102 protein-coding genes and 3 tRNA genes (1 of these 105 cut by a window edge) are annotated in these 115343 nt (G+C 68.9%); 48 read left to right on the plus strand and 57 right to left on the minus strand.

The features are described 5' to 3' along the window. Positions 1-691 precede the first annotated feature (691 nt). Positions 692-2437, plus strand: a complete 1746-nt coding sequence (locus tag AB0I43_RS06585) for a DUF4407 domain-containing protein (protein ID WP_357431494.1) — start codon at positions 692-694, stop codon at positions 2435-2437. Between the two features lie 163 nt (positions 2438-2600). Here AB0I43_RS06585 and AB0I43_RS06590 read toward each other — a convergent pair whose 3' ends face one another. Continuing rightward, entirely contained in the window at positions 2601-4133 is a 1533-nt protein-coding gene (locus AB0I43_RS06590; protein WP_356971874.1) for an MFS transporter, read from the minus strand. 77 nt (positions 4134-4210) lie between these two features. Between AB0I43_RS06590 and AB0I43_RS06595 the strand changes: the two genes are divergently transcribed. The 6 genes from AB0I43_RS06595 to AB0I43_RS06620 all read left to right on the plus strand — a co-directional run bounded on the left by AB0I43_RS06595 (position 4211) and on the right by AB0I43_RS06620 (position 10146). Then, positions 4211-4768 carry a TetR/AcrR family transcriptional regulator gene (locus AB0I43_RS06595; RefSeq protein ID WP_356971875.1) on the plus strand — a complete coding sequence of 186 codons (558 nt, stop codon included), beginning with the start codon at positions 4211-4213 and terminating at the stop codon, positions 4766-4768. Positions 4769-4894: 126 nt separating this feature from the next. Then, positions 4895-5725, plus strand: a complete 831-nt coding sequence (locus AB0I43_RS06600; RefSeq protein ID WP_356971876.1) for a hypothetical protein — start codon at positions 4895-4897, stop codon at positions 5723-5725. Beyond that, positions 5722-6825 carry a DUF4129 domain-containing protein gene (locus AB0I43_RS06605; RefSeq protein WP_356971877.1) on the plus strand — a complete coding sequence of 368 codons (1104 nt, stop codon included), beginning with the start codon at positions 5722-5724 and terminating at the stop codon, positions 6823-6825. Before AB0I43_RS06600 ends, AB0I43_RS06605 begins: the two co-directional genes overlap by 4 nt. Continuing rightward, positions 6822-7805, plus strand: a complete 984-nt coding sequence (locus AB0I43_RS06610) for a MoxR family ATPase (RefSeq protein WP_356971878.1) — start codon at positions 6822-6824, stop codon at positions 7803-7805. Before AB0I43_RS06605 ends, AB0I43_RS06610 begins: the two co-directional genes overlap by 4 nt. Positions 7806-7807: 2 nt before the next feature. Next, on the plus strand, positions 7808-9103 hold the full coding sequence (locus tag AB0I43_RS06615) for a DUF58 domain-containing protein (RefSeq protein ID WP_356971879.1): 1296 nt from the start codon (positions 7808-7810) through the stop codon (positions 9101-9103). Between the two features lie 86 nt (positions 9104-9189). Continuing rightward, positions 9190-10146, plus strand: coding sequence for an alpha/beta fold hydrolase (locus tag AB0I43_RS06620; protein WP_356971880.1), 957 nt, complete (start codon positions 9190-9192; stop codon positions 10144-10146). Between the two features lie 420 nt (positions 10147-10566). Here AB0I43_RS06620 and AB0I43_RS06625 read toward each other — a convergent pair whose 3' ends face one another. Then, positions 10567-11343: an RDD family protein gene (locus tag AB0I43_RS06625; RefSeq protein ID WP_356971881.1), complete on the minus strand. Its 777-nt coding sequence runs from the start codon at positions 11341-11343 to the stop codon at positions 10567-10569. Positions 11344-11386: 43 nt separating this feature from the next. Between AB0I43_RS06625 and AB0I43_RS06630 the strand changes: the two genes are divergently transcribed. Beyond that, complete coding sequence (locus AB0I43_RS06630; RefSeq protein ID WP_356971882.1) at positions 11387-12394, plus strand: stage II sporulation protein M; 1008 nt, start codon at positions 11387-11389, stop codon at positions 12392-12394. A gap of 789 nt (positions 12395-13183) precedes the next feature. Here AB0I43_RS06630 and AB0I43_RS06635 read toward each other — a convergent pair. Together AB0I43_RS06635 and AB0I43_RS06640 are read right to left on the minus strand one after the other, a co-directional pair. After that, positions 13184-13366: a hypothetical protein gene (locus AB0I43_RS06635; RefSeq protein WP_356971883.1), complete on the minus strand. Its 183-nt coding sequence runs from the start codon at positions 13364-13366 to the stop codon at positions 13184-13186. A 208-nt stretch (positions 13367-13574) separates the two neighbouring features. Beyond that, a complete protein-coding gene (locus tag AB0I43_RS06640) occupies positions 13575-14981 on the minus strand; it encodes a hypothetical protein (RefSeq protein ID WP_356971884.1) in 1407 nt (468 codons plus the stop codon). A gap of 135 nt (positions 14982-15116) precedes the next feature. Between AB0I43_RS06640 and AB0I43_RS06645 the strand changes: the two genes are divergently transcribed. After that, on the plus strand, positions 15117-15737 hold the full coding sequence (locus AB0I43_RS06645) for a class I SAM-dependent methyltransferase (protein WP_356971885.1): 621 nt from the start codon (positions 15117-15119) through the stop codon (positions 15735-15737). Between the two features lies 1 nt (position 15738). Here the strand turns inward: AB0I43_RS06645 and AB0I43_RS06650 are convergent, their stop codons facing one another. Next, on the minus strand, positions 15739-16506 hold the full coding sequence (locus tag AB0I43_RS06650) for an SDR family NAD(P)-dependent oxidoreductase (protein ID WP_356971886.1): 768 nt from the start codon (positions 16504-16506) through the stop codon (positions 15739-15741). A gap of 168 nt (positions 16507-16674) precedes the next feature. After that, positions 16675-16757 (minus strand) — tRNA-Leu (locus AB0I43_RS06655). A 238-nt stretch (positions 16758-16995) separates the two neighbouring features. Here AB0I43_RS06655 and AB0I43_RS06660 point away from each other — a divergent pair. From AB0I43_RS06660 to AB0I43_RS06695, 8 genes are all read left to right on the plus strand, one after another. Then, entirely contained in the window at positions 16996-18384 is a 1389-nt protein-coding gene (locus tag AB0I43_RS06660; RefSeq protein WP_357431496.1) for a DUF3662 and FHA domain-containing protein, read from the plus strand. Positions 18385-18615: 231 nt separating this feature from the next. Next, a complete protein-coding gene (locus AB0I43_RS06665; protein WP_356971888.1) occupies positions 18616-19083 on the plus strand; it encodes an FHA domain-containing protein in 468 nt (155 codons plus the stop codon). Further along, positions 19080-20594 (plus strand): protein phosphatase 2C domain-containing protein, encoded by a 1515-nt coding sequence (locus AB0I43_RS06670; RefSeq protein ID WP_356971889.1) that lies wholly within the window; start codon positions 19080-19082, stop codon positions 20592-20594. Before AB0I43_RS06665 ends, AB0I43_RS06670 begins: the two co-directional genes overlap by 4 nt. Next, positions 20594-22066, plus strand: a complete 1473-nt coding sequence (locus AB0I43_RS06675; RefSeq protein WP_356971890.1) for an FtsW/RodA/SpoVE family cell cycle protein — start codon at positions 20594-20596, stop codon at positions 22064-22066. The genes AB0I43_RS06670 and AB0I43_RS06675 overlap by 1 nt, the downstream gene beginning before the upstream one ends. Continuing rightward, positions 22063-23547, plus strand: coding sequence for a penicillin-binding protein 2 (locus AB0I43_RS06680; RefSeq protein WP_356971891.1), 1485 nt, complete (start codon positions 22063-22065; stop codon positions 23545-23547). Before AB0I43_RS06675 ends, AB0I43_RS06680 begins: the two co-directional genes overlap by 4 nt. A gap of 37 nt (positions 23548-23584) precedes the next feature. Next, a complete protein-coding gene (locus AB0I43_RS06685) occupies positions 23585-25102 on the plus strand; it encodes a protein kinase (RefSeq protein WP_356971892.1) in 1518 nt (505 codons plus the stop codon). Further along, complete coding sequence (gene pknB, locus AB0I43_RS06690) at positions 25099-26997, plus strand: Stk1 family PASTA domain-containing Ser/Thr kinase (RefSeq protein WP_356971893.1); 1899 nt, start codon at positions 25099-25101, stop codon at positions 26995-26997. Before AB0I43_RS06685 ends, pknB begins: the two co-directional genes overlap by 4 nt. A 113-nt stretch (positions 26998-27110) precedes the next feature. Beyond that, positions 27111-27533: a CBS domain-containing protein gene (locus AB0I43_RS06695; RefSeq protein WP_356971894.1), complete on the plus strand. Its 423-nt coding sequence runs from the start codon at positions 27111-27113 to the stop codon at positions 27531-27533. A gap of 3 nt (positions 27534-27536) precedes the next feature. On the opposite strand, the gene AB0I43_RS06700 is transcribed toward AB0I43_RS06695, so the two are convergent. The 3 genes from AB0I43_RS06700 to AB0I43_RS06710 all read right to left on the minus strand — a co-directional run bounded on the left by AB0I43_RS06700 (position 27537) and on the right by AB0I43_RS06710 (position 29394). Beyond that, complete coding sequence (locus tag AB0I43_RS06700; protein WP_356971895.1) at positions 27537-27995, minus strand: deaminase; 459 nt, start codon at positions 27993-27995, stop codon at positions 27537-27539. Between the two features lie 89 nt (positions 27996-28084). Continuing rightward, positions 28085-28753, minus strand: a complete 669-nt coding sequence (locus AB0I43_RS06705) for a RibD family protein (protein WP_356971896.1) — start codon at positions 28751-28753, stop codon at positions 28085-28087. Continuing rightward, positions 28750-29394, minus strand: a complete 645-nt coding sequence (locus tag AB0I43_RS06710; protein WP_356971897.1) for an aminodeoxychorismate/anthranilate synthase component II — start codon at positions 29392-29394, stop codon at positions 28750-28752. Before AB0I43_RS06710 ends, AB0I43_RS06705 begins: the two co-directional genes overlap by 4 nt. A gap of 111 nt (positions 29395-29505) precedes the next feature. On the opposite strand from AB0I43_RS06710, the gene crgA reads away from it, so the two are divergent. Together crgA and AB0I43_RS06720 are read left to right on the plus strand one after the other, a co-directional pair. Then, positions 29506-29769, plus strand: coding sequence for a cell division protein CrgA (gene crgA / locus AB0I43_RS06715; protein WP_356971898.1), 264 nt, complete (start codon positions 29506-29508; stop codon positions 29767-29769). A 132-nt stretch (positions 29770-29901) separates the two neighbouring features. Then, complete coding sequence (locus AB0I43_RS06720; RefSeq protein WP_356971899.1) at positions 29902-30372, plus strand: PH domain-containing protein; 471 nt, start codon at positions 29902-29904, stop codon at positions 30370-30372. 43 nt (positions 30373-30415) lie between these two features. Here AB0I43_RS06720 and AB0I43_RS06725 read toward each other — a convergent pair whose 3' ends face one another. Beyond that, positions 30416-31306, minus strand: coding sequence for a rhomboid family intramembrane serine protease (locus tag AB0I43_RS06725; protein WP_356971900.1), 891 nt, complete (start codon positions 31304-31306; stop codon positions 30416-30418). A gap of 5 nt (positions 31307-31311) precedes the next feature. Continuing rightward, complete coding sequence (locus tag AB0I43_RS06730; protein ID WP_356971901.1) at positions 31312-31839, minus strand: peptidylprolyl isomerase; 528 nt, start codon at positions 31837-31839, stop codon at positions 31312-31314. Between the two features lie 121 nt (positions 31840-31960). Here AB0I43_RS06730 and AB0I43_RS06735 point away from each other — a divergent pair, with 121 nt between their 5' ends. After that, entirely contained in the window at positions 31961-32167 is a 207-nt protein-coding gene (locus tag AB0I43_RS06735) for a hypothetical protein (RefSeq protein ID WP_356971902.1), read from the plus strand. A gap of 60 nt (positions 32168-32227) precedes the next feature. On the opposite strand, the gene AB0I43_RS06740 is transcribed toward AB0I43_RS06735, so the two are convergent. The 4 genes from AB0I43_RS06740 to AB0I43_RS06755 all read right to left on the minus strand — a co-directional run bounded on the left by AB0I43_RS06740 (position 32228) and on the right by AB0I43_RS06755 (position 36268). Next, positions 32228-33103: an ABC transporter permease gene (locus tag AB0I43_RS06740; RefSeq protein WP_356971903.1), complete on the minus strand. Its 876-nt coding sequence runs from the start codon at positions 33101-33103 to the stop codon at positions 32228-32230. Further along, on the minus strand, positions 33100-34089 hold the full coding sequence (locus AB0I43_RS06745; RefSeq protein ID WP_356971904.1) for an ATP-binding cassette domain-containing protein: 990 nt from the start codon (positions 34087-34089) through the stop codon (positions 33100-33102). Before AB0I43_RS06745 ends, AB0I43_RS06740 begins: the two co-directional genes overlap by 4 nt. Positions 34090-34826: 737 nt before the next feature. Then, a complete protein-coding gene (locus tag AB0I43_RS06750) occupies positions 34827-35753 on the minus strand; it encodes an acyl-CoA dehydrogenase family protein (protein ID WP_357431499.1) in 927 nt (308 codons plus the stop codon). 20 nt (positions 35754-35773) lie between these two features. Then, the gene (locus tag AB0I43_RS06755; RefSeq protein WP_356971906.1) at positions 35774-36268 is read right to left on the minus strand and encodes a pyridoxamine 5'-phosphate oxidase family protein; all 495 of its coding nucleotides are present in this window, start codon (positions 36266-36268) and stop codon (positions 35774-35776) included. An 84-nt stretch (positions 36269-36352) separates the two neighbouring features. Between AB0I43_RS06755 and AB0I43_RS06760 the strand changes: the two genes are divergently transcribed. From AB0I43_RS06760 to AB0I43_RS06770, 3 genes are all read left to right on the plus strand, one after another. Continuing rightward, the gene (locus AB0I43_RS06760; protein WP_356971907.1) at positions 36353-36778 is read left to right on the plus strand and encodes a helix-turn-helix domain-containing protein; all 426 of its coding nucleotides are present in this window, start codon (positions 36353-36355) and stop codon (positions 36776-36778) included. A 103-nt stretch (positions 36779-36881) separates the two neighbouring features. After that, positions 36882-37595 (plus strand): YoaK family protein, encoded by a 714-nt coding sequence (locus tag AB0I43_RS06765; RefSeq protein ID WP_356971908.1) that lies wholly within the window; start codon positions 36882-36884, stop codon positions 37593-37595. A gap of 5 nt (positions 37596-37600) precedes the next feature. Continuing rightward, positions 37601-38065 (plus strand): hemerythrin domain-containing protein, encoded by a 465-nt coding sequence (locus AB0I43_RS06770; protein ID WP_356971909.1) that lies wholly within the window; start codon positions 37601-37603, stop codon positions 38063-38065. Positions 38066-38116: 51 nt separating this feature from the next. Here AB0I43_RS06770 and AB0I43_RS06775 read toward each other — a convergent pair. The 10 genes from AB0I43_RS06775 to dnaA all read right to left on the minus strand — a co-directional run bounded on the left by AB0I43_RS06775 (position 38117) and on the right by dnaA (position 50990). After that, a tRNA-Ala gene (locus AB0I43_RS06775) sits at positions 38117-38189 on the minus strand. 74 nt (positions 38190-38263) lie between these two features. Continuing rightward, complete coding sequence (locus AB0I43_RS06780; protein ID WP_356971910.1) at positions 38264-38371, minus strand: DLW-39 family protein; 108 nt, start codon at positions 38369-38371, stop codon at positions 38264-38266. A 158-nt stretch (positions 38372-38529) separates the two neighbouring features. After that, positions 38530-38603 (minus strand) — tRNA-Ile (locus tag AB0I43_RS06785). A gap of 157 nt (positions 38604-38760) precedes the next feature. After that, positions 38761-39720, minus strand: coding sequence for a DUF3566 domain-containing protein (locus tag AB0I43_RS06790; RefSeq protein WP_356971911.1), 960 nt, complete (start codon positions 39718-39720; stop codon positions 38761-38763). Positions 39721-39760: 40 nt separating this feature from the next. After that, positions 39761-42277 carry a DNA gyrase subunit A gene (gene gyrA / locus AB0I43_RS06795; protein WP_356971912.1) on the minus strand — a complete coding sequence of 839 codons (2517 nt, stop codon included), beginning with the start codon at positions 42275-42277 and terminating at the stop codon, positions 39761-39763. Positions 42278-42331: 54 nt separating this feature from the next. After that, positions 42332-44368 carry a DNA topoisomerase (ATP-hydrolyzing) subunit B gene (gyrB, locus tag AB0I43_RS06800; RefSeq protein ID WP_356971913.1) on the minus strand — a complete coding sequence of 679 codons (2037 nt, stop codon included), beginning with the start codon at positions 44366-44368 and terminating at the stop codon, positions 42332-42334. Positions 44369-44676: 308 nt separating this feature from the next. Beyond that, positions 44677-45249 carry a DUF721 family protein gene (locus AB0I43_RS06805; protein WP_356971914.1) on the minus strand — a complete coding sequence of 191 codons (573 nt, stop codon included), beginning with the start codon at positions 45247-45249 and terminating at the stop codon, positions 44677-44679. A 327-nt stretch (positions 45250-45576) separates the two neighbouring features. After that, the gene (gene recF, locus AB0I43_RS06810; protein WP_356971915.1) at positions 45577-46800 is read right to left on the minus strand and encodes a DNA replication/repair protein RecF; all 1224 of its coding nucleotides are present in this window, start codon (positions 46798-46800) and stop codon (positions 45577-45579) included. 93 nt (positions 46801-46893) lie between these two features. Further along, on the minus strand, positions 46894-48054 hold the full coding sequence (gene dnaN, locus AB0I43_RS06815; protein WP_356971916.1) for a DNA polymerase III subunit beta: 1161 nt from the start codon (positions 48052-48054) through the stop codon (positions 46894-46896). Positions 48055-48920: 866 nt separating this feature from the next. Next, positions 48921-50990, minus strand: a complete 2070-nt coding sequence (dnaA, locus tag AB0I43_RS06820) for a chromosomal replication initiator protein DnaA (protein ID WP_356971917.1) — start codon at positions 50988-50990, stop codon at positions 48921-48923. 618 nt (positions 50991-51608) lie between these two features. Here dnaA and rpmH point away from each other — a divergent pair. The 9 genes from rpmH (at position 51609) to AB0I43_RS06865 (ending at position 59241) form a co-directional block, all read left to right on the plus strand. After that, a complete protein-coding gene (gene rpmH / locus AB0I43_RS06825; RefSeq protein ID WP_209885332.1) occupies positions 51609-51752 on the plus strand; it encodes a 50S ribosomal protein L34 in 144 nt (47 codons plus the stop codon). Between the two features lie 21 nt (positions 51753-51773). Beyond that, the gene (rnpA, locus tag AB0I43_RS06830; RefSeq protein ID WP_356971918.1) at positions 51774-52196 is read left to right on the plus strand and encodes a ribonuclease P protein component; all 423 of its coding nucleotides are present in this window, start codon (positions 51774-51776) and stop codon (positions 52194-52196) included. Continuing rightward, positions 52193-52570: a membrane protein insertion efficiency factor YidD gene (gene yidD, locus AB0I43_RS06835; RefSeq protein WP_356971919.1), complete on the plus strand. Its 378-nt coding sequence runs from the start codon at positions 52193-52195 to the stop codon at positions 52568-52570. The genes rnpA and yidD overlap by 4 nt, the downstream gene beginning before the upstream one ends. Before the next feature lie 4 nt (positions 52571-52574). Beyond that, on the plus strand, positions 52575-53663 hold the full coding sequence (gene yidC / locus AB0I43_RS06840) for a membrane protein insertase YidC (RefSeq protein WP_356971920.1): 1089 nt from the start codon (positions 52575-52577) through the stop codon (positions 53661-53663). A gap of 133 nt (positions 53664-53796) precedes the next feature. After that, positions 53797-54303: a protein jag gene (locus AB0I43_RS06845; RefSeq protein WP_356972250.1), complete on the plus strand. Its 507-nt coding sequence runs from the start codon at positions 53797-53799 to the stop codon at positions 54301-54303. A gap of 146 nt (positions 54304-54449) precedes the next feature. Further along, the gene (gene rsmG / locus AB0I43_RS06850) at positions 54450-55181 is read left to right on the plus strand and encodes a 16S rRNA (guanine(527)-N(7))-methyltransferase RsmG (RefSeq protein ID WP_356971921.1); all 732 of its coding nucleotides are present in this window, start codon (positions 54450-54452) and stop codon (positions 55179-55181) included. Between the two features lie 1012 nt (positions 55182-56193). Continuing rightward, positions 56194-57198 carry a ParA family protein gene (locus AB0I43_RS06855; RefSeq protein ID WP_356971922.1) on the plus strand — a complete coding sequence of 335 codons (1005 nt, stop codon included), beginning with the start codon at positions 56194-56196 and terminating at the stop codon, positions 57196-57198. A 43-nt stretch (positions 57199-57241) separates the two neighbouring features. Further along, positions 57242-58291 carry a ParB/RepB/Spo0J family partition protein gene (locus AB0I43_RS06860; RefSeq protein ID WP_356971923.1) on the plus strand — a complete coding sequence of 350 codons (1050 nt, stop codon included), beginning with the start codon at positions 57242-57244 and terminating at the stop codon, positions 58289-58291. Between the two features lie 230 nt (positions 58292-58521). Continuing rightward, positions 58522-59241, plus strand: coding sequence for a GNAT family N-acetyltransferase (locus tag AB0I43_RS06865; RefSeq protein WP_356971924.1), 720 nt, complete (start codon positions 58522-58524; stop codon positions 59239-59241). 67 nt (positions 59242-59308) lie between these two features. Here AB0I43_RS06865 and AB0I43_RS06870 read toward each other — a convergent pair whose 3' ends face one another. The 8 genes from AB0I43_RS06870 to AB0I43_RS06905 all read right to left on the minus strand — a co-directional run bounded on the left by AB0I43_RS06870 (position 59309) and on the right by AB0I43_RS06905 (position 71586). Next, the gene (locus AB0I43_RS06870; RefSeq protein ID WP_356971925.1) at positions 59309-60499 is read right to left on the minus strand and encodes an N-acetylmuramoyl-L-alanine amidase; all 1191 of its coding nucleotides are present in this window, start codon (positions 60497-60499) and stop codon (positions 59309-59311) included. A 327-nt stretch (positions 60500-60826) separates the two neighbouring features. Then, complete coding sequence (gene trxA / locus AB0I43_RS06875) at positions 60827-61153, minus strand: thioredoxin (RefSeq protein ID WP_356971926.1); 327 nt, start codon at positions 61151-61153, stop codon at positions 60827-60829. 34 nt (positions 61154-61187) lie between these two features. Continuing rightward, entirely contained in the window at positions 61188-62168 is a 981-nt protein-coding gene (trxB, locus tag AB0I43_RS06880) for a thioredoxin-disulfide reductase (protein ID WP_356971927.1), read from the minus strand. A 90-nt stretch (positions 62169-62258) separates the two neighbouring features. Then, positions 62259-63032, minus strand: coding sequence for a hypothetical protein (locus tag AB0I43_RS06885; RefSeq protein WP_357431501.1), 774 nt, complete (start codon positions 63030-63032; stop codon positions 62259-62261). Between the two features lie 73 nt (positions 63033-63105). Further along, positions 63106-63735 carry an RNA polymerase sigma factor SigM gene (sigM, locus tag AB0I43_RS06890; protein WP_356971929.1) on the minus strand — a complete coding sequence of 210 codons (630 nt, stop codon included), beginning with the start codon at positions 63733-63735 and terminating at the stop codon, positions 63106-63108. A 293-nt stretch (positions 63736-64028) separates the two neighbouring features. Then, positions 64029-68186: a lipid II flippase MurJ gene (locus tag AB0I43_RS06895; RefSeq protein WP_356971930.1), complete on the minus strand. Its 4158-nt coding sequence runs from the start codon at positions 68184-68186 to the stop codon at positions 64029-64031. 260 nt (positions 68187-68446) lie between these two features. Continuing rightward, the gene (locus tag AB0I43_RS06900; RefSeq protein WP_356971931.1) at positions 68447-70990 is read right to left on the minus strand and encodes a DUF6049 family protein; all 2544 of its coding nucleotides are present in this window, start codon (positions 70988-70990) and stop codon (positions 68447-68449) included. A 59-nt stretch (positions 70991-71049) separates the two neighbouring features. Then, the gene (locus tag AB0I43_RS06905) at positions 71050-71586 is read right to left on the minus strand and encodes an NUDIX hydrolase (RefSeq protein ID WP_356971932.1); all 537 of its coding nucleotides are present in this window, start codon (positions 71584-71586) and stop codon (positions 71050-71052) included. Positions 71587-71670: 84 nt separating this feature from the next. Here AB0I43_RS06905 and AB0I43_RS06910 point away from each other — a divergent pair, with 84 nt between their 5' ends. Next, complete coding sequence (locus tag AB0I43_RS06910) at positions 71671-73131, plus strand: CCA tRNA nucleotidyltransferase (RefSeq protein WP_356971933.1); 1461 nt, start codon at positions 71671-71673, stop codon at positions 73129-73131. A gap of 17 nt (positions 73132-73148) precedes the next feature. Here the strand turns inward: AB0I43_RS06910 and AB0I43_RS06915 are convergent, their stop codons facing one another. The 5 genes from AB0I43_RS06915 to AB0I43_RS06935 form a co-directional block, all read right to left on the minus strand. Beyond that, complete coding sequence (locus AB0I43_RS06915; protein ID WP_356971934.1) at positions 73149-73964, minus strand: hypothetical protein; 816 nt, start codon at positions 73962-73964, stop codon at positions 73149-73151. A gap of 159 nt (positions 73965-74123) precedes the next feature. After that, complete coding sequence (locus AB0I43_RS06920; RefSeq protein WP_356971935.1) at positions 74124-77750, minus strand: hydantoinase B/oxoprolinase family protein; 3627 nt, start codon at positions 77748-77750, stop codon at positions 74124-74126. Positions 77751-77913: 163 nt separating this feature from the next. After that, entirely contained in the window at positions 77914-79932 is a 2019-nt protein-coding gene (locus AB0I43_RS06925; protein WP_356971936.1) for a M13 family metallopeptidase, read from the minus strand. A 118-nt stretch (positions 79933-80050) separates the two neighbouring features. Further along, a complete protein-coding gene (locus tag AB0I43_RS06930; RefSeq protein WP_356971937.1) occupies positions 80051-80428 on the minus strand; it encodes a DUF397 domain-containing protein in 378 nt (125 codons plus the stop codon). Positions 80429-80437: 9 nt separating this feature from the next. Beyond that, complete coding sequence (locus tag AB0I43_RS06935; RefSeq protein ID WP_356971938.1) at positions 80438-81289, minus strand: helix-turn-helix transcriptional regulator; 852 nt, start codon at positions 81287-81289, stop codon at positions 80438-80440. Between the two features lie 133 nt (positions 81290-81422). On the opposite strand from AB0I43_RS06935, the gene AB0I43_RS06940 reads away from it, so the two are divergent. Then, positions 81423-81899 (plus strand): hypothetical protein, encoded by a 477-nt coding sequence (locus AB0I43_RS06940; RefSeq protein WP_356971939.1) that lies wholly within the window; start codon positions 81423-81425, stop codon positions 81897-81899. Between the two features lie 38 nt (positions 81900-81937). Here AB0I43_RS06940 and AB0I43_RS06945 read toward each other — a convergent pair whose 3' ends face one another. Further along, a complete protein-coding gene (locus AB0I43_RS06945) occupies positions 81938-82741 on the minus strand; it encodes a pirin family protein (protein WP_356971940.1) in 804 nt (267 codons plus the stop codon). Positions 82742-82989: 248 nt separating this feature from the next. On the opposite strand from AB0I43_RS06945, the gene AB0I43_RS06950 reads away from it, so the two are divergent. Then, entirely contained in the window at positions 82990-83469 is a 480-nt protein-coding gene (locus AB0I43_RS06950) for an NUDIX domain-containing protein (RefSeq protein WP_356971941.1), read from the plus strand. A gap of 50 nt (positions 83470-83519) precedes the next feature. Next, positions 83520-84881, plus strand: a complete 1362-nt coding sequence (locus AB0I43_RS06955) for an MFS transporter (RefSeq protein ID WP_356971942.1) — start codon at positions 83520-83522, stop codon at positions 84879-84881. Here AB0I43_RS06955 and AB0I43_RS06960 read toward each other — a convergent pair. Then, positions 84851-85339 carry a hypothetical protein gene (locus AB0I43_RS06960; protein ID WP_356971943.1) on the minus strand — a complete coding sequence of 163 codons (489 nt, stop codon included), beginning with the start codon at positions 85337-85339 and terminating at the stop codon, positions 84851-84853. The two genes, AB0I43_RS06955 and AB0I43_RS06960, sit on opposite strands and share 31 nt — an antisense overlap. Positions 85340-85473: 134 nt before the next feature. Here AB0I43_RS06960 and AB0I43_RS06965 point away from each other — a divergent pair, with 134 nt between their 5' ends. Then, a complete protein-coding gene (locus tag AB0I43_RS06965) occupies positions 85474-87015 on the plus strand; it encodes a DUF4185 domain-containing protein (protein WP_356971944.1) in 1542 nt (513 codons plus the stop codon). 1 nt (position 87016) lies between these two features. Here the strand turns inward: AB0I43_RS06965 and ugpC are convergent, their stop codons facing one another. The 6 genes from ugpC to AB0I43_RS06995 form a co-directional block, all read right to left on the minus strand. Next, a complete protein-coding gene (gene ugpC / locus AB0I43_RS06970; RefSeq protein WP_356971945.1) occupies positions 87017-88096 on the minus strand; it encodes a sn-glycerol-3-phosphate ABC transporter ATP-binding protein UgpC in 1080 nt (359 codons plus the stop codon). A gap of 54 nt (positions 88097-88150) precedes the next feature. After that, positions 88151-89479, minus strand: coding sequence for an ABC transporter substrate-binding protein (locus tag AB0I43_RS06975; RefSeq protein ID WP_356971946.1), 1329 nt, complete (start codon positions 89477-89479; stop codon positions 88151-88153). Between the two features lie 13 nt (positions 89480-89492). Beyond that, positions 89493-90284, minus strand: coding sequence for a carbohydrate ABC transporter permease (locus tag AB0I43_RS06980; protein WP_356972252.1), 792 nt, complete (start codon positions 90282-90284; stop codon positions 89493-89495). A 71-nt stretch (positions 90285-90355) separates the two neighbouring features. After that, positions 90356-91285, minus strand: coding sequence for a sugar ABC transporter permease (locus AB0I43_RS06985; protein ID WP_356971947.1), 930 nt, complete (start codon positions 91283-91285; stop codon positions 90356-90358). Positions 91286-91485: 200 nt separating this feature from the next. Beyond that, the gene (locus AB0I43_RS06990; RefSeq protein WP_357431503.1) at positions 91486-92403 is read right to left on the minus strand and encodes a L,D-transpeptidase; all 918 of its coding nucleotides are present in this window, start codon (positions 92401-92403) and stop codon (positions 91486-91488) included. Between the two features lie 302 nt (positions 92404-92705). Beyond that, positions 92706-93215 (minus strand): DUF6764 family protein, encoded by a 510-nt coding sequence (locus AB0I43_RS06995; protein WP_356971948.1) that lies wholly within the window; start codon positions 93213-93215, stop codon positions 92706-92708. Between the two features lie 182 nt (positions 93216-93397). On the opposite strand from AB0I43_RS06995, the gene AB0I43_RS07000 reads away from it, so the two are divergent. Together AB0I43_RS07000 and AB0I43_RS07005 are read left to right on the plus strand one after the other, a co-directional pair. Further along, the gene (locus AB0I43_RS07000) at positions 93398-94027 is read left to right on the plus strand and encodes a hypothetical protein (RefSeq protein ID WP_356971949.1); all 630 of its coding nucleotides are present in this window, start codon (positions 93398-93400) and stop codon (positions 94025-94027) included. Between the two features lie 27 nt (positions 94028-94054). Then, entirely contained in the window at positions 94055-95524 is a 1470-nt protein-coding gene (locus tag AB0I43_RS07005) for an MFS transporter (RefSeq protein WP_356971950.1), read from the plus strand. 64 nt (positions 95525-95588) lie between these two features. Here the strand turns inward: AB0I43_RS07005 and AB0I43_RS07010 are convergent, their stop codons facing one another. Beyond that, positions 95589-96263 carry a S1 family peptidase gene (locus tag AB0I43_RS07010; protein ID WP_356971951.1) on the minus strand — a complete coding sequence of 225 codons (675 nt, stop codon included), beginning with the start codon at positions 96261-96263 and terminating at the stop codon, positions 95589-95591. A 466-nt stretch (positions 96264-96729) separates the two neighbouring features. Here AB0I43_RS07010 and AB0I43_RS07015 point away from each other — a divergent pair, with 466 nt between their 5' ends. The 9 genes from AB0I43_RS07015 to AB0I43_RS07055 all read left to right on the plus strand — a co-directional run bounded on the left by AB0I43_RS07015 (position 96730) and on the right by AB0I43_RS07055 (position 106348). Beyond that, positions 96730-97581, plus strand: a complete 852-nt coding sequence (locus AB0I43_RS07015; protein ID WP_356971952.1) for an ABC transporter permease — start codon at positions 96730-96732, stop codon at positions 97579-97581. 4 nt (positions 97582-97585) lie between these two features. Next, the gene (locus AB0I43_RS07020) at positions 97586-98449 is read left to right on the plus strand and encodes an ABC transporter permease (RefSeq protein WP_356971953.1); all 864 of its coding nucleotides are present in this window, start codon (positions 97586-97588) and stop codon (positions 98447-98449) included. 6 nt (positions 98450-98455) lie between these two features. Next, positions 98456-99934, plus strand: coding sequence for an MCE family protein (locus AB0I43_RS07025; protein WP_356971954.1), 1479 nt, complete (start codon positions 98456-98458; stop codon positions 99932-99934). Positions 99935-100007: 73 nt separating this feature from the next. Beyond that, entirely contained in the window at positions 100008-101036 is a 1029-nt protein-coding gene (locus tag AB0I43_RS07030) for an MCE family protein (RefSeq protein WP_356971955.1), read from the plus strand. After that, positions 101036-102031, plus strand: coding sequence for an MCE family protein (locus tag AB0I43_RS07035; RefSeq protein ID WP_357431602.1), 996 nt, complete (start codon positions 101036-101038; stop codon positions 102029-102031). The genes AB0I43_RS07030 and AB0I43_RS07035 overlap by 1 nt, the downstream gene beginning before the upstream one ends. Next, complete coding sequence (locus AB0I43_RS07040; protein ID WP_356971957.1) at positions 102028-103137, plus strand: MlaD family protein; 1110 nt, start codon at positions 102028-102030, stop codon at positions 103135-103137. The genes AB0I43_RS07035 and AB0I43_RS07040 overlap by 4 nt, the downstream gene beginning before the upstream one ends. Continuing rightward, a complete protein-coding gene (locus AB0I43_RS07045) occupies positions 103134-104234 on the plus strand; it encodes an MCE family protein (protein ID WP_356971958.1) in 1101 nt (366 codons plus the stop codon). Before AB0I43_RS07040 ends, AB0I43_RS07045 begins: the two co-directional genes overlap by 4 nt. Then, positions 104231-105409: an MlaD family protein gene (locus AB0I43_RS07050; RefSeq protein ID WP_356971959.1), complete on the plus strand. Its 1179-nt coding sequence runs from the start codon at positions 104231-104233 to the stop codon at positions 105407-105409. Before AB0I43_RS07045 ends, AB0I43_RS07050 begins: the two co-directional genes overlap by 4 nt. Before the next feature lie 123 nt (positions 105410-105532). Then, the gene (locus AB0I43_RS07055) at positions 105533-106348 is read left to right on the plus strand and encodes a hypothetical protein (protein WP_356971960.1); all 816 of its coding nucleotides are present in this window, start codon (positions 105533-105535) and stop codon (positions 106346-106348) included. 79 nt (positions 106349-106427) lie between these two features. Here the strand turns inward: AB0I43_RS07055 and AB0I43_RS07060 are convergent, their stop codons facing one another. The 10 genes from AB0I43_RS07060 to AB0I43_RS07105 all read right to left on the minus strand — a co-directional run. After that, positions 106428-106994: an RNase H family protein gene (locus AB0I43_RS07060; protein ID WP_356971961.1), complete on the minus strand. Its 567-nt coding sequence runs from the start codon at positions 106992-106994 to the stop codon at positions 106428-106430. A 10-nt stretch (positions 106995-107004) separates the two neighbouring features. Then, complete coding sequence (locus tag AB0I43_RS07065; RefSeq protein WP_356971962.1) at positions 107005-107475, minus strand: SRPBCC family protein; 471 nt, start codon at positions 107473-107475, stop codon at positions 107005-107007. Between the two features lie 91 nt (positions 107476-107566). Further along, entirely contained in the window at positions 107567-108775 is a 1209-nt protein-coding gene (lhgO, locus tag AB0I43_RS07070) for an L-2-hydroxyglutarate oxidase (protein WP_356971963.1), read from the minus strand. Continuing rightward, the gene (locus tag AB0I43_RS07075) at positions 108772-109449 is read right to left on the minus strand and encodes a hypothetical protein (RefSeq protein ID WP_356971964.1); all 678 of its coding nucleotides are present in this window, start codon (positions 109447-109449) and stop codon (positions 108772-108774) included. Before AB0I43_RS07075 ends, lhgO begins: the two co-directional genes overlap by 4 nt. Before the next feature lie 370 nt (positions 109450-109819). Continuing rightward, positions 109820-110611: a TIGR03084 family metal-binding protein gene (locus AB0I43_RS07080; protein WP_356971965.1), complete on the minus strand. Its 792-nt coding sequence runs from the start codon at positions 110609-110611 to the stop codon at positions 109820-109822. 119 nt (positions 110612-110730) lie between these two features. Beyond that, a complete protein-coding gene (locus tag AB0I43_RS07085) occupies positions 110731-112086 on the minus strand; it encodes a hypothetical protein (protein ID WP_356971966.1) in 1356 nt (451 codons plus the stop codon). A gap of 49 nt (positions 112087-112135) precedes the next feature. Beyond that, positions 112136-113200 (minus strand): PrsW family intramembrane metalloprotease, encoded by a 1065-nt coding sequence (locus tag AB0I43_RS07090; RefSeq protein WP_356971967.1) that lies wholly within the window; start codon positions 113198-113200, stop codon positions 112136-112138. Further along, positions 113197-113820 carry a hypothetical protein gene (locus tag AB0I43_RS07095; RefSeq protein WP_356971968.1) on the minus strand — a complete coding sequence of 208 codons (624 nt, stop codon included), beginning with the start codon at positions 113818-113820 and terminating at the stop codon, positions 113197-113199. Before AB0I43_RS07095 ends, AB0I43_RS07090 begins: the two co-directional genes overlap by 4 nt. 130 nt (positions 113821-113950) lie before the next feature. Then, a complete protein-coding gene (locus AB0I43_RS07100) occupies positions 113951-115096 on the minus strand; it encodes a DUF6596 domain-containing protein (RefSeq protein WP_356971969.1) in 1146 nt (381 codons plus the stop codon). Continuing rightward, positions 115093-115343 carry the 3' portion of a YciI family protein gene (locus AB0I43_RS07105; RefSeq protein WP_356971970.1) on the minus strand. The gene runs 157 nt beyond the window's last position, so 251 of the gene's 408 nt are visible here — the last part of the coding sequence; its start codon lies beyond the right edge, outside the window — the gene reads right to left on this strand; the stop codon is at positions 115093-115095. The genes AB0I43_RS07100 and AB0I43_RS07105 overlap by 4 nt, the downstream gene beginning before the upstream one ends.

Below are 115343 nucleotides of genomic sequence, written 5' to 3' on the forward strand. Positions count from 1 at the left end.
TATGTGTTCGGCGTAAGAGCAAACGATAAGTCAGGTCCGGGGCCCAACCAACTTAGGTTTGACTAATAACCAGGTCTAGCTGGGCTTCTTCATGCGGTCCTCCAACTCGTGCGCGTTGTCCAGTGTAAAGCAGCCGATGCGACCCGATCGATCCCTGGCTACGGGGTGTCGACCTGCGAAAACTTACCGTTCGCCAGCTTGCGGGCCTGGCCGGATCCAGCGTCCGACCTGCATCGCAGTGGATTTCCCCGAGGTCTCGATCGACAAACCACGCAGTGGCGGCTACCTCGCTGCGGCCGGGCCTGAGACATTTCCGACAGAAGCCATGACAAGCATCGGAAGCCGATCCGACCGTCCGGCCTCTTTATCAATCCGTGACTGACAGCACATTTTCAGCAACCGATTCGGGTGGGATTTCCCACAGCTCGCCGGCGTGGCCCGCGCAACCTCCCAGAGCATCTCCGGCACACCCCGTTCCGGCCGGAATCCGGCGCCGAACGGCGGCTCCTCGAACGAATGTGAGGCTGCCCACAACCCCCGCCACGCGCTCGGTGTGTCGGGCGCGTGCCTGTCACGCTGAGACAACGAATCTGTGACAGTTTCGCCCGCCGCCACACCCCGGACCAGGTCCAAGCGGCACAGCTTCGCGGGGGTGCGGGGCCGGCCCCACATACACAGGATGTGAGTTCCCATGACCGCCACCGGCTTGCTCACCTGGCTCGGCGGAGGTCCGCGGTGGGATACCCCGGACCGGGTCGACGGCTTCCGGCACGAACGCTCCGGCTACGCCGTGACCGGCGCGGCCGTCGCGCTGTTCGTGGTGGTCGCGGGCGCCGTCACCGCGCTCGCGCTCGCGGCGGCCGACTGGTCGCCCGTCGCGATCGTGCCCGGCGCCCTGGTCGCCGCCCTGCTGGCCGGCGTGGTCGGCCGCGCGCTCGCCACCGTCCGCCCCGGCGGCGACGCCGACCGCGCGGGGCTGCTCACCCGCGTCGCCGTCGCCGTGCTCGCGGGCGTGCTGATCGCCGAACTGGCGAGCACCGTGCTCTTCGGCGGCACCGTCGACCGGCTGCTGGACGAGAAGGCTCAGCGCGGCGTCGCCGCCGCACCGGCCGTGCTGACCGCGAGCGCCGACCTCGACCGGGCCCGCGCCGACCGGGCGGCCGTGGACCAGGCGATCACCAAGGCGGAGGCCGACATCCAGAGCGCGCTGGTCACCGCGCGCTGCGAGTTCAACCCGACCGCCGAGTGCCCGCGCACCCGCATCACCGGCGTCCCGGGCAACGGCCCCGAGACCCGCACCGCCAACGAGCTGCTCGAGGACGCGCGCCGGCAGCTGAGCGCCGCCCAGGGCCGCCTCGAGTCCGTGAACCAGCGCGTCACCGACGCCGAGCGCGCCGCGGCCACCGCCCGGACCGCCGCCTTCGCCGACGCCGACCGCGGCCTGGGCGCCCGCTGGCTGGCCGTGCACGACCACGCCTTCGGCGGCGCCGGAGCGTTGGTGCTCTGGCTGTTCATCCTCGTCGCGTTCGCCCTGCTCGCGGTGCTGCCGCTGCTGCTGCGCTGGTGGCGGGGCAGCACCTCCTTCGACCGGCGCAACAACTTCCACGCGGTCCAGGACGAGGCCGAGCGTTCGGCCGACGCCGCGATCGCGGTGAAGCAGGCCGAGGTGCGCGTCGAGGCCGAAAAACTGCGCGCCGAACAACAACTCACCGCCGCCCGCCTGGCCGCCGAAGCCGACACCGCCATCGACCGGGAGCGCCAGCGCACCCGGATCATCGCCGCCATCGGCGGGCTGGAGATCGGCATCAACGAACCCGATCGTCTCGGGCAAGCACCGCGACCCGCCGAACTTCCGGCCGGAAAGGACAGCACCGTGTCTCCGAATCTGCCCGCCACGATTTCTCCCCAGGCGCTCACACCCGCTGTGCACACCGGTGAACTGGCGCCGCACCAGCCGCGCCCGGAACCCAGGGGCGGCCTGGAACTGCCGATCATCGGCCAGGTTCCGTTCTCCGACACCGCCGCCCGCTGGATCCGCCCGCTGGTGCCCTCCTTCGTCGCCACTGCCATCGACACCGCGACGCACCCGCTGCGCACCGCGCGCCAGGCTTTCGAAGAGGTCGAGGAGATCACCTTCACCCTGCGCCGCATCCGCAAAGTCACGGTGGACACCCAGGATTCGCACGCACCCGCCATGGGCGTCGCGCACCCCGGCTACCAGCTGACTCCGGCCGCACCGCCGCAGGCCCACCACATCGCTGCGACCGTGGTCGACGCCGATTACCGCCAGGCGCCGCAGCAGTACTCGGCCCTCCCCCAGCCCGAAGCCGCGCCCGCGCCGATCTCGGCGGCCGAGCGGCACGAGGAGATCCCGGCCCGCAAGTCGCGCTCGCTGCTGGGCCGCCGCGGACCGCGCGAACTACCGCCCGCCAACTGAGTTCCTGCCCGGCTGCACCACCTGAACGGCTGAGGACCGCAGACACGCGATCCTCGCTCCGGTCGCACGTCGCGGCGCACCGATCGCGAGAATCCGGCCCGGCGTCGGCCCCGGAGCGGAATGCCGACGGGTGCGACCCGAATGGGCCGCACCCGCGCAGGCCTCAGGCCGACCGGTGCTTGCTCCGCGAGGCCCGGTAGACCATCACCGCGGTCAGCAGCAGGACGACCGTGGTGCCGGTGGCCGCCAGGTGCACGCCCGAGACGAAGGCCGAGCGCGCCGATTCGAGCAGGGCGCTCGCCGCGGCTTCCGGTAGCGCACGGGCGGTTTCGACCGCGCCGCCCAGGGACTCGCGGGCCGCGCCGGCATGCGCGGCCGGGACGGTGGACAGGTCCAGGCCGTGCCGGAACGCGGCCATCACCACGCTGCCCAGGATCGCGACACCCAGCGCGACACCGGTTTCCAGCGCCGTCTCGGAGATGGCGGCGGCATTGCCCGCGCGTTCGGCGGGCGCCGAGCTGACGATCAGGTCCGCCGAGATCGTCAGCGCGACACCGGCGCCGACGCCGATCAGCGTGAAGCCGACGACGAACGGCGTGACGCCCGCGGCCGGGTCGGCGCGCAGCAGCCAGAACAGCACCGCGCCCGCGGCGGCCACCAGCAACGCGCCGCACAGCACGTGCGTCGGCCGCCAGAACCGCACCAGCCACGCCGCGCCCAGCGACCCGGCGATGCTGCCGATCGTGCCCGGCACCAGCAGCAGACCGGCTTGCAGCGGCGTCCGGTTCAGCACCAATTGCAGGTACTGCGAGCCGAAGAACAGCACACCGGCCAGCGCGAAGACCGACAGCAGATTGGTCAGCGCCGCCGCCCGGAACGGCGGGAGCCGGAACAGTTCCAGATCGAGCAGCGGGTCGGCGAGCCGGGCCTGACGGCGCAGGAACAGCACGCCCGCCAGCACGCCGACGGCGGCGACGACCAGCGCGAGCGGCCGCACGCCGTGCGCCGCGATCTCCTTGACCGCGTACACGATCGGGATCAACGCCAGCATCGACAGCCCGGCGCTGAGCAGATCGAACCGGCCGGGATTCGGGTCGCGCGATTCCGGCACCAGCAGCGGTGCGAGCACGATCAGCAGCGCCATCACGGGCAGGTTCACCAGGAACACCGAACCCCACCAGAAGTGCTCGAGCAGCCAGCCGCCGAGCAGCGGGCCGAGCGCGGAACCCGAGCCCGCCATCGCACCCCACACCGAGATGGCGATGGTGCGCTGGCGCGCGTCGGCGAACATGTCGCGGATCAGGCCGAGTGTGGCCGGCATCAGGGTGGCGCCGGCCAGACCCTGCAGCACGCGCGCGGCGATCAACATGTCCGGGCTCACCGACCAGGCAGCCAGCGCGGAGGCGACGCCGAAGCCGGCGGCGCCGATCAGCAGGAGCCGGCGGCGGCCGATCCGGTCGCCGAGGGTGCCCATGGTGATCAGCAGACCGGCCAGCACGAACGAGTAGACGTCGATGATCCACAGCAGCTGCGGCGTGGTCGGGGCGAGGTCGGCGCTGATCGCGGGCACGGCGAGGTCGAGCACGGTGCCGTCTACCGCGATCAGCAGCAGCGCGAGTGCGAGGACGCCGAGCCCGGCCCAGGTCCGGGCGGTGGCCCGGGCCGGCACGGACGCGGCGGTGTGGTTGGTGGTCATGTTCCTTCTGCTTCCGGGGGTGAACCGTCCAGCCGGTACAGTACCAGCTTAACCGTCCAGACGGTACAGTGACGATCGTGACCACTCGCGACCCCGCAGGCACCCGCGACCGCATCCTGGACGCCCTGGAGACACTGCTGCTGGAAAAGGGCATGTCCCAGGTGACGCTGGAGAGCGTCGCCGCCGCGGCCGGCGTCTCCAAGGGCGGGCTGCTCTACCACTTCAAATCCAAGGACGCCCTGCTCGCCGGCCTGATCCGCCGCCTCGGCGAACGCTCCGACCAGCAGCTGGACAACGCCGTGGCCCAGGGCCGATCGGTGGCCGAGTGGTATCTGCAGGCGCCCCAGCCCGACAACGCCGACGACGCCCTCGAGATCGCGGTGCAGCGCTCCATGCTGGCCGCCATGCGCACCCTCGACGGTCCGCAAGGCGCCGACGCCGACGAGGTCGACCGCGCCATGGACGAGGTGATGGCCAAGTGGCAGCGCGGACTCGACACCGAGATCACCGACCCGATCCAGGCCCAGATCGTCAGCCTGGTCGGCGACGGCGTCTACCTGCGCGCACTGCTCGGGCTGCCCCAGGTGCCACCCGAGCTGTACCGCCGGGTCGTCGCACGCCTGCTCGAGCGCTGATCGCCGCGCTATCTGGGATGACGGGACCAGGCCGCACGCTCTAGACTCGGCCGGGTGTTACCAGCCGACCCGGCCGGTGCCGTCGGGGCGGAAGACGATCCGGCACCAGGGTCAGTAGGACCGACGGTGCCCGTGCGCCCGTTGACCTTCCGTGAATTACTCGACGTACCGTTCGCACTGGTACAGGCCAACATCAAGGTGCTGGCCGCGGTCGGGGCGGTGGGGCTGGTGCTGGCCGAGCTGTTCGTCGTCTGGATCACCCTGACCGTCGCGACTTTTACCGACGACTCCGACGCCGGCATCCGGTGGGGCGCGATCGTCGCCATGCTGGCCGCCGCGTGGGCCCTGCGCTTCCTGCTACGCGGGCTGACGGTGGCGCTGGGCCTGGCCGATGTCGCCGGACGGCGACTGGGCTGGCAGGCCGCGCTGCATCGGCTGCGCGCCACGGCGATTCCGCTGCTGCTGTTCGAACTGCCCTACACGCTGATCTGGACGGTGGTCTTCGGCGTACTGGCCTTCCTGGTCACCGCGGCGCCCGGCGGCGGGGTGGCCCTGCTGGTGGTGCTCGTGCTGCTGGTGCTGCCGTTCGTGGGCTGGCTGCGGGCGCGGCACTACGTCGCGGCGCCGGTCGTGTTCGCCGAGCAGGCCGCGCGCTCCACCGCCGAGGCGCGCACGAAACTGCTTGTCTCCGGGAAGACCTGGTCGCTGGCCGGGCTGTGGCTGGCGCACCGCGGCCTGCTGCTGTTGCTGCTGCTGCCGCTGTTCGGCCTGTGGCTGTTCGTCTCCGACTACTCCGGCACCCGCATGTGGACGGTGGTCACGCTCACCACCACGGTGCTGCTGCTGTTCCTCGCCTTCGGCGAGATCGTCGAGGCGGCCACCCGGGTGGTCTGCTATCTCGATCTGCGCTGCCGGCGCGAGGGGATCGACATCCGGATTCCCGAGCAGGTGCGATGAACGACGACCTCGAATTCTGGCGTCCGCCACAGGAACCGCCCGCGCCCGAGATCCCACCGCTGGGCCCGGCCGCCCAGCACCGCAACGCCGCCGACGCCGCCGAAGCGAACCAGGACTACGACCGCGCGCTGCGCGAACGCTTCCGGGCCATGGTGCGCGGCCTGGAGCAGGGCGGCGTGCTCGAGGTCCGGCGCTCCCGGACGGCCGACGAGACCGGCCACGACGTCTCGGGTGCGCTGCCGCCCGAGGTGAGCACCGAGATCCAGCCCACGGCACGCAGTTTCGACGAGGTCGTCTACGGCGGCCGCCGGGCCACCGAGGACGAATACCGCCGCCTCGCGCACGCCGACCGGTACTCCGAATCCGCGCCGGCGCCGAAAGCGGGTCCGGTCGAGCAGGATCCGGTCGAGGTCGGCGCACGCGCGCGCCGCGACCTGCCCGCGGTCCCGGCACTGCTGCGGAACCCGAAATTCTGGGCCGCCGTGCTCGCGACGATCGCGCTGGGCCTGGTGCTGTGGGGAGCGCTCAGTGCGCTCGACACACCGCCCGCGCCGAAACCGCCCGAGGCCCCGCAGCTGCCGGATCCGCCGGATCCCCCGGAGGACGAGGACACCTGCTGGTTCTTCTGCGGCGACGGCGAGGATTCGATCTTCAGCCGCCTGCCCGCCTGGCTGACGTTCGGCGGACTGCAATTCCTGATCGCCGGGGCCATGCTGGCCTGGTGGCGCGGCCGCCGCCGGGGTGCGCTGGTGCGTGAGCCGCGGCCGGTCGAGGTCGCGGCGAACGAGCTGCTGGCCGGACAGGCCGCGCTGTACCGCCGCTCCGGCGACCACGAGTACGTCGCCGCGAAACTGCGTGCCGCCACACTGCGCCGGATGCGCCCGCGGCTGGGCTTGGCCGCCGACGCGAAACCGGAGCAGATCGTCGCCGCGGTCAGCGCGCGCACCGGCGTCGAACAGCACCTGGTCGGACCGGCCCTGTACGGCCCGGTGCCCGACACCACCACCCTGCGTATCGTCGCCGCGACGCTCGATCTGATCGAGGCCGACGCACCGAGCACATCGGCCGGCGCCGCCGGCCCTAGAGGAGGGGACCGATGACCGGGACCGACATCACCAAAGCCCCCACCGCCGCGGAGGCCGCGCAGGCCTTCGCCGCGTTGCGCACCGAGATCGGCAAGGCGGTCGTCGGCAACGACCAAGCCGTGATGTACCTGGTGCTCGCGCTGCTGTGCCGCGGGCACGTGCTGCTCGAGGGCGTACCCGGTGTCGCGAAGACCCTGCTGGTGCGGGCGCTGGCGACGGCCCTGGATCTGGAGCACGCGCGGGTGCAGTTCACCCCCGACCTGATGCCCGGCGATGTCACCGGATCCCAGATCTACGATCCGCATTCGGCCGAGTTCACCTTCCGGCACGGGCCGGTGTTCACCAACCTGCTGCTCGCCGACGAGATCAACCGGACGCCCCCGAAGACCCAGTCCGCGCTGCTGGAATCGATGGAGGAGCGCCAGGTCTCGGTGGACGGCAAACCGCAGCCGCTGCCCGACCCGTTCGTGGTGATCGCCACCCAGAACCCGATCGAGCAGGAGGGCACCTACCCGCTGCCGGAGGCGCAGCTGGACCGGTTCCTGTTCAAGGTCGACATCCAATTGCCCGGCCGCGACGACGAATTCCGCATCCTGCAGCGCCACGCCGCCGGTTTCGATCCGCGCGATCTGGCCGCCGCCGGGCTGCGCCCCGTCGCCGGGCCCGCGCACCTCACCGCGGGCCGGGCCGCAATCGCCCAGGTGACGATCAGCCCCGAGGTGCTGGCCTACACCGTCGACCTGTGCCGGGCCACCCGCAACTCCCCCGCCGTGCAGCACGGCGCCTCGACGCGCGGCGCCACCGCGCTGATGGCCGCCGCGCGCGCGTTCGCCTGGCTGAACGGGCGCGCCTTCACCACCCCGGACGACGTGAAATACGTAGCGACCGCGGTACTCCGGCACCGGCTGCACCTGAAGCCGGAGGCCGAACTGGACGGCGTCACGACCGAGGGTGTGCTCTCGTCGCTGCTGCTGTCGGTCCCGGTTCCGGTGTAGTCGTGGTCGTCACCGGACGGCTGGCCGCCGTCGCGGCACTGGGCGCGGTGCTGGTCGCGGTGTTCCTGCACGGCTGGGGCGGGATCATCTTCGTCACCTCGATTCTCGGCTGGCTGCTGCTGATCGATCTGGGCTGGGTGGCGCGCTCGCGCGCGCTCACCCTGACCCGCGAACCGCTCACGGTGGTGCGGCTCGACCACAGCACCGAGGTCGAACTCGTCGTCACCAACACCGGCGACCGCACCGTGCGCGGCTACCTGTGGGACGACTGGCCCGACAGCACGCGGGCGGGCGGGCGCAGGCACCGCCTGCATCTCGCGCCCAACACCCTGGTCCGGCTGCGTACCACCTTGACACCGACCTACCGCGGTGACCGGGTCGCGGGCCCGGTCACGCTGCGGCTGCTCGGCCCACTCGGCCTGGCGGGCAGGCAGACTCGGCGCACCGTGCCCGCGCGGGTGCGGGCGCTGCCGCCGTTCCGCAGCGAACGCCTGATGCGGTCCAAGGTGAAGCGGTTGCAGCACCTCGAGGGCCGCAACGTCGCGAACACCCGGGGCCAGGGCACCGAGTTCGATTCGTTCCGCGAGTACGTCGCCGGTGACGACGTGCGCTCGATCGATTGGCGCGCCACCGCGCGGGCCACCGATGTGCTGGTGCGCACCTGGCGTCCCGAACGGAACCGGCACGTCATGATGCTGCTGGACACCGGGCGGATCAGCGCGGGCCGGGTCGGCGAGGGCACCCGGCTGGACGCGAGCATCGAGGCGGCCCTGCTGCTCGGCGGCATCGCCGGCGCCGCCGGCGACACGGTCGATCTGCTCGCCTACGACCGGCAGGTCCGCGCCGAGGTGCGCGGCATCGGCGGAAATCGGCTGCAGGTCAAGCTGATGCACGCGCTGGCGGGCGTGGTGCCCGCCCTGGTCGACACCGACGCGCCCGGTCTGGTGCGCGCGGTCATCCAGCGGGCCCGCCGCCGCAGCCTGGTGGTGTGGTTCACCACGCTCGACGGCGCCGCGGTCGAGGAGAACCTGTTGCCGGTCCTGCCGGTTCTCGCCGCGCGGCATCGCGTGCTCGTCGTCTCGGTGACCGACCCGGAGATCGCCGCAGCCGCCACGCGCCGGGAACGGCTCGGCGATCTCTACACCGCGGCCGCCGCCGAGTCCGTGTTGGCCGAGCGCGCGCTGGTCCAGGAGTCGTTGCGGCGCATGGGCATCGCGGTCGTCTCCGCGTCGCCCGCGCTGCTGCCCGAGGCGCTGGCCGACGAGTATCTCGAGCTAAAGCAGTCCGGGACCATGTAGTCACTGTCTGAGTTGGCGATTCCACCCTCGAGTAGAACCGGTTCCAGTTAGATTCGCGGAACCAGTTCCGACCGGAGGGTTTCACCATGCGCTCGCTGCTCCGACGCACACCCCGAGCATTGACGGTTCTCGCCGCCCTGGCCGCCCTGTGGACGGCGGCGAGCGCTCCCGCGCAGGCCGAGCTGCCGGTGGACTACAACTTCTTCGCCGGCATCCCGCACGAGCTGACCAACCCGCACGGGTCGCTGCCCGGCGCGAACGACTGGAACTGCCGGCCCACCGCCGAGCACCCCAATCCCGTTGTGCTGGTGCACGGTACGGCCGGCGGCGGGCAGACCAACTGGGGTGTGTACGCGCCGCTGCTCGCCAACGCGGGCTACTGCGTCTACTCGCTGACCTACGGCGCGCTCGCCGTCCCGTGGCCGCTCGATCAGCTCGGCGGCATGCGCCCGATCCCCGAGAGCGCCGCGCAGGTCGGCGCTTTCATCGACCGCGTGCGCGCCGCGACCGGCGCGGAGCGCGTCGACATCGTCGCCCACTCCCAGGGCAATTTCGTCGGCAACTACTACGTCAAACGACTCGGCGGCTCCGGCAAGGTCGACAAGTTCGTCGGCATCGCGCCGCCCTGGCTCGGTGTCTGGGGCGACGGCGCCGATCTGATCCGCGCCTTCGCCCGCGGGCTGGGCCAGCCCGCCGCCGCGGTCGACAACATCCTCACCTTCGGCCTCTGCCAGGCCTGCCCGCTCATGCTCGGCGGCTCGGATTTCCTGCGCGCCCTGAACGCCGACGGCGTCTACGACCCCACCGTCACCTACACCAATATCGCCACCCGCTACGACGAAGCCGTCATGCCCTACACCGCGGGCCTGGTCCCGGCACCCAACGCCACCAACATCGTCGTCCAGGACGGCTGCCCCGCCGACTACTCCGAACACGCGGGCATCGCCGGCAGCCCCCGCGCCGCCGGATTCGTCCTGAACGCCTTGGACCCCGCCCACCCCCAGCCGGTCCCCTGCGAGTTCATCCCCCCGTTCACGGGCTGACCCCGAAGCGCGCCACGCTTTCCACCGGACCTACCGCGAACAGCACGAACGCCGCCACCCCGACTCCGCCCCGCTGTGATCCGGCGCCAACGTGAACCTCGTAGTCATATTGCGGTTCCAGTCAGCGTGTCGATCACGATTCCACTACCCGGTTCCGCCTGCTCTCCGCCGAATGCCCGAAACCGGACCACAGCGGGGCACCGCGGACAGCTCGGGCCTTCGCCTCGTGCCCGGGAGGTCAGTCCGGTAGGGCACCGCCGCCACCACCCTTTCAGGTTCCGACACCCCGCCGGGCTCAACCAGACACGGCGACAAGGGAATAGCAGCCGACGCGGACGTGCGTATCGGCAGGATCTGGCGCACCGCGAGTGGCGCAGGCTGGGCCCGGCCGCCGTCAGCGCACCTGAGGTGCAGCGGCTTCTAGCCGATACGCACGAGGTTGGGCCCGGTCGGCGTCAGCGCGCGACGCTGGCGTTCGGCGATGATCGCGCCGAGGATCTGCACCGGGGGGTAGTCGGTGGGCGGCGTGACCTGGATTCGTGTGCACACGGCCTGCACCAGTTGGTGTCCGAGCGTGGCCTGGGCGGCGGGGGTGAGCGTGCGCAGGCGCGTCAGGTACTGGCGGACCGCCAAGGCGAGATCCTCGGGGATGCCGGTGAGATCGAGCTGGGTGACCCAGCCGATCAGCCAGGCCGGCGGGACGGCCAGGGCGGGGCGGGGCAGCGGCTGCTGGGCGTGCACGACGACGGTGCCGGCCAGGACGTCGCCGACGCGGCGGGCGTTCGGGGAGCAGAGCGAGCTGACGACCGCGATCACGCCGAAACCGCCGAGCACCCAGAAGTCGACGATGGCGCCCGTCAGGCCGCGGGTCAGGGCATGCCGGAAGCCGATGGGGCCGCCGTCGGCGCGCACCACGCGCAGGCCGACCGCGAGTTTGCCGAGACTGCGGCCCCGGGTGAGGGTTTCGCAGGCGACCGGGTAGCCGACGAGGATGGCGACGACGGTCAGCAGGACGATCGCGGCGGCCCATGCCTCATCGGGTTCGTATTGGGCCAGGGTGATGCCGACGGCCATCAACACGATCGCGCCCAGCATGAACTGAACCAGCACGTCGACGAGGAACGCGGTGGCCCGGGTGGGTATCCGGGCGATGGGCAGCTCGAGCGAGACAGCTTCCCCGGTGGTGAATTCAGCCATGTGACTAGCATTCTTCCCATCGGCGGTATGGGAGGCAACCGAAATGGACGTGGACGCCTACAGCGTGATGCATCGGCGGTCCTGGGACCGCCTGGACTATCTGTCCCGGCGCGGGAAGCTCACCGGCGCGGAGGCCGAGGAACTGGTCGCACTGTATCGGCGGACCTCCCAGCAGCTGGCCCGGCTGCAATCGCACAGTCCGGAACCGGAATTGATCGCCGGGCTGAGCGCGATCCTGACCCGGGCCCGCGGCAAGGTGCTGAGCACCAGGTCCGACGCCTGGGCGGAATTCGGCCGATTCTGGACACAGGCGTTCCCGGCGGCCGTGTACCGGACCTGGGTGTGGTGGGCGACCGCCGGCGCCCTGTTCGTCCTGCTGACGGCGGGTCTGGCGGAGTGGGTGCGCGGCTCGGGCGCGGCTCGGGACCTGTTCGGCATTCCGGCGGACAACACCGACATCACCGCACCGGGCGGACGTTTCGAGACGTACTACACCGAGCACCCGAACGACGCGTTCGCGGCACAGGTCTGGACGAACAACGCGTGGGTGACAGCGATCTGCCTGTTCACCGGCGTGCTCCTGCTGCCGGTGATCTATCTGCTGGTGATGAACGCGGTGAACGTCGGCATCACCGGCGGCCTGATGGCCGAGGCCGGGCGGCTGGACGCGTTCTTCGGCTATCTGCTGCCGCACGGGATGCTGGAGCTGACAGCGGTTTTCGTGGCCGGCGGCGCGGGTTTGAAGCTGGGGTGGACGCTGATCGATCCGGGCCGGCTGAGCCGCCTGGAGGCGGTGGCCCGGCAGGGCCGCGCCACCGCGACCATCGCCCTGGGTTTGACCGCGGTGCTGTTCGTCTCCGGACTGCTGGAAGGTTTCGTCACGCCGAGCGGCCTGCCGGCACCGCTGCGGATCGGCATCGGACTGCTCGCCGAGGTGGCGTTCCTGATGTACGTGTTCGGCCCGGGCCGAGCGGCGGCACTGCGCGAGGACGGCGACCGAGCGCCGGTTCCGGCCGGCAAACCCTGGCAGACAACGCCGAGCACACGGTGAGCGAAGCGGGGACGGAAGCACGACAGCAACGCTGGTAACAGTGCGTTTGCGGAACCCCCCATTTGAGTTCCGCTGGCCGCAGCGAGTCCAGCTCAGCTGCGGCCAGCGTTGGCGTTAACTCTACACAATCGTTACCCCTACGCAACCCCCCGCACGGGTGTCAAGCGTATTTAGCAGCTTGCCAGCAAACCCTGGTGAGCAGCGTGTTTTTCACTCTTCCAGCTAACCCATGGCTGCCCTATCGGGGCGCTGAACAGGGCCGTTGCGGCCGCGGTTTATCGGTGACGAAAATCGATTGCAGAGGTATGTCCCAAACGCAACGATCGTCGCCGGTCGGATTTGCCGGATCCCGCCGTTCACCTTCGCCACACTCTCGATAAGGCCTCTTTACCTGCGACTTCAGGGTCGACCGCGATGATTGCCGGAAAGTAGACCAGACGAAAGCAACTTGAAGTTTGTTTATGGGCCAATTTGCAAGATGCGCGCTTGTCGTTTCACCCCTGTACATACTCCAGCCAGCTCTACCCGAACGATAACCAGTTACAGAACGGCCGGGTCCCCGCCGCCCCCGCCGACCCCGGACAGCAGCACGACCGCAACTCGGATCGGCGATGTGATCTTCGCCTCAGCGGAGTTTTCACTGCTCGTCGGCGGACATATCCGGATGCCCGATTTCGTGCGGTGGTCATCCCCGCCAGCACCGAGCCAACCCCCTTGTGGACAACCCCGCCGGCGCCCCGACGAGGTCGCCGATCGCTCCCCAGTCCGTGCCACAGCCTCGATCCGGGCTCAGTTGCGCCGATCTTCCACACACCGCGCGAAATCGGTCACCACCTGCGCCGCGACCGCGATGCGGCGCAGTTGCGCCACCCGAGTGCGCACACCCGGTGCGGCCCACCGGCTTTCCCTCCCCAGTTCGGTTCGCGTGGCCGCAGCCAGGGTAAACACCCGTCGCGCGGCGACGTTATCCACAGTTCGACCCCACCTATCCACAGGCTCGCGTACATCCGGCGAACGGCGCGAACGGGACAGCGTCGCCACCTGCGCCGTCGCCGAAATCCCGCCGCTCACCGGCCGGACGGCCACGATTCCCGCGCACACCGCCCGACCTGGGCTTTCCCGGGTGTCACGCCGAATTCCACAGGGCGGCCGCAGATATCCACAGGCGGACCGTGAAAGTTCAGCTGATGCGGAGGATTCCGGTGATCGTGCCCTGCAGCACCCGCCCGCCGCTGGTGATCAACGCCGAGGTCTGCAACGGATCGTCGACGATCGTGCCGGGCAGCGGGCGGTTCGAAAGCACCGCGCCCGTCTCGGGATCCAGCACCGTGAACAGATAACCGTCCAGCGGTGTCGTGGTGTCCAGGCCCACCCGGCTGACGGTGTAGAGCTTGCCGTCCGCGGTGGACAGATGCGGCACCGCCGCACTGCGCACCGTGTTCTCCCAGACGGTGCGGCAACCGTTTTCGTCCACGTCGACCCGGGTCATCCCGCCCCGGAACGGCGCACTGGCGGGCACGGCCGGTCCGGCGCCCTCCGGCACCGCGGGATAGGGATAGCCGTAGGTGCCGGCGACGAAGACGGACCGGCCGATTCCGATCGGCGAATTCTCGCTGCCCGCACCGCCCTTGGTGAGCACCGGCCGCGAGCACACCAGCTCGCCGCTGCCGGAACGGAACACCAGCACCCGCACCTGATCGTCGGCGTTGTCGACGATCGTCAGGTAGTCGGCGCCGTCGCCCGGTCCGAAATAGGTAGGCGTCGAACCGGTTCCCCAGCTGAGCTGACCCGGCTTGCGCGCCGACCCGCGCTCATAGGGCGCCCGCCACAGGATCTCGGGCCGCCCGCCCGTCGCGGCGAACTCGTAGAGCGCGTGCGTCGTGGCGACCGCGATCCGTCCGCTCGGCGCGGCCGAAATACTGTTTGCCACTTGCTCACCCGCGGGCAGCCCCAGGGTTGCTGCCGCGCCGGAGGGCGCGACGAACCCGACCACGCCCTTGCCCGTGGCGAACCAGACATTGCCGGACCAATCGGGCACCAGCCCGGTTACGTTGTCGCCCAGCGGAATCGCGCCGGACAGATCGGTGCTCGCCTCGACCGTCAGGCGCCAGCGCCCGGATTCCCGGGAATGCCCGATTCGCAGGAGCTTTCGGTCTCCGTCGACGGCGACCAGCCGGTTCGCGTCGTCCAGGTACGCGTAAACACCCCCGAGCAGACTGCCTTTCGCGAGCTCCAGCGACGCGAGCGAGAGTCCGATCGGAGCGCTGCCGCCCGGATCCAGCAGGTGCACGGTCGGCGTCTGGCCGGCGATCGCGGTGCACAGCGCCACGACCAGGCCGTCCGAGCCCTGCAGAATCGTCGGGCAGGCCGAGGCCAGGGGGTAGGCCGCGACAGAGACCGGACCGGTTCCGGGTCCCGCGAACGGCGTCGCGTCCGAGGAGCCCGCGTCCCCGTGCATCGTCGAGGTGCCGACCGGCCCCAGGTGTGGATTCGGCGGCGCCAGCGGGCCCCATCCGGTGGCGCCGGCAGTCCCGGTCGGCGCGAGCGCCAGCGCACAGGCGGCGAGCAGGACAAACGGTGAGCGCATAGGTCTCGGCTTTCGAATTCGGGTCGCGGCGTCCGTGCCGATCCAACCGGACCGGAGCCTGCGGCAACAGTATTTGAACCATCGGCGGTTCAATTCATCCAAGCCGGGTGCCCGCTTCTCCCTACGATGGGCGCCATGCCTGGTCTTCGCGCGAAAGTCTTGTCCGCCCTCGCCGGTCAGCTCGGCAATCCGCACGGCGTGCTGGGCCGGGGCGTGGCCCTGATTCTCAACCGCGGCAACCGGGCCCTCATCGAAGCCGCGGTCGGCGCGGCCACCGGCGACACCGTCGCCGACATCGGTTTCGGCGGCGGCGTCGGCCTCGAACTGCTGCTGGCCCGGCCCGGCGTCGTGCACGGTGTGGAGATCTCGCCGGACATGCTGGCCCGGGCCCGCACCACCTTCGCCCGCGACATCGCCGCGGGCCGGCTGCTGCTGAGCGAGGGATCGCTGACGAAGCTGCCCTGCGCCGACGCCAGCCTGGACGCGGCCATCACCGTCAACACGATCTACTTCGTCGCCGACCTGGACGCCGCCTGCGCGGAACTGACCCGCGCGGTGCGCCCCGGCGGCGCCGTGGTGATCGGCATCGGCGACCCGGACGCGATGGCGAAAATGCCGTTCACCCCTTACGGATTCACGCTCCGCCCGGTCGACGAGGTACGCGCCGCCCTGGAGCGCGCCGGGTGCACGGTGCGGCACGAGCAACTCCCGGGCCGCCCGATTCCCGCGCATCTACTGGTCGCCGAACCGCGCTGAGCTACATCACCGCGCCGCCGTCGACCCGGATCTCGCACCCGGTCATGTAGCGGCCGTCGTCGGAGGCGACCATGGCCACCACGCCCGCGATGTCGTCGGGGTTGCCCAGCGCGCCGCCGTTCAGCCAGCCGGTCAGGCGGGCGAACAGCTTCCAGTCCGCGCCGTCGGGCTGATCCAGGATGGATTTGGTGGTGATGCCGCTGGTGATCCCGGCGGGCAGGATGTTCACCGCACGCAGGCCCTGCTTCGCGTACTCCAGCGCGATGGCGTGCGTGAACGCGTTCACCCCGCCCTTGGAGGCCGCGTACGCCGCGAGGTAGGGCGCGGCGTTGGTCGCCGCGGTCGAGGACAGATTCACCACGACGCTGTTCCCGGAATCCAGCAGCGCGGGCAGGGCCGCCTGGGTCATCAGGAAGGTGCCGGTCAGGTTGATCGTGATGACCTGGTTCCAGGCTTCCAGCGGCATTTCGTGGGTGCGCGCGGGCTTGAGGATCCCCGCCGCGTTGACCAGCACGTCGAGCCCGCCGAGGAATTCGAGCGCCGTGGCGACGCCCGCGGCGGCCGATTCCGGGTCGGCGATGTTCACCCGCACGGTCCGCAGCCGCTCGGCGGCGTCGCCCGCTTTGTCGGCGGTGGCCTGCAGGCCCGCCTCGTCGATGTCGGCGGCGACCAGCTGCGCCCCCTCGTCGAGCAGGCGCAGGGCGATGCCCTGGCCGATACCCGATCCCGCTCCGGTCACCAGTACTCGACGGCCTTCATATCTACGCATGCCTCAAACTAGAACAGGTTCTCGCCAACGGGCAACGGTTTACCGTCGAATCCGGACGCCACGAACGGCGCCGCCACGCCCGGGGCACCCGACCATCACCAAATCGACGACGAACTGTGGCCGAAACGAGAAGAGGCCCACACTCATCGAGTGTGGGCCTCTTATGTGTGGGCGAAGGGGGACTTGAACCCCCACGTCCCGAAGGACACTGGCACCTGAAGCCAGCGCGTCTGCCATTCCGCCACTCGCCCGAGCGACTGGGAAAACTTATCACGGCGACGTCTCGGAAACGAAATCGCCTGGTCAGCGATAACGTTGAGGACTCCTGGGGTTGGTGGGAACCCACCGGCGTCGCCAGGAGTTACAGGTGTGGACGATCGTGGATATCATGCAATGAACGTGGTCGACACACGACACGCCATACGCGCGTGTCGTTGTTATGAAATGGGCTATGACTCGGGGAAGACGTTCGATGAAGGGAGGCCGGGGATGGGGATCGTTTCGCGATTCGAAGCTCGCCTTCGCGGCACCGTCGACGATGTGTTCGCCCGCGCCTTCGGTGGCAACGTCGTACCCAAGGAGGTGGAGGCGGCGCTGCAGCGCGAAGCCGCCGAGCACATCGAGGACGTGGGCGGCGGACATCTGCTGGCGCCGAACAGTTATGTGATCACCATCAACTCCTCCGATCACGGCAATCTCGACGCGGATCACACCCTCACGACCCGTGCGTTCGCCAAACACCTGCAGGACTACATCCGCGATCAGGGGTGGCAGACCTACGGCGAAGTACACGTAGCGTTCGAGGCATCACCTACGCTGCACACCGGACAGTTCAGGGCGCGCGGCCGGGTCGATCCCGACGCCGGTCGCGGAGCTTCACCGGCTCACCGCCCGGAACCCTCGCCACAACGACCTGCAAACCCGCAACCAGGAGCTGGCCCCATGACGCAGAACTCTGGCTACGACCCGAGCCGTGAGCCCGCGGAGTCCGATCCACGCAATCGCGGGTACGCACCGCCGCCGGCGGGGCGGCCCAACCCGCCCAACGGCGCCTATCGCGACGACTACCGCGCACCCTACGAGGCCGAGGGCCAGCAGGGCTACGGCGGCGAGTACCAGAACGGCTACGACTACCAGCAGCAGGCCGGCCAGGGCGGCTACCAGGCGCCGGGCGGGTACCAGGCGCCGGGCGGCTACGAGGAGTCCGGCTACGGCCAGGGCGGCGCCGGCTACGGCCAGCAAGGGTACGGCGAACAGGGTTACGGCCAGGCCCCGGGCGGCTACCAGGAGTCCGGTTACGGGCAGGGCGGCGCCGGCTACGGGCAGCAGGGTTACGGCCAGCAGGGCTATGGGCAGCAGCAGCAGGGCTACGGCGAACAGGCCTACGCCGAACCGGGTTACGGTCAGCCCGGCCACGGCCAGCAGCAGGGCTACGGCCAGCAGGGATACGCCGAACCCGGGTACGGCGAGCCGGGCTACGGCGAGAGCCAGGGCGGGTACGGCCAGGCCTACTCGCAACAGGGTGGCTACGGCGCACAGCAGGGCTACGCCGAGCCCGCCCCGTATTCCGGTGGCGCGCCTGCCGGTTCGGGCTACTCGGCCACGCTCCAGCTGGATGACGGCAGTGGCCGCACCTATCAGCTACGAGAGGGCAGCAACATCATCGGCCGCGGTCAGGACGCGCATTTCCGCCTGCCCGACACCGGTGTTTCACGCCGCCACATCGAGGTCCGCTGGGACGGCCAGACGGCGATGCTCTCGGATCTGGGCTCCACCAACGGAACCCTGGTCAACGGGTCTCCCGTGCAGGATTGGCAGCTCGCCGACGGCGATGTCATCCGCGCCGGGCATTCCGAGATCCTGATCCGAATCGTCTGATCCCGTAAGCTCGCGTCCAGATCATGACATGACGCGTGCACGTTGGTGCCCTACACAGACATGGCACCAGCGGTTCTGCGGTCGTATCGTGATCGAAATCGACTGACGGCCCTATGATGCTGCCAACGTGCGGCACCGTCATGGGGCCGGGCAAGACCAGCAGCCGGGTGGGGGCGAACCAGCGCCTACTCGGCACCGACAGACACACGGTCGTACAGGAGGTGGAACGCCGTGCAGGGATTGATCCTGCAGTTGACCCGAGCGGGGTTCCTCTTGCTGTTGTGGCTGTTCGTATGGGCGGTTCTGCGAACCTTGCGCAGCGACATCTACGCGGCCTCCGGCATTCGGATCCAGCCCAGGGCCGCACGCGGTTCCGCGGTGCTGCCGTCCTTCAGCCGCGGCCAGAAGGGCGCCAAATATCTTGTGGTGACTCAAGGTTCACTCGCCGGCACGCGCATCACGCTCGGCACCCAACCGGTGCTGATCGGGCGCGCGGATGATTCCACGCTGGTACTCACCGATGATTACGCCTCCACCAGGCATGCGCGACTTTCCCAGCGCGGTGACGACTGGTATGTCGAAGACCTCGGCTCCACCAATGGCACCTATCTCGACCGCGCGAAAGTCACCACCGCCGTCCGTGTTCCGCTCGGCACTCCGGTTCGTGTCGGCAAGACAGTGATCGAGCTCCGATCGTGACACTTGTTCTCCGCTACGCAGCGCGTAGCGACCGCGGCCTCGTGCGAGGCAACAATGAAGATTCCGTCTACGCGGGCGCCAGATTGCTCGCCCTGGCCGATGGGATGGGCGGCCATGCCGCCGGCGAAGTCGCCTCCCAGTTGATGATCGCCGCGCTGGCCCATCTCGACGACGACGAGCCCGGCGACGATCTGCTCGGCAAGCTCGACCACGCGATCCACGAGGGCAACGGCGCGATCGCCGACCAGGTCGAGGAGGAGCCCGAGCTCGACGGCATGGGCACCACCCTGACCGCCATCCTCTTCGCCGGCAAGAAGCTCGGCCTCGCCCACATCGGCGACTCTCGCGCCTATCTGCTGCGCGGCGGCGAACTCACCCAGATCACCCGCGACGACACATTCGTGCAGTCGCTGGTGGACGAGGGCCGGATCACCCCCGAGCAGGCGCACACCCACCCGCAGCGTTCGCTGATCATGCGCGCGCTCACCGGCAACGAGATCGAGCCGACGCTGATCATGCGGGAGGCCCGCGCGGGCGACCGCTATCTGCTCTGCTCGGACGGTCTCTCCGACGTGGTGAGCGACGAGACCATCGCCAACACCCTGCGTGAGGGCAGCACCGACGAATGCGCCGACCGGCTCATCGAATTGGCGCTGCGCAGCGGCGGTCCGGACAACGTCACCGTGGTCGTGGCCGACGTCATCGATCTCGACTACGGGCAGAGTCATCCGATCGTGGCGGGCGCCGCCTCCGGTCAGGACGACGACACCCCGCCGCCCAACACGGCCGCCGGTCGCGCCGCCGCGATGCGTCCCCCGCGGGCCGCGCCGCCGCGCCGGGCCACGGCCACACCGGATCCCGAGCCGCCGGCCAAGTCGCACAAGCTGCGCTGGATCCTGCTGGCGCTGGGCCTGGTGGTCGCGGTCGGCGTGGGTCTGCTGGTCGGCTACAAAATGGTGCGCAACAACTACTACGTGGCCTCCGAAGGCGGCAAAGTGGTGGTCATGCGCGGACTTCCGGGTTCGGTGCTCGGCTACTCGATCCACGAGGTCGACACCATCGGGTGTGTGAACAAGAACGGTGATCTCACCGTGCTGAAGACGGGCACCACGCTGCCCGCCGGCTGCCGCGCGCTCGAGGTGAAAGACCTGACCCAGACCGGGCGCAACCAGGTCAACCAGGGTCTGCCGCCGGGCTCGCTGAACGACGCCGAGAGCCAGATGCGGCGCTTGGCCTCCCAGCAGTTGCTGCCGGCGTGCACGCCCAAGGAATCGGCGCCGCAGCCCGGCGTCGTCCCGCCGACCTCCACCGAGCCGGCCCCGCCCGGTGCGCCGACCAGCACGCCGAACCCGGTCACCACCGCCACCGTTCCGCCGCCGGCCGGCGACCCGGCTCCCGGCGAGACTCGGGGCACCGACGTCAAGACACCGACGAAGGTGGAGCCCACCGCGCCGACGTCCACGTCGGCGACCCCCCAGACGCCGGGGGAGAACTGCCGGGTGACGGACTGATGTCCGCACCGGCACCGCCGTCCGCTGGGGCCTACCCCAGTCCGCCCGGCGGCTTCGCGCCCGCGCCACCGCCGTCCACGCGGCGCAATGTGGAATTGCTGCTGCTGGCGTTCGCGGCCGTGCTGACGACGGTGTCGCTGTTCCTGGTGGAAGCCAGCCAGGAGCAGTCCCTCACCTGGGACATCGCCAAATACGGCGCGGCCTACCTGGCCGTGTTCGCGGTGGCCCATCTGGCGGTGCGCCGGTTCGCGCCGTTCGCCGATCCGCTGCTGCTCCCGATCGTCGCGGTGCTCAACGGCATCGGGCTGGTGCTGATCCACCGCCTGGATCTGGGTGCGGCGCAGAACGCGCGCTACAACTCCTGGACCATCCCCTCCCCCGACGCCGGGCACCAGATCATGTGGACCGGCCTGGGCACGGCCGGGTTCATCGCGGTGCTGATCATCCTGCGCGATTACCGCACGCTGGCCCGCTACAGCTACACCCTGGGCCTGGTCGGACTGGTCGCCCTGATGATCCCGGCGCTGCTGCCGAGCGCGTACTCCGAGACCAACGGCGCCAAGATCTGGATCCGGCTGCCCGGGTTCAGCGTGCAGCCGGGCGAGTTCTCCAAGATCCTGCTGATCATCTTCTTCGCCTCGGTCCTGGTGGCCAAGCGCGAGCTGTTCACCACCGCCGGGCGGCACATGCTGGGCATGGAGTTCCCCCGGGCACGTGATCTGGGCCCGATCCTCGCGGTGTGGATCGTCTGCATCGGCGTGCTGGTGCTGGAGAAGGATCTGGGCACCTCGCTGCTGATCTTCTCCACCGTGCTGGTGATGCTCTACATCGCGACCGAGCGGGTCGGCTGGCTGATCATCGGCGGCAGCCTGCTCGCCATCGGATTCGTCTTCGCCTACAACGCCTTCGGGCACGTCCGGGTGCGCGTGCACACCTGGCTGGATCCCTTCGGCGACTACAACAGCACCGGCTACCAGATCTCGCAGTCGCTGTTCGGCCTGGCCACCGGCGGTCTCGCGGGCACCGGCCTGGGTAACGGCCGGCCCAACCAGGTCCCCTTCGCCAAGACCGACTTCATCGTCACCACCATCGGCGAGGAACTCGGCCTGATCGGGCTGACCGCGGTGCTGCTGCTGTTCCTGGTGTTCATCGTGCGCGGCCTGCGCACCGCCCTGGCCGTGCGCGACAGCTTCGGCAAGCTGCTCGCCGCCGGCCTGGCGTTCACCATGGCGATCCAGCTGTTCGTCGTCGTCGGCGGTGTCACCAAGCTGATTCCGCTGACCGGTCTCACCACGCCGTTCATGTCCTACGGCGGCTCCTCGCTGCTGGCCAACTATCTGCTGCTGGGACTGCTGATCAAGATCTCCGACGCGGCCCGCGCACCGGCGCCGGCCCGTAAGAAGGAACCGGCCGCCCCACTCGCCGAGGCCCCGACCGAGCTGTTCCGCAAGGATGCGAGGCCGCAGGAATGAACACTCCCCTACGACGCGTCGCGGTCGCGGTGATGATCATGATCGTCGCGCTGATCATCAACGCGACCTACGTTCAGGTGTCGATCGGGCCGTTCGGCAAGGCCGACAGCCTGCGCCACGATCCGCGCAACTCCCGGGTGCTGCTCGACGAGTACGCGCGCCAGCGTGGCCAGATCTCCGCGACCGGCACCGTGCTGGCCAGCTCGGTCGCCACCGACGATCGCTACAAGTACCTGCGCACCTACCCGACCGATCCGGACGCCTACGCCCCGGTCACCGGCTTCTACTCGATGCAGTACGGCAGCAACGGCCTGGAGAAGGCCGAGGATTCGGTGCTCAACGGCTCCGACAGCCAGCTCTTCGGCCGCCGCCTGATCGACATGATCTCCGGACGCGACCCGCGCGGCGCGAACGTGCTCACCACGCTGAACCCGACCATGCAGAAGGTCGCCTACGAGCAGCTGACGGCGAAGGGCTACACCGGTTCGGTGGTCGCCATCGAGCCCAGCACCGGCAAGATCCTGACCATGGTCTCCACGCCCAGTTACGACCCGAACCTGCTGTCCGGGCACGACGGCGCCCGCGGCACCCAGGCCTGGGAGGAACTGAGCGCCGACCCGTCCAAGCCGATGCTCAACCGCGCGGTCTCGGCCACCTACCCGCCCGGCTCCACCTTCAAGGTTGTGGTCACCGCGGCCGCGCTGGCCGACGGCGTCGCGACCCCGGAGGATCAATTCACCGCCGCGAACCAGATCGAGCTGCCCGGCACCAAGACCACCCTGGAGAACTACAACGGCACGCACTGCGGCAGCGGCAACACCACCTCGCTGTACGACGCGTTCCGGTTGTCCTGCAACACCGCCTTCGCCGAGCTGAGCCAGAAGGTGGGCGCGTCCAACCTCAAGGACGCGGCGGCGCGCTTCGGCGTGGGGCCCAGCCGCGGCATCCCGATTCCGGTCGCCGAGTCCACCGTCGGCCCGATCCCGGACAACGCGGCGCTGGCGCAGAGCAGCATCGGTCAGCGCGATGTCGCGCTGACCCCGCTGGAGAACGCGGTCATCGCGGCCACGGTCGCCAACGGCGGCGTCCGGATGGAGCCCTACCTGGTCGATTCGCTGCAGGCCCCGGATCTGAGCGAATTGTCCAAGACCAAGCCGGTTTCGGTCGGCCAGGCCGTGACCGCGCCGGTCGCCGCCCAGCTGACCAGCATGATGATCGCCTCGGAGCAGAACACCCAGGGCGGCCAGCAGAACCGGGGCTACACCATCGCGTCCAAGACGGGCACCGCCGAGCACGGCGAGAATCCGCGGAGCACGCCGCCGCACGCCTGGTACATCGCCTTCGCCCCCGCGCAGAATCCGACCATCGCGATCGCGGTGATCGTGGAGAGCGGCGGCGACCGGGCGCTGGCGGCGACGGGCGGTTCCGTGGCCGCGCCGATCGCGCGTTCCGTGCTGGACGCCGGGCTGCGAGGGGGCTGAACGATATGACTGTGCGAGTGAATGTACGGAGTCCCCGATGCTGAACAACGGCGCGATGATCGCCGACCGATACCGCCTGCAACGGCTCATCGCCACCGGCGGAATGGGTCAGGTCTGGGAGGCTCTCGACACCCGGCTGGACCGCCGGGTCGCGGTGAAGGTCCTCAAGGCGGAGTTCTCCGCCGACCCGACCTTCCGGCACCGGTTCCGCACCGAGGCCAAGACGACCGCCCAGCTGAACCACCCCGGCATCGCCGGCATCTACGACTACGGCGAGACCTACGACCCGTCCGCGGGTGAAACCGCCTATCTGGTCATGGAATTGGTCCAGGGCGAACCGCTGAACACCGTGCTGAACCGGCTCGGCCGGCTCTCGGTCGTGCAGGGCCTGGACATGCTGGAGCAGACCGGCCGCGCGCTCGAGGTGGCGCACGCCGCCGGCGTGGTGCACCGCGACGTGAAGCCGGGCAACATCCTGGTGACGCCGACCGGTCAGGTGAAGATCACCGACTTCGGCATCGCCAAGGCCGTGGACGCCTCGCCGGTCACCAAGACCGGCATGGTGATGGGCACCGCCCAGTACATCGCGCCCGAGCAGGCCATCGGCGAGGACGCGACCGCGGCCAGCGACGTCTACTCGCTCGGCGTGGTCGGTTACGAGGCGCTGGCGGGCCAGCGGCCGTTCAGCGGCGACGGCGCGATCACCGTCGCGATGAAGCACGTGCGCGAGAACCCGCCGCCGATGCCCGCCGATCTGCCGCCGAATGTGCGTGAGCTGATCGAGATCACCATGCGCAAGGACCCGAACCAGCGCTACGCGAGCGGCGGCGAGTTCGCCGACGCGGTGGCCGCGGTCCGGGCCGGGCACCGCCCGCCGGAACCCAAGGGCGCCACGGCGGCGCCGAACTCGGGCCCGTTCACCGAGGGCGCGACCCGCGTGCTGCCGCCGGGCCCGACGGTGATCCTGCCGTCGACGGCCCAGCAGCAGGACGGCCCGACCGTCCCGTACAACGGCGGAGCCGCGGCCTACGGCGCACCGGAAACCGCGATGAACCCCGGTGCCGCCGCCACGCCGCCGCCCAGGCCGCCGGGCCTGACCAACACGCAGAAGTGGTTGGTGGGCCTGGGAATCGGCGCGGTGCTGCTCGGCGGCGCGGCCACCTGGCTGGCCTTCGGCGGCGACACCAACCCGAATCCGGACCGCCCGGCCGTCACCACCACGCAGCTGCCGCCGACGACCACCAAGCCGCCGGTGACCAGCACGACGACGAAACCGGCTCCGCCGCCGCCGGTGACGACCACCGAGCCGCCGGCCCCCACCACCACGGTGCCGCCGACGACCACCGAGCCGCCGACGACCACGACCGAACCGCCCACGACAACCACCAAACCGCCGACGACGACACCGGTTCCGAGCACCACCAAGACCGGTAAGACGACGACGACCCGATCCCCTTACTTCCCCACTCTCGACTTACCATTTCCGGATAGCCCCGGCGCCCGGGGCCCCTCGTCCACTCGTAGTGCGCCTACTCCTTCGCAAGGACAACCATGACGACCCCGAAGAATCTCGGTTCTCGCTACGAACTCGGCGAGATCATCGGATTCGGCGGTATGTCCGAGGTGCACAAGGCCCGTGACCTGCGGCTGAGCCGCGACGTCGCGATCAAGGTCTTGCGTGCGGACCTCGCACGCGACCCCACGTTCTACCTGCGCTTCAAGCGCGAGGCCCAGAACGCCGCCGCGCTGAACCATCCGGCCATCGTCGCGGTGTACGACACCGGCGAGGCCGAGGTGGACGGCGGCCCGCTGCCCTACATCGTGATGGAGTACGTGGACGGGGACACGCTGCGCGATATCGTGCGCGGCAAGGGCCCGCTGCCGCCGCGCCGCGCGATGGAGGTGGTCGCCGACGTCTGCGCCGCACTGGATTTCAGCCACAAGGCCGGCATCGTGCACCGCGACATGAAGCCCGCGAACATCATGATCAACCGCGCCGGCGCGGTGAAGGTGATGGACTTCGGCATCGCGCGCGCCCTGGCCGACAGCTCCAACCCGATGACCCAGACCGCGGCCGTCATCGGTACCGCGCAATACCTTTCGCCCGAGCAGGCGCGCGGCGAGACCGTCGACGCGCGCTCGGACGTGTACTCCGTGGGCTGCGTGCTCTTCGAAATCCTCACCGGCGAGCCGCCTTTCACCGGTGACTCGCCGGTCGCGGTGGCCTACCAGCACGTGCGCGAGGATCCGCGCCTGCCCTCGCACGTGCATCCCGGGATTCCGCGCGAGCTGGACTCGGTGATCCTCAAGGCGATGAGCAAGAACCCGGCCAACCGGTACCAGACGGCGGCCGAGATGCGCGCCGACCTGATCCGCGTGCTGGGCGGGCAGAAGCCGAGCGCGCCGATGGTGATGACCGAGGAGGATCGCACCACGGTCTTCGACTCGGACGAGCCCGCGCCCCGCTACCGCACCGTCGACCGCGGCGACGACACCTCCGAGCAGGAGATCGCCGATCCCAGCGGCTCGCGCCGCACCTGGATCGCGGTGGGCGTCGCGGCCGCGGTGGCCGTCGTCTTCGCGCTGTTCTGGGTGCTGATCGGCCCGGGCAGCGAGCCGGATCAGGTCGCCGTGCCGGACCTGTCGAACAAGTCCGAGCTCCAGGCCAAGGAGGCGTTGCAGAAGCTCGGCTTCAGCGTCGCCGTGCAGCAGAAGGCGGACAGCAAGATCGCGCAGGGCAACGTGATCGCGACCCAGCCGCTGACGGGTTCCCGGATCAACGAGGGCAGCACGGTCACCCTGGTGGTGTCCCTGGGCCCGGCGCAGGTGCCGGTGCCGCGGCTGGACGGGATGACCCAGCAGGAGGCCGAGCAGACCCTCAACGCCCAGGGCCTGCGCATGGATCCGAACGTACTGCGCAAGCCGTCGGCCCAGCAGGAGAAGGACAAGGTCATCGGGACCGAGCCCTCCGCGGGCTCCAAGGTCGACGTCGACCAGGCCATCATCGTGACCCTGGGCGACGGCCCGGAGAAGGTGCGCGTGCCCTCGGTCGTCGGCCAGGACATCAGCGTCGCCCAGCCGAACCTGGAGGGCAGCGCGGGCTTCAAGGTCGACATCGACGAGGTGGCCTCCGCCAAGCCCAAGGGCGAGGTGCTCTCCACCAATCCCGCCGGCGGCACCCAGGCCGACAAGGGCTCCACGGTGACGGTGCAGATCTCCAGCGGTGAGATCACCATGCCCAGCGTGGTCGGGATGACCCCCTCGCAGGCGGTGGAGGTGCTGCGCTCCAAGGGCTGGACCGGCAGCACCAGCCAGATCGTGCAGCAGCCGCAGGGCACCTTCGACGCCGGCAGTGTCGGCCGGATCCTCGGGCAATCTCCGGCTACCGGGTCGCCGCTGTCCAAGACCGCGACAATCACCATTTCGGTGGGCGTTCTCGGACCGCCGTGATGGCCGGTCCGGCGTCAACAGCTATTTATCGGAAAACCTGAACTCCGCTCGACGACCGGTTGGAGAATGGGGCTGCTCATCCGAATGCGTGCACGCAAACAGGAGGTAGCCCCATGACCACCGCCCGCGACATCATGCGTCCCGGCGCGCACTGGATCTCCACCGAGGACACGGTCGGCAAGGCTGCCCGGCTGATGGCCGAACTAGGCGTCGGATGCCTGATCGTCTCCGACGGCAACGAGCGGATGGCCGGCATCATCACCGACCGCGACATCGTGGTGAAGTGCATCGCCCAGGGCAAGTCACCGGGCGCCACCAAGGCCGGCGACCTGTGCGAGGCCACGCCGCGCTGGGTGTCCGACGACGCCGATGTCGAGCAGGTGCTCGACGAGATGGAGGGCCACCGCATCAAGCGGGTGCCGGTCATCGGCGCCGACAAGAAGCTGGTCGGCATGATCAGCGAGGCCGATCTGGCCAAGCACCTGGACGACAATCAGCTCGGCGAGTGGGTCAACTCGATCTACGGCCGGCCCTGACCGCTAGGACAGATCGAGGTGCCGGTTCATCGCCATGGCCTCGTCCGCGAGGTCGGCGAGCTCGACCACCTCGACGCCCGCCTGCCGTAGCCGCTCCACACCTACGCAGTTTGTCACGAACGTGCCCGGTTCCCGCCACGCGATGACCACCCGCGGAATCCCCGCGCGCAGAATCCGTTCCGTGCACGGTGCGCGGCCGGCGCTCGCCCGCTGCGAGCACGGCTCCAGCGTGCTGTAGATCGTCGCCCGGGCCAGGCGCGGGTCATCGTCGCCCAGTTTGTCCAGCGCCGACTCCTCGGCGTGCACCTTCGGATCGGTCTCCCGGGAGAACCCCGTCGCGATCTCCGTGCCTTCCGCCACGACTACCGCGCCGACGGAGAACGCCGTCTCGCTCGGCGGGCACTGCCACGCGAGTTCGATTGCCCGGCGCAGGAATCGGCGGTCCGCGTCCTCGGTGCTCATCGTCGGGTTCCCCTCTTCTGGGTCAGGCGGATCGCTGCACCGAGGGTAGCGATGCGCTGCTCTCGGCCGGGCCGAATCGCGACGCTCCATCAGCGGGTGTAGCGCAGGACGGCCAAGTCTCCCACCTGAGTGACCTCGGTCAGGCGCAGGCGACGCTGCGGCCCACCGGGATACGCCGCGGGGCCGAGGAAGCGCGGGGCGGCGGGATCGCCGACGAGGATGGGCGCGATCGCCACGCGCAGTTCGTCGGCCAGGTCGGCGGCGAGGAACCCGGTGTGGACGCGGGTGCCGCCCTCGACCATCAGCTGGGCGATGCCGCGTGCGCCGAGATCGTCGAGCAGGGTGGCGAATTCGATGGCCGGCCCGAGCGCGACCACCTCCGCGAGCCCGGCCAGCCGATCACCGATCCGGTCCGCGCCCGCGTCGCTCGTATACACCAGCTTCGCCCCGCCGTGATGCCAGAACCGCCAGGCGGGGTCCAGGTCCCCGCTCGCGGAGATCGTCACCTTCAGCGGGAACTCGGGCTTCCCGGCGGCGCGCCGGGCGGCCCGGCGATCGGGGCTGTTCACCAGCAGCCGCGGATTGTCCCGGCGCAGCGTTTCCGCGCCGACCAGGATCGCGTCCGAGTCGGCGCGGAGCGCGTCCACCCGGTCGAAATCGGCGGCGTCGGACAGCAGCAACCGATCCGGGCCCGCGTCATCGATGTAGCCATCGAGGCTGACCGCCACCGAAAGCAGCACCCGGGGGCGCGGCGTCACTGCGTCACCAGCGCGGCGACCTCCGACTCGAGCATTTCCACCAGGCCCTCGGCCGGGCGCTCGCCGCAGACCTCGAGCCAGTTCGCGAGCATGCGGTGGCCACCCTGGGTGAGGACGGATTCGGGATGGAACTGGACGCCGTGGATGGGCAGGTCGCGGTGCCGCATCGCCATCACGATGCCGGATTCGGTGCGGCCGGTGACCTCGATCTCGTCGGGCAGTGTCTCCTCGGGCACGGTGAGCGAGTGGTAGCGGGTGGCGGTGAACGGGTCGGGCAGGCCGCCCAGCACCCCCTTGCCACCGTGGAAGACCAGCGAGGTCTTGCCGTGCAGCAACTCCGGCGCCCGGGTGACGGTGGCGCCGAACGCCTCGCCGATGGCCTGGTGCCCGAGACAGACGCCGAGCAGGGGCGTCGCGGCCTGGGCGCAGGCGCGCACGAGCGGAATGCTGGCGCCGGCGCGGTCGGGCGAACCGGGCCCGGGGCTGATCAGGATGCCGTCGAAATCGGTGGCGACCGCGGCCACATCCGCCAGCTGTGGATCGTCGTTCCGCCAGACCACGGCCTCGGCTCCGAGCTGGCCGAGGTACTGCACCAGGTTGAAGACGAAGCTGTCGTAGTTGTCGACGACGAGTACACGCATGAAATCGAGATTACTGTGTGCGTGGGACGGTGCCTATTTCTATTACCACGTGGGATAGCCTGGAGAACCGAATCCCCCGGTAACGACCAGCACGCCGAACACGAGGACGTCATGCCCAAGTCGAAGGTCCGTAAGAAGACCGACTACACGATCAACCCCGCCAGCCGGACTCCGGTCAAGATCAAGGGCGGTCCGTCACCGGTCTGGTATGTCGCGATCATGCTGGGCTTCATGGTGGCCGGGCTGATCTGGCTGCTGGTCTACTACCTGGCGGCCGAGAAGATCACCTGGATGAACGATCTCAACGCCTGGAACTTCCTGATCGGGTTCGGGCTGATGGTGGTCGGCCTGATCATGACCATGCGCTGGCGCTGACCTGCGGGTAGCGCCCCGCGACTGCCCGGATCGGCAGTTCTGCCGGAATTAACCGGATAACAGACATGTCATTCATCCCCACCTGTGGATAACTATGGGGACAACTCGAGGAACGATGGGGGAATCGGCCGCATGGAACCGGAATCGTCGATTCCCCAGCCCACCGAACCCGGCACCCTGACCTGGTCCACGCCGACCCCGATGCTGGTCGCGGTCACGATCGGCGGCGTCCTGCTCGCCGGCGCGGCCGTCCTCAGTCGGGACGGCGCCAGTCGCCTGCTGATCGGACTCGCCGCCACCGGCCTGCTCGGACTGGCGCTGCTCGGTTATCGCCAGCGGCCGCGCCTGACCGTCCTGCCCGGCCCGGAACCGCGGCTCGTGGTCCGCTCGATGTTCGGCGCCAGCGAGTACGGCCGCGACCAGATCACCCGCGCCCGCCTGGTGAGCTACCGCCGCCTGGGCCGCAAGATGCCGATGCTGGAGATCGACGTCGACGACCACGGCACCGAGCGCCTGCTCATCTTCGGCCGCTGGGATCTCGGCACCCGCCCGGAAGACGTCTTCGACGCGCTGGTCGAGCACGGGCTCGCCAGCCTGGCCTGACTCGCGCCGCGGCGACGTTTCACGTGAAGCATGCCGATCGCGCTCAGGTGAGCGTGATCGCGCGGACCGCGATGATCACCACGGCGATCAAGCCGATCGCGGCGATACTGGCCCACCCGATGCTGCGCGCGGCTTCCTGAGTCTTCGCGCCGAGCCGTTCGGGCAGGAACAGCACGCCGAGTGCCGCCAGCGTGCCCGCGACCAGACCGCCGAGATGCCCGGCGATCGACAGGTGCGGGATGGAGAAGCTGATGAACAGGTTGATGCCGATCAGGATGTACATCTGATTGGCGTTCTGCCGCAGGCGCAGCAGCAGGACGGTGATCGCGCCGAACATGCCGTACACCGCGCCGGACGCACCGGCGGTGGCTTCCAGCGGCCCTTGGAAAACCATGCACGCGGCGGCGCCGGCGATCATCGAGACCAGGTAGATCGCCAGGTAGCGCAGCCGGCCCAGCGGCGGCTCCAGGCTGCGGCCGATGATCCACAGCGCGAACATGTTCAGCGCCAGGTGAATCGGGCCGTAGTGCAGGAAGCCCGAGCCGATCACCCGGATCCAATCGCCGTTGGCGACCATCGCGGGCACCAGCACCCAGTCGTAGAACAGGCGTGAGGTGAAGAAGTTGGTGCCGCCCTGGGCGTTGTCGATCAGGTTGCGTGACTGCCAGGCCGTGATGGCGTAGACGAGCACGTTGACCGCGATCAACGCGTAGGTCACGTACGGTGTCGGGGCCTTCCCCGCCACCGCGCCCGCGACCGTCCGGACCTGCCTGGTCTCGCGCTGCCCCTGCGCGACACAGTCCACGCAGTGCTGCCCGACCGAAGCCGGGCGCAGGCACTCGGGGCAGGCGGGCCGACCGCAGCGTGTGCACGCCAATCCGGTGGGACGATCGGGATGACGAACGCACGACTGTGCGGGCGGCTGCGGATTCATAGCATTCAGTTGATCGTGATCTTGGAGATCACGACCGGCTCCTTCGGGCGGTCGTTGCGATCGGTCGGGGTGGCGGCGATGGCGTCGACGACCTTGCGCGATTCCGGGTCGATGACCTCGCCGAAAATGGTGTGCTTGCGATTCAGGTGCGCCTGCGGGCTGACCGTGACGAAGAACTGGGAGCCGTTGGTGCCGGGGCCCGCGTTGGCCATCGCCAGCAGGTAGCCGCGGTCGAAGCGCAGTTCCGGGTGGAATTCGTCACCGAACTCGTAGCCGGGCCCGCCGCGGCCGGTGCCGGTCGGATCGCCGCCCTGGATCATGAAACCGTCCATCACCCGGTGGAACAGCGCGCCGTCGTAGAACGGGCCGGTGCTGCCGCCGCTCGCGTTCTGGGTGGTGTACTCCGCCGAACCATCCGCGAGGCCGAGGAAATTACGCACCGTCTTCGGCGCGTGATTGCCGAACAACGCGATCTGGATATCACCGTGGTTGGTGTGCAGGGTCACGCTCGCAGTCTGAATGGGTGAGGTCACGTCGCCATGTTAGTCGCGGGCGGACCGTGCAGGACCGAACCAGCTCGCCGACGCGTCGCAGCTCACAGTCGGAGGACCGGCCGTTACTGCGCGATTTTCCCGGTTGTGCCAGAGTGGTCGAATGACCTTGGGGCGCCCGCTTGTATCCGCACGTTCTCGCAACCGGCTCGTGGCCGCGGTCGTGGTCGCGCTGGCCGCCGGGGTGGCCTGGGTGCTGCGCGCCCGCCGCCCGCAGCCGCCGGCGGTGGCGCCCGAGCCGCCGCGGATCGGCTACTCCCGCAACGGCTCTCCGCAGCCGGTCAGCATCGACGGCAACGGCCGGGCCTGACCCCGCGAACGCCACCGCGCCGGCTCCGTGCGGAACCGGCGCGGCGAATCGAGCCGGGGCTCAGCGGCTGACGGCGCGCTTGTACTGGCGCAGCGCCAGCGGCACGAAGATCAGCAGGATCACCACCACCCAGATCAGCGAGGTCGCCACCGGGTGCTGGATGGACCAGGCATCCGACGGCGGCGGCATCATCGGATCGGTGTTGCCGAACAGATCACGGGTGGCCTGGGTGAGCGCCGACACCGGATTCCACTCGGCGAAGACCTTGAGCACCTGCGGCAGGTTCTCCAGCGGCACGAAGGTGTTGGCCAGGAAGGTGAGCGGGAACATCACCATGAAGCTGGCGTTGTTGAACACCTCGGGCGCGCGGACCAGCAGGCCGACCACGGCCATGATCCAGGAGATCGCGTAGGCGAACAGCAACAGCAGCACGTAGGCCAGCACCGCGTCCATGATCGAGCCGCGGATCCGCCAGCCGACCAGGTAGCCCGTCAGCGACATCACCGTCAGGCTCACCAGGTTGATGACGACGTCGCTGATGGTGCGGCCGAACAGCACCGCGGCCGGTGCCATCGGCAGTGAGCGGAACCGGTCGATGATGCCCTTCTGCATGTCCTCGGCCAGGCCCGCGCCGGTGAAGGACGCGCCGAAGACCACGGTCTGGGCGAAGATGCCCGCGATCAGGAATTCGCGGTAGCCGCCCTCCATGCCCGGCACGGCGATCGCGTTGCCGAAGACGTAGGCGAACAGCAGCACGAACATGATCGGCGAGAGCGTCGAGAAGATCAGCACGTCCGGGACGCGTTTGATCTTGATGACATTGCGCTTGGCGATGGTCAGGCTGTCGTTGACCAGATAGGACAGGCGCTGCCCCAGCCCGGCCCGCTCCGGCTCGGCGAAGGCGGTGGCCGCGGTGCTCTTGTGCAGGTCGGTCATCGCGCCGCCCCTTCCGCCGGTGTGGCGCTCTCGCCGTTGACGTAATCCTCGGCCTCGTGCCCGGTGAGCGTCAGGAAGACGTCGTCGAGCGAGGGCCGGCGCAAGCCGACGTCGTTGATGTGCACGTCGTTGGAGCCGAGCAGGCCGATCGCGTCGACCAGGGCCTGTGAGCCGTTGCTGACCGGCACGATGATCCGGCGCAGCCCCGTCTCGATGTGGATCTCGCCGTCGGCCAGGCCCTTGAGCACCCGCTGCGCGGTGTCCAGTTTCGCCGGGTCGCTGACGGTGAGTTCGATGCGGTCGCCGCCCACCAGGGTCTTGAGCTCGTCGGCGGTGCCGCGCGCGATCACCTTGCCGTGATCGATCACGGCGATGGAATCGGCCAGCCGATCGGCCTCCTCCATGTACTGCGTGGTCAGCAGGAGCGTGGTGCCGCCCGCCACCAACTCCTCGATGACATCCCACAGGTCGAGCCGGGCGCGCGGGTCCAGGCCGGTGGTGGGTTCGTCCAGGAACAGCACCGGCGGGTTGGCGACCAGCGCGCCGGCCAGGTCGAGCCGGCGGCGCATACCGCCGGAGTAGCCCTTGACCGGGCGATCGGCGGCGTCGCTGAGCCGGAAGCGGTCGAGTAGTTCGCGGGCGCGGTCTTTACTGCGCTGCACCCCCATGTGGTACAGCCGCCCGACCATCTCCAGGTTCTCGAAGCCGGTCAGGTATTCGTCCACCGCGGCGTACTGGCCGGAGGCTCCGATGCGGGAGCGCAGCGCCTGCGGGTTGCGGAGCACGTCGATGCCCGCGACGGTCGCGCTGCCCGAATCCGGGACGAGCAGCGTGGTGAAGACGCGGACGGCGGTGGTCTTACCTGCGCCGTTGGGGCCGAGCAGGGCGGTGACGGTGCCCTCGGGCACCGCGAGATCGAGTCCATCGAGGGCGACCAGCTGGCCGTAACGCTTGACCAGACCCTCGGCGACTATTGCGTCGGGCATGACTCTCCTGAGTTTCGTGGGGTTCGCGAAGCGGGCCGATCGATACTCGAGTCAGTATTGTCCGACACGCCTGCAAATACATCCGTTTTTCCGGGTGTGCCGGTCGTGCCGGGAAACGTCGAAGGCCGCATCCCGTTCCAGGCGGTGCTCGGGGTACCGGAACGGAATGCGATCGATTCGATCCTCGCGCGTGGGGCCGCCACGAGTCGTGCGTAGCCGGCTACCCGTTTCGGCGGCGGGCGGTACTCGAGTACCGAGCGATTCATGGCGCCATGCTCGCATCAGGGTCCGACAAGTTCTCGGTCTCGACATGCCCGAGCCGCCTAGGACACGCGACAAATACGACAGAATCGGGACGAACGCGCCAGCCCGAATCCCGCTGCGGGACAGGCAGCGACCGGTCTGCATGTTTGGCGGAAACCGGCAGAGTTCCAGCTGAACGCCGCCCGACGTCCTGTAATTTCCTGAACGACAAGGCTTTTGGCAAACAATCAGCCGATACCGTACCGGCGCCGAGTAACCCGGCTACCGCGCCGCGACGCACGCGCCGCGACGCCTAGGTAGGACAACTCCTAAAAATCTACGAAAGTGGCGTTCCCCACGCACACACAAACTCGAAACATCGCGTAGGATCATTCTCGTCGGCCCCTCCCCCCCGGGCCGACCCTACGCGGGCCTCGGCTAACTCCCCCCCTTCGCCGAGGCCCGCTCCCCATTTTCCGGGCAGGTTTCCGGCCTCAGTCCGTAGGCTCGTCGAAACCCACCCGCCGCCAGGCCGTCGTCAGCCGCTGCGCGCGCACCCGCCCGGCGGTCGCCAGCAGCGGGCGATCCCGCTCCCAGCGTTCCCGGGTCTGCGCGTCCACCTGATTCCACAGCGGGGCCGAGTCCAGCAGCAGCCGCTCGAATTCCGCGAAGATCCCGCCCAGCGCGATATGCGTTCCGGCCGAGCCGGGAGCCGCCGGATCCAGCCCGCGCACCATCGCCACCCCGGCCAGCAGCCGCTGCAGCATCGACTGCGGCCAGTGCGCCTGCCGCCCCACCCGCACCAGCCAGCCCAGCGTCGCCGCGAGCACGTGCACGTCCTCCACCGTGCGGAAGGGCTTCAGGAAATCCGCATAGCCGTCGCCCGGCAGCGGCCGCCCCGCCGCGTCCTCGAAAAGCACTGTCGCGTGCGGGATCTCCGGGGCCATCGGCAGCGGCGGCCGGTTGGTCACCGTGACACCCGACTGCCGCGCGTCCACCACGACCGCGCGCAGTTCGTGCCGCCCGTCGATCACCGCGCCGGTGGCGGCGACCACGATCAGCTGCCGGGCGTGCTCGCCCATCGTCGTGAACGACTTGGCGCCGCGCACCACCCAGCCACCGCCCGCGGGCGCCACGGTGGTCCGGATCGCCGCGGGATGCGCACCGTTCTCCTCCGTCGCCGACACCGCGAGCAACTCCCGGCCGGCCACCTCGGGCAGCAGCTGCCGCAGCGCCTCCTGATACCCGGACAGGAACGCGAAACCCAAGCGGTCCGCGACGAATCCGCCCGCCACCGCGGCGTCCACCGGCGCCGGGAAGCGCGCCGCGATCGCCGCGTGCCGGGCCCATGCCGCTTCCAGGTCGGCGTCCACCGGCGCGGCGATCGGTTCGGTCAGCAGAAACTCGAGCACATCGTTCACTCCTGCACGGTAACCCGTGCTCAGGCCCCGGCCGGCTGCCGTGCGGGCTGCCAGATCCGGCTGCGCAGATCCCGGCCGCGAATCACCTGGACGCGGAACGGTTCCAGCCGCATGACATGCAGCTTCGGATCCGCCGGCGAACTCCAGAACTGCCCGAGCGGATAGCCCGCACCCGGCGGGCTGGTCTGCGAGTACAAATCCCAGACCCGTTGCCGCACGGCCATGTCGTCCGCCCACGCGGCGGTGGCGTCGATGGCCACCGAGTCGTTGCGCCGGTCCCAGTACGAGAAGCTCACGTGCGGATTGCGCGCGATGTGCGCCGCCTTCACCGGCGTCTTGTAGGTGGCCAGCCAGCCCACCGGCCGCCCGTCCACGTTCTCCCAGATGGGGATGAGCACCCGGGTTCGCGGCCGGTCCTTGCTGTCCACCGTCACCATGGTGGCGTAGACGATGCGGCCGACGTAGGCGTCGAACTCCGCCTCCAGCTGCGCGAACTGCGTGACCTCAGCACTCATGGTGTTTGCCCTTCCTTGCGGTACCCCGACGGCATGTCGGTTACTTCTTGTAACTGAGGCCATCATGCGTCACTATTGGTAACCATGGAAGAAGGCACATTGCAGACCCTCGGTTACTGCGCGGATACCGAGGACTTCTCGGCTCGGCAGTGGGACACCCGCGAAGACTGCGAAGTCCGCCAGATCCTGGACCGCATCGCCGACAAGTGGTCGCTGCTCGCCATCGCCCTGCTGGCCGGGCGCACCATGCGCTTCACCGAGCTGCGCCGCGAGATCGACGGCATCAGCCAGCGCATGCTCACCCGCACCCTGCGGCATTTGGAGCGCGACGGCCTGGTCCGCCGCACCGTGTACCCGGTGGTGCCGCCGCGCGTCGACTACGAGCTCACCCCGCTCGGCGCGGGCCTGCACCACACCATTCAGGCCCTGGTCAGCTGGACCGAAAACCATCAGCAGGAGATCGCGGCGGCCCGCACCGCCTACGACCGCGCCGAAGCCGCGGCCGTCTGACCGCACAGCGAATTGCTGGAATCCCCGGCGTTCCCTGCCGGGGTTCCCGCCTCCCGTAGGCCAGACTTGGACATCGTCCACTGCCCTGGGAGGAGCCCGACCTGTGAAGCAGCCGGATCCGGCGCGTAAACGGGAACTGTTCGACTCCGAGGCCCGCATCTCCTGGGTGCTGGCCGCGCTGGCCGGCCTGATCGGCGCGGCCGCCTTCATGCACACCGCCGGCTACTTCGTCACGTTCATGACCGGCAACACCGAGCGCGCCGTGCTCGGCTACTTCCACGACGAACGCGACGCGGCCATCGCGGCGACCGCGCTGCTGCTGGCGTTCCTGTCCGGCGTCGTCGTCGCCTCCTGGTGCCGGCGGCACTTCTGGCACGACCATCCGCACGGCCCGACCCTGCTCACCACCGTCAGCCTGGGCATCGCCTCGCTCGTGGACGCGTTCCTGCTCCCGCACGAGTCCGACACCAGCCGTATCGGTTTCATCCCCATCCTGTTCGTCGCCTTCGGCGTCGGGGCGCTGAACACCTCGTTCGTCAAGAACGGCGAAGTCTCCATCCCGCTCAGCTACGTCACCGGCACCGTCGTGAAACTCGGCCAGGGCATCGAGCGCCACCTCTCCGGCGGCACCTACGCCGAATGGCTCGACTACTTCCTGCTCTACGCCAGTTTCGCGCTGGGCGCCCTGCTCGGCGGCGTGATCGCCCTGGTGGTCCCCGGCTGGGCGATGCTGATCGCCGCGACGATCGTCTGCCTGCTGGTCACCGGCTACACCTACCTGCACCTGGACCGGCACGGTCCGCTCGAGGAGGCCTGACCGAGGTGTGCCAGTACTGCGGCTGCCGCGACATCCCGCTGATCAAGGAGTTCATCGCCGAGCACGAGGCGGTCTACAACCTCGCCGGCGAGATCGAGCGCGCCCTGGGCCGCGGCGATATCGCTGCGGCGCAACGGGATCTGGCCGAGCTGCGACGCCGGCTGTCCGAGCACTGGGCGGGCGAGGAGCAGGGCCTGTTCGCGGTGATGCGCGACGACCCCGACTGCGCGGCCTACATCGCGACGCTGGAGGACGAGCACCGGGAGATGACCGTCGCCCTGGACACCGCCGACCTGAGCGTTCCCGCGGGCCGGGAGCAGGTGCTGGCCTCCCTCGCGACCCTGTGGCCGCACATCGAGAAGGAAGAGGACGGCCTGTTCCCCATGTCGCTCACCACCCTGTCCGGCGACCAGTGGGACGCCGCCATCGATGCGTGGGAAAGAGTGCACGCCCGTCGTGTCCCCCGCTGACCCGAAACGCGAGAAGCAGGCCGAGAATATCCCTCGACCTGCTTCTTTCTGTGGAGCCTAGGGGAATCGAACCCCTAACCCCTGCCTTGCAAAGGCAGTGCTCTGCCAATTGAGCTAAGGCCCCGTCACCGCACGAAACGGTACCTGTCCGGCGTTTGTCACGTCAAACAGGCCCATTCCGGGGTGAGCTGGGAGAACTCAGCGGTTGGTGACCTCGTGCCAGAGATCGGCATCATCCCGCTTGCGCAGCTTGCTGATTCCGACGAGAACGGCGACCGCAATACCAACGGTAAGAAGAAGTTTCATGCCACCACAGTACTGGGCCGAAGATTACAGGCCCAGAACATTCCGGTTCGGGGGTCCGGGGGCGGAGCCCGCCGGGGGCCGCGCCCCCGAATATTATGAGTGAAACGAGAAATGGCTCATGCTTTTGCTGAGCATGAGCCAACTATCGAGTGGAACGGTGGGCCTAGGAGGACTTGAACCTCCGACCTCTTCGTTATCAGCGAAGCGCTCTAACCGCCTGAGCTATAGGCCCGTATCGACTTCGAGTTTTACCAACCCGAGCCGAGGACAAAGATTACCCGACACCACCGGGTACAACCAAAACGGCTGGTCAGAGCGCTAATCGTCGGCGTTTCGGAAAAGCCGAACGGCCGGTGCGCGGGGCACCGGCCGTTCGGGAGAACCGTCTTCTAGTCGGGGTCGGCCAGGGTGACCTGGATACCGCCGACGAGATCGCAGCACTGGTTGTAGATGAACGTGCCGACCGTGCCGAGCGCGGTGAACAGCACCACGTTGATCAGGCCGACGACACCCGCGTACCCGAACACCGTGCCGGCGTCGATCAGGCCCGCCGAGCCGCTGTCCTGGGACACCATGTCGGTGAAGGTGTTGTTCAGCCGCTCCCACACGCCCATGCCCTCGAGCACGATGTAGAGCAGACCGACCGCGAGCATCCACACGAAGAACAGCGCGACGCTGATCACCAGCGAGATCTTCAGCGTCGACCAGGGATCGATACGGCGAATCTGGACCGTGGCGCGCAGCGGCTCACCGGCGGCGGCCGCGGCCACCGCGACCGGAGCGGCGGGCGAGACCGGGTGGTACTGCGGCATCGCGGCGCCGGCGGCCTCCTGCGGGGGCAGGGGGTGCCGGATGTCGGACAGGTCGGGCATGTCCTTGATCAGTTCCGGCCGCGCGATGCTGCGCGTAGGCCCGTCGATGCCAACGGATTTCACCATCGCCGCTTCCTTGCGCGCGGCTTTGGCGGCGAGGTCGGCGGTGGTGCGAGCGTTGGTGACGCCGCCGTTCAGCCCGCCCGCGGGCCGCCCGGTGACCGGGGCCTGGCCCGGCCGGTACAGGTTGGACTGCGGTTCCCGCTGCGGAAGCTGCGACCAGCCTTCCTGATACGGCGATTGGCCGGAGCCGGACTGCTCGGCCGGCTCCTGTTCGCGCCCTTCGGCGCCGGAGTTCTGCTCCGGCGCCTTGGACCCGAATTCGCCTTGCTGATCCGGATTTTCGTTCGACTGCCCGCCTTCGCCCGAATTGACCGGCCGGGATGTCGGCCGCGGCGGAATCGGGGACGGTGCGATCCGTTCGGTCACACCGTTCGTGTGCTGCCGCTCGTCATTCGGCTGATTCGGAGTGGTCAATGGGAATCCTTAGATCCGTTCGTTGCCGCCGCTGGTGGATTTACTCGGAACCGGCGCTGTCGCCGCCGGCGATCTGATCGACCTGATCGGGTTCGTCGGCGTTGCGCGCGATAGCAAGCAACGTATCCCCATCCGCGAGGTTCATCAATCGCACGCCCTTGGTCTGTCGTCCAGCCTTACGAACCTGCTTCGCCGCCGTGCGGATTACGCCACCGCCGGACGTGATCGCGTACAACTCATCCTCGTCGTCGACGATGAGCGCACCGACCAGAGTGCCACGCTTGGCGTCGAACTGGATAGTCAATACGCCTTTACCGCCCCGGCCCTGTGCGGTGTACTCCTCGATCGCGGTGCGCTTGGAGTAGCCGCCCGAGGTCGCGACCAGCAGATACGTGTCGGGGCGAACGACGTTGAGCGACAACAGTTCGTCATCGGCGTTGAACCGCATGCCCTGCACGCCGGAGGTGGCGCGGCCCATCGGGCGCAGCGCCTCGTCGGTGGCGGAGAAGCGGATCGACTGGCCGTGCGCCGACACCAGCAGCAAATCGTCCTCGGCGGCGCACAGCACCGCGCCGACCAGCTCGTCCTCGTCGCGCAGGTTCACCGCGACGATGCCGCCGCTGCGGTTGGAGTCGAAGTCGGTCAGCTTGGACTTCTTCACCAGGCCGTTCTTGGTGGCCAGCACCAGGTAGGGCGCGTCCTCGTAGCCCTGGATGCGGATGATCTGGGCGATCTTCTCATCGGGCTGGAAGGCCAGCAGGTTCGCCACGTGCTGACCGCGCGCGGTCCGGCTCGCCTCGGGCAGCTCGTAGGCCTTGGCCCGGTACACCCGGCCCTTGTTGGTGAAGAACAGCAGCCAGTCGTGCGTGCTGGTGATGAAGAAGTGCTTGACGATGTCGTCCTGCTTGAGACCCGCGCCCTGCACGCCCTTGCCGCCGCGCTTCTGCGAGCGGTAGAGGTCGGTCTTGGTGCGCTTGGCGTAGCCCGTCTCCGTCACGGTGACGACCACGTCCTCGCGGGCGATCAGATCCTCGTCGGCGACGTCGCCGTCGGCCGCGACGATCCGGGTGCGCCGCTCGTCGCCGAACTTCTCGACGATCTCGCGCAGTTCGTCGCGCACGATGACGCGCTGGCGCTCCGGCTTGTCGAGAATGTCCTTCAGGTCGGCGATCTCGGCTTCGATCTTGTCCAACTCGTCGACGATCTTCTGCCGCTCCAGCGCCGACAGGCGCCGCAGCTGCATGTCGAGGATGGCGGTGGCCTGGATCTCGTCGATCTCGAGAAGCTGCATCAGGCCGGTGCGCGCGGTGTCGGTGTTGGCCGAGCGGCGGATCAGCGCGATGACCTCGTCGAGCGCGTCCAGGGCCTTGACCAGGCCACGCAGGATGTGGGCCCGCTCCTCGGCCTTGCGCAGCAGGTAGCGGGTGCGCCGGACGATGACTTCCAACTGATGATCGACGTAGAGCCGGATCATCTGGTCCAGGCGCAGGGTGCGCGGCACGCCGTCCACGATGGAGAGCATGTTGGCGCCGAAGCTGGTCTGCAGCTGGGTGTGCTTGTAGAGGTTGTTCAGCACCACCTTGGCCACGGCGTCGCGCTTGACCGTCACCACGATGCGCATGCCGGCGCGGTCGGAGGACTCGTCGTGGATGTCCGAGATGCCCGCGATCTTGCCGTCTTTCACCTGCTCGGCGATCGAGTTGATGAAGTTGTCGGTGTTGACCTGGAAGGGCAGCTCGGTGATGACGATGGTGGTGCGGCCGCGGTTGTCCTCTTCGATCTCGACCACGCCGCGCATGCGGATGGAGCCGCGACCGGTGCGGTAGGCGTCCTGGATGCCCTGGCCGCCGACGATCAGGCCGTAGGTCGGGAAGTCCGGGCCCTTGACCCGCTCCATGCAGGCCTCGAGGGTGGTCTCCTCGTCGGCCTCGTAGTGCTCCAGCGCCCAGTAGACGGCCTCGGCGAGCTCGTTCAGGTTGTGCGGCGGGATGTTGGTCGCCATGCCGACCGCGATGCCGTTGGAGCCGTTCATCAACAGGTTCGGCACCCGGCTGGGGAGCACCGTCGGTTCCTGCGAGCGGCCGTCGTAGTTCGGCGCGAAATCGACCGTCTCGTGGTCGATCTCGCGCAGCATCTCCATGGCCAGCGGCGTCAGGCGGCACTCGGTGTAGCGCATGGCGGCCGCGCCGTCGTTGCCGCGCGAGCCGAAGTTGCCCTGGCCGTCGACCAGCGGGTAGCGCAGCGACCACGGCTGGGCCATGCGCACGAGGGTGTCGTAGATCGAGGCGTCGCCGTGCGGGTGGTAGTTACCCATGGTCTCGGCGACCGGGCGGGCCGACTTCACATAGCCGCGGTCGGGCCGGTACCCGTTGTCGTACATCGCGTAGAGCACGCGCCGGTGCACCGGCTTGAGGCCGTCGCGCACGTCGGGCAGCGCGCGGCCCACGATCACGCTCATCGCGTAATCGATGTAGCTGCTCTGCATCTCGTTCTGGATGTCGACCGGTTCGATCCGGTCACCGGCCCCGCCGTTGGGCGGCAACGTGGTCTCAGTCATGTGAAAGTGATCTCCGTAGGAAGTCTGTGGGCAGCGATGGTCCCCCCGAACCGGCTACACGTCGAGGAAGCGAACGTCCTTGGCATTGCGGGTGATGAAGCTGCGGCGGGCCTCGACGTCCTCACCCATCAGGATGGAGAACAGCTCGTCGGCCGCGGCGGCGTCGTCGAGGGTGACCTGACGCAGCACCCGGACCGACGGGTCCATGGTGGTCTCCCACAGCTCCTTGGCGTTCATCTCGCCCAGACCCTTGTAGCGCTGCACGCCGTCGTCCTTGTTGATCTTCTTGCCCGACGACAGGCCGGCCTCGAGCAGCACGTCGCGCTCGCGGTCGGAGTAGGCGAACTCGGGATCGGCGCGCTGCCACTTGAGCTTGTAGAGCGGCGGCTGCGCGAGGTAGACGTGCCCGTGCTCGACCAGCGGCCGCATGAAGCGGAACAGCAGGGTGAGCAGCAGCGTCGAGATGTGCTGGCCGTCGATGTCGGCGTCGGCCATCAGCACGATCTTGTGATACCGCAGCTTGGCGATGTCGAACTCGTCGTGGATGCCGGTGCCGAACGCGGTGATGATCGACTGGACCTCGTTGTTCTTGAGGACGCGGTCGATGCGGGCCTTCTCGACGTTGATGATCTTGCCGCGCAGCGGGAGGATCGCCTGGTACATCGAGTCGCGGCCGGATTTGGCCGAGCCGCCGGCGGAGTCGCCCTCCACGATGTAGATCTCGGACTTGACCGGGTCCTTGGAGCGGCAGTCGGCCAGCTTGCCGGGCAGGCCGCCCAGGTCGGTGGCGGACTTGCGGCGCACCAGCTCGCGGGCCTTGCGCGCCGCGACGCGCGCCTGCGCGGACGAGACCGCCTTGTTCACAATCGTTTTGGCATCGGCCGGATTGGCCTCGAACCAGTGCTGCAGGTGCTCGTTGCACGTCTTCTGGACGAACGACTTGACCTCGGTGTTGCCCAGCTTGGTCTTGGTCTGGCCCTCGAACTGCGGCTCACCGACCTTGACGCTGACGATGGCGGCCAGGCCCTCGCGGATGTCGTCACCCGTGAGGTTGCCGTCCTTCTCCTTGATCAGCTTCTTGTCTTTGGCGTACTTGTTGACCACCGTGGTCAGCGCGGCGCGGAAGCCCTCTTCGTGGGTGCCGCCCTCGTGGGTGTTGATGGTGTTGGCGAAGGTGTGCACCGACTCGGAATAGCCGGAGTTCCACTGCATCGCGACCTCGAGCTCGTGGCCGGTGCCCTTGCCGGTGAACGCGACGATCGAGTTGTGGATGGCCTGCTTGGTCCGGTTGATGTGCTTGACGAAATCCTCGAGCCCGCCCGGGTAGTGGTAGGTGCGCGACTTCACCTTCGGCGCGGCGGCGGCCTCGGCGGCCTCGTCGGCGTGCTTGGGCGCCTCGGCCGTCTCGCTGACCACCTCGTCGGTGACGTCGCTCTCGGAGACCCGCTCGTCGGTGAGGGTGATGGTGAGTCCCTTGTTCAGAAACGCCATCTCCTGCAGGCGGCGTGCGACCGTCTCGAAGTTGTAGGTGGTGGTCTCGAAGATCTCCGGATCCGCCCAGAAGCGGATGGTGGTACCGGTGCGCTTGGTCGGCTCGCCCTGGACCAGCTGGCCCGGCTTGGCGTCCTTGTAGGTCTGGGTCCAGTGGAAGCCGGCGGTGTCGATCTCGGCCTCGAGCCGGCTCGACAGGGCGTTGACCACGGAGATACCGACACCGTGCAGACCACCGGACACCGCGTAGGAGTCGGAGTCGAACTTGCCGCCCGCGTGCAGCTGGGTCATGACCACCTCGATGGTGGGGATGCCCTGCGCGTGCATGCCGGTGGGGATACCGCGGCCGTCGTCGACCACCTCGACGCCGCCGTCGGCGAGGATCTTCACATCGACGCGCGTGGCGTGGCCGGCCATCGCCTCGTCGACGGAGTTGTCGACGACTTCCCAGATCAGATGGTGTAGACCGCGCTCACCCGTGGAGCCGATGTACATGCCGGGACGCTTGCGAACCGCCTCGAGGCCTTCGAGGACCGTAATGGAGGAAGCATCGTAATCACCGGATTTTGCTTTGGTCGAGCCCGATTCGTTGGCAGCCACTGGTCGGTAGCTCTCCTTACTTGCTGATCCTCTGGACAGCGGGCGGGCAGTACACGTGAAACCCCGTAGTCTGGACTGGTCGAAAAAAGGGGTCCGAGAGCGTGCCGTTCCGAACGCGCCGAAGGTTCGCCGCTAGTTACGTCACCATCCTACTGGTAGACCCGAGCCACAGTGCACCTAACACACCCCTCACAGCTCCGTGGCTCAAAGAAATCGACTCCACACGTGTCCTGTCGGCCATGCGGCGGTTTGATCCGCCTCTCCGAGCACCTAGGGCGCACTAGTTACTAGCCCGGAATTAGCGCTGTTCACCCGTAGGTGTCGCGCGGGCCGCGGCCGCGGATGTGACGTTCACCCTTACGCCAGCTCGGAGCGGTCGGTCCGGTGATCTTCAGCTGCTTGACCACGCCGTTTCCGACCGCGGCCGCGATCTTGGCCAGGATCTGGCTCTGCAGCATGCGCAATTGCGTTGCCCACGCGGTGGATTCGGCGGCGATGGACAGTACGCCGTCGGTAAGCGAGACCGGGTTCGCGTGCGCGGCGATGTCCTCCCCCACCACCGTGGCCCACTGCCCGAAGACCATGCCCTCGGCGACCTTGGCCGACCAGCCGCGGTTCTTCGCCAGCGCGCCGGCGAGTTTGAACAGGGGCTGGGGATCACGGGCGTCCGGGCCCGGGCCGGACCAGCCCGACCGCCGGCGCGCGCCGGTGCGCAGACCGCGCTTCGGCGAGGCCCGGCCCTGGCCGACCGACTTCCCGCTGGCGCGCGCGGCGGCCCGCGCCTCCTCCAGCGCTCGCCGCGCCAGATCGATGCCGCGCAGCTCCGGATCGCCGCCGGGTGGTTGTGCACCGGCGCCGTGCTGCTCCGACTCGTCGGTCATCACCTGCTCCGTTCACGCTCCGGGTTTGTCCCCAGATTTGTCGAGTTGTCCCCAGGCACGGTATAAGCCCGCCCGGGGTGGAAATCCCATGGTCAGCGGCTCGAGCATCCAAGATCGAACGTCTGTTCGCCCCGGTCAAGTGCGTGTTCTGCACAACCCGCGTGGTTCGAGCCGCCAAGTCCCGGCAGCGGGGTGACCGCCGCTCCGGACGAGTTGTCCACAGAACCTGTGGATAACTCTTCCGTGCTGGTGACACCGCCGATCCGGTGCCCCGGCGGTGCGAACTCTACGGGAGAACAGCGGCATCGCGCTGCCCCGGACACATCGTCACGTGGCGGTAGCGGGCAGGTCGTCCGGCGGCGGCGCGGGCTCGGGGGCCGGGGGTGTCGCGGTCGCGATGCTCGACGTCCGATGGTCGGCCGCACCGGCGGTCTGCACGCGCATCGGCGTCGCCTCGAGTTCGGCGGGCACGTCCTCCGCGACCGCGGCGGTGATGAGCACCTGCTCGGCGCCGGCGGCCACCGCGGCGAGAGCGGTGCGCCGGCGGCGGTCGAGTTCGGCGAAGACGTCGTCGAGCAGCAGCACCGGTTCGGTGCCGCCGGAGCGCAGCAGCTCGAACGCGCCCAGCCGCAGCGCCAGCGCGTAGGACCACGATTCCCCGTGGCTGGCAAAACCTTTCGCGGGTGCACTGCCCAGCAGTAGTTCCAGATCGTCGCGGTGCGGACCGACCAGGCAGACGCCGCGCTCCAGCTCCCGGGTGCGGGCATTCCCCAACTCGCGCAGCATGATCGCTTCCAGTTCCGCCTCGTCGCCGGGCTGCGGCCCCCGCGCCGGATCGAGCAGTTCCGGCGGCAGATAGCCGCTGCGGTAACCGATTGCGGCGGGCCGGGATTCGGGCGCGATCGCCGAGTACGCCTGTGCGAGATGTGGATAAAGATCGTGCACCAGTCGCAGCCGCTGCGCCAGCAGCACCGAGGCATGCGTGGCCAGATGACCGTCCCACACATCCAGGGTGCTCAGGTCAGCCTTCGAACGTGCCTGCCTACCAGCGGTTTTCAACAGTGCCGAGCGCTGGCGCAGCACGCGGTCGTAGTCGGCGCGCACCGCGGCCAGCCGTGGGAGGCGGGCTGTGCACAACTCGTCGAGGAAGCGCCGCCGCTCCCCCGGATCGCCGCGGACCAGCGACAGATCCTCCGGCGCGAACAGCACGGTCTGGAGAATGCCGAGGATCTCGCGTGGGCGGCGCACCGGCGAGCGGTTGATCTGCGCGCGGTTGGCGGCGCCGGCGTTCAACTCGACATCGATGCGCAACTCGCGTCCGGCATTGACCACCGTCGCTCCGACCCGCGCCTTGGCGGCCCCCATCCGGATCAGCGGTGCGTCGGCGGCGACCCGGTGCGACGCGAGCGTGGCCAGGTAGCCGATCGCCTCGACCAGGTTGGTCTTGCCGTTCCCATTCGATCCCAAGAAGACCGTGCGGCCTGGGGATAATTCCAGCTCGGCCTGTTCCCAGGACCGGAAATCGCGCAGTGACAGCGCCCGGATGAACATGGGTTACCCCGCTCTGACCTGCGGAAGAACCCGGCCCACGGCGAGTGGACCGGGTTCGACCCGGTTATGCACAGACGTTTGCACCCCTGGGGATCAGCCCGGCAGCCGGACCGGCATCAACAGGTAGATGTAGTTGCTGGCGAGCGCCGCGAACGAGCCGGAATCGAGCACCTCGGGCTCCTCCTCGCCGGCGGGCAGCAGCACGGCGGGACGGCTCGGGGTGGTGAACCCGAAGGTGACCCGATCCGCGCGCAGCGCCGAGAGTCCTTCGACGAGGTAGCCCGGGTTGAACGCGATGGTCAGCGCCTCACCGCGGAAATCGGCCTCCAGCCACTCCTCGGCGCGGCCGGCGTCGTCGCCGCCCGCCGACAGCAGCAGGCCCTCTGTGGAGAACTCCAGCCGCACCTGCGCGCCACGCTCGGCCACCAGCGCCACACGCTTGATGGCTTCGGAGAGCGCCGACACCGACAGCGTCGCGATGGACGTGTGCTCCTTGGGGAGCAATTGGCGGAACTTGGGGAATTCGGCGTCGAGCAGGCGGGTGGTGGTGCGCCGGCCCGCGTTCACGATGCCCAGCAGGCCGTCCGAGCCCGCACCGGTGCCCAGCGAGAGCTGCACGGGGGCATCGGAGGCGCCGAGGGTCTTGGCGGCTTCGGAGAGCGTCTTGGCCGGAATCAGCACCGAGGTCTCGATATCGGCCTGCTCCGGCTTCCACTCGATGTGGCGCACGGCCAGGCGGAAACGGTCGGTGGCCGCGAGTACGACCGCGGAGCCCTCGATCTCGACCCGGATGCCGGTGAGCATGGGGAGCGTGTCGTCGCGGCCGGCGGCGACGGCGACCTGGCCGACGGCCTCGGCGAAAACATCCACACCGAGTTCGCCGGTCTGCTGCGGTACTTCGGGAAGCTGGGGATAGTCCTCGACCGGCATGGTGGGCAGGGAGAACTTGGCGCTGCCGCAGCTGATCAGCACGCGGGTGCCGTCGACGGAGACATCCACCGGCTTGTTGGAGAGCGCCTTGGTGATGTCGGCCAGCAGGCGGCCGGAGACGAGCACCTCACCGGGACCGGCGACCTCGGCCGCGACGCGCATCTGCGCGGAGACCTCGTAGTCGAAACCGGAGACCGTCAGACCATCCTCATCGGCTACCAGGAGAACGCCGCCGAGGACGGGCACCGGAGGCCGGGACGGGAGGCTGCGCGCTACCCAGGCAACGGATTCCGCGAAATCCTCACGGGCGACCCGAAACTTCATGCTTTCCATCGCCCGATCTGTCCTCTCCCATTTCCGTGATCCGAGTGCGGGGCCGAACGTCGTAAGAGGGTACTGGAACGACCGCCTTGGAAGTGTCGCACAGGCGGCCGACAACAAACCGTACTCGGCTCGGGCCCGTAGACCTAGCCCGACCCTCCGGATCTTTCACTACCCAGTCACAAATCGTGTGGATCAACCGATCGGGGGTATCGCCGGGATCGACTCCCTCCTCATTGCTTCGCTTCGGCGAGTGGCTCGACGCGTGACCCGGCTCGACCAACTTTCCACACACCTGTTTTCAAAGAAGTTCTTCTAGATGAAGAACTGAAGTAGTAGTAGGCACTGTGGAATCTGTGGACTGCACCCGTTTTCGCAGGTGGCGCGGCCCGATGCCATGGGGATGACCGGCGGATGACTCGAGGATGAACCGAGGGTGTCTGTGGACGTCGAGAAGTTGTCCCCCATTCATCCTCGAGTCGTCCTCGAGTTGTTCCACCGGTTTCCCCCGTTTGTGCACACATGTGCAGGAACAGGTGCACAACTCGAGGATTCCTCGAGGACTCCCCAAGGACTCCTCGAGGAATCCACAGGGGTTAACCGGCAGTCTGCCTGGTCAGTGCCTGTGGGTAGCCAAGGCTGTTAGCGATGGGGACAACCGGCTGTGAGCGACGGCCCCCAGGCAGCCTCCACAGGGTGTGGGGGAATCGGTGCACAAACCCGTGGATTCCTCGAGGACTCCCCAGGAATTCCTCGAGGAATCCACAACCAAAAAAAGTGCACTGCCCCTGGTCAGGAGCAGTGCACAGGTGTGGAATCAACAGCCGGTTCACCCTGGAGACAACGGGTGTTAGTAGATCGGGAGCGGCCTAGCGGGAACGCTGCTTGATCCGAGCGGTGAGCTCCTGGACCTGGTCGTAGACGCGCCGGCGCTCGGTCATCTCCTTGCGCACCTTCTTCTCCGCGTACATGACCGTGGTGTGGTCGCGGCCGAACGCCTGCCCGATCTTGGGCAGCGAGAGATCGGTGAGTTCACGGCATAGGTACATCGCGATCTGGCGCGCCTGTGCCAGCGGCCGCGCCTTGCCCGGGCCGGTGAGCTCCTCCAGCGTGGTGTTGAAGTACTCCGCGGTCACGGCCATGATCGTGGCGGCGTTGATCTCCAGCGCCGCCGTCTCCGGCATCAGATCGCGCAGCACCACCTCGGCCAGCGGGAGATCCAGCGGCTGGCCGTTCAGCGAGGCGAACGCGGTGACGCGGATCAGCGCGCCCTCCAGCTCGCGGATATTGCGCTCCACCCGGCTGGCGATCAGTTCCATCACATCGTGCGGCACGTCCAGCCGGTCCATCCGCGCCTTCTTGCGCAGGATCGCGATCCTGGTCTCCAGCTCCGGCGGCTGCACATCGGTGATCAGGCCCCACTCGAACCTGGTCCGCAGCCGCTCCTCCAGCGTCGCAAGCTGTTTGGGCGGACGGTCCGAGGACACCACGATCTGCTTGTTCGCGTTGTGCAGGGTGTTGAAGGTGTGGAAGAACTCCTCCTGGATGCCTTCCTTGCCCTCGATGAACTGGATGTCGTCGACCAGCAGGATGTCGGTCTCGCGGTAGCGGCGCTTGAACGCCACCTTGCGGTCGTCGCGCAGTGAGTTGATGAAGTCGTTGGTGAATTCCTCGGTTGAGACGTACTTCACCCGCATGCCCGGGAACAGCCGCTGGGCATAGTGCCCCGCCGCGTGCAGCAGGTGCGTCTTGCCCAGACCCGAGGCGCCCCAGACGAAGAGCGGGTTGTAGGCCCGCGCCGGCGCCTCCGCGATGGCGACCGCGGCCGCGTGCGCGAACCGGTTGGACGCGCCGATGACGAAGGTCTCGAAGGTGTACTTGGCGTTCAGGCTGGCCGAGGAACTCGGCGCGGGCGTCTCCTGCGACTTGGTGAAATAGGTCGGCCAGGAGTTGCGGGCGCTGACGACCGGTTCGTCGTCGTCCTGGTGGTCGGCGTGCGCGGGCCGGGTGTCGCGCACCGGCTGGGCCTGCGGCTCCCGCACCGGCTGATGCGTGGCGGCGCCGACGGGTTCGGGTTCGTGCAGCGGGGCGCGCCCGTTCGAGTCACGGCCGCGCTGCGGCACCGGCTCCGGTGTGAACAACGACTCCTGTCCGGGCGGCCCGGACTCGCGGCGGCCCGACCCGTTCGATCGCGTCGGCGGCTCCGGTGCCGGGGCGGGCGCCGGAGCGGAGTAGTTGTTCGGCGTCGAGTAGAAGTCGTCGGAGGCGTACTCGGGCGTCGGCTCGAACTCCGTCGCCGCGGGGTACTCGGCCTCGTAGCCCTGCGCCGGTTCGTAATTCGGGGTGGACTCGTAGCCGGGCGCCGAGTCGTAACCCGGAGCGGACTCGTAGTTCTGGCCCGAGTCGTAGTTCGGTGCGGAGTCGTAGCCGCCCGCGGACTGGTAGTCGGCGGCGGGCGCGTACTCCCCGCCGGCCTGGCGATACTCCGGGGCGGGTTCGTAATCGGTGGCCGCGCCGTACCGCTGCGGCTGGCCGTATTCCGCGCGCGCGCCGAACTCCGGCGCCGGGGCGCGCCGCGGTTCCCGGCGCTCGGGCCGGCTGGTCATCCGGGCATGCCGTGGATTCGCCGCGGACCGCTCGCTGCTCGACTGGGGCGGCGCGGCGATCCGCACGCCGAGTCCTTCGACCTGCGGACCGAGCCGGCGGCCGAGGGAACGCAGGATGGGCTCGCGCAGATCGCGTTCGATGGCTTCCTGGGCCAGCGACGAGGGCACCGAGAGCAGCGCGAAGCCCTGCGCCACGGTGATCGGCTTGACCAGCTTGAGCCAGGCCTGCTGTGCTCTGGTGACCGGGGGGATGGCGCCGTCGGGCGAGCCGGTGGTGAGCTCAGCGATCACCTCGGGCCACACAGTGGCCAACACGTTCTGCTCGTCGTCCATGCAGTGTCCTCCCCAGTAGTTGTCGATTGGAGCGCAGACGACCGGGGCACGCGGGCATCTACCGTGGATGGATACAGTGATCCCGCGAGCCTGAGCGCTGTGGGGATCCTCCGGTTCCAGGTAGCGGCTGATAGCCGTCGGCCTACGAATATGCCACCGGAGGGGTGTTTCCACACAATTATCCACAGATGTGGAAAACCCTGGGGACATGGGAAACGTGCTTCAGCTCGGCCGGTGTGTCGCTCCTACCAGCGGTTCTTCAGCTATCGACTGGCTATCGCAAGATCGCGAGGCCCGGGTGCGCGCCTAGGGGTGTTGATAAGCCGGCGAACAGTCCACAGCCCTGTTCATCACCCCTACCTGGTCCGATGACCGGCATCCGGGGGGGCCGAGTTTGACCCGCATCTGGCGGATCAGTACCCTCGTACAGTCACCCCTTGGTGCGGTGGCGGTCCTGTGCTGACCGCGTTGAGGTCGTAATCGACCCTGTGCGCCAGGACCGACGCGCATCGATGATGACCGAGCTTGCAATGCTTGATCGACTCAGCATCGCGCACACACGTTTTACCGACCAGCTATCGGATGCCGCAGGCATCCACAACTCGAGGAGTGTTGACCGTGGCCAAGGGCAAGCGGACGTTCCAGCCGAACAACCGTCGTCGGGCGCGCGTTCACGGCTTCCGTCTCCGGATGCGGACCCGTGCGGGCCGCGCCATCGTTTCCGCGCGTCGCGGCAAGGGCCGCAAGACCCTGACTGCCTGATCCTCGCATTCGGACGCTCGGGTGTTGCCTGAGCCGTATCGGTTGCATCATCGTGCCGACTTCTCCCGGACGGTGCGCCGCGGCCAGCGAATCGGGAGGCGAGATCTGGTCGTACACGCGCTCGTGCGCGGGTATGACGGAATCGTGGGCACTGGTGGACCTGACGGCGTATCGCCCGAGCTGAACGCTCCGGCGGATGCGCTGGTCCGCGTGGGCGGTCCGCGATTCGGATTGATTGTCAGCAAGGCGGTGGGCTCCGCGGTGATTCGACACCGGGTAGCCCGCCGCCTGCGTCATATGTGCGGCAAGGTGATCCCCGATCTACCCGCCGAGGCCGATATCGTGATTCGTGCGCTGCCCGGTGCCGCCGACGCGAGCTCGGACGAGCTACTCCGTCAGCTGCGGGGCGCGCTGCGGAAACTCGATGGGGCGCGGTCGTCGTGAGAAGCCTCGTGCGGCTGCCGGCTCGCGTGCTGATCTTCTCGATCGAGCTGTACCGGACCTACGTCTCCCCCACCCGGATGCCGGTGTGCCGCTTCACCCCGACCTGCAGCGAATACGCCGTCACGGCGTTGCGCACCCGGGGCCTGTTCGTCGGACTCGGATTGACGGTCGTGCGCTTGCTCAAATGCGCGCCCTGGCACCCTGGTGGATGGGACCCCGTTCCGGAGCGCCGCGCGCGGAACACCGCCGGTGATCGTTTGCCCGATCGCTCGGAGGGGTCCGCTACCGCCGACACTGCGGACGCAGCGGCGCCACACGCTTGTACAGGATCACCCGCCGCGGTGATCGGCGAACCGAACGACGGGAGTGCATAGAGCCGTGCTCGACTTCATTTATTACCCGGTGTCCTGGATCCTCTGGTTCTGGCACCGGGTCTTCGCGGCCATCCCCGGCCTGGGCGACGACAGCGGCATCGCGTGGGCGCTCGCCGTGGTGTTCTTGGTCTTCACGCTCCGCATCGTGCTCTACAAGCCGTTCGTGAAGCAGGTGCGCACCACCAAGCAGATGCAGGAGCTGCAGCCCCAGATCAAGGAGCTGCAGAAGAAGTACAAGAACGACCGCCAGAAGATGGCGCTGGAGATGCAGAAGCTCCAGAAGGATCACGGCTTCAACCCGCTGATGGGCTGCCTGCCCATCCTGGCGCAGGTGCCGGTCTTCCTCGGTCTGTTCCACGTGCTGCGCTCCTTCAACCGGACCGGCCACGGTTTCGGTCAGCTCGGCATGAGCATCCAGGACAACGCGAACACGCCGAACTACGTCTTCAACGCGGCCGACGTGCAGTCCTTCCTCGCGGCCCGCCTCTTCGGTGCGCCGATCTCCGCCTTCATCACCACCCCGGTCAGCGAGCTGCAGGCGTTCGCCATCGACGGCGTCCTGCCGTCCCGGGTTGCCATTGCCGCGGTCGCCATCCCGCTGATGGTCATCGCCGGTCTCGCGACGCACTTCAACGCGCGCGCCTCGGTCGCCCGTCAGAGCGCGGAGGCGGCGGCCAACCCGCAGGCCGCCCTGATGAACAAGCTCGCGCTGTGGGTGTTCCCGCTCGGCGTGCTCGTCGGTGGCCCGTTCCTGCCGATCGCCATCCTGCTGTACTGGGTCTCCAACAACATCTGGACCTACGGGCAGCAGCACCTCGTCTTCGGCCGCATGGCCAAGGAAGAAGAGGAGAAGAAGCTGCAGAAGCTCGAGCAGCGGGCGCAGAACGCCCCCAAGCCGGGCGCCAAGCCGGTCAACACCAAGAAGAAGCCGGCCGACGCCGATTCGGTGGACGCGGTCGAGGACGCCGTCGACCCGGTCGACCGGGTGTCGACCAACGGCACCGCGAAGCCCAAGAACCCGGCCCAGCGTCGGTCCGGCGGCAACCAGAGGCGCCCGAACCGCGGCCGCGCCAACCAGAAGCGGCGGCGCTGACCGCCCCGCTCGCAGCAGCAACCCTTGATCGCGTACCACCCGGCGGCGATGGCCAGGCGGTCGCGGCGAGCAGATGAAGGAAAACCATATGACTGTTGAGACCGACGGAGGGGACGCCACAGTGGCGACGACGATGGTGAGCGCTGAGACGGAGCCAGCTGAAGTCGCGACCGACTCCGAGGAAGCCCTGATCGAAGAAGGGGAGATCGCGGGCGACTATCTCGAACAGCTGCTCGACGTCCTGGACTTCGACGGCGATATCGATCTGGATGTCGAAGGCGACCGCGCGGTGGTGAGCATCGACGGTGGCCGGGATCTGTCGAAGCTCGTCGGCCGCAACGGTGAGGTGCTCGACGCGCTGCAGGAGCTGACCCGGCTTGCGGTGCAGCAGGCGACCGGGGTGCGCAGTCGTCTGATGCTGGACGTGGCGGGCTGGCGGGCCAAGCGGCGCGAGGAGCTGAGTGCGCTCGGCACCGCCGCCGCGAAGCGGGTGCTGGAATCCGGTGCGCCGGAAGCACTCGCGGCCATGACGCCGTTCGAGCGCAAGATCGTGCACGACGCGGTCGCGGCCATCGACGGGGTCGAGAGCGAGAGCGAGGGCGTGGAGCCCAACCGCCACGTGGTGGTCGTTCCCGCCTGATCTCCGCGAGCATCCGGGGGCGGCGTGTTTCGTCACCCTGACGATTTGGACAGGGCCTCCGGTCTTCGGATCGGGGGCCTTCTCCATGTCCCGGACGCAACCGCCGATGAGCGCTTCAATACTGTTTACCTATCGAACGCGGAAGGATGTTTCACGTGGAACGGGATCTCGGTGCAAGCACTCCCCTGCCGGGCGAGCTGGAGCCGCCCGTCGAGGCCGCCCAGGTTTTCGGCGAGCGGCTGCCGATCGCGCGCCAGTACTGCGCGGCACTCGCCAGCGCCGGTGTGGAGCGCGGTCTGATCGGACCGCGCGAAGTGCCGCGCCTCTGGGACCGCCACATCCTCAACTGCGCGGTGCTCGGTGAGTTGATCCCGGAGGGCGCCACGGTGGTCGATATCGGCAGCGGCGCCGGGCTCCCCGGCATCCCGCTCGGTATCGCCCGACCCGATCTCCACATCACCTTGGTCGAGCCGCTCCTTCGTCGCACCATCTTCCTCAGCGAGTTCATCGAATCGGCGGGCCTCGACATCACCGTGGTTCGCGGCCGCGCCGAACAGTCCGGTGTGATGAAGGAAGCCGGCGGTGCCGATGTCGTCACCTCGCGCGCCGTCGCGCCGCTCGCCAAGCTGGCCCAGTGGTCGCTCCCCCTCCTCCGCGACCACGGCCGCATGCTCGCCTTGAAGGGTGTCAGCGCGGTCGAAGAATTGGAACGCGACGCCGAAGCTCTCACTCGGGCCGGAGCCGCGAATTTCCAAGTCCTCGAATGCGGCACCGGTGTCGTCACCACGCCCACCGTGGTGATCAGTGCCGAGCTGCTCCCCCGCGCCGAACGGCCGCAGCGCCGGCGGGTTGCGCGCGGCAACAAGTCGCGGGGCTGATCTATCGCACACGCCGCCGACTGTCTGCGGCTTCACATGGTTCGGTCGGCTGGTGTCTTGAAGCTCGGGGCCACTCCTCGCCCTGTCGAATGGTCCACCTCCGGTGGAAGTGCGCGTTGGGCAAGACCGCCTACGCCGGAATCGAGCGGGCGGATCTGATCCGACCGCTGCCGTTCGCTGCGCTCCAAACGGTCTGGCGGTTGCGGCTCTCGATGGGCGGAATCCCGAGGCCGTCGCTCGCGTGGATTCCGCTGTCGCGACGGAAGTCTCCGGTGGCGGTCGCCCAAGCAGCCCCGCCGATATGGCGGCTCCGCTCGCGGGCCGGCCCGGTCGGCCTGGCGGACCTCGACGGGTGTCACCGATCGCGCTGCGCCGACGCTGCGGCCGTATATCGTTCGCGGGTGCCTCGACGGCTCGCGTTGGGGGCCGGGTCGGCGTAGCCAGCCATAGCGCCTTGAGTGAGGCATGCTAAATGGTCCGGCGAAACTCGCCGCTGTGAGTCGCTCCCGAGGTGACGTCAGGTCGGGATCGATGTGCGTGGGAGCCTGACGCTTCCTATCGGCCAGTGGCAACCAAGTGGGATATCAAAAGGCGCAGCGGGGCATCTCCGGTCGACTTGCTAATCCCCTGCCGTTCAAGCGCGTTCGTTGTTTCACGTGAATCCATCGCTTCGCCTTCGCCGGGAGGCGCGTGGCATTGCGGTTGTTTCATGTGAAACATGGCGAGCAGTGAGAGTGTGAGGCGCCGTGTTTCATGTGAAACATCGCGAAAGTGGGAGGGGCGGGGTGGGCAATTGGCTTGTCCGGTGCGTCGCACCGCGATTCAGCTTTCTAAACCTGGCCGGGGCTGGCAAGCTATGGGGCGTCGGGCGTGAGCGTTGGTGCCACGGAGGAATGTTGGTATGCGGGATGGCGCCGCTCGATGTTCAATCCGACTCAGCTGGTTTTTTGAAGTCACATGCGTCGGCGTTCGCCGATGGTGCGTGATCTGAAGTTCTCGGTTAGGAGCTGTTATGTCGAGCGGTCCGGCGAATGTTTCACGGGAAACTACGTCGCGCGTGCCGGGGATGCTGGACTCCAGCAACCTCGACCAGGAAGCCTTCGGAAGCACACCGTTCGGGCACATCTCCGCAAGCGAGACCCCGATCGCGGCCGAAGCGCAGCGCGCCAGCCAGATACTGCATCCAGGAAAGGTGACTGTGCCGAAACCGAACGAGCAGCGGATCATCACCATCGCAAACCAGAAGGGCGGCGTCGGTAAGACGACTACGACGGTGAATCTCGCCGCGGCCCTGGCGCATCAGGGGATGACGGTGCTCGTGATCGATCTCGATCCCCAGGGCAACGCCAGCACCGCCCTCGGTATCGAGCATCACTCGGGTGTGCCGTCCAGCTACGAACTTCTCATCGGCGAGGTCTCGGTCCAGGAGGCGATTCAGCAGAGCCCGCACAATGAACGCCTGCTGTGCATTCCGGCCACCATCGACCTAGCTGGCGCCGAGATCGAATTGGTCTCGATGGTCGCTCGCGAAGGTCGCCTCAAGACGGCCATCGAGCAGGCGAACATCGCCGGCTACGACATCGACTACGTGATGATCGACTGCCCCCCTTCACTGGGCCTGCTCACGGTCAACGCGCTCGTGGCCGCGAAGGAGGTGCTGATCCCGATCCAGTGCGAGTACTACGCACTGGAGGGCGTCGGTCAGCTGCTCCGCAATATCGGTCTGGTGCAGGCGCATCTGAATCGCGATCTGCACGTGTCGACGGTCATTCTCACCATGTACGACGGCCGCACCAAGCTGGCCGACCAGGTCGCGGACGAGGTGCGCGCCCACTTCGGCGACGCGGTGCTGAAGTCGGTGATCCCCCGCAGCGTAAAGGTCTCGGAGGCACCGGGATACGGCATGACTGTTCTCGATTATGATCCAGGCTCCCGGGGTGCGATGAGCTACCTCGACGCTGGCCGGGAAATGGCGCAACGGGCGATGACGAAGGCCGCCGCCGGCGGCGCAGCGTAGACGTAGTTCCGGTGTGGCGGACGAGAAAGGGATCGGTAAGCCGATGAGTCAGGCGAAGAAGGGTGGGTTGGGGCGCGGCCTCGCCGCGTTGATCCCGACAGGTCCCGTGGGTGAGCAGGCCGTCGGGGCCACACACGGCCTCGCGCCCGGAATGGGCAGTGCCGCGGCCAATGTGGTGATCGGGGTCGATCCCATCGGCCCGCAACCCGCTTCGGCCTATCTGCATCGGGTGCCCGACCCGACCGATGACGACGTCGAGGTGAATGCCGCGGGCGCCACCTACCGGGAGATCCCGCCGACTCAGATCGAACCGAATCCCAAGCAGCCGCGCAGCGTCTTCGAGGACGAGGCGCTGGCGGAGCTGGTGCACTCCATTCGCGAGTTCGGCCTCATGCAACCGATCGTGGTGCGCCGCCTGGAACCGGGCAAGGATCGCTATCAGCTCGTCATGGGCGAGCGCCGCTGGCGGGCCTGCCAGGAGGCGGGGCTGGAGACCATTCCGGCCATCGTCCGGGAGACCGCCGACGACGCGATGCTGCGGGACGCGCTGCTGGAGAACATCCATCGGGTGCAATTGAATCCGTTGGAAGAAGCGGCGGCGTACCAGCAGCTGCTGGAGGAGTTCGACGTCACCCACGAGGAATTGGCGTCGCGGATCGGCCGTTCCCGGCCGGTGGTCACCAATATGATCCGGCTGCTGAAGCTGCCGATCCCGGTGCAGCGCCGGGTCGCCGCGGGCGTGCTGTCGGCCGGCCACGCGCGTGCGCTGCTGGGTCTGGAGGCCGGCGCCGACGCCCAAGAGGTGCTCGCCGCACGCATTGTGGCCGAGGGCCTATCGGTGCGCGCCACCGAAGAAGCCGTGACACTGGCGAATCGCGATCCGGAGAATGTCACCACTCCCCCGGCCCCGCGGCGCAAGCCGATCCACATGCCCGGCTTACAGGACGTGGCCGAGCGGCTGTCGGAGTCGTTCGACACCCGCGTCACCGTCAGCCTAGGTAAGCGCAAGGGCAAGATCGTCGTCGAATTCGGTTCGGTCGAAGATCTGGAACGCATTGTCGGGATGATGCAGCAGCAACAGCTCGACCAGTGACCAAAATCGCCCCGTAAATCCCACAGACCCGTGTCTACCGCCGAAACGTCACTGTGACGGCGGGTTTTCCGGGCACGGGTCTCCGGTCCGGCGGGGCCAACCGACAACAGCACAGTGAGTGGAGTAAAGCGTGTCCTCTTTGATCGCTTATTCTTGCTGGCGAACAATGGCAACAGAGCGGCGTGCGCGATCGCATGGATGAATCGGACAGCTGGAGGCTGAGCAGAGCGGTGTCGACCAGCGTCACAGCACTTTCCCTCGGAGAACTCGACAAGCTCCCGGCGCACGCCAGGCGCTGCGTTTTCTGGGAGATCGATCCCGCCGTCGCCGCGGATTCCCGCGCATTCAGCGATCCGGTCTTCGAAAAGGAAGCCTGGCTTTCCACCGTGCTGCTGGAGTGGGGCGCCTGCGGCCAGGTCGCCGCCGTGGACGGAAAGGTCGCGGGGGCGGCGCTGTACTCCCCGCCCAGCGCGGTACCGCGCGCCGCACTCTTTCCCACCTCCCCCGTCAGCCCGGACGCCGTCCTGCTGACCACGCTGCGGACCGAATTCCGCTATTCCGACTCGGAGGTACCCCACCGGCTGCTACAGGCGGTGGTGGCCGATCTGGTGCGGCGCGGCGTGCGGGCACTGGAGGCGTTCGGCATCCGCAACGGCCCGGCGACGCAGGCCATGTCCGATCGGTCGGTGGGCTCCATGATGCTGATGGAGCGGATCGGCGCGCCGGTGCGGGAGAATCCGGCCGCCGATTGTTCGCCGGAGACCTGCATGATCGACGCGGACTTCCTGGAGGACGCCGGCTTCGAGGTCGTCGCCGCGCATCACCGGTTCCCGCGGCTGCGGTTGGAGCTGAACTCCGACCACGGCTGGAAGGAAGACGTGGAGCGCGCCCTGGACCAGTTGCTGGCCGCGGCGGAGCTCGAGGTGCCGTTCCGCATCGGCGCACCCTGACCTGTGAAACGAGAAGCCCCGGCCTGCGCGGCCGGGGCTTCTCGTATGTCGTTGGCGCCGAGGGCGATCAGGCCCGATCGGCGGCGGCCAGTTCTTCGGCCAGCAACTCGGCGAAGGTGTAGGTGCCCGTGGGCTGATCGTCCTGCCCGAGCAGGTACAGCCGCTTCACCGAGATCAGGATGGCCTCGGCGATGACGTCGCGCATTCGCGGGTTGGTCAGCACCGACGAGTCGTAATCGTTGGTGAGGTAACCGATATCGATCTGCACCGTCGGCATCTTGGTGAGCCGCAGCAGATCCCAGGTGCGCGCGTGCGTCCGGCAGTCCTGCAGGGACGTGCGGGCCACCACCTCACGCTGGATGAAGCCGGCCAGCACCTGGCCGATCATCGAGACCGAGCCGTGCGAGTTGCCGAAGTGGAAACCGGCTACGCCGTTGGCGGATTGGCTCGGGTTGGTCGCGCAGCGCAGCGAGATCATCAGGTCGGCGTCGAACGCGTTGGACGTTTCGGCGCGCTCGGCATCGCTGGGATTGGCGCCCCACGGGCGGGACAGGAACGTCTCCATGCCGGTGGCGGCCATCCGGCCCTCCAGCCGGCTCGCCAGATCCCAGAGGATCTCCGATTCGTAGACGTCGCCGTATTCGGAGGGCACGGCATGGCCCTTGTCGGGGCCGCCGAGGCCCGGATCGATGACGATCCGCTTGCCCGTCAGCTGTGGACCCGCGCGGTGCACGACCTCTTCCTCGGCGATCCGGTGCGGATTGCCGCCGGTGACGCGCGCGCCCAGCAGTTCCAGCGAGCGCAGGGTCTCCGGGCCGCAGATGCCGTCGGCGGACAGCCCGATCTCACGCTGGAAGGCGGTGAGCGCCTCGTGCGTGTGCGGGCCGAAGTAGCCGTCGACGCGGTGCACGTAGAAGCCCAGATCCTGCAGGCGGCGCTGCAAAGTCGCGACATCGTCGCCGTACAGCGGTGCGGACAGCTGGTAGATCAGGGTGCGGGCGCCCAGGCGGTAGGAGGCTTCCTTGAGCGCGCGGTAGGTCGCGGGGCCGACCACGCCGTCGACCAGCAGACCGCGATGCTGCTGGAACGCGCGGACGGCGGAATCGAGTTGGTGGTCGAAGGAGGCTTCGGTGTCTTTCCAGTACTCACGCGCGTCGCCGGCGTCCGCCGCGTGCGTGTGCAGGAACCCCAGACTTGCCAGAGTGCTCCGAACCTCTGCGACGGCTGGACCGGTGTCGCCGTGACGAAGTCGGTGCATGCGTGAGAGCCCTTTCCTTCCGTCAATCCGGGTACCCACTCATGCGAGGGCCTACACCTTCGCACGACCGGAGCTGTGCTCGTTCGCACCGCCACGCAGGCTACCGGCTGGGTGGGCCCGTCGCTAATGGCGCGTGGTCGATTGTCTCAGACCTGCCCCGGAATTCGGCAATTCGCGGGGTCCAGGGCATCCTACGGCGCGTCGTGGGGCCGCGATGTCCATATGACACCGCGAATTACAGCGCCGGGCCCTGGGGGATTAAACGGGGAGATTACCCGATCGAACCCCGCAGTCCGACTGCGGGGTTCGTTAGGGGATTGCCCGGTCTCAGATGATGCCCTCGAGCTCGCGCAGCAGCGCCGCCTTGCCCTTGGCGCCGACGATCTGCTTGACCGGCTTGCCCTTCTCGAAGAGCACCATGGTCGGAATCGACAGGATCTTGTACTCCTTGGCGGTTTCCGGGTTCGCGTCCACGTCCACCTTGGCGACGGTCAGCTTGTCGGAGTGCGCGCCCGCGATCTCCTCCAGCACCGGGGCGACCATCTTGCAGGGGCCGCACCAGGTGGCCCAGAAGTCGACCAGGACGGGCTTCTCGCTGAGCAGCACCGTATCGGCGAAGTCCTTGTCGGTGACGGTGACCGTGTTAGCGGACATGGGTGTATCTCCTTGAATCAGGGAAAAGGGGAGGTCAATTCGCCGCGACGGGCCGGCCGGCGTGGTCGAGGGTGTTGGAGGTGATGTCACCCTGCTCGGCCAGCCAGCGCTCGGCGTCGATCGCGGCGCGGCAACCGGTGCCCGCGGCCGTGATGGCCTGGCGGTAGGTGTGATCGACCAGATCGCCGGCGGCGAACACGCCCGCGACGTCGGTCGCGGTGCCCGGGTCGCGCACCTGCACGTAGCCCTCGCCGTCCAGCTCGACCTGGCCCTTGACCAGCTCGCTGCGCGGGTCGTGCCCGATGGCCACGAACAGGCCGGTGGCGTCCAGCTCGGAGGTCTCGCCGGTCTTGGTGTCGCGCAGGGTGAGCGAGGTCACCTTGTCGGTGCCGTTCACCTGGACCACCTCGGAGTTGAGCCGGAAGGTGATCTTCTCGTTCGCCTTGGCGCGCTCCAGCATGATGCGCGAGGCCCGGAACTCCTCGCGGCGGTGCACGATGGTGACGCTCTCGGCGAACTTGGTGAGGAAGGTCGCCTCCTCCATGGCCGAATCGCCGCCGCCGACGACCACGATGTTCTGGCCGCGGAAGAAGAAGCCGTCGCAGGTGGCACAGGCGCTGACGCCGCGGCCGAGCAGGTCCTGCTCCCCCGGTACGCCGAGGTAGCGGGCCGCCGAGCCCATGGCCAGGATGATCGCGTAGGACTGGTAGGTCTCGCCGCCGACCGTGACGGACTTGATCGGGCCGGACAGATCGATCGCCTCGACATCCTCGGTGCGGATGTCGGCGCCGAAACGCTTGGCCTGCTCGCGCATCTCGTCCATCAGGTCCGGGCCCATGATGCCTTCGCGGAAGCCGGGAAAGTTCTCCACCTCGGTGGTGGTCATCAGGGCGCCGCCGAATTGGGTGCCCTCGAACAGCAGCGGCTGGAGTTCGGCGCGGGCCGCGTACACGGCGGCCGTGTAGCCGGCCGGTCCGGAGCCGACGATGATCAGGTCGCGAACTGGCGTAGTCATGGGACCCTTCCGAGAGGAAAAACGTGGGACGGTTCGGTCAACAACAGCGTAATGTCCGTTGTTCCCGGGGGAATCTACCGTCCTGCGCCCTCAGCCGATGTCCCTGACGTCCTTTACCTGCGGATCGGCCGGTGTACAGGCGGTGCCGACGACCAGTGCGGTGATCTTCTGCCCGTCCGGGCCCGTGAGCAGGATGAGAACGGCGGCGGCGCCGGCGAAGGTCATGTCGGTGGAGCCGAGGATTTTGCGGGCGCCCAGGCCCGCGCCCTCGACGCAGGCGCCGAGGGTATCGCGGCTGGCGAGATCGCCCGTGGCCTCGAAGCGGCCCAGCGCGGCCAGGGCGACCGTGGCCGGGATGCTCTCCTCGGTCGTGGGCCCCGGGGTGGGCGGCTGGGCGGTGGGGACGCCGGGTGCGCCGTCCGCGTCGCGGAAGAGCTGGATCGCGAAGCCCGCGCCGGTGAGCAGCACCACGGCGGCGGCCGCCGCGGCCAGCCAGCGCAGCCGTTTGCGGCGATGGTCGGCCAGCGAGATCGGGCCCGGGGTGCTGGATTCGGGCGGTGCGGCGCCGAAATCCGGGTGGTGCGCGGTGGCCTCGGGCGGCGTGCCGGGCTCCAGGGCGTCGACGAAGGACTCCAGGCGGGCAGCGACATCGGCCGGCATCGGCGGCGCGGGACGATCCCCCGCGGCCAAGGCGCGCAGCGCAGCGTTGACCTCGTCGAGCGAGTTCAGATAGCTCTGGGCCTGCGGATCCTCCCGGACGCGCGGCCACAGCTCGGCGGCGGCCTCGGGCGCCAGACCATCCCCGTGCAGGTCGGCCAGCAGCTCCGGCGAGAAAGGAGGCTGCGGATCGGACCGGGTCGCCATCGCACCTCCAGAGTCTCGTTCTGCCGTGGGTTGTATCGTCTGCTTGCTCGTCACTATTAATGACGCATTGCGGTTACTTCCGGTTCCGTGGATCGCGCAGAAATTCCAGGCGTTCTTGCAAACGTTGCCGACCGCGGGCGCAGCGGCTCTTGATCGTGCCCTCCGGCACACCCAGCAGCGCGGCCGCGTCGGCCACGCTATACCCCTCCATCTCCACCGCCACCAGGGCGGTGCGCTGGTCCGGCGGCAGCGCGAACAGGGCTCGCTCCACCACCATCGACATCTCCATTTCGGCGAAGGCGTCCCGGTCGTCGAGGGGTTCGGGCATGTGCTCCGGGCTCAGCGAGAGCGCCCGGCGGGCTTTGTTGCGCCGGATCCGGTCCAGGCAGGCGTTCACGACGATCCGGTGCAGCCAGCTCCGGACCTCGGACTCCCCGCGGAACGACGCGGCGGTGCGGTGTGCGGCCAGCAGCGCGTCCTGCAGCGAATCCGCGGCGTCCTCGCGCGTGTAGGAGGTGCGCAGGGCGGTCTGCCAGAGATGGTCGTTGTGCCGGCGCACCAGTTCGCCGAACGCGTGGTGCTGACCGCCGGCATGGGCGCGCAGCAGCTGGATATCGGAGAATTCGTCCGGCTGGAACGGCCGGGCGCGAAACGCGACCGGACCTGAGGGACCCCCGTGGGAACCCCCGTTCAATTCGGACAAAGCCCAACCCCTCCGACAGCGCTCACGAAGCGACAGCCGGGTCGGCTATCGCCATCTATTTCCCGCGGCATCCAGGATCGAGAACACCGAACCCGGGAAAGCTCCCACCAGAGAGCGCGTAGCGATCATAGCCGGGCGGGCGGGCGTATCGAATATCAGGGACCGAGACGATCCAGATCCGCGGCGCACGCGGAATCCGCCTGGCGCACTACAGGATTGACGAAACGCGAGAATGGCACGGGATGGACACGTGCGCGGGGTGGCACGGAATGGACACGTGCGAGCTTCGTGGCCTACCGGGCGGCGTCGAAGCGGAGGTCGGCGATCGCGGTTTGGAACTGACCACCGGAATTGCCGAGACCGGTGATCCAGACGAGCACATAGCGGGCGGGTTGGTCGGCGCGCACCGGAATCTCGGTGACGCCGTCCCCTAGTCGCGCCGAGCCGATCAGCTGGGTCTGATCCAGCGTCGGCGAATCGGTGGGCGAGGTTCTGATCTCCACCGACGTGCCCGGGCTCGGCGAGGTGATCGACACGTTGGTCAACTTCGCCGGGCTCGGCAGCGTGGCCAGCAGCCCGATGCCCTTCTTCAGGGCCGGGAACTGCTGGAAGTACTGATCCGTCTTCCACACGGTGCCGGGGTTGTGGTCCAGCACCGCGTTCACGTTGCCCGCGTTGTCCGGGGTGCCCTCCGGGGAGAACACCTCGGCCTTGGCCACCGGCACCGGCACGCCCGCGGGCGCGGCGACGGTGGTGGGCGCGGCGTCACCGGGGGTCGGCGGCGCGGTGGCCTCGGTGGTGAGGCCGATATTTCGCTGTTCGTTGAGCGGCTGCTCCGAGGCGGTCGGCGCGAACAGGCTGACCATCCACCAGATCACGATGCCGACCACCAGCGCGGCCAGGATGCCCAGGCCGACCATGATCCACATCATCCGCTGCGAGCGGCCACGTTCCTGGGCGAGCAGTTCCGGATCGGCCAGCGAGTCGTCGTGCGCGGCCGCGGCCTGGGCGTTCTGGCGCTGACCCAATCTGAGCACCGGGATGAAATCGGTCTTCTGGTCGACCACCGACGCCTGCTCCAGCACGTGCTGAACGGTGGCGGCGGTGCGCACGCCCTTGTTCGACTCCAGCGAGCGCACGGCGACCGCGGAGATCTCGAAGGGCACCTCGGGCCGGATCTGGCGCGGTTCCACGGGGGTGCCGTCCGGGCCGAAATCGGCCAGGCGCAGTCCACCGGTGGTCGCCGCGGCGCCGGTGACGCCGCCGGTGCGGATCGGCCAGCGCGCGGTGATCAGGGCGTAGAGCATGGCGCCGAGGCCGCGCACGTCGGACTGGGCGTCGGAATCCGACAGCGTGCCCGGGAAGGCCAGCACGGCATCGCCGGAGGCGCTGATCCGCACCCGATCCGGGTGATCGATGGACAGCGAACCGCCACCGCGGTGGGCCAGCTCGGCGGCCGAGGCCAGCGCGCGGACGGCGCGGGCGGCGCCGATCGGCGAGGGCACCGTCTCGGCCATCTCGCGCAGCGACCGGCCCGGGGTCCACTCGGCGACCACGATGCCGCCGGAGCTGCCGCGCACCACGTCGAGCACGCGGGCCAGGCCGGGCGAGTTGATCCGGCCCAGGCGTAGCGTGCGCGAGAGGATCGCCTGCGGGCCGTCGTGACCGGAGTTCTCGCCGGCCTTCTGGTCCGCGTCGACGAAGGTCAGCGCGACCTCGCGATCGAGCTTGATGTCCAGCGCCTGCCAGAACGTCAGACCGCGGGCGCCGCCGTGCGGAGCCAGCAGCCGGTAGCGGCCGCCCGCCACCGACGCGCCTGCGAGCAGCTTGGGGCCGCGCGGGCCGCGCCGTGCGCCCGGGTCGACGCCCGGGGGCGGCGCCTGCAACGGAGGGATGGGGATCATCCCGGTGTCATACATCGGATCGCGCGGCGCGGGGCCTGCGCTGTCGCGCCGCCCGGGCGCGGGATCCGGAGAGGGGTGTTCGATGTCGGTCTCCAAACCGCCGGCTGTGGTCGCAGATGGATCGGCGGACGGGACGCCGCCCACCGCCGCGTCGTCGCTCACCCTCGGTCCTCCTTCGCCCTGATCTGTCGAGGTGCCGGCGAATTCGCCACTTGTGCTTCTCTGCCGAACAGGGTACGGGAACTCACCCCTGCTGGTGCGGTCAACGGCCGCGTCCCGAATGACGGGCAGCACCATGGTCTGCGCGTCCATGTATGGGTCGAATCCCGAGTAGCCGTAGGGATCCGGCCGCCGGAACACCTGCGTGGCGTACTCGTCCTCGACCGGACCGTCGAGATCCAGGTCAGGCGCCGGCGGCGTGATTCCCAGCCGTCGGGACACCGCGACCGTAATTGCAACGATTTCAGGAACACCGGCGAGTCGCATCAGTCCGAAGGCGACGGTCAACAGCACGACGCCGTCGATCGCCACCCGGATCAGCGAGCCCGGTCCGCCGAAGGATTCCGAGAGCCGGTCCAGCCCGAGCACGGTGTCGACGATGAGCATCACCGCGCCGCCCGCGATCGAGGCCAGCAGCACCCGGGTGATGGTGCGCCCGACATTGGCCATGCGCAGATCGCCCAGGCTGCGATGCAGCAGGTAACCGCCGATGCCCGCGCCGACCGCGAAGCTGATGCCGTTCACCGCGCCGAGCACGATCACGACCTGATCGGGCGAGCGGGCGATCGTCGGGGCCAGCAGCGAGAGCACGATCTTGACGCCGGTGATGCCGAGGATGATCCAGGTCGGCGTCCAGGCCTGCTGGCGGGCGTAGAAGACGCGCAGGTGGATCAGCACCAGCGAGTACGGGATCAGCGTGAACGCCGACCAGGCCAGGGCCGTGCCGAGCCGCTCGGCGTCACCGGAGAAGCGCGCGTAGCCGAAGAGGGCCTCGCCGATCTGCGGGCCGGCCAGCGTGAAGAAGGTGACCACCGGCAGCAGCGCGATCATGCTCAGGCGGGTGGCGACCGAGAGGTCGTCGACCACGGCCGGGGTGTCGTCGGCGGCCGCGTTGCGGCTCAGCCGCGGCATGATCGCGGTCAGCAGCGTGACCACCAGAACGCCGTAGGGCAGCTGCAGCAGCAGCCAGGTGTAGGAGTAGATGGCCGGGCCGGCCGCGTCGGCCTGGGAGGAGACGTGGTTGGCGAAGATCATGCCGAGCTGGCTGATCGCCACGTAGAGGATGATCGCCGCGCCCATGGTGCCGAACTGGCGCAACCGCTCGTCCAGGCCCCACAGCGGGCGCAGATCGATGCCCTCGCGCCGGATGGCGGGCAGCAGGCTGAGCGCCTGGACCACCACGCCCAGGGTGACGCCCACACCGAGCACCAGCAGCTTCGGGTCGCTCATGTGCACCGGGTTCAGCGTGATCTCGCCGGGGGTGAGCGCGTAGATGCCGAGCACGGCCAGCACCACCACGTTGTTCAGCACCGGCGCCCAGGCTCCGGGTTTGAAGTTCTCCCGGGTGTTCAGGATCGCGGTGAGCAGCGCGGACATGCCGTAGAACAGGATCGCCGGGAGCAGCAGGAAGGTCAGCGCGGTGGTGAGCGCGGTGTTGACCTTGCCGTCGGCGTCGACGAAGACGTGGGTGGCCAGGATCGGGGCCAGCGCGGTGGTGAGCACCGTGGCCGCCAGCAGCACCGCGAACGCCGCGGTGATCAGGCGCCGGGTGAAGGCGGCGCCGCGGTCCGGGTCCTCCTGTTCGGCGCGCACCAGCGTAGGCACCACGATGGCGCCCAGCACGGCGCCGAGCACCAGCTCGGCGATCATGTTCGGGATCAGGCTGGCCGAGGTGAACGCGGAGGCGATCTCCGGGCCGAGCACGGCAGCCAGCATGAGCACCTTGCCGAAGCCGGTGATCCGGCTGACCAGTGTCGCGACCGCCATCGAACCGGAGTTGCGCAGCAGTCGCCCGCCCGCGCTCTCCTTCGGCTCGGGCTGCTCCGGCTCCTTGGTGACGACCGGCCACTCGTGGGTGCGGGCACGCGGGCGCTCCGGCGCGGGACGCTCCGGCCGCCGCTGCTGCGGGGCCGGATGCGCGGGCACCGGGTTCGGCTGCGGCGCGGGGTAATTCGGGGGTGCGGCGAGCCGTTTGACCGGCGGCCGGTCCTGACGCGGCGCACCGGGCTGCGGTCGACCCGGCTGCCCCTGCGGCGGCATCGGGGGCCGGGCCCGGCCGGGCGGCGGCTGCCGGTCAGCCGGGGGCGGCTGTGGCCGGTCACGCGGTGGCGGCGGTTGCTGCCGGTCACGCGGTGGCGGTTGCTGCCGATCGCGCGGCGCGGCGGGCGGGTAGGACTGCTGCCCCGGATGCGGCCGGGGTACGGGCTGCCGCGGATCGGCTCCGGGACGCCCGGGTGGCGGCGGCACCGGTCTGCCCGGCGGGGGGCCACCGGGACGGTTGACCTCGGGACGGCGCGGTGGCGCGCCGTAGGGATCGCGATGGGTCATGCCCGGCTCTTCTCGGGGCTCGGGTGGCTGTAGTCGGCGCTCCCAAGGTGCCGCAGGAGCCCGGCGGGCGGGTGGCCCGTCCGGTCTTTCCTCGCCTCGGGGCGGATGAGCGGACAAATCATCGTCGCTCATCATGCCTCCTGTACCGCGCCGGACCCGCACACCCGGCTCGCTCGCTGCCCGGCGTTTCGCCACATCTCACCAAAACACCGCATCCATCGAGCTCATCCCCATTGTGCACAACGCCCAGCGGGGTTCGCTCAACTCTCGTCACGCAGTGCCCGTTTCCGTGCCCGCAGGTAGCGGTTGACGCGACGCCGGGTACCCGGATCGAAGCCTTCGTCCGCCGGATCGGGTTGCCCGCGGAACCGGTGCCACAACCGGCGCCCGGCCAACAGGAACAACAGCAATCCAGCGCATGCGGTAATTATCGCCAACGTCTGACCGTAGGCGTTCGAGCGCACCGAGACCGAGGTCGGATGACCCAGTGCGACACCCTCGGGTGTGGTAACGGAGATGGGAATGACCAGGTTACGGCTGTCGTCGATCTCGGTCGGGATCTGGAACGAGCGGGTTCCGTTGGCGGGCAACTGCTGTTCGCCGAGATCGGTGATGTTCGTCTCGGCGGGCGCCTCGATCCGGAACCGGATGCGGATCGCGACCGGCAGATTGTTGCGCGCCACCAGCAGCAGCGGGCTCTGTTCGGAGGCCAGCGTGTAGACGCCGCCCGGCGGCAGCACGGTCACCGAGTTGAAGAGCCGATCCAGTTCGCGGGTGGTCTGATCCTGGCGCCGCTGCGCGAAAGTGTCCGGCTGCGCGGCGTTTCCGGTGCGCCGGTCCGAGAGCGTGAGCACCCGGATCAGGTCGTCGCGCAGCGGGGTGAGGAACTCGCTCGGCGTCGGCTCGGTTTCGGGCACCTCGACCAGCGCGTCCAGCAGGTCGGTGATCCGGGCCGCCTGGTCGCGGGCGGGCTCCACGAAGCGGCTGGGCACCGCGTCGCGCGCGGCCTGGCCCAGATAGTCCAGTTCGTAGGGTTGCCCGTCGGGCTGCTCGGCGAGGAGCTCGGTGAGCGGGCGCGGCGTGGCCAGGTTGTTGCGCATCAGCAGATCGAGCTGTTTGAGCAGTGCCGCGGCTTCGTCCTTGTTGGCGCCCCACTGCTGCGGCGGCATGAGCAGCTGCGAACGCGGGCGGCCCGCAAGCGGATTCAGCGCGGTCCAGGAGATCGCGCCGAGCGCGTCCTGCAGGCGGGCGGTCCGCGAGTCGTTGGTGACGTCGTAGCGGACCCGGCTCGGGGTGTAGGACGGGGTCGGCGGATTCGAGCCGACGGCGGCCAGCGCGGTGGCCGACCAGATGTCGAAGGTCGCGACGTGCAGCGCCGGGTCGGCGGGCGGCGCCGCCGGGGTGCTCGGCGCGCTGGTCGTGGTGCCGGGCGCCGCGGAGGTCGGGGCGGGCGTGGTGGACGAGGTTGCGGGCGAACTCGTTTCGACCGGCGTCGGCGGGGTCGGCGCGGTGATCCCGGGCACCCGGACGATCGCGGGCGCGGCGGGCTCGGGCAGCGGCTGCGCGGTGCGCGCGGTGGCGCTGACCTGCGGCAGGTCGCTCGCGCCCGCCGTGCCGACCGGCACCGCGGCGGTGTCGGCGAGGACGGCCGTCCCGAACCCGTGGCCGCGCAGGAGCTTTCCGCCCTCGGTGTCGATGCTGCCCGCGTCGGGCAGGCTCACCCCGCGCACGGATTTGGTGGTCAGCAGGGAATCGACGATGTCGGCGGGCCCGTGCAGGGCGCGCGCGGACAGGGCCGGATCGTTCACGGCCGCCAGCGCGGCCACGTCGACCTGCGCGAACGGCAGGGCGACGGTGCAGGTCGAGGCGGCGACGGTGCGCAGCCGGTCCAGCCAGGCCTGCGCCGCCTCGGCGCCCGAGCCCGCCCGGGTGGCGCCGTCGGGGTCGGAGGGGCTGGCCAGCACCCGGTATCCCTTGGTCATGGCCTGGGCGGTGAGCAGCAGGTCGGGGTCGACCGCGACGCACAGCCCAGCGGTCGGGTTGTTGCGGCTGCCGTTGCCGATCGCTGTCTCCAGCGCGGCGACCAGTTGCTCCAGCCGGCCGCCCTTGGCGAGCGAGGCGGCCAGTTCGTCGTCGGTGAGTTCGACCTTGCCGTTCACCGTGCCCGGGAGGCCCGCGACCATGCGCGGCCGGTCCGCCAGCGGCCAGATCACCGTGGTCGCGACCGGTACGTCGGCCGGGGCGGGCAGGGCGGGCTCGCCGTCCGCGGCGGGCAGGCCCAGCACGGGCAGCAGGAAACGAGCGTCGTCGAGGCGGGCCTGACTGCCGTAGGCCGGTTCCCCGTTGACGTTCAGCAGCAGCGGATACACCCCGGCCTGGGTCAGCCCGAGCGACTCGCCCTCGGGGCCGCGCAGCGCGATGCTCAGCGTGAACTGTTTGCGCTGACCCGGGCTGAGCCGCTCGGACACGTCCTCGAACGGTCCGGTCACCTCGTAGTTGATCTGGTCCAGGCGCAGCGCGTAGCGCAGATCGCTCGGTGTGGTCACCGCCGGCGCGCGCTGGATCCGGACGCTGATGTCGTCGACCACGCGGTCGCCGATGTTGGTGACCGTGCCCGACACCGTCAGCCGGGCATCGCTGGAGGTGGTCACCGTGGTGGGTGACACCGAATCCAGCGAAAGCTTCAGGAACTTCGGATTGCCGGCGTTGTTCGACCCGCTCGGCTGCGCGCTCGCCGAATGCGGCAGCACGAGCATCGAACCGATCGAAACCAGGACCGCCACCACGATCCGGAGCAGGGTCACCCGTCGCCCGGGCACCACCGCCCCCCACGGAGTCGCTGCGCGACGCCGAACAGTTTGGATCATCGCTTGCCGGTCTCCATCCGGTCGATCAGCTTGTTCGCCACCTCGGCCAGTCGCCGCTCGTCCGCGTAGGCGAGCCGGGAACCCAGCTCGCTCAAGGGAACCCAGGCGACCTGGGTGACTTCCACGTCGGCGTCGGACAGCTCACCGCCGACCGACCGCAGGAGATAATGATGCACGGTCTTGTGTACCCGGCGGCCCTCGGTCACGAACCAGTAGTCGATGCTGCCCAGTTCGGCGACCACGAGGCCGTTGATGCCGGTTTCCTCCGCGACCTCCCGGATCGCTGTCTGCTCGGGGGTTTCGCCCTCTTCGATGTGGCCCTTGGGCAGCGACCAGAGCAGGCGCCCGCGCCGATCGGTGCGGCCGATCAGTGCGGCGCAGCGCTTTTCGCCGGGGCCGTCGAGGCCGTCGACCACCAGGCCGCCGGCCGAGGTTTCCCGGACGGTGCGCATGCGCGGCTTCGGCGCGGCATTGGCCGAACCGCGGCGCCGAGGCTGGCGGCGTCGACTGTTCGCGCGATCGGCCGGAGACACCAAGCAAGCTTAGACCGTGGGCCCGGGCCGCCTGAGTCGGCGGCGCTTAGGCGCTGCCGCGGAAGGTCGGTAAGCTGCCGTTTCGTGGTTTCGCCCAAGTCCGAGGATGCAGCACTGGATCGACGTACCCGACTGCTGGCCGCGGCCGCGGTCACGCTCGGCGGGTTGTCGGAGGTGCTCACACCGCTGGGCGAGCTGTTCGCGGCGCGGGGGCACGAGCTCTACCTGGTGGGTGGCAGCGTGCGCGACGCGGTGCTGGGGCGGCTGGGCACCGATCTGGATTTCACCACCGATGCCCGCCCCGACGTGGTGCAGGAGTTGCTGCGCGGCTGGGCCGATCACCTGTGGGATACCGGCGGCCTGGCGTTCGGGACGGTCAGCGCGGCCAAGGACGGCCAGCAGCTCGAGATCACCACTTTCCGCAGCGACAGCTACGACCGGGTCTCGCGCAATCCCGAGGTGACCTTCGGCGACACCCTGGAAGCCGACCTGGTGCGCCGCGATTTCACCGTGAACGCCATGGCGGTGCGGATCGGCGCGGACGGGACGCTGGCGTTCGTGGATCCGCTGGACGGGATGGACGCCCTGCTCGCGGGTCTGCTGGATACCCCTGCCGCGCCGGAGGATTCGTTCAACGACGACCCGCTGCGGATGCTGCGCGCGGCGCGTTTCGTCGCCCAGCTCGGCTTCGAACTGCATCCGCGGGTGCACGCGGCGATCACGGCGATGGCCGAGCAGATCGATCGGATCACCGCGGAGCGGGTGCGCACCGAGCTGGACAAGCTGATCGGCGGCGCGCATCCGATCGACGGCATCAACATCATGTGCGAGACCGGCCTGGCCCAGCGGGTGCTGCCCGAGGTGCCCGCGATGAAGCTGGAGATCGACGAGCACCACCAGCACAAGGACGTGTACTGGCATTCGCTGACGGTGCTGCAGCAGGCCATCGACCTGGAAGAAGGCGACCCGGACCTGGTGCTGCGCTGGGCGGCGCTGCTGCACGACATCGGCAAGCCCGATACCAAGCGCAACGAGCCCGGCGGCGGGGTGAGCTTCCATCATCACGAGGTGGTCGGGGCGAAGATGGTGCGCAAGCGGATGCGGGCGCTGAAGTATCCGAAGCAGTTCACCGAGGACGTCGCCCGGCTGGTGTTCCTGCACCTGCGGTTCCACGGGTACGGCAAGGGGCAGTGGACGGATTCGGCGGTGCGCCGCTACGTCACCGATGCCGACGACCTGCTCCCCCGCCTGCACAAGCTGGTCCGCGCGGACTGCACCACGCGGAACAAGCGCCGGGCCGCCGCGCTGCGCGCCACCTACGACGATCTCGAGGTCCGCATCGAGCGGTTGCGCCAGGAAGAGGATCTGGCCAGGGTCCGGCCGGATCTGGACGGCAACGCGATCATGGAGCTGCTCGGTCTGCCGCCGGGGCCGCAGGTCGGCAAGGCGTGGACCTTTCTGAAGGAGCTGCGCCTGGATCGCGGTCCGATGAGCCGCGACGAAGCCGAGGCGGCGCTGCTGGAGTGGTGGAAGACGCAGAGCTGACCCGTTTCCGGGCCGGATCAGAAGACGATCAGCGTGGTCCCGGTGACGATGGCGGAGCGGATCTGGGCCAGGTCGAACGAGCCGGTCAGCTCCGGTAGCTCGACGCGGAAGCGGACCAGGTCGCCGTCGCGCGCGGCCGAGACGATGCGCGCGTGGTTGGGCAGGCCGTCCATCAGCACGGCGGGCGCGGTGATCAGGTTGCGCGGCAGCCGCACGCCCCACCAGGTGGCCTTCTCGATGCTGACGGTCAGCAGGTTGTCCTCGACGGTGGCGTCGACCAGGGCGCTGAGTTTGTTCCTGCGGTGCCTGGCCTGGATGTAGCCGCTCTCGTGCACGCTGAGGTCCCAGTCCAGGCCGCGTTCGTTCAGCCAGCCGACGAGCGCCGCGGTGGTGACGGTGCCGTCCAGGTCGAAGTGCTGGGCACGGACCTTGGTGGGCACGCCGGGGATCAGGCGCACCCCGTGCGCGATCAGCGTGGCCGATTCGACGGCGTGCTTGTCCCAGGTGATCCGGGACAGCACCGTTTTGGTCTGGAAGTGCGCACCGCGGCGGCGCACCTTGAGCACCTGCAGCGTGGCGTGCATCTCGTGCCCGAGCAGCGTCGCGCTGATCTCCTGGCCGCCGAAACGGCTCAGGATGCCCTCGCTGAGCATGGTCATCAGGACATCCGGCAGCAGGGCGGTGACGGTACCCGCGCCCAGGTCGGCGACCGGGTCGACCCAGGACGTGGTCACCGATACCCACTGGTCGATCCACGACTGGTCGAAGAGCCGTTTCCCGGCTTCGACCGCCCGTAGCGGCGACCATGACTTCGGATCGAAATACGTGGCCATGATTGCTCCGAGCGTACCGGCGGGGCGGCCCGAACACCCATGTGCGGGCGCTATGGGCAGTGTTTTCGCAGGTGGGGGCCTGTTTGCGCGGTTACCGGCGAGTAGCTGGAGCGGCTCCGGTTCCACGTGAAACCGATTGTCGCCCTATAGCTTTCGGGCTCATGCGCCGTAGCCGCCGCCGCCCGGCGTCTCGATCACCAGCACGTCGCCGGGCCGCAGTTCGGTCGAATCCGCGCCGCCCAGCTGCTCGACGGTGCCGTCCGCGCGCTCCACCCGGTTCACCCCGAGCGCGCCCGGCGCACCGCCGGCCATGCCGTAGGGCGGAACCCGTCGATGGCTCGACAGCGTCGACACCGTGACCGCCTCGGTGAACCGGAGCCGGCGCACGCCGCCGTCCCCGCCGCGCCACCGGCCGTCCCCGCCGCTGCCCGCGCGCACCGAGAATTCCTCGAGCAGCACCGGCAGCCGCCACTCCAGCACCTCGGGATCGGTGAGCCGGGAGTTGGTCATATGGGTCTGCACGACGGACGCACCGTCGAACCCCTCCCCCGCCCCGGATCCCGAACCGATGGTCTCGTAGTACTGGCAGCGGTCGTTGCCGAAGGTGACGTTGTTCATCGTGCCCGCGCCCTCGGCCTGCACCCCGAGCGCCGCGTACAGCGCGCCGGTGATCGCCTGCGAGGTCTCGACGTTGCCCGCGACGACGGCGGCCGGCGGGCGCGGCGCGAGCATGGAACCGGCGGGCACGACGATGCGCAGCGGGCGCAGGCAGCCGTCGTTGAGCGGAATATCGTCGGCGACCAGCGTGCGGAAGACGTAGAGCACCGCCGCGTTCACCACGGCGTACGGCGCGTTGAAGTTCCGGTCCAGCTGGTCGGAGGTGCCCGTGAAATCGATGGTGGCGCTGCGCTGTTCCCGGTCGACGGTGACGCGCACGGCGATGGTGGCGCCCAGATCGGTCTCGTACCGGTACTCCCCGTCCGCGAGGGTGTCGACGACCCGTCGCACGGCCTCCTCGGCGTTGTCCTGCACGTGCCGCATGTAGGCCTGCACCACGTCGAGCCCGAAGTGCTCGATCATCTTGCCGACCTCCTCGACGCCCTTGGCATTGGCGGCGATCTGGGCGCGCAGGTCGGCGAGGTTGGTGGCCGGATTGCGCGACGGGTAGGCCGCCTCGGTCAGCAATCGCCGGGTCTCGTCCTCGCGGAACCGCCCGTTCTCGACCAGCAGCCAGTTGTCGAAGACCACCCCTTCCTCGTCGATGCGGTGGCTGTGCGCGGGCATGGAACCCGGTGCGATACCGCCGATCTCGGCGTGGTGGCCGCGCGAGGCGACATAGAACAGGATCTCCGTGCCGTCGAACACCGGCGTGATCACGGTGACGTCGGGCAGGTGCGTGCCGCCGTGGTACGGATCGTTGACGGCGTAGGTATCGCCGGGGCGCATGGCCCGCGCGCCGGTGCGCCGCTCGATCACCTCCTTGACGCTGGTGCCCATCGAACCCAGGTGCACCGGGATGTGCGGCGCGTTGGCGACGAGATTGCCGTCCGGATCGAACAGGGCGCACGAGAAGTCGAGGCGCTCTTTGATGTTCACCGACTGCGAGGTGGATTCCAGGCGGGCGCCCATCTGCTCCGCGATCGACATGAACAGGTTGTTGAAGACCTCCAGCAGCACCGGATCGGCCGCCGTGCCCGCCTCCGGTGCCGTGGTCGCGGCGATGCGCTCGAGCACCAGGTGGCCGAGGTCGTGCACGGTGGCCTGCCAGCCTTCGTCGAGCACGGTGGTGGAGTTGTCCTCGGTGAGCACGGCGGGCCCGGCGAGCGCGGCGCCGGGCGTCAATTCCGCACGGCGGTAGCGGGGTACGTCGCGCCAGCCGCCGCCGGTGTGCAGCCGTACGGTCTCCGCCGCGCTCGCCGCCGGCTGCGCGGCGACCAGGCCGGACAGCTCCGGCGGGTCGGTCAGCCCGGTGGCCTCGATCGAGAGCGCTTCGACCACGAGGGGCCGGTCCAGCGTGAACGAATAGGTCGCGCGGTGCCGGGCCTCGAAATCGGCGGTCATGTCGGCGGGCGCGGCGAAGGGCACGGTCAGGGCGGTGTCGGTGCCGTCGTAGCGCAACTGCGCGCGGCGGGCCACCCGGATCCGCTGTGCGGGAACGCCTTCGCCGAGCAGTTCGGCCCGGGCGGCGGCCGCGAGTTCGTCGGCGATCTCGGTGACCCGCGGCAGCGAAGCCGCGTCCAGCGGCAGTTCGACCGACTGCTCCCGCATCGCGGTGGTGTCGGCCAGGCCGATGCCGAGCGCGGACAGCACGCCCGCCAGCGGCGGCACCAGCACGGTCCGGATGCCCAGCGAATCGGCCACGGCACAGGCGAGCTGGCCGCCCGCGCCGCCGAAGGTGGTCAGCGCGTAGCGGGTGACGTCGTGCCCCTTCTGCACCGAGATGCGCTTGACCGCGGCCGCGATATTGGCCACCGCGATCCGCAGGTAGCCCTCGGCGACCTGCTCGGGTGTGCGGCTGTCGCCGGTCTCCGCGCCGATCCTGGCGGCGAGCTCGCTGAACCTGGTGCGTACCAGCTCGGCGTCCAGCGGCTGATCGCCGTCGGGGCCGAAAACGGCGGGGAAGTACGCGGTTTGGATGCGGCCGAGCATCACATTGGCGTCGGTGACGGTGAGCGGCCCGCCGCCGCGATAGCAGGCGGGCCCCGGCAGCGCGCCCGCGGAATCGGGCCCGACCCGGTAGCGGCTGCCGTCGAAGTGCAGGATCGACCCGCCGCCCGCCGCGACGGTGTGGATGTCCAGCATCGGCGCGCGCAGGCGCACGCCGGCGAGCTGGGTGGTGAACACCCGCTCGTACTCCCCCGCGTAATGCGAGACGTCCGTGGAGGTTCCGCCCATGTCGAAGCCGATCACCCGGTCGTAACCGGCCAGCTGCGACATCCGCACCATGCCGACGATGCCGCCCGCCGGACCGGACAGGATGGCGTCCTTGCCGCGGAACTGGCCCGCCTCGGTGAGCCCGCCGTTGGACTGCATGAACATCAGCCGGACCCCGGCGAGCTGATCGGCCACCTGCTCCACGTAGCGGCGCAGCACCGGCGAGAGGTACGCGTCGACCACGGTGGTGTCGCCGCGCGGCACCAGTTTCATCAGCGGACTGACCTCGCTGGACAGCGAAACCTGCGGAAAGCCGGCGGCTTCGGCGACCCGGCCGATCTGCTGCTCGTGCTCGGGATACAGGTGACTGTGCATGCAGACCACGGCGACGGCGCGGATGCCGTCGGCGTAGGCGCGGCGCAGTTCACCGTCGAGCGTCTCGAGATCCGGCGGCGTCAGCACCGTGCCGTCGGCGGTGACCCGCTCGTCCACCTCGAGCACGCGCTCGTGCAGCAACTCCGGCAGCACGATCTCGCGGGCGAAGATCTCCGGCCGGTTCTGGAAGGCGATGCGCAGCGCGTCCCGGAAGCCGCGGGTGATCACCAGAACGGTCCGCTCCCCCTTGCGTTCGAGCAGCGCGTTGGTCGCGACCGTGGTCCCCATGCGCACCGCGTCGACGACCGCACCGGTCGCCTCGGCGTTCCCGGTCTCGGCGGCCAGGATCTCCCGGATGCCCGCGACCGCGGAGTCGGCGTAGCGAGCCGGGTTCTCCGACAACAACTTATGGGTGACCAGCCGACCGTCGGGCCGACGCGCCACCACGTCGGTGAACGTCCCGCCGCGGTCGATCCAGAACTGCCAGCCCGGTGTGCCGTCCGCCGGTGTGGATGTCGCCGTACCCGCCTCGGTCACCGAAAACTCCTGCTCTTCGCCTATCCAGCCGACTCGCGCACGATACCGAACGGCCGTGGCCCCGGCGGCGAGCCGGACGGCGCGGGACCCGGCCGGGCGCGATCTCGGCGGCGCGGTGGTGGGGCCTACCCGCTGTGCGCGCGGACCCCACCACCGGTGACCGCTACCAGATCCGAACGCGCTGCGCGGGTTCCAGGTACAGCGCGTCGTCCGGGCCGACGTCGAACGCCTCGTAGAAGCTGTCGACGTTGCGTACCACCGCGTTGCAGCGGAACTCCGGCGGCGAGTGCGGGTCGATGGACAGCCGCCGGATCGCCTCCTCGGTGCGGGCCTTGGTGCGCCACACCTGCGCCCAGCCGTAGAACACGCGCTGCAGACCGGTCAGGCCGTCGAGTACCGGCGGCTCGGCGCCGTCCAGGGAGATCCGGTAGGCCTCCAGCGCGATGGACAGACCACCCAGGTCGCCGATGTTCTCGCCGACGGTGAACGCGCCGTTGACGGTGTGGTCGTCGGAGAGCTCCTGCGGCGAGAGCACGTTGTACTGCTCGATCAACGCCGTGGTGCGCTTGCCGAATTCGGTGCGATCGGCGTCGGTCCACCAGTCGATCATGTTGCCGTCGCCGTCGTACTTGGCGCCCTGATCGTCGAAGCCGTGACCGATCTCGTGGCCGATGACCGCGCCGATGCCGCCGTAGTTCGCGGCGTCGTCGGCGTTCATGTCGAAGAACGGCGGCTGCAGAATGGCGGCCGGGAAGACGATCTCGTTCATGCCCGGGTTGTAGTAGGCGTTCACCGTCTGCGGGGTCATGAACCATTCGCCGCGATCCACCGGGCCGCCGAGCTTGTTCAGGTCGCGGTCGTGATCGGCGGCATAGCCGCGGCGGTAGTTGCCGACCAGGTCGAGCGGATCGATCTCGACGGCGGAGTAATCGCGCCAGGTGTCGGGGTAGCCGATCTTGGGGGTGAACTTCTCCAGCTTGGCCAGTGCGGCCTGCCTGGTCTCGGCGCTCATCCACTCCAGATCGGTGATGTTGCGGCGGTAGGCCTCCTGCAGGTTGGCCACCAGCTCCACCATCCGGGCCTTGGCCGCGGGCGGGAAGTGCTGCGCCACGTACAGTTTGCCGACTGCCTCGCCGAGCAGGGCTTCCACCAGCGAGACGCCGCGCTTCCAGCGCTCCCGGTTCTCCGGCTGACCGCTCAGCGTGCGCCCGTTGAAATCGAAGCTCTCCTCGACCAGTTCGTCGGTGAGGTAGGCGGCGCGCGAGCGCAGGATCCGCCACGCCGTCCAGGCCTGCCAATCCTCGAGCGACACCGCGGCCCAGGTCTGGGCGAAGATGCGCAGGTACTCGGGCTGGCTCACCACGACCTCGGCGAACAGCTCGGAGCCGGACTTCGCGACGTGCTCGGCCAGCGCGTCGGTCCAGGCGGCCCAGTCGAATTCGGGGTTGGCGGCGGTGAGCTCGGCGAAGGTGGTCAGGTTGTAGCTCAGCTCGGCGTCGCGGCGCTTCACCACGTCCCAGTGGCCGGCGGCGAGCTTCTTCTCCACCTCGAAGACCCGCGTGCCGATGGAATCCAGCGCGCCCGGCAGCAGCTCGGCCACCCGCGCGTCGGCCGCCGCGAGCGCGAACATGCGCCCGATGTGCGCGATGTACTTGGCGCGCACCTCGGCGAATTCGTCCTGGCGGTAGTAGGACTCGTCGGGCAGGCCGATACCGGATTGGCTGGTGTAGGTGATGTAGCGGTCGGAGTTCTTGTCGTCGGTGTTGACGTAGACGGCCACCGCGCCGCCCACGCCGGTGCGCTGCAACCGGCCGAGCAGTGCGGCCAGCTCGCCGCGATCGCGCACTTCCCGCACGGCGGCGAGTTCCTCGGCGATCGGGCCGAGCCCGGCGGCGGCCACCGCGTCGGCGTCCATGAAGCTGGAGAACAAATCACCGATCTTGCGGGCGTCGCTCCCGGGTGCGGCCTGTTCCGCGGCGGCATTCTGGATGATTGCCTGCACGTCCAGCTCGGCCTGGTCGTACAGCGCGCGGAAGGCGCCGTCGACCGACCGGTCGGCGGGAATCTCGTAGGTGTCCAGCCATTTGCCGTTGACATGCGCGAACAGGTCGTCCTGCACCCGCACGGCGTCATTCAGGTGGGACAGATCGATACCGGAAGGGCTCGTCAGTTCGGAAGTCACGGTCTCCAGTATGCCGATCCCCGGGCGGGTGCGGTGGGCCCGAACTCCCCCGGGCAGCAAGCAGCCAGACAACAGCCGCCCGCGACCAGGCTGCGGGCGGCCGGGGCCGGGCGGCGGATCAGCGCGGCAGCAGGACGCGGTCGAATTCCCCGGCCCGTACGCCCGCCAGGAAGGCGGTCCATTCCTCCGGCGTGAAGGTGAGGGTGGTGTCCTGGTGGCGCAGCGTCGCGCCGCCGTCCGCGGTGCCGCGCACGAGCAGCTGATCGTGTGCTCGGGCGGCGTTGAGGTGGGTCAGGAACGAGTTCCAGGCCCGGGTCGTGACCGTGATGACGGGCTCGTCGGCAAGGCGGTTGGCCGGGTTGCGGCGGTATTTGCTGTCGCGGATGAGCACCGCATCACCATCGAACCGGACCTCGACGCACTGATTTCCGTTGTTGGATCGGGACGATGTGAACCAGCCGGTGCGAGCCGGCCTCGGGCAAGCGGTGTTGGCCATGGCAGGATTTTACACGTCGGCATAGGTCCTGATCAGCGCCAATGATGCGTCACGCGAAAGCGATTGGTCGAGCGCGCGGACATAGGCGAACCCCAGATCGCGGACGAGTTCGGAATCCTCGACGGCGCCGCCGAAGACCGCGCTCTCGGCCCAGCCGAAGGTCGGCAGCTGCTTGCCGCTGAAATCGATGAGGTGGAAACTCGAGCCGCCCAGGATCGCGCCCGCCGTCGCGGTGAACGGGATCACCCGCACCTCGACGCAGGCGTGCCGTTCCAGCAGCTCCGCCAGATGCCGCAGCTGTCCGCGCTGCACCGCCGGGCCGCCGGTCTGCTGGCGCAGCGCCGCCTCGCCGATCACGGCCGTCAACTCCACCGGGCACGGCCCGCTCAGGCGCTCCTGGCGCTGCATCCGGATGCTCACCAGCTGTTCCACCTGGACCGGCCGGATCATGACATCGGCGCTGATGAGCGCGCGGGCGTAGTCCTCGGTCTGCAGCAGGCCGGGCACGATCAGGCTGTCGTAGCTGCGGATGCTGTGCGCGCCGAATTCCATGCCGTACAGGCGTTGTAGCTCGGGACCGAGCAGCGGCGCGGACTTGGCCCACCAGCCGCGCTGCTTGCTGGCCTCCAGCAGCGCCAGCAGTTCCGCGCGTTCCTGCGCGTCGACTTCGAGCAGGTCCAGGACGGGACCGATGGTGTTGACGGTGAGGACGCGCCGGCCCTTCTCCACGTGCGACCAATTCGCGGCGGTGAAGCCCACGCGCTTGGCGAAGGTGGCGGAGTCGAAACCGCGCTGCTCCCGTAGTTCCCGCAGGCGCAACACCAGTTCCCAGCGCGCGACGGTCGGCGAGACGGGTGCCATGAACTGCGATGCTACGCCCGCCCGATTGTCCTGCGTGTGACTATTGTCATAACGAGTAGGCAGAGCTACTGTCGCAGCAGAGTTGCCGTTCTCCCGTCGATCGATCCCCCGATGCATCGAGGCGAGGTTCGTCATGAGCACGTCGCGCACAGATCCCGGCAGTCCTGAGGCTTTCGCGGCTACCCAGGATGCCATCGCCCGGTGCCGCCTTTACCGCAAGGATCACGGCCTATACGGCGTGGTCGACCAGTCGCTGGGCCGAATCATGTTGGAAGTGGGCGCGGTTGGGGCGGTCGTCATGCCCGCCGTCCTCGGCGCGCGGGTGCGCGAACTGCTGGCGCGCGATCAGGAGCACAGCGGCCCCGTGATCGCGCATCCGCGTTCGGAGCGCTGGACATTCCTGACCGGACCCAGCGACAACTCGTATCAGGACATGGCGCTGTTCGCGGACCTGTTCCGGGTGTGCGCGGCGGTCGCACTACCGGGCAGCAGACTGGTGCTGCCCTCCCCCGCCGACGAACGCGGCGGCTACCGCGTCTGGATCGACCCGCCGCACCGCGACTTTCGCCCGCACCTGGGTGATGTGCTCGCGGCGACACGGGCCTGCTGAGATGCGCTCGGCCGCGGGGTGCTCGCGGGTCCGCGTGGTTACCCGCCGCCGGACCCGGAGCTCGCGCCGCCCAAGCGCGCGTGCATCTCCCAGATCAGCACTTCCGCGGGCCCGTGCGCGGTGACGCGCTGGCCGCCGGATCTGGTGAGCCGCACGGCATCCCCCTCGTAGAGCGGGCCGACGCCCTCCATCTCCACCTCGCCGCGGGCGACGAACAGGTGCAGATACGGCGCGTCGGGCAGGTCGATCACCTGCGGCGCCCCGTCGGCGCCGGGCAGCCGCGCGACGTGGAAGGCCGAGTGGCTGCTGTTGATGGCGATGGCGGTGCGGTCGCGGTAGCGGGGCAGGCCGGAGGCCACGGTGACCAGGGCGCCGCCGGCTAGTTCGTCGTCGATTTCCAGCTGCTGATAGCCCGGGGACAGCCCCGGTTCGTCCGGCACCACCCACATCTGCACGAAATGCACGGGCTCCTGGTGCTCAGCGGCGTCGGACAGGCGCCAGGAGTCGTTCTTCTCCGAGTGCAGGATGCCCGCGCCCGCGCTCATGCGCTGGGCCAGCCCGGGGTAGATGACACCGCTGTGGCCCAGCGAATCCTGGTGCACCAGGCTGCCGTCGAGCACCCAGGTGACGATCTCCATGTCCCGGTGCGGGTGGGTGTCGAAGCCCTGGCCGGGCAGCACGATGTCCTCGTTGTTGACCAGCAGCAGCCCGTGATGGGTGTTGTCCGGGTCGTAGTGCTCGCCGAAGGAGAAGGAATGCTTCGAGTCCAGCCAGGACACGCGCGTCTTCATCCGGTCGCCACCGCGGTGGACGTCGATATGAGGAGTCGTGAGCGTGGACATCGGGGCCCTCCTTCTCCGACCTGCGTTTCAGGGTGGGAGCACCTCCGACGGGGTACCCCGGATTCCGAGTAAATTGTCCTGCACCAGTCATTTTACCCAGCGACTTCCGGGTGAACGCCAAGTGCACAGTGTCGCGCCGGCGACTCCGTGCGGCGGGGCGGGTGGACGCGGTGACCGGGGGGACAGCTCGGATCGGCCAGTAGGGTACGCGAAATATCTGCGCGACAACGGAACCGGAGGTGATCGTGATGCGGACCGAGACGCTGGCGCGCATCGAGCGAGAACTCCGCGCCGCGGCGCTGGCCGAGGGCATCACCGATTTCGTGGTCGGGGTCGGGGTGTTCCGGGAGCGCAAGCTGCTGGTGGTGCGGCGCGTGCCGGACGCCCAGTACGGCGGGATGTACGAACTACCCGGCGGCGGCGTCGAACCGGGGGAGACTTTCGCCGAGTGCGTGGCCCGGGAACTGCTCGAGGAGACGGGGCTGCGGGTCCGCGAGATCCTCGAGTTCCTCGGCGGCGTCGACTACGCCACCCGCACCAAGGCCCGGGTGCGCAAGTTCACCTACCTGGTCGCGGCCGGTCCGGGCCCGGTGGCGCTGGCCCCCGGCGAGCACGACGCGCACGCCTGGATCGACGCGGCCGCGCTCGAGGTGCTGCCGTTCACCCCCGACACCGGGCCCACCATCCGGGCCCTGGTGGATTCGCTGGATCAGCCGCACCCGGCCTAGCCGCGGGGCCCGGCGCGGGCCGCCGGGCGCGCACGGCACAATCGTGGACGATGTCGACAGCCCCCGCCCCGCCCGAGTCGACGCTGTGGCGTACCGCCACCCGAATCCTGCGCGACAGCCCCGGCGTCGCGCGCCTGGCGATCGTGCGCTGCGCCGGGCAGTTCGGCGACGGCATGTTCCAGGCGGCGTTGTCCGGGGCGATCCTGTTCAACCCCGAGCGGGAGACCGACCCGCTCGCCATCGCCGCCGGTTTCGCGGTGCTGCTGCTGCCGTATTCGGTAATCGGCCCGTACGCGGGCGCGCTGCTGGACCGCTGGGATCGGCGCACCGTGCTGCTGGTGGCCAATGTCCTGCGGGCCGTGCTGATCGGTGTGGTCGCGCTCGGCCTGCTGGGCGGTGTCGGTGAGACGCCGCTGCTGCTCGGCGCGCTGACGGTGGTCGGGATCAGCCGTTTCGTGCAGGCCGGTGTGTCGGCCGCGCTCCCGCGCGTGCTGGCGCAGCAGTGGCTGGTGCCGATGAACTCCGTGCTGGCGACGACGGCGTCGGCGTGCGCGGGCCTCGGCGCGGCGGCCGCCGTGGCGATCATCGGCGGGCTCGGCGCAGGCGATTTCGCGTCCGCCGTCGCGGTCGGCGTGAGCGCCGCCGGTTCGGTGCTGAGCGCGCTGCTGGCCACGGGTTTCGGTGCGCGGATGCTGGGCCCCGACGCCGGCGCCGCGAATCGGGCGAGCACGGTGCGCGCCATCGCGACCGGTCTGCGCACCGGCGCGGTCGCGGTCTGGCAATCGGCACAGGTCACCACGGCGATGCTCGGGATCGGGGCGCACCGCGTCGTCTTCGGCACCAACACCTTGATCATGGTGCTGGTGCTGCGGCAGGCGCCGGACGGCGGCTCCGCGCTCGACAGCGGGCTGCTCGGCTTCGGCGTCGCGATCGCCGCGATCGCGGCGGGCATGCTGCTGGCGGCGGTGGTCGCGCCGCTGGTCATTCCGCGGCTCGGCCGGCCGCGCACGGTGGTGGCCGGGCTGCTGGTCGCGACGGTGGTGCAGCTGACGCTGGTGACGCCGATCGCGGTGGCGCAGAGCGGGCCCGCGGCCCAGTACGCGCACCATCTACTGCTGGTGGCCGGATTCCTGTTCGGGCTGGCGGGGCAGACGATCAAGCTGACCGGTGACGCGACGATGCAGATCGACATCGACGACGCCCGCCGCGGCCAGGTGTTCGCGCTCCAGGACACCGTGTTCAACGTCGCCTTCGTGCTGGCGATCGCCGGTGCGGCGCTGGTGGTTCCGGCCGACGGCCGGTCGCTGCCGGTGGTGCTGGCGGGCGCGGGCGTCTACATCGCCGGGATCGTGGCGATCGCGGCGAACGCGCGGCGCGCGCGTTATTCGGTGCGCCAGGACGTTTCGGAGTAATCCGGGGCCGCGAACTCGCGCAGCGGCGCCCGCGGCGAATCATGCGGCAGTTCCGGGTATTCCGTGAGCGCCCGGGCCAGGTCGTCGGCGAGGAGCCGGTCCGGCGCGGCCGCGGGCAGCGGCTGATCCGCCGGCTCCTCCGGTTCGGCCCGGATCGTCCACTCCAGCGGTTCGTTGGCGGCGTCGAACCCGGTGACCAGGTGATTCCAGGTGCCCAGGCCGGACGGGTCGGTGTAGAAGTGGTCCAGCACGCCGTCGTCGTTCAGATCGAGCGCGGCCACATCCGCGACGCCGGTGCCGTGGGTGTCCCACAGTGCGTCGTCGTAGAGTCCGTCGCCGTCGAAATCCAGCTGGACCGCGTCGACCGTGCCGGTGCGGGCCAGATCCAGATCGGCCGGCGAGGACCAGAGGTGGACCACACCATCGCCCGTCCCGAAGACGTATTCGATTTCGTTCATGTCTACTTGGACGCGGCCGCACCGGGTTCGGTTCCAATTCGCCGCGATCGCGACCGTGCGGCGTCCCGGGTCCGCGCAGGTCCTCGGGTAAGTTGAGCTCTCCGCAGCCCGAATCGACAGGGAGTCAACAGATCATGGGATTGCTGTCGGAGAAGCTGGATGCTCCAGTGGTCTTCGGAGTGGTCCTAACCGGACTGCTCTGCGTGCCCGTGCCGGCCCAGGCCGCCCCGCCGTGGGCGCCGCCGCCGGTGAACCTGTGCGGTGAGGTGGGTTTCGATCCGCTGCTGCGCGAACCGGACCCGAACCTGCCGCCGCCCCCGCCGGTGCAGATCCCGCCGAAGATCGAGATCCCGGTGCCGGTCCCGGAATTCACGCCGGTGCCGGTGCCCGATCCGCCGCAGGACAACACCCGGATCAAGCCGGACCCGCTGCCGATCGACCCGTGCCGCAACCCGTGCCCGGACGTCCGCGACACCCCGGAGCCGGCGGACGACGAGCCGGCCAGCCCGGACACCGGATCGGGTTCCGGCTCGGCCGCTTTCACGCTGCCCAAGCTGGAGATCAAACCGGAGATCGAGCCGATTCCGATTCCGATCCCCGGTGGCGAGGGCGCGCCGGCACAGCCGGCCCCGCCGCAGGTCGTGCACCCGATCGAGCCCGGCCCGGTGGCCGAACCGGTCGGCGCGCCGCGACTCGAGCAGGTGCGGCTGGTCAATCAGGTCACCGGCCGCGGTTCGATCAACCGCACCGACATGCGCTGGCAGGTCGACGGCACCGACCTGGGCCTGATGTGGGAGACCAAGCCGGGCGAGGTGGCGGTCGTCTTCGGCGACACCTTCGGCGACGGCTGGGTTTTCAGCGGGGCGGGCGGCCCGGATTGGCGCAGCAACGTGCTCGGTTTCAGCACCGACCGGGAGCTCGGCGACGGGCTGAGCATCGACACCTTCGTGCAGGACAGCCGCTGCCACGCCGCGGAGTTCCTGGCCAGCCGCAAGGTGAAGAACTGGGAGACCACGGTCATCCCGACCTCCGGCTTCGCCCTGGGCAACCGGCAGTACCTGAGCTACATGTCGGTGAACCGCTGGAGCCGCGTGCCCGGCATGTGGTCCACCAACTACGGCGGACTGGCCTACTCCGACGACGGCGGCCACACCTGGGTCAAGGATCAGCACGCCAAGTGGGACAACATCTTCGGGCTGGGCAAGTTCCAGGTCGCGGCGATGGTGCCGCAGGGCGATTACGTCTACATGTTCGGCACGCCGAACGGCCGGGTCGGTGTGATCAGCCTGGCCCGGGTGCCCAAGGCCCAGGTGCTGAACAAGTCGGCGTACCAGTACTGGGTGGAGGGCAGCTGGGCGCCGGCCGCCGAGAACCAGTCCACCGCGGTGGTGATGGGGCTGGCCAGCGAGATCTCGGTGCGCTACGACGCGGCCGCGAAGCAGTGGCAGATGGTCTACCTGGACCCGGGCAAGGGCGCCATCGTGGTGCGGCACGCCGCCGAACCGCAGGGCATCTGGACCGACGGGACGACGCTGGTGTCCACCGCCGAGTACCCGAAGGCCTACGGCGGCTTCATCCATCCCTGGTCCACCGCCGAAGACCTGTACTTCACCATCTCGGCCTGGGACAGCTACAACGTCTACCTGATGCACGCGGAGCTGGATCCGCCGAAGTGAGTCAGCGCAGGCGCTGTTCGGTCTCGGCGTCGAAGAAGAAGATCTCGTCGAGTTTCGGGCGCAGCCGCAGGCGGTCGCCGAGCGAGATCCGGAAATGCCGGTCGACCCGGGCGACGACCTTGCCCGAGCGGCTGGACCAGTCGGCGTTGATCGGATGGCTGTAGACGAAGGATTCGGCGCCGAGCTCCTCGAGCAGCTCGGCGTCGACCGCCAGGCTGTTGTCCGGGTCGGTGGTGACCTCCCAGGACTCCGGGCGGATGCCGACGATGACGCGGGCCCGGGACCCGTTGGCGGGCACCGGGATCCGTAGATCGTCCAGCACGGCGCGGCCGTCCTCGACCGGCGCCTCCAGCAGGTTCATGCCGGGGGAGCCGATGAACCCGGCGACGAAGGTGTTGACCGGGTTGTCGTAGAGCTCGCGCGGCGCGGCGATCTGCTGCAACCGGCCGTCCAGCATGACCGCGACCCGGTGCCCCATGGTCATCGCCTCGACCTGGTCGTGGGTGACGTAGACGGTGGTGGTGCCCAGGCGCTTCTGCAACGCCGCGATCTGTGAGCGGGTGCTGACCCGGAGTTTGGCGTCCAGGTTGGACAGCGGTTCGTCCATGCAGAAGACCTGCGGGCGGCGCACGATGGCGCGGCCCATGGCCACCCGCTGGCGCTGGCCGCCGGACAGCTTGGCCGGTTTGCGGTCCAGCAGCGGCTCCAGCTCGAGCATCTTGGCCGCCTCCAGCACCCGGACCTTGGTGTCGGCCTTGCTCATTCCCATGTTGCGCAGCGCGAAGCCCATGTTCTCGGCCACGGTCATGTTCGGGTAGAGCGCGTAGGACTGGAACACCATGGCGACGTCCCGGGCCCGCGGCGGCAGGCCCGTGACGTCCTTGCCGCCGATCAGGATGCGGCCCTGCTCCACCGACTCCAGGCCCGCGAGCATGCGCAGGCTGGTGGATTTGCCGCAGCCCGACGGGCCGACGAGGACGATGAATTCCCCGTCGGCGATGTCGAGTTCCAGGTTGTCGACGGCGGGCGCCGGTGCACCGGGGTAGAGGTGGGTTACTCCGTCGAAGTGCACTGTCGCCATGGTGTTCTCGTCCTGGGGTGTGGATCCCGGCGTTCGCCGGGATGACGGTCGGGGTTACTTGGGCAGCTTCGGGGTGATCTGGCGATCGATGATGGCTTGCAGCTGGCTGCTCACCCCGGCGAACACCGTCGCCGGATCCGCGTTCTGCAGGCCGATCTGCTCCAGGCCGGTGCCGATGATCTGGTCGCCGCCGGGCACGAACACGCGGGCGTAGTCCTGGGACTTGGTGACCGCGAGCTGATCGATGGCGACCTTCGAGGTCGGGTTCTTGGCCAGGAATTCCTGCTCGCTCGGATCGCTGACGGCCGACTTGCGCACCGGCATGTACCCGGTGTTCTGCGAGAAGTAGGCGGTGTTGGCGGCATTGGTGACGAACTCGATGAACTTGAGCGCGTTCACCTTCCGCTCGTCGGAGATGCGGGCCGGGATGGCCAGGCCGGCGCCGCCGGTGGTGACGCCGGGGCCGTTGGGGTGCGGCAGGAACGCGGTGCCGAACTCCAGCTTGCCCTCGGCGTTCTTCTTGATGCCGCGCAGATCGCCGGTGGAGGCGATGGTGGAGGCGATGACGCCGGCGCCGAAGTCGACCGCGATCTGCGGCTTGATGCCCGCGTACTTCTTGGTGTGGATCATGTCCCGCAGGAACTGTCCGGCCTTGATGGTGTTGGGGTCGTTGAACTTCAGCGTCCACTTGTCTGAGTACGCGCCGCCGAAGGTCCAGTTCGGGCCCTGGAAGGTCCAGGCCAGGTAGTTCTTGGCGTCACCCCAGCCGTGCGCCAGCTTGCCGTCGCCGACGATGCCCTGGATCCGCGGGCCCCACTCGTCGAATTCCTGCCAGCTCTCCGGACCGCGGTCGGGCAGACCGGCTTTCGCCCACACGTCCTTGTTGTAGTAGAACAGCGGGGTCGAGCGGGCGTAGGGGAGCGCGTAGTGCTTGCCGTTGAACAGGTAGTCCGAGGCCAGCGAGTCGACGTAGTCGTCGAGCTTGACCCCGGCGTCGCCGAAGTGCCCGTCCAGCGGTTCGATGGTGCCGTTGAGCGCGTAGTTGAACCACCAGACATCCGAGAGCACCACCACATCGGGCAGGTCGCCGCCGGACAGCGCCGCGTTGAACTTCTGCGACACCTCCTCGTAGTTCTTGCCCGCGTCGACCAGGTTCACCTTCAGGTCGGGATATTTGGCCTGGAACCGGTTGATCAGCTCCAGCTCGAAGTCCTTCGAGGTGCCGGGATGGTTGGACCAGAACGAGATGGTCTTGCTGTCGCCGCCCTGCTTGCCGCCGTTGCCGCTGCCCGCGCACGCGGTGAGCACCGCACCCGCGGTGGCGGCGCCGGCCAGGCCGAGGAAACCTCGGCGGGACAGTCCGGGAAATTTCGAGTTGGACACTGGTCTCTCCTCATCAACCTTTGACCGCACCCGAGGTGAGGCCCTTGATCATGTGACGTTGCAGCAGCAGGAAAACCACGAGAATCGGCAGCATGGTGAGCAGGGTCCCGGCCATCACCGGCCCCCAGTTGGTGACGCTCGGGTTCTCGGTGTTCTGCAGCAGGGTGAGCCCGACCGGCAGGGTCGCGACGTCGGTGGTGTCGGCCATCAGGAACGGCCACAGGTATTCGTTCCACTCGTTGACCAGCGTGACCACCGCGAAGGCGACCATGGTCGGGCCCGACATCGGCAGCACCACCCGGGTGAGCAGCCGCCACCAGCCCGCGCCGTCCATGCGCGCGGCCTCGATCACCTCCGAGGGCAGCGACAGGAAGTGGTTGCGCATCAGGAAGGTGCCGAAGGCGACGCCGCAGAGCGGGATGATGATGCCCTGGAAGGTGTTCCGCCAGCCGAGCTGGGCGATCAGCGCGTAGTTGGAGATCACGGTGATCTGGTTGGGCACCATCAGCGCGGCGATGATGACCAGGAAGACGAAGGTCTTGCCGGGGAACCGCAGGAAGACCAGGCCGTAGGCGCTGAAGACGCCGAGCACGAACTTCACCGCGGCGATGATGCCGGTGATCACCAGCGAGTTCCGCAGGAAGGTCCAGTAGGGGAGCGTGGTGGTGGCCTCGGTGTAGTTCTCCGGGTGCCAGCTGTGCGGCCAGTAGACCGCCGGCTGCACGTAGATGTCCGGGCGCGCCTTGAACGAGGTGATGAAGATCCAGAACAGTGGCACGCCGACGATGATCAGCACGCACACCATGGCGGCGTAGCCGAGCGCCGTCACCAGGCGCTGGCGGCGGCGGTAGGAGATCGTCTCCACGGCAGGGGTTTTCACTGTTCGCCTCGATCCATGATGCGCACCTGCACCAGCGTCACGACGAGCAGCACCAGGAACATGATGGTCGCCACGGTCGCGCCGTACCCCGCGCGGAAATTGCGGAAGGACTCCTCGTACACCTGGTAGACCATGGTCATGGTGCCGGTGCCGAGCGGCCCGCCGCGGGTCATCACGTTGATGATGTCGAAGACCTGCAGCGAGTTCAGCAGCACCGTGATGGACAGGAAGAAGGTCGTCGGGCGCAGTTGCGGCAGCAGCACCTTGGTGAAGGTGGTCCAGCGGCTCGCGCCGTCGATCTCGGCGGCCTCCATCAGCTCGGCGCGCACGCCCTGCAGCGCGGCCAGGTAGATGACGAAGCTGTAGCCGAGGTTCTTCCAGATGTAGGTCACCGTCACCATGAACAGCGCCCAGTCCGGGTCCTGATAGAAATCGGGCACGTGGTCCACGCCGAGCCGGTGCAGCAGGTCCTGCACCAGGCCGAAGCTGGGATCGAAGATGAACTGGAAGGCCACGCCGATGGCGGCGCCGGAGATGACGAACGGCGCGAAGATGGCCGAGCGCACCATATTGCGGCCGAACAGCTTCCGATCCAGCAGCAGGGCCAGGGCCAGGCCCAGCACCATCGAGCCGACCACCGCGGCCACGGTGAAGATGACCGTGTTGGACACGATCTGCCAGGAGTCGTCGCGGCCGAACCACTCGGTGTAGTTCTCGAAGCCGATGTAGGTGACGAACTGGTCGGAGATGTTGAAGTCGGTGAAGGAGAGCCGGATGTTGTCGACCAGGGGGCGGTAGACGAACAGCGTGAGCAGCGCCAGGTTGGGAGCTACCAGCACCAGGAACAGCGCGTAATCCTGCCATGGCCGCCCGCGCAGCCCCTTACCTCGGGGTCGGGGGAGCACACGCTCGGGTCTGGATCGCACCGCGGAAGCTTTGCGGCGCACAGCAAATAAAGAGTTAACGCCGTTGGGCGGCGAGCTGAACAGTCCGCGCATGCGCGCAAGTGAACCAAGAGCCGGTCAAATCGGTCAGCGGATTGGCGTAATTGATCGTTTAGTTCGTTGGGTACAGCAAGGGCCACCGGATCACCGGTGGCCCTTGGGGTTCAGTGGTTCGCGAGCGGTCAGTTCCAGTCGCCCAGGCCGTCTCGGGCGTTCAGCGTGCCACCCGAGGTGTTCTGCACGATGACCGGATCACCCTTGCGGGCGTTCTCGAAGAACCAGCGGCCGTTCTCGGTGCTGACGTTCAGGCAGCCGTGGCTGGCGTTCGAAACACCCTGCTGCGCAACCGACCACGGCGCCGCGTGCACGAAGATGCCGCTGTTGGAGATGCGGGTGGCGTACTCGACCTCGACCTTGTAGCCCTCCGGATCGGTGATCGGCACACCGTAGGTGGAGGAATCCATCGTCATCTTGCGCAGCTGCTCGCCGACGATGTAGATGCCGTTCGGGGTCTCGTGCTTGGCCTTGCCCATCGAGATGGGCATGGTCTGCACGACCTCGCCGTTGCGGGTGATGGTCATGGTGTGGGTGCTGTCGTCGGCGGTGGCGATGAGCGCGTCGCCGATCTTGAACGAGCTGCGGGTCTCGCCCGCCTCGACCGTCACGTCGGTGTTGTCCGGCCAGAAATCGTTCGGGCGGAAGCGCACCTGCTTGTCGCTCCACCAGGTGTAGTGGCCCGGAGCCGGCTTGGAGGAGGTCACCTTGATGGCCTTCTCCACGGCCGCGCGGTCGCCCTCGGCGATCGGGTCCTTGAAGTTGATGATGATCGGCTGGGCGACGCCCACCGTCTCACCGTCGGCGATATTGATGCCCGGGGGCGCGAAGGTGACCTTCGGCGCCGGATCGGTGGCCGAGGAGCCCAGCCCGGGGAACCCGGGGATCAGCGGCTCGGCCTGGGCCGGGGCGACGATCAGGGCGCCGGCCGCCGCGATGGCCGCGGACAATAGGACGCCCTGCCGGAAGCGGCGGGTGAGCCGATTCCCAGCCAACCCGGCGGGAGAGCGGGTTGCGTGCGACCTGTTGCGCGAAGCGGCTTGCATAGAGGTACCTCATCCATTCCAAGAAAATTGGCAAAACTGGCCCGACCCCGTCCGTCCTTCCTACCGTCCGGAAGCGACCGGAATCCAGCGTCTTCCGGGATTGATTCGGGCCGACCGGCCGGTGTGTCTTGGGCCACAGAAGTCGTTGGCCGCCACCGGCATTGGGCAAAGACGCCGGTCACCCCGGCGAGTCACGGCCGGGGCCGGTACCTGCCCATCCGTACGGTTTCGGGATATGCCAAACCGGTTCGTGACGAAGATCACTCTGGGGAGCCGCTCGGCATCCCCGGACGGCGCGGAAGCTAGACGCGCATCCCGAACGGGGTCGCCCAGCACGTCGCGCCGGTGGCGGAGTTCCAGGCGAAAGCGCCCGCCCCGAGGCACACCACGGTGTTCTCCGCGGTGCTGACCTGAGCGCGCGAGCCGTTCACCGCGATCGTGATGCCGAAGGTGCCCTCGCCGATCTCGGTGCCCGAGAGCGAGGTGAGCGCGATCGCGTCGGGGCCCAGCCCGATGGCGATCGGCACGCCGCCCTCGCCTTCGCTGGCGCCGATGCCGCCGGCCGCGCCGATGCCCAGCGCGATCGCGCCGAGGGTCGCGTTGGCGTAGCCGATCCCGTCGAAGCCGAGCGCGCCGGCCTGGCCGAGCGCGTCGGTGGCGGCACGGCAGGCGGTGCGCCCGTCGACGACGGTGACGTCGACGCCGCTGGTGGCGGCGCAGTGCACGTCGGCGGCGTTCGCCGCCGGGCCGGGGAGCAGGAAGGAGGCGCCGGCCGCAGCGGACGCCACACCGAGCGCGCTGATCAGCTTCACGGACTGCCCCTTTCCATCAGGTTTGCCCCACCCTATCCGGCGAAGTTGAAGGAATCGTGTTTCTACTGGTCCGGCGGCACGGCGTGGCGGCTCGGCCGCGTGCGCCGTTACGAATCGACGTGCAGGCGGCGATTATGTAAGCATGGCGTGTTATTTCGGCGGGCAGCTCGGGAGGACTGTACGTGTCTCGTCAACTCGAGCGTCTCGCGCTCGCCGTTAGTGCCCTGGTCGCGGTCGTGGCCCTGGCGGCCTGCGGCGAGACCATCGCGGGCCAGGCCAGGCCGATCGGCGACGGCACGGTCGACGCGGTGGAGACCAGCACCGGCAAGACCACGACGGCGAAGCCGAGTTCCAGCACCCGCTCCAGCCGGTCGGCCACGCCGACCTCGCCGGATCAGGGCGGCGACATCGATTTCGACGCGGCCGTCGGCGACTGCGTCAACCTCGGCGGCGCCAGCAACGACCCGAAGATCGAGAAGGTCGCCTGCGGCAGCAAGACCTCCAACTACAAGATCATCGGCAAGGTGCCCAACACCGCGCTGTGCGTCGGCGATCGCGACAGCTACTACGCGGAGAAGCGCAACGGCGTGCAGACCGGTGCGCTGTGCCTGGACATCGACTGGGTGGTCGGCGACTGCATGGATGTGGGCGGCGACGATCCGAAACGGATCGAGTGCACCGACACCACCGCCGCCGAGGGCGTGAAGGTGGTCAGCATCAAGCAGAACACCACCGAGGTGGCGGCCTGCGGCACCGGTTCCGGGTTCACCTACAAAGAACGCAAATTCGTCGTCTGCGTCTCGGACCTCTAGGCCGGTCCGAACACTAGGTTGAGACCGGTGAGCTCCCCACCCGAGTTGCCCCGGTTGCAGACCGCCACCGGCCGCTGGATCCTGCTGGCCACCATCCTCGGTTCCTCGGTGGCCTCGCTGGACGCGACCGTGGTCAATATCGCCCTGCCGAGCATCGGCGCCGATCTGCACACCGGCATGGCCGGCCTGCAGTGGACGCTGAACGGATACACCCTGACGCTGGCCGCGTTCATCCTGCTCGGCGGCTCGCTGGGGGATCGGCTCGGCCGCCGCAAGGTCTTCCTGTGGGGCGCGGCCGGATTCGCCGTCGCCTCCGTGCTGTGCGGCGCGGCGGTGAACATCGAGATGCTGGTCGTGGCGCGGGTGCTGCAGGGCATCGCGGGCGCAATGCTCACGCCCGGCAGCTTGGCGCTGATCTCGTCCTCGATCGACAAGCGGGATCAGGGCGCCGCGATCGGCCTCTGGTCCGGGTTCGGCGGCGTCGCCGGGGCGCTCGGTCCGTTCCTGGGCGGCTGGCTGATCGACGTGGTGGGCTGGCGTTCCATCTTCTTCCTGAACGTGCCGCTGGTGCTGGTGGTCGTGCTAGTCACGCTGCGCCACGTGCCCGAGAGCCGGGATCCGGATGCGGTCGCACGGCTGGACGTGCCCGGGGCCGTGGTGGTCGCGCTCGCGCTGGGCGCGCTGACCTTCGGGCTGATCGAGGTGAACGCGCTGCTGATCGCGGGCGGCCTGCTGCTGCTGGCGGCGTTCGTGGTGATCGAACTGCGCAGCGATCATCCGCTGGTGCCGCCGGTGCTGTTCCGGTCCCGCGTCTTCACCGCCGCCAACCTGGTGACGCTCACGGTCTACGCCGCGCTCGGCGGCGTGTTCTTCCTGCTGGTACTGGAATTGCAGCTGGTGGCGGGCTATTCGCCGCTGCTGTCGGGGGTGGCGACGGTCCCGATCACGCTGATCATGCTGGTGCTCTCGGCGCCGGCGGGCCGCTGGGCGCAGGTGCACGGCGCCCGCCTGCCGATGACCTTCGGGCCGCTGCTGGCCGCGGGCGGGCTGATCCTGCTGCTGCGCATCGGGCCCGACACCAGCTATCTCACCGACGTGCTGCCGGGCGTGCTGGTCTTCGGGCTGGGCCTGGCGGTGCTGGTCGCCCCGCTCACCGGCGCGGTGCTGGGCGCGGTGCCGTCGAGCGAGGCCGGCATCGCCTCGGGCGTCAACAACGCCGTGGCCCGCACCGCCCAGCTGCTGGCGGTGGCCGCGCTGCCCGCCCTGGCCGGCATCTCCGGATCCCTCACCGATCCGGCCGAATTCGACCGCGGCTTCGGCACCGCGATGTGGATCTGCGTGGGGCTGCTGGCGGCCGGCGCGGTGCTGGCCGCGCTGCTGCTGCGCTCCGAGCGCACGCCGCCCGCGCTGCGCAAAGCGCCCGAGACCGACCGGATCGACTGCCTGCCGCAGTGTGCGATCGCGGGACCGGCGGTCGCGCCGCAGGAGGCGCGCTGACCAACTCCCCGGAACGACGAAGGGGCGGACGCCGCGGCGCCCGCCCCTTCGTCGTTCCGTAGGACTAGATCGGCCGGAAACCGGCGCCGACGCCGCCGCGGCCGTTGATGTCGTCCATGATCGTGCTCATGTTGGTGCCGACCTCGGGACCGAAGCAGGCCAGCGCGAGGTAGGCGTTCACCATGCCGACCAGCGTGGATCCGACCACCACGGGCGCGCCGGAATCACCTTCCACGACGCACATCTGGGTCCAGGTCTCGATCTTGCTGTCGAAGATGTCGCCCCAGACCAGGCCGCAGGTGTTGCCGGTGGTCCGGCCCTCCTTGCAGACGATCTGCGGGAACTGTGCCGGCGCACCGATGTTGGTGATCGTCACGCCGCCGATCCGGTTGACCGGCACGATGCGGCCCGGCTCGAACTGGATGACCGCGTAGTCCAGATCGTGGTTGGAATACACGAATCTGCCGATGACGCCCGCGTCGCGGTCCGACTCGGCGTACACCTGCGCACCCGGGTCGCCGCAGTGTCCGGCGGTGAGCCCGACCAGCCGGCCCGCGCCGTCGTATCCGACGGTGGTGACAGTGCATTCGAATTGGTTGTCGATGATGATCCCGGAGCCACCACCCAGGACCGGCGGAGCGGGCGCGGCTTGCGCGACTCCGGCGCCCGTCCCGAGCAACGCCGCACCCAGGGCTACGGCGAAGACGGCGTGAGCCGCCTTGGCGAGTTTGCTGAACATGTCCCTCCAGACGTCGGAAGCCCGCACGATATCAATCTGTCGCACCCATCGTGTCAGTATTCGGTCTCGGGCGCGTCATGTACGGGTGGGTGTCGCTGATAGCGAAGCTCTATTGAAACCGTTTCGGCGGCCGCGAGTTTTGTATTTCGGACCCGACATCCGATTGTCGAATTGGTTATCGAAAACAAAGCTTTTTTAGATGAAAATTTTCCTTGTAATCACTCGGAGATACCCCCGACCTGGCTGTAACGCCGCAGGTGAACTGTAACCCGTTCTAGAAGACCGGCAGTCTTTTTGGGGCACTTCCCAAATGATGGACACGCGTCCCTGGCTTTTCTGTGCGTAGTGACATCAATCTATGACTGCAATCACATGACCATGGTGTGTTCTGCACTACTCCGTAGTAAGGTGCGTCAAGCAAACAGTCGTCGGGGTTGTCCAACCTGGCGTCGAGAGGGGATAGCGAGTGCAGTCGACCAAGAGCCCACCGAGGTCACGGTTCAGTGATGCGGTCGATTGGACGAGGGGTTACTGGGAGGACCATCCGAAGAAGTCGCTGGAGACCTTCGGCCGCCAGATCACCATGGGAATCTCTGCGGTCGCAGAGCTTTTCGTCGCGATCTTCCGCCGCCGCTTCCCCTTCAACGAATTCGTCCGGCAGTGCGCCTTCATGGCCAACGTCGCGGCGGCCCCGACCCTGTTGGTGGCCATCCCGATCGGCGTCATCGTCTCGATCCAGGTCGGCGCGGTCGCCGGCCAGGTCGGCGCGACCTCGTTCATCGGCGCGGCCAACGGCCTCGGCATCATCCAGCAGGGCGCGCCCCTGGTCACCTCGATCATGATCGCCGGTGCGGTCGGCTCGGCCATCTGCGCCGATCTCGGCTCCCGCACCATCCGCGAGGAGATCGACGCGATGAAGGTCATGGGCGTGGACCCGATGCGCCGCCTGGTCGCCCCGCGACTCGGCGCGGCCATGCTGGTCAGCGTCCTGCTCTGCGGCTTCGTGGTTTTCGTCGGCTTCCTGACCGGCTACATCTTCAACATCTTCGCCCAGGCCGGTACGCCCGGCTCCTACATCGGCACCTTCTCCTCCTTCGCGGTCACCTTCGACCTGTTCGTCGCGCTGCTCAAGTCGCTGATCTTCGGCCTGCTCGCGGCGATCATCGCCTGCGACACCGGACTCAACACGCGCGGCGGCCCCGGCGGTGTCGCCAATTCGGTGAACTCGGCGGTGGTGTCCTCCGCCATCATGTTGTTCGGAGTGAACCTCATCATCACCCAGATCTACAGCGTTCTCTTCCCCCCACAGGTGGTCTGAGCAGGTGTCCTCAACTTATGTGCCGCCGCTGCTGCGGCCCCTTCAGCAGTTCAAGCGCGCCGGGCGCGCCCCGGTCGACCTGCTCGCCCGCCTGGGCCACCAGGTCTTCTTCTTCCTGCGCTCGCTCGGCTCGATCCCGTTGGCGCTCAAGCACTACCCCAAGGAGGTCTGGCGTCTGCTCTCCGACGTCACCTGGGGCAACGGCAACCTGGTGGTCGGCGGCGGCACCATCGGCGTCGTCGTCATCCTGAGCGGTTTCGGCGGCATGACCGTCGCCATCCAGGGCTACACCTCGCTGAATCTGCTGGGCCTGAGCCCGATCACCGGCGCCATCTCCGCCTTCGCCACCACGCGTGAACTCGGACCGCTGCTGGCCTCGCTGGCCTTCGCCGCGCAGGCCGGGTGCCGATTCACCGCGCAGCTGGGCGCGATGCGCATCTCCGAGGAGATCGACGCGCTGGAATCGATTGCCATCCGGCCGCTTCCGTACCTGGTCAGCACCCGCATCTTCGCCGCCATCGTGGCGATCGTGCCGCTGTACTGCCTGGGCCTGGCCGTCGCCTACATCTCCTGCTCGCTGACCGTGCAGCTGATCGGTGGCACCGCCTCGGGCACATACGCGCACTACTTCTATCAGTTCCTGATACCCACCGACGTGCTCTACTCGTTGATGAAAGCGATCCTCTTCGTCGCGATCACCACGTTCATCCAGTGCTACTACGGCTTCTTCGCCTCGGGTGGCCCGGAGGGTGTGGGTGTCGCGGCCGGCCGGGCGATCAAGATGTGCATCATCCTGGTCGTCTTCGCGGACCTGTTCATGACGTTGGCGATCTGGGGCGTCGACGCCGGCATCCGGATATCGGGGTAGGGCGAGATGATCATTGATCCGAGTGGGCGCGGGCCCACGATGCGGCAGCTGCTGCTGGCCGGCGTGGCGGGACTCATCGTCTTCGCGCTGGTGCTGGGCTTCCTGATGGCCCGCTACCGCGGCTATTTCGTGCCGAAGGTGAACGTCGTCGCGGCGCTCACCACCACCGGTGACGGGCTGCCCGAGAAGGCCGACGTGAAGTTCCGTGGCGTGCTGGTCGGCGCGGTCAAGGGCGTCGACGTGGCGGCGAAGGGCGAACTGCAGGAGGTGCGGATCGAGCTGAAGCCCGAGCTGGCCGAGGGCGTTCCGTCCAATGTCACCGCGCGCGTGGTGCCGTCCAACCTGTTCGCCGTCACCTCGGTCGAGCTGGTCTTCAACGGCCCCTCCGACGAATTCCTGCGCGAAGGCTCGGTGATCCAGGAGGACCGCAGCGAGGGCACCATCGCGCTGCAGGACACGCTGACCTCCGTGCAGCGCGTGCTCGACAAGATCGACCCGGTGCAGTTCGGCCGCGTGCTCGGCACGCTGTCGCAGGCGCTGGACGGCAGCGGCCGGATGCCCGGCTCGACCGTCGAGCGGCTGGACCGCTGGCTGCTGTCGGTGGACGAGTCCATCCCGGATCTCGGTGTGATGCTGGGTGATTTCTCCGAGTCGTTCCGGGCGCTGAACCAGTCCGCGCCGGAACTGCTCGACGTGGTGAACAGCTCGGTGCAGACCGCGCGCACCATCGCCGATCGCCGGGCCCAGCTGGTCGCGCTGATCACCGGCACCAGCTCGACCGTCGACAAGGTGAACGACCTGTTCGCGCGCAATCCCGATGTGGGCAAGCAGCTCACGACGGGCACCGCCGACATGTTCGGCGCGCTGGCCGCGGATCCGCAGGCCATCACGCAGGCGATCCTGAACCTGGGCACCTCCACCAACAAACTGCAGTCCGTGTTCACCTGGGGCCCGCAGCAGCAGATGGTGTGGAACCTCGGGCTCACCTTCACCCCGTACAAGCCGTGGACCGCCGCGGACTGCCCGCGCTACGGCGAGCTGGCCGGCCCGAGCTGCGCCACCGCCCCGACCGAGGCGGTGCTGCCGCCGCTGCCGGAGAACCTGAAGCCGCGCCGGCTGGATTCCTCGGTCGGCCTGCCGGCCTTCGTGCCGGTGCCCGGCATGCCGATGATCCCGGGCCTGACCACCGAGGGCGCGCCCGCGCCGACGGCGCAGGACCCGACCAAGCCGTTCTCGGGCACCCCGCTCGAGGGCCTGTTCCCCTGGCTGCCGGGCCTGCTCGGCGGACAGCCCGCGGCTCCGCCGGCACCGGCCGAGCAGCCCGCGCCGGAGGTCAAGCCGGCCGCCGCACCCATTTCCTACCAGGGCGAGGACGCGATCATCCAGCTGCTCGGCCGCAAGCCGACCGCTACGGAGCTGCTGCTGTTGAGCAACATCATGAGGAACGGGACCCTGCAAGTGACTCCAGCCGGTGGTGGCCAGTGAGTGAGCGGAGCGAACGAACCATGTGCCAGTGCGCGATGCGCATGCCGCAGTCGAGCGCTAGCGAGGCGGAGGCATGAGTATCAAGAAACCGCTGATCGGCTTCACACTGTTCGCCATCGTCTCGGTCCTGGTGACCGTGGTCGTCTGGAACACCCTGGCGCGCATCGTGCCCGGCGACACCCGCACCTACTCGGCCGTCTTCACCGACGTGCTGGGGCTGCGGGAGGGCGACGACGTCCGGATGGCGGGCGTGCGGGTCGGCAAGATCGAGAAGATCGAGCTGGACACCAAGAACAACGCCCAGGTGACCTTCATCGTCCAGTCCGATCAGACGCTCTACGACGACACCAAGGCGCTGGTCCGCTACCAGAACCTGATCGGCCAGCGCTACGTGGCGCTGGCGCCCGGCAAGGCGTCCGCGCCGCAGCCGCTGAAGAACAAGTCGACCATTCCGCTGGAGCGCACCGAGCCGTCCTTCGATGTCTCGGCGCTGCTCAACGGCTTCCAGCCGCTGTTCCAGGTGCTGCAGCCGGACCAGGTGAACCGCCTGTCGGAGACCTTCATCCAGGCCCTGCAGGGCGACGGCGTCTCGCTGAGCGCGTTCGTCACCCAGGCCGCGGCCCTGGCCACGGACTTCCAGCGGCGCGACGCCATCCTGACCGATGTGATCGTCAACCTCTCGGGCGTGATGCAGGGTCTGGCCAAACGAGGTGATGAACTGGAAACCCTGGTGACCCAGACCCGTTCGCTGATCGGCGGGCTCTACGAGCAGGGGCAGTCGCTGCAGACCTCCACCGTGGCGATCGCGGACGCGACCGGCTCGCTGGTCGACATGGTCGGCAAGATCCAGCCGAAACTGCAAGCCGCGCAGAACTCGACCTCCGCGGCGCTGACCCTGCTGATCAACACCGGCGCGCAGCTGGACCAGGCGGCGGTCGACCTCCCGGCGATTCTCGCCAACGCGGGTATCTTCACTTCCGAAGGCACCTTCGCCAACGCGTACATCTGCCGCCTGGACGTCTCGCTGTACGGCGTGCTGTTCCCGCGCGGCCTCTTCAACCAGATCGGTGGCAACTCCCAGTCGGCGGTGTGCAGGCCATGATGACCAAACTCAAGCGCAGATTCGACAACAACCGCTTCTTCTGGCTGGGCATCCTCGGTGCCGCCGTGGTCGTGGTGCTGCTGGTGGTCTCCAGCGCGTTCCGGCTGCTCGGCGTGGGCGACCAGACGGTCAAGGCCGAGTTCGCCCAGGCGGCCGGCATCCGGGTGGGCGACAAGGTCGACGTGGCCGGCGTGCCCGTCGGCACCGTCGCCGGGGCGAAGATCGAGGGCGACCACGTCGTGCTGGATCTCAACGTCAACAGCGATCTGAAGCTGGGCCCGGACGCGCGCGCGTCCATCAAGATGGCCACGCTGCTCGGCGCCCGCTACGTCGACCTGGAACCCGGCGACGGCTCCGGCCTGCCCGGCAAGCGGATCCCGAAGTCCAACACCGACGTTCCGTACAACCTGGCCGACGTGGTGCAGATCGGCACCCCGAAGTTCGAGCAACTCGACACCAAGAAGCTCAACGAGTCGCTGAACGTGATCAACCAGGAGCTCAGCAATCCGGAGCTGATGGCGCAGGCGCTCGACTCGGTCGGCGCGATCGCCAAGGTGATGGACGCCCGCAAGACCGAGGTGGACGGCCTGCTCAAGGATCTGAACAAGGTCACCCAGCTGCTCGCCGACAATCGCAACAGCGTGCTGCTGATCATCACCCAGGGTGAGGCGATCGCCAACCGGGTGATGGAACGCCAGGGTCTGCTGCGCCAGCTGCTCGACAACGTGGCGACGCTGACCCGCCAGTTGCAGGAGCTGGGCGCGGAGAACGACGGCCAGCTCGGCCCGACGCTGGACCAGCTCAACACCGTGGCCGAGGGCCTGCAGAAGAACAAGGACAACCTGGACCGCCTGCTGTCCATCGCGCCGACCTCGGTGCGGTACCTGGCCAACGCCTGGGGCGGCAACGGCAACTACGCCGAAGTCGGTCTGCCGTGGCTGTTCCCGGACAACTGGCTGTGCTTCGCCCAGGTCGTGGAGGGGTGCCAGGGATGAACGTGAGGACTCTGTTGCGGAACCACAAGCTGCGCCGCTCGATCATGCTGGGCGCGACCGCCCTGGCGATCGGCAGCTGCTCGGTGATCCCGAGTTCGGTGAACGACGCGCTCGGCACCACCACCCGCGTCACCGCCGACTTCGAGAACATCGCGGGCATGTACGAGGGCAACCCGATCACGGTGCTCGGGTTGCAGGTGGGCAAGGTCGACAAGATCGTGCCCAAGGGCACCTTCGTCGAGGTGCACATGTCCATCGACAACGACACCAAGATCCCCAAGGACGCGATCGCGGCGATCATCTCGCCGTCGATCGTGACCGACCGGCACATCGAGCTGACGCCGGTCTACACCGGCGGCGACACGCTGAAGGACGGCGAGCACCTGCCGCTGCAGCGCACCCGGACCCCGGTCGAGCTGGACACGATGATCAAGACCATCGACCAGTTCGCGGCGGCGCTCAAGCCGCAGGAGGGTCAGGAAGGCGTCGGCGCGCTCTCCGGCCGGGTGCTGTACCCGCTGGCCAACGGCAACGGCGAGAAGATGCGCGACACCCTCAACGCGCTGTCCGGCGCGTTGAAGGTGGGCGTCGACAACAAGGACGCGGTCTCCAACGTCATCATCAAGCTCAACGAGCTGACCACGATGCTGGCCGAGAACGACCAGTCCGTGCGCGATTTCAGCAACCGGATGACCCAGATGACCGGCCTGCTGGCCGAGCAGGCCCCGGGCCTGGAAGCCACGCTGCAGCAGATCAACGACTTCCTGGCCAACACCAGTGGGGTCTTCGTGCAGTACGAGGACAAGCTGTCCGGCACGCTCACCGGACTGACCACGGTCACCAACCAGCTGCGCGCCAACGCCTACGGTCTCACCGAGATCGTGGACGTGGCCCCGACCCTGCTGCAGAACATGAACATGGTGGTGAACCGCGAGAAGGGGTTCATCCGCCTGCACGGCGTGCTCGGCACCGCGCTCAGCGGCGAGATCGTCAGCCTGTTCTGTGAGCGGATCCAGATGCGGGCCGACGGCTGCCGCACCGGCAATATGCAGGACTTCGGGCCGGACTACGGTCTGACCGCGGCGCTGCTCGGACTGACGAAATGACGAAGCGTATGCAGAAGGCGCGTAAGGCGATCGTGGCGCTCGCGGGTGTCGCCGCGATCGGTATCACCTCCGGGTGCGGGTTCACGGTGGAGGATCTGCCGCTGCCGAAGCCGGGTCCCGGTGACGACACCTACACCGTGCAGGCGGTGTTCGAGAACGCGCTGAACCTGCCGGACCAGGCGAAGGTCAAGATCGGCGGTTCCGATGTCGGTGTGGTCACCAACATCAAGACCAAGAACTTCCAGGCCGTCGTCGATCTGACCATCCGCGACGACATCGAACTGCCCAAGGGCAGCACGGCCGAACTGCGGCAGGCGACGCCGCTCGGCGACGTGTTCGTCGCGGTCTCCAAGCCGAAGACCGAGCCGGGCGCGGAGATGCTGAAGGACGGCGACACGCTGCCGCTGGATGTCACCTCGGCCGGCGCCACCGTCGAGGAACTGCTGATCTCGGTCTCCATGCTGTTCAACGGCGGCGGCATCGCCAGCCTGAGCCGGCTGACCTCGGAGCTGGACTCCATCGTCGGCGGCCGCGGCGAGCAGCTCGGGCACCTGATCAAGGAAATGACCGGCGTGGTCGGCAGTCTCAACGCCAACACCGAGCGCATCGACAGCGTGCTCGCGAACTTCTCCACGCTGGCCACCACCATCGAGACCCGGCACAACGAGCTCGGCGAGGTCGCCGACACGCTGCCGCAGATGATCGGCGCGGTGGCGGAGAACAACAAGGCACTGGGGGAGCTGCTCACCAAGGTGGCCACCACCAGCGCCGCGCTCGGCGACTTCTCCAACACCACCGGCGACCAGCTGGGCGACCTGCTGGTGAACCTGCGCAGCCTGATGGACGCGCTCGCCGCAACCGGCGACAAGTTCGGCTGGGCTCTGGATCAGCTGCACGAGATCCGGCCCAAGGCGGACGCGAGCTTCAAGGGTAAGTCGCTGGCCACCTACGTCACCCTGAGCCAGCTCGACATCGGCCTGCTGACCGACCCGCCGAACAGCAAGATGATCGACCTGCACGACCTGTCGGACTTCACCGGCAGCTTCATCCAGGTGCTGCAGGTGGTCCAGAACCGGGTGCAAGGGGGTCACCGGTGAGTCGCGTCGGAAACGCTCTGCGCAGCAAGCTCTTCCTGTCCAACCTGGGCCTGATCCTGGTGCTCGTCATCGGCGCCACCTATCTGCTGATCAGCATCATGCGGATCAATCCGCTGCAGGAGACCTACAAGGTGACCGTGCAGCTGGATCGCTCCGGTGGTCTGCAGCCCGGCAACGACGTCACGCTGCGCGGATACCGCATCGGCAAGGTGGAGTCGATCAAGCTGACCGACCGCGGCCAGTCGATCGCGGCGACCGCGGTGATCGATTCGGACTACCGGATCCCGGCGGACACGGTGATCTCGGTGCAGGCGCTGTCGGGCGTCGGTGAGCAGTACATCGACTTCCGACCCGCCGGCGAGCAGGGCCCGTACCTGCGCGACGGCGAGGTGATCGGATTCGACGCGGGCAAGATCAAGACCCCGACGCCGGTCTGGTCCGTGCTGGACAACACCACCGCGCTGATCTCCCAGGTCGACCCGGACAAGTTCGCGGTCATCCTGTCCGAGCTCGACATCGCGCTCAGCGGCGGCCCGGACCAGCTGCGCGGCCTGATCAACGGCGTCAGCCTGGCCGCCTACGGCCTGGACAATCTGCTGCCGCAGACCACGAACCTGATCTCGAACCTGCGCACGATCACCGAGACCACCTCGCACGCGCAGCCCGACCTGGCCACGCTGACCGCGAATTCGGGTGTGCTGTTCGATCAGTTCAACAACGCCAACGCGGAACTGCAGGTGATCCTGGATCAGGCGCCGGGCCAGTTCACCAGCCTCGGCGCGGTGCTGGATCGCACCGCCGATCCGATCACCAGCCTGGCCGCGAACTTCTCGGCCATCACCAAGGCGGCGCAGCTGCGCACCCCCGCGCTGCGGGCGTTGTTCCCGTCGCTGGCCCTGGGTCTGGACGCGCTCGCCGTGCCGGCCCACGACGGCGAATTCCACACCATCCTCGATATCTGGCCGCGGCCGACCTGCTACTACGACACCCCGCCGGTGCGCAACGAGGTCGTCTCGGACAACACCATGCCCAAGTGGAACTACTGTGCGAACCCGCCTCCGGGTCAGCAGATCAGGGGCGCGGCCAACGCGCCGCGTCCAGACGTGCCGAACAACGGCGCGCAGATGCCGCCGAACGCGGATCCGAACGAACGGACCCTGCCGCCGGTGAGGTGAGTTACACCCCGTCCGGCGGTACCGACACCGGACGGGGCATACTCGCAGCAACGCGTACGGTTCGCCCAGGTGAGCCGCTAGCCGATCGGTGCCATGCGCACCGGGAAAGTGCAGGTTGTATCGATGTCCAAGGACGACGCCGACACCAATAAAGACGCCGAGATCACCGAGCCGGCCGCCGCGACCGACGCCGCGGCTACCGAGAAGATCGAGGCCGAGGGCTCCGCCGCCGCCGAGAAGACGGCCGAGGCCGAGACCGCCGCGGTGACGGCGAAGCCGGACTTGGCCAAGAAGCCCGCCAAGCAAGCCAAGGCCGTACCGCAGGCCTCGGATTTCACGAGCTCCGCCGGCAATCGCAAATCGAGCATGGTGCCGATCATCGCCGCGTTCGCGGCGGGCATCCTGCTGGTCGCCGCGGTGACCGCGGTCGTGGTGTTCGCCATGCAGGCGAACAAGAAGAGCGACGAGCTGGCCGCCGTGGACGCCGCCACCAAGGCGGCCTGCGCCTTCGGCCGCGACGTCTCGGTCTACGACTACTCCAAGGACCTGGACGGCTACTTCAAGAAGGTCAAGGCCGGCGCCACCGGCGAGTTCCTCAAGGAATTCGACGATGCCACCAAGGCACTGAACGACGCCATGGTGCAGGCCCAGGTGAAGTCTTGGACCGACAACGTGGAGTGCGGCTTCCAGTCCGGCGACACCGAGCAGGCCAAGGTGCTGGTCACCCTGACCCAGTACCGCACCAACTTCACCCAGACCAACCCGGACCGGCAGTACGTCGCGATCGTCGCGGACCTGCAGTACACCGACGGCATGTGGAAGGTGGGCAAGCTGGATTCCCCGATGCTCAAGGGCGCGGGCTCCGGCCTTCCGGGCGCGACCAACCCGGCCCCCCAGGAAACCCCCGCTCCCGCCCCGGCCCCGGCTCCGGGCAACTGACGGACCGCACAGCAACAGAAAGAGCCTCCGGTTCAGTGGGTCCCAGTACCACTGAACCGGAGGCTCTTCTTGTAGCGGCTCAGAACAGGGTCAAGGTCTGAGCCGCCGCAGGCGCGGACGCCTTGCCCGGGGTCGGTGCCGGGCTCGGTTGCGCCACCGGTGCTGGTTCGGCGACCGGCTTCTCCACTGGCAGCGCCGTCTCGGGGCCAGACCCTGCCGCTGCGGCCTTGCGTGCTGCTTCCCCAGCCAGCACGTCGGCCTTTTCATTGAAGTAATTGCCCACGTGGCCGCGCACCCAGCGGAACCGCACCGGCCCCGGACGGGTCGCGATGGCCCGATCGATCTGCTTGATGATCTCGACGTTCTTCACCGCGCCGCCGCTGGCCGTGCGCCAGCCGTTGAGCCGCCAGCCGTTGATCCACTCGGAGGAGCACTTGATGGCGTAGAGCGAATCGCTCTCGATGAACAGCGGTTCGGCGCCCGGGTGCGCGATGATCGCCTCGTAGACGGCGCGCAGCTCAGCGATCTGGTTGGTGCCCGACGCGGCTCCGCCGCTGTTGGACCCGCTCTGATGGTTGACCCAGGCCCAGCCGATGGCACCGCCGGGATTGCGGAGGCAGGATCCGTCGGTGCTCACGATGATCATGGCTGGCACCCTACGCAATCCGGCCGACAAGATCGGTACCGTGGAATTCCTCTATCTCCCTTCGCAATTGCGACTCGGTGCGGCGAAGCGCCGAGCGCACCGCGGAGTCCACCAGGCGGGCGCACACGCGGCCGGGGAACCCTCGCGGAGCAGCGTACTCCGCTTCCGAGGTGAGCACCGAACGCCCGTAGCCGAGCGGGTCGAAGCGTAGGGTCAAAGTGCCCGGCAGCGCGCCGCGCAGGGTGTAGCCGATCACCACGTTGCGGCGGTATTCGGTGATCTCGCAATCCAGGACCGGCCGCCAGAGGGCGACGCGGGCGGTCGCGGCGTACCGGGCGCCCAGGCCCTGGTCGTGTTCGCCGACCGGGTCGAACGCGGCGACGGCGAACATCCAGTACGGCACGAAGACATGGTTGTCGGTGTAGCTGAACGCCGCTTCCACCGGTGCGCCGACGTCACTCGCGTACTTGATGTGGCCCATGAGGCCCTCCCTGCCCGATGTTCGGCGACGATCCCCGGCAGGGACAAAAGTACTACAGCTCTCCTCTTTAATCCGCGATATCGCGAATCCTTCAGTCGCGTAGCAGATCCACGATGTGCGCGGCGATCGGCTGGGCCGAGGTCGCGGCGGGGGAGGGGGCGTTGAGCACGTGCACCATTCGCGCCGTGCGCTCGATCATGAAGTCGTGCACCAGGGTGCCGTCGCGCAGCACCGCCTGGGCGCGGATCCCCGCCTCGCGGGGCCGCAGGTCGGCCAGCGTCAATTCCGGGCAGTAGCGGCGGCATTCGGCCAGGTAGCCGCGTTTGAACAGGGAGTTGCGCAGTTCCCGGGCGCCGGTGCGCAGATGCTTGCGCGCGACGCGGTGCAGGCCGCGATACCCCAGCGCCTCGCGGGCGTCGCGCAGGTTCACGCTGCCCTTGCGGTAGCCTTCGCGGGCCAGGCCGAGCACGGCGTTCGGCCCCACCGTCAGGCCGCCGTCGATGGTCGGGCTCAGATGGACGCCCAGGAACGGCAGGCTCGGATCCGGCACCGGATAGATCAGCGTGCGCACCAGGTCTTTTCGCTCCGGCGGCAGTTGGTAGTACTCGCCGCGGAAGGGCACGATGCGGAAATCGACCGGCAATCCGGCCAGCCGGGCCATGCGGTCGGCTTGCAGGCCCGCGCACACGATCAGCTTGCGCGCCGTCCAGGAGCCGGCCGGGCCCGCCGCGGTCACCGCGGCACCGGTTTCGGTCAGCGCGGTGATCTCCGTGTCCAGCTGGATCGTCCCGCCCGCCGCCCGCACCGAATCCGCCAGCGCCGCAACCACCCTGGAGAAGTCGATGATGCCGGTGCCGGGAACGTGCAGGGCGCCGACGCCGCGCACCCGGGGCTCGCGGCGGCGCAGCTCGGCGGCGTCGAGCAACTCGACCTCGACGCCGTTGGTGACCGAGCGCTCGTGCAGGGCCAGCATCCGCCGATGCTCCGCGGCATCGGTGGCTACCAGCAGTTTTCCGCACACCTCGAACGGAATGCCCTGGGCCGCGGCGAAATCCTTGGTCCACTTCGCGCCGCGCCGGCACAGCTCGGCCTTGAGACTGCCCGGTTCGTAATAGATGCCGGAGTGGATGACGCCGCTGTTGTGGCCGGTCTGGTGAGTGGCCAGCGCCGCGGATTTTTCCAGCAGCACCAGGTCGGCGCCGGGATAGCGGCGCAGTATCTCGTGTGCGGTGGCGACGCCGACGATGCCGCCGCCGAGAACGCAGAAATCGTAGGTGGTGGAGGTTGCCGCCGACGTCACACGGTAATGGTGCCAGGTGCGGGCGGCGCCGTGGGTTGTGGTGCGGTTTCCGGGCTTTCGGCGTGCTCGGCCGGTGCCGGGTTGCGGTTCAGCTGAATCGCGTGCTCGCCCAGCGCCGGATCCGAGAAGACCAGGGTGACCCCGGCGCGGCCATCGAATTCGGTGCTCAGCCGGGTGACGCCGGGCAGGTCCGGCTGCGCGTCCAGACCCTCGCGAATCGGACCGGACCGCAGGAGGCCGGACAGCGTCGAGAACAGGTTGGTGTCGACGCTGAGTGCGAAGGTGTTGGTGTGCGACGGGGCGATCTGCGCCCCGACGTAGGTGGTGTCACCGAGCCGCAGCGTGCCCGCCAGTGCGGCGGGCGCCGCCGGCGTGACCGTGAAGACCTGTGGGACAACCTCTTCCGGCTGTTTCACCGGGGCACGGAAGGCCACGGGCAGTGACCGGTGCTGGGCGGCGAGCAGTACGGCCGGGGCCTCGGATTCCCGCGCGGGCACCGGTGCGGCGGGTGCGCGGTGCTCGGCGGCCGGTGGCGGCGCGGACTGCGCCTGCTGGAGATCGGTCATCTGGGTCATGATGTACGCGCCGGCCGCGCCGGTGAGCCCGATACTCGCGGCACCGGCGAGCACGATGGCGGTATGCCGGATGACCTGGGCAGGATTGTGTGCGTGCACGATGCTTCCCCTTCCCTGGGCGCCCCTCTTCTCCCCTGACGACGACCCGCATCGTTGAAAGCCGTACGCCCGTCCAGGTTACGTGCCCGAGCCGGAGGCGTGCGCGTCCCTGCGAGCAGGATCACAACCTGCGTACGGCAGGTGTGAAGTCACCTCGGCCGGGTAATTCCATCCGGCATGTTTCCGGAACGCGTCCGGCGGGTAAATACAGAGGTAGCTGGCGAGCGTCATCCTCGACTGCCACATCGAGACACCCGGCCAACGGCGTCCGGCCGACACGAACGGCGCACCCAAGTGTGATGCTCGCCGGCTCCCGAACATTCCGATCGGGGCCGGGTGCGAGTCCGGCCGGGCCGCGCGCCCGGCCGGATCAGCCGAATTGCCCGGCGGTACGCCCGGTTCCGGTGGGTCCCGCGAAGGCCTGCGCGATCGTGAGCCAGTGCGCGGCCGCCGCCCCCGTGGCCCGCAGCCCCAGATCATCCCGATGTCGCCGCTGGGTCACCAGCAGGCAGAAGTCCACGGCCGAGCCGCTGACGCGCTCCGCGGCGTCCTCCGGACCCCAGGTCCAAGTCGTGCCGTCGGGCGCGTCGAGTTCCACCCGGAATTCCGTCTCCGGCGGCGTCTCGCCGCGCACCTGGTAGGCGAAGTTCCGGGTGCGGACCCCGATGTGGGCGATGCTGCGCAGCCGCGTCGTGGGCACGCGGGTGACGCCGAGCGTGTCGGCGACGTCCTGACCGTGCGCCCAGGTCTCCATGAGTCGTGCGGTGACCATCGAGGCGGTGCTCATCGGCGGACCGAACCAGGGCAGCTTGGTGCCGGCGGGCACCGCGCGCAGCGCGGCGGTCAGGGCGGCCCGGCCGGCGCGCCAGCGTTTCAGCAGGTCGGCGGGAGCTGCCGTGGCGGCCTCGGCCGCGGCCTCGTCGACGAAGGTGAGCACCTTGGGCGCGGCCTCGGCGACCAGGAGCTGGAAGCGCTCGGCGTCGCTCGCGGCGAGGGTGGCGACCTCGTCGGTCCAGGCGAGGTGACCGATCTGGTGGGCAATGGTCCAGCCCGCGGCGGGCGTGTCCCGGGCCCACTCGGCCGGGGCCAGCGGGGCGACCAGGGATTCCAGGTCCGCGCTCTCGGCGGACAGATCGTCGAGCAGCGCCTCTAGGTCAGCCATGTTTCCTCGGGGGGTGCGGGCGCGCTGCGACGCGCGCCGGTGCCGATCAGCATCGCAGCGGCCGAGTAAAAATGCAAGCACGCCTGCTTGTTATTGCGGAGCGACCCCGGAAAACCCGATCACCACCCGAAAAGCACCAGGTGGGCCGCGCCGACCACCAGCCCGAGCACCGCGCCGTGCAGATACAGCAGCCACGCGTCCTGCTCGACCGAGGCGTAGAACATCTCCATGAACTCGCCCGGGCTCAGCTCCTGCAACTTGCGCGCGGCGAACTCGTCGATCTTCTTCGCCTGCTCGCGCGCGAACTCCTCGTCCGCGATCATGCTCGGCGCCAGGCCCACGGCGGCGCCCGCCGCGCCCACCTTCAGATTGTCGAACTGCCGCTTGCCGAACGCGGCGCGCACCATCGAGGTGGTCGGACCCAGCTGGCGGTGGATCTCGTCGGAGACCAGGCGCTCGATCAGCTGACGGGTCTTGTCGCCATTGGGGCCGTCGAGCAGTTCGCCGGCCAGGTTCGGCAGCGTCAGCACCTGGTAGGCCAGGATGTGCGCCAGATCCGTCGCGGCCTGCGGCTGCCGCTTGGCCAGCAGCGCCTGCCGCCACAGGTACCGGTAGCGCGGCTGCGGATCGCCCGGCTCGAACACCATCTTGACCGCGATCACGTTGACGATCACGCCGATGGCCGCCGAGGCGGCCAGCACGATCAGCCACGCGGGCAGCCAGCCGAGCACCGGGATGCTGTGATGCACATGCAGATACAGCGCCAGCAGCAGGCCGAACGGCGCGCCGAGCAGGCCGATCCGCACCATGAACTTCAGCTCGGGGGCCGCGATGGTGGTGGTCAGGTCCTTGAGGATGTACGGGTTGTCCTGCAGGTAGCGGATGACGAAGCTCTTGATATCGATGAGCTGATCGATGTTGTCGCCGAGGGTCTCGAAGGCCCGCTCGCACAGCCGGGGCAGTTCCCGGTCGATGCGCTGGTAGACCACCTGCCGCACCTGGCGCGGCACGGTGCGCCACAGCTCGGGGTTCTCCCGGTACATGATCTCGTCCACGATCGGGCGCACCTGGGCGCGCGCGAGCTCGGCGATGTAGTCGGCGATGCCGTCGAGGTCGAGTTCGTGGATGAAATCGCGCGGGCTGCCGATCCGCATCAGTGCCTTGTCGACACAGATGCTGGCCATCTTCTCCGCGCGGGCCGGGATGAAGCCCTGGAAGCCGAGCCGCCGGCCGTCGCCGGAGAAGGTGGGCAGCACCTGCACCCGGCGTGGGAAGTACGGGTACAGCAGGTGCAACCCCGGAATCCGGATACCACGGAACTGCACCGGCCAGAACAGCATCAGCACGCCGGTCCAGTTGGTGAGCCAGCCCGCCAGCGCGCTGAAGATCGGGAACGTGACCAGCTCGACCACGAACTTGGACTGCCCGGTCAGCTGCTCCCAATCGATGAACACCCCGGACGCGAGTGTTGCCATCGTGGTTCCCCCTAGCGGCCTGACCTGAGAAGTTAAGGCCCCAACAGTCTCATTGGCTTCGCCGGGGTGTCAACGCGGCCGAGGCGTGCAGGTAGCTGCCGAACCCCTGCACCCAGTCCAGCACCCGCCGCTGCCGCCGCCGCAGGTCGTGCGGGCTCGGGCCGCCCGGGCCGAACCGCTGCCGGGCGGCGGCGCGCGCCATCCGGCGGCTGCGGCGGGTGAGCAGGAGGGCGGGCTCCTCGGCCGGGGCGAGCCCGCGCTCGACGGCGGTGGCGACGGTGGACCGGAACCAGCGCCGCTCGGCGCGCAGCACCGAGGTGTAGATCACCGCGAAGATCAGCAGCGCCGCGATCATCCGGAGCAGCACGATCGCCAGGGCGTAGCTGTCGCGCGGCTGCGGCGAGTCCCACAGGAAGTGGAAGAGGACTCCGAGCAGATAGAACAGCACGAACACCCGAACCCGCTGGGCCATCGGCCAATCCGCGCGGGCGACGGCCTGCACGATGCCGATGCCCGCCAGGGCGGTGAGCATCCAGTGCGAGGTGACCCCGGTGACCAACCGCAGCGCACCCACCAGGACGGCGTCGGCGGCGTTCGGCTGCGCCGAGCTCAGCCCGGCGTTCGCCTCGTAGGTGGCGTTCTCCACGACCTGGAAGCCGAGGCCGGTGCAGCCGCCGAGCAGCAGGCCGTGCATCGGCCGCCACAGCAGCGTCCGCCAGAGCCAGGCGACCGTGCACACGCCCAGGCCCTTGATCGCCTCCTCGACGATCGGAGCGGAGATCGCGGCCTGCCAGTTGATGGCGAACGCGTCGCCGAAGAGGTTTCGGATGATGGCGAGATTGTGATCGTTGGCCCACATGGCGATGCCCGGCCCCGCCAGCGCGCCCCACAGAAACCCCATGATCAGGGCGCGCACGATCCAGATCCGGGCCCGCAGCCGGTCCAGGTGCAGCACGATCGCCCCGAAAACCAGCAGGCCGGCGAGCACGAAGGGCGCACCGACCAGGCTGTCCCGCCAGGTCAGCACCAGCACCGGCAGCAATTGGAACAGCAGGCCGAGCGCGCCCGTCAGCAGCGCCGCGCAGTAGACCCAGAAGACCGGGGATCTTCTCACGACTTGGTGACCCGCAGGGTCTCGACGATCGCGTCCAGCCGGTCCAGCGTGGCGTCGTCGCCGCGCAGCACCAGCGTCACCGCCAGGTTGTCGTTGCCGAGGATGGCGCACACCCCTTTCACGTCGGTGCCGCGGCACACCGGCCCGGCGAAGCCGTGGTCGTTCCACATCTCCCAGTCGCGGTCCCATTCGGCGGGAAAGCCTTGGACGCGCAGCACTTTCAGCCGCCAGGACGCCGCCTGGGAGAAATCGGTGACGCCGTTGATCACGCTCACGGCGAGTACCAGATCGTCGCGGCTGAGCAGCGCGGCCGAGCCGTCGCCGGTCGGGTGGCGGTCCCAGCCGTCCACCCCGGCGAAGCTGATCGTGTCGGGTTCCTCGCCCGCGGCGCTGAGTTCGATCACGGAGTCGCTGTGCTGCGGGGTCTGGCGCTGCGGGATGAGCGCGGACACGAGGGCGGGCACGCCGATCAGCGCGCCGAGCACCACGAGCACGATGGCGGCGATCCGCCAGTCCCGCCGCTGTGGCGGCGGCGCCTGTAGGACGTCGGCCATCCGAAGCGAGGGATCTCGCCATGCGGGATCCGGATCCCAGTCTTCGTGTGGCACGCCACTGCTCATGTTCACGCTCCCGCTCGGCTTCTATCGCCTGAAGTAACCGAAGAAAACTGGCCATAAGCTGCGGCTCAGTACGCCCAACGATAGGGCAGGGCAGGGGCCGTTCCGGTGAGCGACGCGGTGCGGGCCGGGCTCAGGAGCGCAGCAGTTGCCGCACCCGGGCCGCTTCGCGGGTGAGGTGGTCGCGCTCGGGCACCGTGCCGGCCGCCTGTGCGGCCGCGGCGTAGAGGGCGGCGGCCTGCTCGAGATCGCCGGCGCGCTCGTACAGATAGGCGCGAGCGGCGCTGTGGCGCGGCAACTCCGGATCCAGTTCGGCCAGCGCGGCCAGCCCGGCCCGGGGCCCGTCGGCCGCGCCGAGGGCCACCGCGCGGTTGAGCCGGACCACGGGACTGTCGGTGAGCCGCAGCAGTTCGTCGTACCACTCGACGATCTGCACCCAGTCCGTCTCGTCGGTGCTGCGGGCGTCGGCGTGCAGCGCGGCGATCGCGGCCTGGGCCTGGTATTCGCCCAGCCGGTCGTGGGCCAGCGCGTTCTGCAGGATCACGATGCCCTCGGCGACCAGGCCGGTGTCCCAGCGGGTTCGGTCCTGCTCGGCCAGCGGCACCAGCCGGCCGTCCGCGGCGGTGCGCGAGTCCCGTCGCGCGTGGTGCAGCAGCATCAGCGCGAGCAGGCCCGCGACCTCGGGCTCCCGGGTCGCGCCGGCCAGCTGGCGGGTGAGGCGGATGGCTTCGGCCGCCAGGTCGACATCGCCGCTGTAGCCCTCGTTGAAGACGAGGTAGAGCACGCGCAGCACGGTCGCCAGATCGCCGGGCTGGTCCAGCGGCAGGCCCGCGAGCCGCCGCTTGGCGCGGCTGATCCGTTGCGCCATGGTCGCTTCGGGCACCAGGTAGGCGGCGGCGATCTGCCGGGTCGTCAGACCGCCGGCGGCGCGCAGGGTCAGGGCGACCGCCGAGGCCGGCGGCAGCGTCGGATGCGCGCACAGGAAATACAGCCAGAGCGAATCGTCGGTGCCGCGCACCGGGCCCGCCTCCGGCTCGACCCGCACCGCGAGTTCGCGCCCCCGCCTGGCGGATTCGGCGCGGGCGGCGTCGAGGAACTTGCGCCAGGCGACCGCGACCAGCCAGCCCTTCGCGTCGCGCGGCGGATCCGCGGGCCAGGTTTCCAGCGCCCGGATCAACGCCTCCTGCACCGCGTCCTCGGCCGCCGCGAAATCGGCCCCGCGGCGGACCAGCACGCCGATCACCGCGGGGACGAGTTCGCGCAGCAGCGCCTCGTTCATTCGGTCACCGTGGGCAGCTCCCCGAAGAACGGCCGCAACTCGAGCCACTCCTGCACCGGCTTGCCGCCCGCGCCCGGCGCCGCGGACAGCTCGGCCGCCAGCTCCAGCGCCCGCTCATAGCTCTCGACGTCGATGATGGTCCAGCCGGCGATCAGGTCCTTGGTCTCCGCGAACGGCCCGTCGGTGACCGGCGGCCGGCCCTCGCCGTCCGAGCGGACGAAGGTGCCGCCCTGGGCCAGCGCGCGAT

It is taken from the genome of Nocardia sp. NPDC050435 (assembly GCF_040655395.1).
In the GTDB taxonomy this organism is placed as follows: Bacteria; Actinomycetota; Actinomycetes; order Mycobacteriales; family Mycobacteriaceae; genus Nocardia.

Bases quoted from the DNA above. Each gene is read 5' to 3' on its own strand.
- AB0I43_RS06990 (WP_357431503.1), bottom strand. From the start codon at position 92,403: ATGCAAGCCGCTTCGCGCAACAGGTCGCACGCAACCCGCTCTCCCGCC.
- AB0I43_RS06620 (WP_356971880.1), top strand. From the start codon at position 9,190: ATGCGCTCGCTGCTCCGACGCACACCCCGAGCATTGACGGTTCTCGCC.
- pknB (WP_356971893.1), top strand. From the start codon at position 25,099: ATGACGACCCCGAAGAATCTCGGTTCTCGCTACGAACTCGGCGAGATC.
- crgA (WP_356971898.1), top strand. From the start codon at position 29,506: ATGCCCAAGTCGAAGGTCCGTAAGAAGACCGACTACACGATCAACCCC.
- AB0I43_RS07035 (WP_357431602.1), top strand. From the start codon at position 101,036: ATGACCAAACTCAAGCGCAGATTCGACAACAACCGCTTCTTCTGGCTG.
- AB0I43_RS06915 (WP_356971934.1), bottom strand. From the start codon at position 73,964: ATGGCCACGTATTTCGATCCGAAGTCATGGTCGCCGCTACGGGCGGTC.
- AB0I43_RS06710 (WP_356971897.1), bottom strand. From the start codon at position 29,394: ATGCGTGTACTCGTCGTCGACAACTACGACAGCTTCGTCTTCAACCTG.
- AB0I43_RS06760 (WP_356971907.1), top strand. From the start codon at position 36,353: ATGGAAGAAGGCACATTGCAGACCCTCGGTTACTGCGCGGATACCGAG.
- AB0I43_RS06950 (WP_356971941.1), top strand. From the start codon at position 82,990: ATGCGGACCGAGACGCTGGCGCGCATCGAGCGAGAACTCCGCGCCGCG.
- AB0I43_RS07080 (WP_356971965.1), bottom strand. From the start codon at position 110,611: ATGGCTGACCTAGAGGCGCTGCTCGACGATCTGTCCGCCGAGAGCGCG.
- AB0I43_RS06845 (WP_356972250.1), top strand. From the start codon at position 53,797: ATGGTGAGCGCTGAGACGGAGCCAGCTGAAGTCGCGACCGACTCCGAG.
- AB0I43_RS06605 (WP_356971877.1), top strand. From the start codon at position 5,722: ATGAACGACGACCTCGAATTCTGGCGTCCGCCACAGGAACCGCCCGCG.
- AB0I43_RS06740 (WP_356971903.1), bottom strand. From the start codon at position 33,103: ATGACCGACCTGCACAAGAGCACCGCGGCCACCGCCTTCGCCGAGCCG.
- AB0I43_RS06660 (WP_357431496.1), top strand. From the start codon at position 16,996: ATGGGGATCGTTTCGCGATTCGAAGCTCGCCTTCGCGGCACCGTCGAC.
- AB0I43_RS06585 (WP_357431494.1), top strand. From the start codon at position 692: ATGACCGCCACCGGCTTGCTCACCTGGCTCGGCGGAGGTCCGCGGTGG.
- AB0I43_RS06895 (WP_356971930.1), bottom strand. From the start codon at position 68,186: ATGACCCATCGCGATCCCTACGGCGCGCCACCGCGCCGTCCCGAGGTC.
- AB0I43_RS06860 (WP_356971923.1), top strand. From the start codon at position 57,242: ATGAGTCAGGCGAAGAAGGGTGGGTTGGGGCGCGGCCTCGCCGCGTTG.
- AB0I43_RS07030 (WP_356971955.1), top strand. From the start codon at position 100,008: ATGAGTATCAAGAAACCGCTGATCGGCTTCACACTGTTCGCCATCGTC.
- AB0I43_RS06965 (WP_356971944.1), top strand. From the start codon at position 85,474: ATGGGATTGCTGTCGGAGAAGCTGGATGCTCCAGTGGTCTTCGGAGTG.
- AB0I43_RS06630 (WP_356971882.1), top strand. From the start codon at position 11,387: ATGGACGTGGACGCCTACAGCGTGATGCATCGGCGGTCCTGGGACCGC.
- AB0I43_RS06945 (WP_356971940.1), bottom strand. From the start codon at position 82,741: ATGTCCACGCTCACGACTCCTCATATCGACGTCCACCGCGGTGGCGAC.
- AB0I43_RS07025 (WP_356971954.1), top strand. From the start codon at position 98,456: ATGATCATTGATCCGAGTGGGCGCGGGCCCACGATGCGGCAGCTGCTG.
- AB0I43_RS06685 (WP_356971892.1), top strand. From the start codon at position 23,585: ATGCTGAACAACGGCGCGATGATCGCCGACCGATACCGCCTGCAACGG.
- dnaA (WP_356971917.1), bottom strand. From the start codon at position 50,990: ATGGACGACGAGCAGAACGTGTTGGCCACTGTGTGGCCCGAGGTGATC.
- AB0I43_RS06805 (WP_356971914.1), bottom strand. From the start codon at position 45,249: ATGACCGACGAGTCGGAGCAGCACGGCGCCGGTGCACAACCACCCGGC.
- AB0I43_RS07040 (WP_356971957.1), top strand. From the start codon at position 102,028: ATGAACGTGAGGACTCTGTTGCGGAACCACAAGCTGCGCCGCTCGATC.
- trxA (WP_356971926.1), bottom strand. From the start codon at position 61,153: ATGTCCGCTAACACGGTCACCGTCACCGACAAGGACTTCGCCGATACG.
- AB0I43_RS07095 (WP_356971968.1), bottom strand. From the start codon at position 113,820: ATGAGCAGTGGCGTGCCACACGAAGACTGGGATCCGGATCCCGCATGG.
- AB0I43_RS06725 (WP_356971900.1), bottom strand. From the start codon at position 31,306: ATGAATCCGCAGCCGCCCGCACAGTCGTGCGTTCGTCATCCCGATCGT.
- AB0I43_RS06980 (WP_356972252.1), bottom strand. From the start codon at position 90,284: ATGGTGTGCGTGCTGATCATCGTCGGCGTGCCACTGTTCTGGATCTTC.
- trxB (WP_356971927.1), bottom strand. From the start codon at position 62,168: ATGACTACGCCAGTTCGCGACCTGATCATCGTCGGCTCCGGACCGGCC.
- AB0I43_RS07010 (WP_356971951.1), bottom strand. From the start codon at position 96,263: ATGTTCAGCAAACTCGCCAAGGCGGCTCACGCCGTCTTCGCCGTAGCC.
- AB0I43_RS06960 (WP_356971943.1), bottom strand. From the start codon at position 85,339: ATGAACGAAATCGAATACGTCTTCGGGACGGGCGATGGTGTGGTCCAC.
- AB0I43_RS06935 (WP_356971938.1), bottom strand. From the start codon at position 81,289: ATGGCACCCGTCTCGCCGACCGTCGCGCGCTGGGAACTGGTGTTGCGC.
- AB0I43_RS07085 (WP_356971966.1), bottom strand. From the start codon at position 112,086: ATGGCAACACTCGCGTCCGGGGTGTTCATCGATTGGGAGCAGCTGACC.
- AB0I43_RS06780 (WP_356971910.1), bottom strand. From the start codon at position 38,371: ATGAAACTTCTTCTTACCGTTGGTATTGCGGTCGCCGTTCTCGTCGGA.
- AB0I43_RS06640 (WP_356971884.1), bottom strand. From the start codon at position 14,981: ATGCGCTCACCGTTTGTCCTGCTCGCCGCCTGTGCGCTGGCGCTCGCG.
- AB0I43_RS06885 (WP_357431501.1), bottom strand. From the start codon at position 63,032: ATGGCGACCCGGTCCGATCCGCAGCCTCCTTTCTCGCCGGAGCTGCTG.
- AB0I43_RS07045 (WP_356971958.1), top strand. From the start codon at position 103,134: ATGACGAAGCGTATGCAGAAGGCGCGTAAGGCGATCGTGGCGCTCGCG.
- AB0I43_RS06735 (WP_356971902.1), top strand. From the start codon at position 31,961: ATGACCTTGGGGCGCCCGCTTGTATCCGCACGTTCTCGCAACCGGCTC.
- AB0I43_RS07100 (WP_356971969.1), bottom strand. From the start codon at position 115,096: ATGAACGAGGCGCTGCTGCGCGAACTCGTCCCCGCGGTGATCGGCGTG.
- AB0I43_RS06745 (WP_356971904.1), bottom strand. From the start codon at position 34,089: ATGCCCGACGCAATAGTCGCCGAGGGTCTGGTCAAGCGTTACGGCCAG.
- AB0I43_RS06700 (WP_356971895.1), bottom strand. From the start codon at position 27,995: ATGAGCACCGAGGACGCGGACCGCCGATTCCTGCGCCGGGCAATCGAA.
- AB0I43_RS06955 (WP_356971942.1), top strand. From the start codon at position 83,520: ATGTCGACAGCCCCCGCCCCGCCCGAGTCGACGCTGTGGCGTACCGCC.
- AB0I43_RS06870 (WP_356971925.1), bottom strand. From the start codon at position 60,499: ATGCACCGACTTCGTCACGGCGACACCGGTCCAGCCGTCGCAGAGGTT.
- AB0I43_RS06610 (WP_356971878.1), top strand. From the start codon at position 6,822: ATGACCGGGACCGACATCACCAAAGCCCCCACCGCCGCGGAGGCCGCG.
- AB0I43_RS06625 (WP_356971881.1), bottom strand. From the start codon at position 11,343: ATGGCTGAATTCACCACCGGGGAAGCTGTCTCGCTCGAGCTGCCCATC.
- AB0I43_RS06675 (WP_356971890.1), top strand. From the start codon at position 20,594: ATGTCCGCACCGGCACCGCCGTCCGCTGGGGCCTACCCCAGTCCGCCC.
- gyrA (WP_356971912.1), bottom strand. From the start codon at position 42,277: ATGACTGAGACCACGTTGCCGCCCAACGGCGGGGCCGGTGACCGGATC.
- AB0I43_RS06650 (WP_356971886.1), bottom strand. From the start codon at position 16,506: ATGCGTAGATATGAAGGCCGTCGAGTACTGGTGACCGGAGCGGGATCG.
- AB0I43_RS06695 (WP_356971894.1), top strand. From the start codon at position 27,111: ATGACCACCGCCCGCGACATCATGCGTCCCGGCGCGCACTGGATCTCC.
- AB0I43_RS07065 (WP_356971962.1), bottom strand. From the start codon at position 107,475: ATGGGCCACATCAAGTACGCGAGTGACGTCGGCGCACCGGTGGAAGCG.
- AB0I43_RS06755 (WP_356971906.1), bottom strand. From the start codon at position 36,268: ATGAGTGCTGAGGTCACGCAGTTCGCGCAGCTGGAGGCGGAGTTCGAC.
- AB0I43_RS06590 (WP_356971874.1), bottom strand. From the start codon at position 4,133: ATGACCACCAACCACACCGCCGCGTCCGTGCCGGCCCGGGCCACCGCC.
- recF (WP_356971915.1), bottom strand. From the start codon at position 46,800: ATGTTCATCCGGGCGCTGTCACTGCGCGATTTCCGGTCCTGGGAACAG.
- AB0I43_RS06720 (WP_356971899.1), top strand. From the start codon at position 29,902: ATGGAACCGGAATCGTCGATTCCCCAGCCCACCGAACCCGGCACCCTG.
- AB0I43_RS06855 (WP_356971922.1), top strand. From the start codon at position 56,194: ATGTCGAGCGGTCCGGCGAATGTTTCACGGGAAACTACGTCGCGCGTG.
- AB0I43_RS06645 (WP_356971885.1), top strand. From the start codon at position 15,117: ATGCCTGGTCTTCGCGCGAAAGTCTTGTCCGCCCTCGCCGGTCAGCTC.
- AB0I43_RS06940 (WP_356971939.1), top strand. From the start codon at position 81,423: ATGAGCACGTCGCGCACAGATCCCGGCAGTCCTGAGGCTTTCGCGGCT.
- AB0I43_RS06930 (WP_356971937.1), bottom strand. From the start codon at position 80,428: ATGGCCAACACCGCTTGCCCGAGGCCGGCTCGCACCGGCTGGTTCACA.
- AB0I43_RS06680 (WP_356971891.1), top strand. From the start codon at position 22,063: ATGAACACTCCCCTACGACGCGTCGCGGTCGCGGTGATGATCATGATC.
- rsmG (WP_356971921.1), top strand. From the start codon at position 54,450: ATGTTTCACGTGGAACGGGATCTCGGTGCAAGCACTCCCCTGCCGGGC.
- AB0I43_RS07060 (WP_356971961.1), bottom strand. From the start codon at position 106,994: ATGATCATCGTGAGCACCGACGGATCCTGCCTCCGCAATCCCGGCGGT.
- dnaN (WP_356971916.1), bottom strand. From the start codon at position 48,054: ATGAAGTTTCGGGTCGCCCGTGAGGATTTCGCGGAATCCGTTGCCTGG.
- ugpC (WP_356971945.1), bottom strand. From the start codon at position 88,096: ATGGCGACAGTGCACTTCGACGGAGTAACCCACCTCTACCCCGGTGCA.
- AB0I43_RS07055 (WP_356971960.1), top strand. From the start codon at position 105,533: ATGTCCAAGGACGACGCCGACACCAATAAAGACGCCGAGATCACCGAG.